At 40.9% G+C, this 115,343-nt stretch carries 106 protein-coding genes, 1 pseudogene and 2 riboswitches (1 of these 109 running past the window's edge); of the genes and pseudogenes, 85 read left to right on the plus strand and 22 right to left on the minus strand.

Annotated elements, in window-relative coordinates; all coding sequences use genetic code 11:
- Positions 1-19: 19 nt before the first annotated feature.
- Positions 20-319, minus strand: a complete 300-nt coding sequence (locus tag LQ216_RS00005) for a helix-turn-helix domain-containing protein (RefSeq protein WP_230126082.1) — start codon at positions 317-319, stop codon at positions 20-22.
- Between the two features lie 358 nt (positions 320-677).
- Here LQ216_RS00005 and LQ216_RS00010 point away from each other — a divergent pair, with 358 nt between their 5' ends.
- Both LQ216_RS00010 and tsaA read left to right on the plus strand, forming a co-directional pair.
- Positions 678-2,693, plus strand: coding sequence for an SH3 domain-containing protein (locus LQ216_RS00010; protein WP_230126083.1), 2,016 nt, complete (start codon positions 678-680; stop codon positions 2,691-2,693).
- Between the two features lie 162 nt (positions 2,694-2,855).
- Positions 2,856-3,314: a tRNA (N6-threonylcarbamoyladenosine(37)-N6)-methyltransferase TrmO gene (gene tsaA / locus LQ216_RS00015; protein ID WP_230126084.1), complete on the plus strand. Its 459-nt coding sequence runs from the start codon at positions 2,856-2,858 to the stop codon at positions 3,312-3,314.
- Positions 3,315-3,888: 574 nt separating this feature from the next.
- Here tsaA and LQ216_RS00020 read toward each other — a convergent pair.
- Positions 3,889-4,128 carry a hypothetical protein gene (locus LQ216_RS00020; RefSeq protein ID WP_230126085.1) on the minus strand — a complete coding sequence of 80 codons (240 nt, stop codon included), beginning with the start codon at positions 4,126-4,128 and terminating at the stop codon, positions 3,889-3,891.
- A 153-nt stretch (positions 4,129-4,281) separates the two neighbouring features.
- Between LQ216_RS00020 and LQ216_RS00025 the strand changes: the two genes are divergently transcribed.
- Both LQ216_RS00025 and LQ216_RS00030 read left to right on the plus strand, forming a co-directional pair.
- Positions 4,282-4,854 (plus strand): TetR/AcrR family transcriptional regulator, encoded by a 573-nt coding sequence (locus LQ216_RS00025; protein WP_230126086.1) that lies wholly within the window; start codon positions 4,282-4,284, stop codon positions 4,852-4,854.
- A gap of 82 nt (positions 4,855-4,936) precedes the next feature.
- Positions 4,937-7,324, plus strand: coding sequence for a YhgE/Pip domain-containing protein (locus tag LQ216_RS00030; RefSeq protein WP_230126087.1), 2,388 nt, complete (start codon positions 4,937-4,939; stop codon positions 7,322-7,324).
- 223 nt (positions 7,325-7,547) lie between these two features.
- Here the strand turns inward: LQ216_RS00030 and LQ216_RS00035 are convergent, their stop codons facing one another.
- A complete protein-coding gene (locus LQ216_RS00035) occupies positions 7,548-8,483 on the minus strand; it encodes a cation diffusion facilitator family transporter (protein ID WP_230126088.1) in 936 nt (311 codons plus the stop codon).
- Positions 8,484-8,695: 212 nt separating this feature from the next.
- Here LQ216_RS00035 and LQ216_RS00040 point away from each other — a divergent pair, with 212 nt between their 5' ends.
- From LQ216_RS00040 to LQ216_RS00050, 3 genes are all read left to right on the plus strand, one after another.
- Entirely contained in the window at positions 8,696-9,001 is a 306-nt protein-coding gene (locus tag LQ216_RS00040; RefSeq protein ID WP_230126089.1) for a polyhydroxyalkanoate synthesis regulator, read from the plus strand.
- Positions 9,002-9,035: 34 nt separating this feature from the next.
- Entirely contained in the window at positions 9,036-10,718 is a 1,683-nt protein-coding gene (locus tag LQ216_RS00045) for an AarF/ABC1/UbiB kinase family protein (RefSeq protein WP_230126425.1), read from the plus strand.
- A 655-nt stretch (positions 10,719-11,373) separates the two neighbouring features.
- The gene (locus LQ216_RS00050; protein WP_230126090.1) at positions 11,374-11,925 is read left to right on the plus strand and encodes a competence protein ComK; all 552 of its coding nucleotides are present in this window, start codon (positions 11,374-11,376) and stop codon (positions 11,923-11,925) included.
- Positions 11,926-12,002: 77 nt separating this feature from the next.
- On the opposite strand, the gene LQ216_RS00055 is transcribed toward LQ216_RS00050, so the two are convergent.
- Positions 12,003-13,022, minus strand: coding sequence for a MerR family transcriptional regulator (locus LQ216_RS00055; RefSeq protein ID WP_230126091.1), 1,020 nt, complete (start codon positions 13,020-13,022; stop codon positions 12,003-12,005).
- Between the two features lie 339 nt (positions 13,023-13,361).
- Here LQ216_RS00055 and LQ216_RS00060 point away from each other — a divergent pair, with 339 nt between their 5' ends.
- From LQ216_RS00060 to LQ216_RS20420, 4 genes are all read left to right on the plus strand, one after another.
- Positions 13,362-14,324, plus strand: a complete 963-nt coding sequence (locus LQ216_RS00060; protein WP_230126092.1) for a S8 family peptidase — start codon at positions 13,362-13,364, stop codon at positions 14,322-14,324.
- Positions 14,321-15,130 (plus strand): endonuclease, encoded by an 810-nt coding sequence (locus LQ216_RS00065; RefSeq protein ID WP_230126093.1) that lies wholly within the window; start codon positions 14,321-14,323, stop codon positions 15,128-15,130. Before LQ216_RS00060 ends, LQ216_RS00065 begins: the two co-directional genes overlap by 4 nt.
- A 229-nt stretch (positions 15,131-15,359) precedes the next feature.
- On the plus strand, positions 15,360-16,622 hold the full coding sequence (locus LQ216_RS00070) for an OFA family MFS transporter (RefSeq protein WP_230126094.1): 1,263 nt from the start codon (positions 15,360-15,362) through the stop codon (positions 16,620-16,622).
- A gap of 299 nt (positions 16,623-16,921) precedes the next feature.
- The gene (locus LQ216_RS20420; RefSeq protein ID WP_354958233.1) at positions 16,922-17,005 is read left to right on the plus strand and encodes a putative holin-like toxin; all 84 of its coding nucleotides are present in this window, start codon (positions 16,922-16,924) and stop codon (positions 17,003-17,005) included.
- A 189-nt stretch (positions 17,006-17,194) separates the two neighbouring features.
- Here the strand turns inward: LQ216_RS20420 and LQ216_RS00075 are convergent, their stop codons facing one another.
- Both LQ216_RS00075 and LQ216_RS00080 read right to left on the minus strand, forming a co-directional pair.
- Complete coding sequence (locus LQ216_RS00075) at positions 17,195-17,392, minus strand: YwbE family protein (RefSeq protein ID WP_230126095.1); 198 nt, start codon at positions 17,390-17,392, stop codon at positions 17,195-17,197.
- Positions 17,392-17,592: a hypothetical protein gene (locus LQ216_RS00080; protein ID WP_230126096.1), complete on the minus strand. Its 201-nt coding sequence runs from the start codon at positions 17,590-17,592 to the stop codon at positions 17,392-17,394. Before LQ216_RS00080 ends, LQ216_RS00075 begins: the two co-directional genes overlap by 1 nt.
- 329 nt (positions 17,593-17,921) lie before the next feature.
- On the opposite strand from LQ216_RS00080, the gene LQ216_RS00085 reads away from it, so the two are divergent.
- From LQ216_RS00085 to LQ216_RS00120, 8 genes are all read left to right on the plus strand, one after another.
- Positions 17,922-19,448, plus strand: coding sequence for an NCS1 family nucleobase:cation symporter-1 (locus LQ216_RS00085; RefSeq protein ID WP_230126097.1), 1,527 nt, complete (start codon positions 17,922-17,924; stop codon positions 19,446-19,448).
- Between the two features lie 60 nt (positions 19,449-19,508).
- Positions 19,509-20,762: a M20 family metallo-hydrolase gene (locus LQ216_RS00090; RefSeq protein WP_230126098.1), complete on the plus strand. Its 1,254-nt coding sequence runs from the start codon at positions 19,509-19,511 to the stop codon at positions 20,760-20,762.
- A gap of 226 nt (positions 20,763-20,988) precedes the next feature.
- Positions 20,989-21,879, plus strand: a complete 891-nt coding sequence (locus LQ216_RS00095; RefSeq protein WP_230126099.1) for a nitrilase-related carbon-nitrogen hydrolase — start codon at positions 20,989-20,991, stop codon at positions 21,877-21,879.
- A 96-nt stretch (positions 21,880-21,975) separates the two neighbouring features.
- Entirely contained in the window at positions 21,976-23,289 is a 1,314-nt protein-coding gene (locus LQ216_RS00100) for an NAD(P)-dependent oxidoreductase (protein ID WP_230126426.1), read from the plus strand.
- A 25-nt stretch (positions 23,290-23,314) separates the two neighbouring features.
- Positions 23,315-24,592 (plus strand): NAD-dependent dihydropyrimidine dehydrogenase subunit PreA, encoded by a 1,278-nt coding sequence (gene preA / locus LQ216_RS00105; protein WP_230126100.1) that lies wholly within the window; start codon positions 23,315-23,317, stop codon positions 24,590-24,592.
- A 10-nt stretch (positions 24,593-24,602) separates the two neighbouring features.
- Positions 24,603-26,021 carry a dihydropyrimidinase gene (gene hydA / locus LQ216_RS00110; protein WP_230126101.1) on the plus strand — a complete coding sequence of 473 codons (1,419 nt, stop codon included), beginning with the start codon at positions 24,603-24,605 and terminating at the stop codon, positions 26,019-26,021.
- A 36-nt stretch (positions 26,022-26,057) separates the two neighbouring features.
- On the plus strand, positions 26,058-26,273 hold the full coding sequence (locus LQ216_RS00115; protein ID WP_230126102.1) for a hypothetical protein: 216 nt from the start codon (positions 26,058-26,060) through the stop codon (positions 26,271-26,273).
- Between the two features lie 498 nt (positions 26,274-26,771).
- Positions 26,772-27,101, plus strand: coding sequence for a four-helix bundle copper-binding protein (locus LQ216_RS00120; protein WP_230126103.1), 330 nt, complete (start codon positions 26,772-26,774; stop codon positions 27,099-27,101).
- Between the two features lie 52 nt (positions 27,102-27,153).
- Here the strand turns inward: LQ216_RS00120 and LQ216_RS00125 are convergent, their stop codons facing one another.
- Entirely contained in the window at positions 27,154-27,774 is a 621-nt protein-coding gene (locus LQ216_RS00125) for a nitrite reductase (RefSeq protein ID WP_117304389.1), read from the minus strand.
- Positions 27,775-27,944: 170 nt separating this feature from the next.
- On the opposite strand from LQ216_RS00125, the gene LQ216_RS00130 reads away from it, so the two are divergent.
- The gene (locus LQ216_RS00130) at positions 27,945-29,312 is read left to right on the plus strand and encodes an ATP-binding protein (RefSeq protein ID WP_230126104.1); all 1,368 of its coding nucleotides are present in this window, start codon (positions 27,945-27,947) and stop codon (positions 29,310-29,312) included.
- Between the two features lie 2 nt (positions 29,313-29,314).
- Positions 29,315-30,001 carry a response regulator transcription factor gene (locus LQ216_RS00135; RefSeq protein ID WP_230126105.1) on the plus strand — a complete coding sequence of 229 codons (687 nt, stop codon included), beginning with the start codon at positions 29,315-29,317 and terminating at the stop codon, positions 29,999-30,001.
- A 167-nt stretch (positions 30,002-30,168) separates the two neighbouring features.
- On the opposite strand, the gene LQ216_RS00140 is transcribed toward LQ216_RS00135, so the two are convergent.
- The 3 genes from LQ216_RS00140 to LQ216_RS00150 all read right to left on the minus strand — a co-directional run bounded on the left by LQ216_RS00140 (position 30,169) and on the right by LQ216_RS00150 (position 32,121).
- Complete coding sequence (locus LQ216_RS00140; protein ID WP_117304395.1) at positions 30,169-30,369, minus strand: hypothetical protein; 201 nt, start codon at positions 30,367-30,369, stop codon at positions 30,169-30,171.
- A 15-nt stretch (positions 30,370-30,384) separates the two neighbouring features.
- The gene (locus tag LQ216_RS00145; protein ID WP_230126106.1) at positions 30,385-31,344 is read right to left on the minus strand and encodes a hypothetical protein; all 960 of its coding nucleotides are present in this window, start codon (positions 31,342-31,344) and stop codon (positions 30,385-30,387) included.
- A gap of 186 nt (positions 31,345-31,530) precedes the next feature.
- Positions 31,531-32,121 carry a YdhK family protein gene (locus LQ216_RS00150; RefSeq protein WP_230126107.1) on the minus strand — a complete coding sequence of 197 codons (591 nt, stop codon included), beginning with the start codon at positions 32,119-32,121 and terminating at the stop codon, positions 31,531-31,533.
- A 384-nt stretch (positions 32,122-32,505) separates the two neighbouring features.
- Between LQ216_RS00150 and LQ216_RS00155 the strand changes: the two genes are divergently transcribed.
- The 5 genes from LQ216_RS00155 to ggt all read left to right on the plus strand — a co-directional run bounded on the left by LQ216_RS00155 (position 32,506) and on the right by ggt (position 40,373).
- Entirely contained in the window at positions 32,506-34,248 is a 1,743-nt protein-coding gene (locus LQ216_RS00155) for a PucR family transcriptional regulator ligand-binding domain-containing protein (RefSeq protein WP_354958121.1), read from the plus strand.
- 121 nt (positions 34,249-34,369) lie between these two features.
- Complete coding sequence (locus LQ216_RS00160) at positions 34,370-35,053, plus strand: DUF421 domain-containing protein (protein WP_230126108.1); 684 nt, start codon at positions 34,370-34,372, stop codon at positions 35,051-35,053.
- Positions 35,054-35,335: 282 nt separating this feature from the next.
- Complete coding sequence (locus LQ216_RS00165) at positions 35,336-36,796, plus strand: CoA-acylating methylmalonate-semialdehyde dehydrogenase (RefSeq protein WP_230126109.1); 1,461 nt, start codon at positions 35,336-35,338, stop codon at positions 36,794-36,796.
- A 23-nt stretch (positions 36,797-36,819) separates the two neighbouring features.
- Entirely contained in the window at positions 36,820-38,148 is a 1,329-nt protein-coding gene (locus LQ216_RS00170) for an aspartate aminotransferase family protein (protein WP_230126110.1), read from the plus strand.
- A 455-nt stretch (positions 38,149-38,603) separates the two neighbouring features.
- Complete coding sequence (gene ggt / locus LQ216_RS00175; protein ID WP_230126111.1) at positions 38,604-40,373, plus strand: gamma-glutamyltransferase; 1,770 nt, start codon at positions 38,604-38,606, stop codon at positions 40,371-40,373.
- A gap of 60 nt (positions 40,374-40,433) precedes the next feature.
- Here ggt and rsgA read toward each other — a convergent pair whose 3' ends face one another.
- From rsgA to LQ216_RS00190, 3 genes are all read right to left on the minus strand, one after another.
- A complete protein-coding gene (rsgA, locus tag LQ216_RS00180) occupies positions 40,434-41,495 on the minus strand; it encodes a ribosome small subunit-dependent GTPase A (protein ID WP_230126112.1) in 1,062 nt (353 codons plus the stop codon).
- 442 nt (positions 41,496-41,937) lie between these two features.
- Positions 41,938-43,269, minus strand: a complete 1,332-nt coding sequence (locus LQ216_RS00185) for a metallophosphoesterase (protein ID WP_230126113.1) — start codon at positions 43,267-43,269, stop codon at positions 41,938-41,940.
- A 448-nt stretch (positions 43,270-43,717) separates the two neighbouring features.
- Positions 43,718-44,572 (minus strand): chemotaxis protein, encoded by an 855-nt coding sequence (locus LQ216_RS00190; RefSeq protein WP_230126114.1) that lies wholly within the window; start codon positions 44,570-44,572, stop codon positions 43,718-43,720.
- 282 nt (positions 44,573-44,854) lie between these two features.
- Between LQ216_RS00190 and LQ216_RS00195 the strand changes: the two genes are divergently transcribed.
- Entirely contained in the window at positions 44,855-45,712 is an 858-nt protein-coding gene (locus tag LQ216_RS00195) for a pirin family protein (RefSeq protein WP_230126115.1), read from the plus strand.
- 160 nt (positions 45,713-45,872) lie between these two features.
- On the opposite strand, the gene LQ216_RS00200 is transcribed toward LQ216_RS00195, so the two are convergent.
- Complete coding sequence (locus LQ216_RS00200; protein WP_230126116.1) at positions 45,873-46,187, minus strand: hypothetical protein; 315 nt, start codon at positions 46,185-46,187, stop codon at positions 45,873-45,875.
- A 218-nt stretch (positions 46,188-46,405) separates the two neighbouring features.
- Here LQ216_RS00200 and LQ216_RS00205 point away from each other — a divergent pair, with 218 nt between their 5' ends.
- The 3 genes from LQ216_RS00205 to LQ216_RS00215 all read left to right on the plus strand — a co-directional run bounded on the left by LQ216_RS00205 (position 46,406) and on the right by LQ216_RS00215 (position 50,815).
- Positions 46,406-47,815: a S8 family peptidase gene (locus tag LQ216_RS00205; RefSeq protein ID WP_230126117.1), complete on the plus strand. Its 1,410-nt coding sequence runs from the start codon at positions 46,406-46,408 to the stop codon at positions 47,813-47,815.
- A 601-nt stretch (positions 47,816-48,416) separates the two neighbouring features.
- Positions 48,417-49,379, plus strand: coding sequence for a rhodanese-related sulfurtransferase (locus tag LQ216_RS00210; RefSeq protein WP_230126118.1), 963 nt, complete (start codon positions 48,417-48,419; stop codon positions 49,377-49,379).
- A gap of 75 nt (positions 49,380-49,454) precedes the next feature.
- Positions 49,455-50,815 (plus strand): IS3 family transposase gene (locus LQ216_RS00215; protein WP_230126119.1). Its coding sequence is split into 2 segments (ribosomal slippage): positions 49,455-49,911 and positions 49,911-50,815, totalling 1,362 coding nucleotides; the frame shifts between segments, so codons are not numbered across the junction.
- A gap of 144 nt (positions 50,816-50,959) precedes the next feature.
- On the opposite strand, the gene LQ216_RS00220 is transcribed toward LQ216_RS00215, so the two are convergent.
- Positions 50,960-51,919: a TIGR03571 family LLM class oxidoreductase gene (locus tag LQ216_RS00220; protein WP_230126120.1), complete on the minus strand. Its 960-nt coding sequence runs from the start codon at positions 51,917-51,919 to the stop codon at positions 50,960-50,962.
- A 185-nt stretch (positions 51,920-52,104) separates the two neighbouring features.
- On the opposite strand from LQ216_RS00220, the gene LQ216_RS00225 reads away from it, so the two are divergent.
- The 22 genes and pseudogenes from LQ216_RS00225 (at position 52,105) to LQ216_RS00330 (ending at position 75,606) form a co-directional block, all read left to right on the plus strand.
- Complete coding sequence (locus LQ216_RS00225) at positions 52,105-52,944, plus strand: oxidoreductase (protein WP_230126121.1); 840 nt, start codon at positions 52,105-52,107, stop codon at positions 52,942-52,944.
- A gap of 8 nt (positions 52,945-52,952) precedes the next feature.
- A riboswitch (cobalamin riboswitch) is annotated at positions 52,953-53,146 on the plus strand.
- 27 nt (positions 53,147-53,173) lie between these two features.
- A pseudogene (locus tag LQ216_RS00230) lies at positions 53,174-53,691 on the plus strand (5-methyltetrahydropteroyltriglutamate--homocysteine methyltransferase); the annotation flags it as partial.
- Positions 53,692-54,346: 655 nt separating this feature from the next.
- Positions 54,347-55,375: a TRAP transporter substrate-binding protein gene (locus tag LQ216_RS00235; protein ID WP_230126122.1), complete on the plus strand. Its 1,029-nt coding sequence runs from the start codon at positions 54,347-54,349 to the stop codon at positions 55,373-55,375.
- 27 nt (positions 55,376-55,402) lie between these two features.
- Positions 55,403-55,957 (plus strand): TRAP transporter small permease, encoded by a 555-nt coding sequence (locus LQ216_RS00240; protein WP_230126123.1) that lies wholly within the window; start codon positions 55,403-55,405, stop codon positions 55,955-55,957.
- Positions 55,954-57,231, plus strand: a complete 1,278-nt coding sequence (locus LQ216_RS00245) for a TRAP transporter large permease subunit (protein WP_230126124.1) — start codon at positions 55,954-55,956, stop codon at positions 57,229-57,231. Before LQ216_RS00240 ends, LQ216_RS00245 begins: the two co-directional genes overlap by 4 nt.
- Positions 57,232-57,291: 60 nt before the next feature.
- Complete coding sequence (locus tag LQ216_RS00250; protein ID WP_230126125.1) at positions 57,292-58,344, plus strand: TRAP transporter substrate-binding protein; 1,053 nt, start codon at positions 57,292-57,294, stop codon at positions 58,342-58,344.
- A gap of 28 nt (positions 58,345-58,372) precedes the next feature.
- Complete coding sequence (locus tag LQ216_RS00255; RefSeq protein ID WP_230126428.1) at positions 58,373-59,623, plus strand: lactate racemase domain-containing protein; 1,251 nt, start codon at positions 58,373-58,375, stop codon at positions 59,621-59,623.
- A 350-nt stretch (positions 59,624-59,973) separates the two neighbouring features.
- Positions 59,974-60,999: a hypothetical protein gene (locus LQ216_RS00260; protein ID WP_230126126.1), complete on the plus strand. Its 1,026-nt coding sequence runs from the start codon at positions 59,974-59,976 to the stop codon at positions 60,997-60,999.
- Between the two features lie 12 nt (positions 61,000-61,011).
- Positions 61,012-63,219, plus strand: a complete 2,208-nt coding sequence (locus tag LQ216_RS00265) for a dihydroxy-acid dehydratase (protein WP_230126127.1) — start codon at positions 61,012-61,014, stop codon at positions 63,217-63,219.
- A 61-nt stretch (positions 63,220-63,280) separates the two neighbouring features.
- Positions 63,281-64,057 (plus strand): IclR family transcriptional regulator, encoded by a 777-nt coding sequence (locus tag LQ216_RS00270; protein ID WP_230126128.1) that lies wholly within the window; start codon positions 63,281-63,283, stop codon positions 64,055-64,057.
- 21 nt (positions 64,058-64,078) lie between these two features.
- A complete protein-coding gene (locus LQ216_RS00275; protein WP_230126129.1) occupies positions 64,079-64,981 on the plus strand; it encodes a fumarylacetoacetate hydrolase family protein in 903 nt (300 codons plus the stop codon).
- A gap of 11 nt (positions 64,982-64,992) precedes the next feature.
- Complete coding sequence (locus LQ216_RS00280) at positions 64,993-65,292, plus strand: UxaA family hydrolase (RefSeq protein ID WP_230126130.1); 300 nt, start codon at positions 64,993-64,995, stop codon at positions 65,290-65,292.
- On the plus strand, positions 65,282-66,454 hold the full coding sequence (locus LQ216_RS00285; RefSeq protein ID WP_230126131.1) for a UxaA family hydrolase: 1,173 nt from the start codon (positions 65,282-65,284) through the stop codon (positions 66,452-66,454). Before LQ216_RS00280 ends, LQ216_RS00285 begins: the two co-directional genes overlap by 11 nt.
- Before the next feature lie 25 nt (positions 66,455-66,479).
- Positions 66,480-67,949, plus strand: coding sequence for an alpha-ketoglutaric semialdehyde dehydrogenase GucD (gene gucD / locus LQ216_RS00290; protein WP_230126132.1), 1,470 nt, complete (start codon positions 66,480-66,482; stop codon positions 67,947-67,949).
- Position 67,950: 1 nt separating this feature from the next.
- Complete coding sequence (dgoD, locus tag LQ216_RS00295; protein ID WP_230126133.1) at positions 67,951-69,099, plus strand: galactonate dehydratase; 1,149 nt, start codon at positions 67,951-67,953, stop codon at positions 69,097-69,099.
- A 31-nt stretch (positions 69,100-69,130) separates the two neighbouring features.
- Positions 69,131-70,054: a dihydrodipicolinate synthase family protein gene (locus tag LQ216_RS00300; protein ID WP_230126134.1), complete on the plus strand. Its 924-nt coding sequence runs from the start codon at positions 69,131-69,133 to the stop codon at positions 70,052-70,054.
- The gene (locus tag LQ216_RS00305; RefSeq protein WP_230126135.1) at positions 70,038-70,988 is read left to right on the plus strand and encodes a U32 family peptidase; all 951 of its coding nucleotides are present in this window, start codon (positions 70,038-70,040) and stop codon (positions 70,986-70,988) included. The genes LQ216_RS00300 and LQ216_RS00305 overlap by 17 nt, the downstream gene beginning before the upstream one ends.
- Before the next feature lie 88 nt (positions 70,989-71,076).
- The gene (locus tag LQ216_RS00310; RefSeq protein WP_230126136.1) at positions 71,077-72,036 is read left to right on the plus strand and encodes a C-terminal binding protein; all 960 of its coding nucleotides are present in this window, start codon (positions 71,077-71,079) and stop codon (positions 72,034-72,036) included.
- A gap of 38 nt (positions 72,037-72,074) precedes the next feature.
- Positions 72,075-72,992, plus strand: coding sequence for a fumarylacetoacetate hydrolase family protein (locus LQ216_RS00315; protein ID WP_230126137.1), 918 nt, complete (start codon positions 72,075-72,077; stop codon positions 72,990-72,992).
- Positions 72,993-73,018: 26 nt separating this feature from the next.
- Complete coding sequence (locus LQ216_RS00320; protein ID WP_230126138.1) at positions 73,019-73,972, plus strand: sugar kinase; 954 nt, start codon at positions 73,019-73,021, stop codon at positions 73,970-73,972.
- 14 nt (positions 73,973-73,986) lie between these two features.
- Positions 73,987-74,943, plus strand: a complete 957-nt coding sequence (locus tag LQ216_RS00325) for a sugar kinase (protein WP_230126139.1) — start codon at positions 73,987-73,989, stop codon at positions 74,941-74,943.
- A gap of 18 nt (positions 74,944-74,961) precedes the next feature.
- Entirely contained in the window at positions 74,962-75,606 is a 645-nt protein-coding gene (locus LQ216_RS00330; RefSeq protein ID WP_230126140.1) for a bifunctional 4-hydroxy-2-oxoglutarate aldolase/2-dehydro-3-deoxy-phosphogluconate aldolase, read from the plus strand.
- Position 75,607: 1 nt separating this feature from the next.
- On the opposite strand, the gene larC is transcribed toward LQ216_RS00330, so the two are convergent.
- Entirely contained in the window at positions 75,608-76,066 is a 459-nt protein-coding gene (larC, locus tag LQ216_RS00335; RefSeq protein WP_230126141.1) for a nickel insertion protein, read from the minus strand.
- A gap of 55 nt (positions 76,067-76,121) precedes the next feature.
- On the opposite strand from larC, the gene larB reads away from it, so the two are divergent.
- From larB to LQ216_RS00365, 6 genes are all read left to right on the plus strand, one after another.
- Positions 76,122-76,865, plus strand: a complete 744-nt coding sequence (larB, locus tag LQ216_RS00340) for a nickel pincer cofactor biosynthesis protein LarB (RefSeq protein WP_230126142.1) — start codon at positions 76,122-76,124, stop codon at positions 76,863-76,865.
- A 39-nt stretch (positions 76,866-76,904) separates the two neighbouring features.
- Positions 76,905-77,627 carry a LarC family nickel insertion protein gene (locus tag LQ216_RS00345; RefSeq protein ID WP_230126143.1) on the plus strand — a complete coding sequence of 241 codons (723 nt, stop codon included), beginning with the start codon at positions 76,905-76,907 and terminating at the stop codon, positions 77,625-77,627.
- 17 nt (positions 77,628-77,644) lie between these two features.
- The gene (gene larE / locus LQ216_RS00350; RefSeq protein ID WP_230126144.1) at positions 77,645-78,472 is read left to right on the plus strand and encodes an ATP-dependent sacrificial sulfur transferase LarE; all 828 of its coding nucleotides are present in this window, start codon (positions 77,645-77,647) and stop codon (positions 78,470-78,472) included.
- Positions 78,473-78,487: 15 nt separating this feature from the next.
- Positions 78,488-79,123: an urease accessory protein UreH gene (locus tag LQ216_RS00355; RefSeq protein ID WP_230126145.1), complete on the plus strand. Its 636-nt coding sequence runs from the start codon at positions 78,488-78,490 to the stop codon at positions 79,121-79,123.
- Between the two features lie 114 nt (positions 79,124-79,237).
- A complete protein-coding gene (locus LQ216_RS00360) occupies positions 79,238-80,260 on the plus strand; it encodes an alcohol dehydrogenase catalytic domain-containing protein (protein WP_230126146.1) in 1,023 nt (340 codons plus the stop codon).
- 17 nt (positions 80,261-80,277) lie between these two features.
- The gene (locus tag LQ216_RS00365) at positions 80,278-81,039 is read left to right on the plus strand and encodes a glucose 1-dehydrogenase (RefSeq protein WP_230126147.1); all 762 of its coding nucleotides are present in this window, start codon (positions 80,278-80,280) and stop codon (positions 81,037-81,039) included.
- Positions 81,040-81,203: 164 nt separating this feature from the next.
- On the opposite strand, the gene LQ216_RS00370 is transcribed toward LQ216_RS00365, so the two are convergent.
- Genes LQ216_RS00370 through LQ216_RS00380 form a run of 3 tightly spaced genes read right to left on the minus strand, consistent with a single transcriptional unit; the run spans position 81,204 to position 84,651 of the window.
- A complete protein-coding gene (locus LQ216_RS00370) occupies positions 81,204-82,508 on the minus strand; it encodes a (Fe-S)-binding protein (protein ID WP_230126148.1) in 1,305 nt (434 codons plus the stop codon).
- 1 nt (position 82,509) lies between these two features.
- The gene (locus LQ216_RS00375; protein WP_230126149.1) at positions 82,510-83,919 is read right to left on the minus strand and encodes an FAD-linked oxidase C-terminal domain-containing protein; all 1,410 of its coding nucleotides are present in this window, start codon (positions 83,917-83,919) and stop codon (positions 82,510-82,512) included.
- A 24-nt stretch (positions 83,920-83,943) separates the two neighbouring features.
- On the minus strand, positions 83,944-84,651 hold the full coding sequence (locus LQ216_RS00380) for a FadR/GntR family transcriptional regulator (protein WP_230126150.1): 708 nt from the start codon (positions 84,649-84,651) through the stop codon (positions 83,944-83,946).
- A gap of 473 nt (positions 84,652-85,124) precedes the next feature.
- Here LQ216_RS00380 and LQ216_RS00385 point away from each other — a divergent pair, with 473 nt between their 5' ends.
- The 10 genes from LQ216_RS00385 to LQ216_RS00430 all read left to right on the plus strand — a co-directional run bounded on the left by LQ216_RS00385 (position 85,125) and on the right by LQ216_RS00430 (position 96,942).
- On the plus strand, positions 85,125-86,462 hold the full coding sequence (locus LQ216_RS00385) for an MFS transporter (protein ID WP_230126151.1): 1,338 nt from the start codon (positions 85,125-85,127) through the stop codon (positions 86,460-86,462).
- Positions 86,463-86,524: 62 nt separating this feature from the next.
- On the plus strand, positions 86,525-86,839 hold the full coding sequence (locus tag LQ216_RS00390; protein WP_230126152.1) for an NIPSNAP family protein: 315 nt from the start codon (positions 86,525-86,527) through the stop codon (positions 86,837-86,839).
- A gap of 53 nt (positions 86,840-86,892) precedes the next feature.
- Positions 86,893-87,921 (plus strand): TRAP transporter substrate-binding protein, encoded by a 1,029-nt coding sequence (locus LQ216_RS00395; protein ID WP_230126153.1) that lies wholly within the window; start codon positions 86,893-86,895, stop codon positions 87,919-87,921.
- Between the two features lie 99 nt (positions 87,922-88,020).
- Entirely contained in the window at positions 88,021-89,463 is a 1,443-nt protein-coding gene (locus LQ216_RS00400) for an aldehyde dehydrogenase family protein (protein WP_230126154.1), read from the plus strand.
- A 20-nt stretch (positions 89,464-89,483) separates the two neighbouring features.
- The gene (locus LQ216_RS00405) at positions 89,484-90,689 is read left to right on the plus strand and encodes a hydroxyacid-oxoacid transhydrogenase (RefSeq protein ID WP_230126155.1); all 1,206 of its coding nucleotides are present in this window, start codon (positions 89,484-89,486) and stop codon (positions 90,687-90,689) included.
- A gap of 100 nt (positions 90,690-90,789) precedes the next feature.
- Positions 90,790-91,968 carry an iron-containing alcohol dehydrogenase gene (locus tag LQ216_RS00410; protein ID WP_230126156.1) on the plus strand — a complete coding sequence of 393 codons (1,179 nt, stop codon included), beginning with the start codon at positions 90,790-90,792 and terminating at the stop codon, positions 91,966-91,968.
- 117 nt (positions 91,969-92,085) lie between these two features.
- Positions 92,086-93,021, plus strand: coding sequence for an AEC family transporter (locus LQ216_RS00415; protein WP_230126157.1), 936 nt, complete (start codon positions 92,086-92,088; stop codon positions 93,019-93,021).
- A 259-nt stretch (positions 93,022-93,280) separates the two neighbouring features.
- Positions 93,281-94,228 (plus strand): RNA methyltransferase, encoded by a 948-nt coding sequence (locus LQ216_RS00420; RefSeq protein ID WP_230126158.1) that lies wholly within the window; start codon positions 93,281-93,283, stop codon positions 94,226-94,228.
- Between the two features lie 80 nt (positions 94,229-94,308).
- A complete protein-coding gene (locus tag LQ216_RS00425) occupies positions 94,309-95,208 on the plus strand; it encodes a DMT family transporter (RefSeq protein ID WP_230126429.1) in 900 nt (299 codons plus the stop codon).
- 225 nt (positions 95,209-95,433) lie between these two features.
- Positions 95,434-96,942 carry an aminotransferase class V-fold PLP-dependent enzyme gene (locus tag LQ216_RS00430; protein ID WP_230126159.1) on the plus strand — a complete coding sequence of 503 codons (1,509 nt, stop codon included), beginning with the start codon at positions 95,434-95,436 and terminating at the stop codon, positions 96,940-96,942.
- An 88-nt stretch (positions 96,943-97,030) separates the two neighbouring features.
- Here LQ216_RS00430 and LQ216_RS00435 read toward each other — a convergent pair whose 3' ends face one another.
- The 3 genes from LQ216_RS00435 to LQ216_RS00445 form a co-directional block, all read right to left on the minus strand.
- Positions 97,031-98,443: an amino acid permease gene (locus tag LQ216_RS00435; RefSeq protein WP_230126160.1), complete on the minus strand. Its 1,413-nt coding sequence runs from the start codon at positions 98,441-98,443 to the stop codon at positions 97,031-97,033.
- A 212-nt stretch (positions 98,444-98,655) separates the two neighbouring features.
- Positions 98,656-99,279: a nitroreductase family protein gene (locus LQ216_RS00440; RefSeq protein ID WP_230126161.1), complete on the minus strand. Its 624-nt coding sequence runs from the start codon at positions 99,277-99,279 to the stop codon at positions 98,656-98,658.
- A 90-nt stretch (positions 99,280-99,369) separates the two neighbouring features.
- Positions 99,370-100,131 carry a 3-oxoacyl-ACP reductase gene (locus LQ216_RS00445; protein ID WP_230126162.1) on the minus strand — a complete coding sequence of 254 codons (762 nt, stop codon included), beginning with the start codon at positions 100,129-100,131 and terminating at the stop codon, positions 99,370-99,372.
- 71 nt (positions 100,132-100,202) lie between these two features.
- A riboswitch (TPP riboswitch) is annotated at positions 100,203-100,311 on the minus strand.
- 296 nt (positions 100,312-100,607) lie between these two features.
- On the opposite strand from LQ216_RS00445, the gene LQ216_RS00450 reads away from it, so the two are divergent.
- The 17 genes from LQ216_RS00450 to LQ216_RS00530 all read left to right on the plus strand — a co-directional run.
- Positions 100,608-101,447 (plus strand): ABC transporter ATP-binding protein, encoded by an 840-nt coding sequence (locus LQ216_RS00450; RefSeq protein WP_230126163.1) that lies wholly within the window; start codon positions 100,608-100,610, stop codon positions 101,445-101,447.
- Between the two features lie 42 nt (positions 101,448-101,489).
- Positions 101,490-102,437: an iron-hydroxamate ABC transporter substrate-binding protein gene (locus tag LQ216_RS00455; protein WP_230126164.1), complete on the plus strand. Its 948-nt coding sequence runs from the start codon at positions 101,490-101,492 to the stop codon at positions 102,435-102,437.
- Between the two features lie 19 nt (positions 102,438-102,456).
- Positions 102,457-103,500, plus strand: coding sequence for an iron ABC transporter permease (locus tag LQ216_RS00460; protein WP_230126165.1), 1,044 nt, complete (start codon positions 102,457-102,459; stop codon positions 103,498-103,500).
- Positions 103,497-104,507 (plus strand): iron ABC transporter permease, encoded by a 1,011-nt coding sequence (locus tag LQ216_RS00465; protein WP_230126166.1) that lies wholly within the window; start codon positions 103,497-103,499, stop codon positions 104,505-104,507. Before LQ216_RS00460 ends, LQ216_RS00465 begins: the two co-directional genes overlap by 4 nt.
- A gap of 17 nt (positions 104,508-104,524) precedes the next feature.
- Positions 104,525-105,538: an NAD(P)/FAD-dependent oxidoreductase gene (locus LQ216_RS00470; RefSeq protein ID WP_230126167.1), complete on the plus strand. Its 1,014-nt coding sequence runs from the start codon at positions 104,525-104,527 to the stop codon at positions 105,536-105,538.
- A gap of 48 nt (positions 105,539-105,586) precedes the next feature.
- Positions 105,587-105,844, plus strand: coding sequence for a hypothetical protein (locus tag LQ216_RS00475; RefSeq protein ID WP_230126168.1), 258 nt, complete (start codon positions 105,587-105,589; stop codon positions 105,842-105,844).
- Between the two features lie 259 nt (positions 105,845-106,103).
- Entirely contained in the window at positions 106,104-106,511 is a 408-nt protein-coding gene (locus LQ216_RS00480) for a nucleotidyltransferase domain-containing protein (RefSeq protein ID WP_230126169.1), read from the plus strand.
- Positions 106,501-106,950, plus strand: coding sequence for a DUF86 domain-containing protein (locus LQ216_RS00485; protein ID WP_230126170.1), 450 nt, complete (start codon positions 106,501-106,503; stop codon positions 106,948-106,950). Before LQ216_RS00480 ends, LQ216_RS00485 begins: the two co-directional genes overlap by 11 nt.
- 304 nt (positions 106,951-107,254) lie before the next feature.
- Entirely contained in the window at positions 107,255-108,181 is a 927-nt protein-coding gene (gene yhfZ / locus LQ216_RS00490; RefSeq protein ID WP_230126171.1) for a GntR family transcriptional regulator YhfZ, read from the plus strand.
- A gap of 72 nt (positions 108,182-108,253) precedes the next feature.
- Positions 108,254-108,619, plus strand: a complete 366-nt coding sequence (locus LQ216_RS00495; RefSeq protein WP_230126172.1) for a PRD domain-containing protein — start codon at positions 108,254-108,256, stop codon at positions 108,617-108,619.
- A 12-nt stretch (positions 108,620-108,631) separates the two neighbouring features.
- Positions 108,632-108,994 carry a DUF2620 family protein gene (locus tag LQ216_RS00500; RefSeq protein ID WP_230126173.1) on the plus strand — a complete coding sequence of 121 codons (363 nt, stop codon included), beginning with the start codon at positions 108,632-108,634 and terminating at the stop codon, positions 108,992-108,994.
- Positions 108,995-109,019: 25 nt separating this feature from the next.
- Entirely contained in the window at positions 109,020-110,318 is a 1,299-nt protein-coding gene (locus LQ216_RS00505; RefSeq protein ID WP_230126174.1) for a YhfT family protein, read from the plus strand.
- A 139-nt stretch (positions 110,319-110,457) separates the two neighbouring features.
- The gene (locus LQ216_RS00510; RefSeq protein ID WP_230126175.1) at positions 110,458-111,306 is read left to right on the plus strand and encodes a TatD family hydrolase; all 849 of its coding nucleotides are present in this window, start codon (positions 110,458-110,460) and stop codon (positions 111,304-111,306) included.
- A gap of 12 nt (positions 111,307-111,318) precedes the next feature.
- Entirely contained in the window at positions 111,319-112,428 is a 1,110-nt protein-coding gene (locus LQ216_RS00515) for an aminotransferase class V-fold PLP-dependent enzyme (protein ID WP_230126176.1), read from the plus strand.
- Positions 112,429-112,464: 36 nt separating this feature from the next.
- Positions 112,465-113,667 carry a phosphopentomutase gene (locus LQ216_RS00520; RefSeq protein WP_230126177.1) on the plus strand — a complete coding sequence of 401 codons (1,203 nt, stop codon included), beginning with the start codon at positions 112,465-112,467 and terminating at the stop codon, positions 113,665-113,667.
- Positions 113,668-113,699: 32 nt separating this feature from the next.
- Positions 113,700-114,854, plus strand: a complete 1,155-nt coding sequence (locus tag LQ216_RS00525) for a YhfX family PLP-dependent enzyme (protein WP_230126178.1) — start codon at positions 113,700-113,702, stop codon at positions 114,852-114,854.
- Positions 114,855-115,000: 146 nt separating this feature from the next.
- A protein-coding gene (locus LQ216_RS00530; RefSeq protein ID WP_230126179.1) for a Cof-type HAD-IIB family hydrolase crosses the window boundary here: on the plus strand, positions 115,001-115,343 show its 5' end (the start). 407 nt of this gene lie beyond the right edge of the window; the window shows 343 of its 750 coding nt (coding positions 1-343); it begins with the start codon at positions 115,001-115,003; its stop codon lies off the right edge, out of view.

Here is a 115,343-nt window from a genome sequence, read left to right on the forward strand (position 1 = left end):
ACATCTACTACATGAAACTTTAATTTCTTCCCCCCTTCATTAAGATTTCCTGAAACTTTTTTAAGACAGCATTCTCCAATTCCAATTTCTTAATATACCGCTCTTGATCGGTGTACTCTTTCCTTCGACCTCTATTATCTAAGTAAAATGCTTGTCCCTCTTTTTGATATTTTCTCCACCAATTCTTTACTGTCTCACGACTTGAGATGTTTAATTTGTCCGCTACCTGTTGTAATGAATAACCTTCTTCTTTTAACCGGATTGCATCAGCCTTAATATCCAAGCTATAGTTTTGAAACTTCTGTCCTTTTTTTGCCATAAAAAATCACCCCTTAAAGTTCATGTTGTCCAACAAGGTGGTTTTTCAACATCTACTTTAAGGGGTGCAGTCTAATCACGGGGTGGTTATTATTTTATGAAACTATTATAATAGTTCTATATGTCTATTGTTGTCTAAAAATGGATAAGTTACTATTATTTTAATAGGGCGGAAAAAGTAGGGGTTCAATATGGAAATACGTAGAGGGCTTTTATATTAGTATTGAGCTACCGTCCACATATTGAAAAGTATTTAACATGGGATAACCACGCTACTAATTTATTATCCACTTCCATCAAGATAATCTAGCTAAAGCGGTTAGTAGATTTTATATTTATCATCAACGAGGGGTGAAATCATGAGGAAATTAGGTAAAGCATTCATTTTATCTTCTGTAATAATAACGGGTGCGGCTACATTACCCATTGGTCAAGAAGGAGCACTGATAGCCGAGGCTGCTAGTGTTAAATTTAGCAAAACATCTTATCAAACTACTACTAATGTAAATTTACGTTCGGGGGCTGGCACGAAATATAAAACAGTCATCACTATCCCAAAAGGAAAAGTAGTCACTTCGACTGAAAAAAATGGATCGTGGTATAAAGTATCATATACATATAAGTCGAACGGAAAGAATGTAACAAAAACGGGTTGGGTAATTAGTTCATCTTTAAAAGAATATTATCAATATTCTACGATCGCTACGTCCTATTACTTTACTAAAAAGACAACGAACCTTTATTCGACACCGGATATGAAGAAGAAACAGCTTTATACGGTTGGCATTAATAATGGATTTTATTCTACTCAAAAAATAGTGAATAGCATAGGTCAAACGTGGTACCGTGTCCATTATAATGGGAAAACTGTCTATGTAAATGGCAGTGAGGTAACCAATAATGTTTTCACTTCTTTTACACAGACAAAATACCAGTCAAAAAAAGACACGTACTTATATGAATTTTACGGTAATGCTCATAAGAAACTAGTTAAAATCCCAAAAGGTGCCATCGTTTCTTCTAATAAAAGAATAGGTGATTGGTATCTCGTAACTTACGGCGGAAAAACAGGATATTTTTATATAGGGGATTTTTCAAAAGATAATATAATAACCGAGGAAAAAATTACAGACACCACATATATTACGACTTCCACTGTAAAAGTAAAAAAAGCAGCTGATGAAGCCTCTGAAAATATTTCTGAGTTACCAATCTCAGAAATTGTTATCGCAACACATAAGGTTTCAAACGGGTGGTATAAGATAAGCTTCGACGGCAAGACGGGATATGTACCAGTCAGTTCATTAAAACAAGTAAGAACGGGTGCTTTAGTTGATACCCGTGACAGTTATCAATTCATTGACTTACGTACCCAATCTCCCGTTACTGCACAACAAATCAATGATTATATTGCGAAAAATGTAACTGTACTCAAGAAGCCAAGCGTATTAACTAATAAGGGACAAGTTTTTATTGATGCAGGCAAGAGTCATGGTGTGAATGCCCTTTACCTGGCAGCACATGCTATTCATGAAAGTGGGTTTGGAACATCCCAAATATCATTAGGCAAAAATAATTTATTTGGCTTTGGTTCATATGATTTGAGTCCATATATCTCTTCTACCATTTTCCCTTCTGTTGAGACTAATATTGATTTCATTGCAAGGGAGATAAAAGCCACTTACTTGAAACCTGGCTATTGGAAGCATAAGGGAGCATATCTTGGTTTCAGAACTAATGACATGAGCAACACAAGGCAAGATCCAAATAGTGAGGGTATGAACTTCTATTACGCAACAGATCCAAATTGGGGCAAAGGAATCGCAAGACATATGGAGATGATTTTGCCCTATAATAAAGCTTATTACAGTGAAGCTGCGGTAAATACAGATTATCCTGAGTTACCAGTTAAACCAGATCTAAGTGATGTGTTCCCAGTCGGAATACAAGCTAAAGCCAATAAAGACTTGGTTTTGGATAGCCAAAAGGGATCTAATGATGCAGTATTCACATTAAAGAGTGGCACTACCTTTACCTTGCTTGAAAAAACAAACGACTATTGGATCAAAGTTAAGGTAGGAGATACAATCTACTGGTCCAATGACGTAAAATTTGATAAATATAAAGAGTATATATCTGTTCAAAATCTGGGTAGGAACCTTGCCATTGAACCTAAATTAAATGTTAGAAAAGAACCTGTAATTTCAGCAGATAACGTGATTACTCAATTAAACCTCAATGATTACGTGCAATTTATGCTAGAAAAAGACAGCACAATCACAAGGGATGCTACTAAAAAGTGGTATAAAATTAAACTGGCTGATGGAACAATCGGATGGGTTAGTGCTCAGTATGTAGTACAGGAGCTTAAATAATCTAGCTTGAAAAATCGTTTATTTCGTTAAACAGTATATAATTGATAACTAAATAGTACTATGTTATTTTTATGACTTCGGTTTTTACCGGGGTCATTTTTTTCAGTGGCATTTATATCGTTAAAGAAAAAAGTGTTATTATTTTCAGTGAGGAGGGTGAGTATGTTTACGATAAATTCTATCGGTACAGTATTCAATGAACGTAAAACAACAGAGGACGATTATTGGGGAAATGTCCTATCAGAAATCAGGTTAGACAAAGAATGGGATGAAAGTTGTCTTGATGGCATTGATTCTTTTAGTCATTTGGAGATATTGTATGTATTTCATCTTGTTCAAGATGAAAATATTCAATATGCTTCAAGACATCCTAGAAATAATAAAGATTACCCAAAGGTGGGTATTTTCGCGCAACGAGGAAAAAACCGCCCAAATAAAATAGGTGCAACCATTGTTGAGTTAATTAAAAGAGAAGATAATATTTTAACCGTTAAAGGATTAGATGCCATTGACGGTACACCAGTAATCGATATAAAACCTGTCTTGAAAGAATTTTTACCAAGAGGAGAAACAAAACAGCCTGAATGGGCTTCTGAATTAATGATTCATTATTGGAAGTAAGATATAGCCTTCTCCACTAAAAAGAGATTATAAACAAATTGAGGGTTTAAAATGGATAACTTGATTAATAACATCTATGTTTTTGTGGGGATTTCATTATCAATATACTTTTTCATTACAAAAAAAAATATGCGAAAAACGATAGCACTGCTTTTATTATCGATGGCAGTGTTTTACAGCAGTGCTTATATCTTTTACTTCACATCCTATCCATTTAACCTGATCGGGACTGGAACCGTCCTGATATGTTGATTAGTAATCCTTCAAATGGCCAAAAAATTTAAATCAAGAAGAGAGCAAATATTTTGGCAAGTTTGTGTTCTATATGTAACCGTATATCATTTGCTGCATTTTATCTTCGATCCGCTTGCAGAAGAAAATCTTTGGTATGCATCAATATTTTTATATACACAAATGTAGGCCTCATAAGTTTTGATTTCATATTATGTGTTTAAGGTTTCGAAAAATAACTAAGCGATTGTGATTAGGTCATTTGTAAAAATACTTGAATCTTCGCTTAATGGAAATGGGAGTTGTAGCATTTTATCTACAACTCTCATTTTCTTGGATTCCTCTACTCTGAAAATGCAGTGCTATTAACCATTTTCCCATTCACAAAAAGCTTATCCCCAAGACGAACGGTTTTTGCGGAAGTTTTTATTTTTACGGTCTCATAGCTGAATCCGGCTTCCTTTTTTATTTCATATAACTCTGCCAAGATGTCGAATTCATCGCTGCAGGCAATCCAGATATACACACGGTCGAATTCCGTCCGGCGCAGGATAGGTCCTGCCAAAACAACTGGTAATTTCATTTTACCACCGCCCATTTGCATTATGGGTATCTTATTCAGGCGGGCAGCGGGATGTGTAAACAAAATTTTCATGTTGTTAATGATAAATAGATATGATATATTATCTAAGTACAAAAAGTGACCGAATTTTGATTTTAGTCAGAGGTGTAAAATATGGCTGTGGACCGGAGAAGATTAATCATTGACGCCGCAACAAAATCATTCTCGATGTTTGGTTACAAGTCGACAACGATGGATCAAGTAGCGAAGCTTGCAAACGTTGGAAAAGGGACGATCTACACGTTCTTTGCGAATAAGGAACTGCTGTTTGAAGAAATCGTTTCATCACTGTTGAAGGAAATGATCGCCGAAGCAGAAGCGAAGATACAGCCGGAAAAACCTTTTTCTGAAATCGTTCATGACGTGTTATATAAGCTGCTTGAGTTCCGGAAAACGCACGTCCTGATGATCAAGCTTTTGCAGGAGGAAAAAGAGCTGGGCACACCAGCAGTCCTGGAGATGCTGAACCATATTGAGGACGAAATCCTCGACTATCTTAAAAGCAAGATTGTGATAGCGATTGAAAAAGGGCATATCATCCAAAACAACGCGGAAATCACTTCATTCCTCTTGTTGAAAACCTATATATCGCTCGTTTCTGACTGGGAAAGAAATCACGAGCCATTATCTTCTGAACAGATTGCGGAAGTGCTTAAATTTTACCTAATGAAAGGATTGTCAGTGTGATGATCCTTCTTTTTACAAATAAAAATGACTACTTGAATAAATTAGTCATATATTCATAATACAAAAAGGGAGGAATCTTGAAATGATTAGGTCATTAATAGGCGAATTTAAAGGGATATACAAAAATAAAAAGATGCTCATCGCGATCATTGGGATTCTGTTCATCCCTTTACTATACAGCGCAACCTATCTTTGGGCGTTCTGGGATCCATACGGGCATGTGGAACGAATGCCAGTAGCTGTCGTCAACCATGATAAAGCAACCGAGTATAATGGCAAGACATTAACCATTGGTGATGACTTAGTTGAGAAATTAAAAGATAAGGAGACGTTTGATTATCATTTTGTAAATGAAAAAGACGCGGACCGCGGTCTTCAAAATGGAAAGTACTATATCAAAATCGAGATACCGGAGAACTTTTCACAAAATGCAACGACTTTACAAGATGAGAAACCAAAGAAACTGAATTTGATCTACACAGCAAATGAGGGTTCAAATTATCTTTCAACGAAAATCGGCGATTCGGCCATTGAAAAGATGAAAGAAGAAGTATCTGCAACATTAACAAAAACTTATGCAGAATCAATGTTTGATAACATCAAAGACGTGGCTAAAGGACTTGATGAAGCTGCCGGCGGTGCAGGAGAGCTGAATGAAGGAATCGAATCTTCAAAGAATGGTGCAGGTGAGTTGCAAGATGGAATCCAATCCGCAACGGATGGATCTGAGAAATTAAATAAGGGCGCCGGTGATTTACACTCCGGTGCTGGTGAGATTCAGAAGAATCTGGAAACATTGGCAGAGAAGTCAGTTACCTTCTCGAGCGGGCTTAGTTCCGCATCCGCGGTCTCTAAAGAACTGAATAATGGACTACAGCAATTCAGTACAGTACTTGGACAAATGAAAGAAGGACAATCAGAGCTGCTTGAAGGCGCTAAAAAATCGCAGACAGGAGCGGCAGAATTATCAGATGGACTTGATCAATCTCTTGTCGGTATCCATGGGATGATGGACAAGCTGCCACAATCCGCAAACGGAGGTCAGGGAATAACCGACAGTGAGTTGACTGGACGTTTGGCCGAAGTAAAAAAAGGAGCTACAGCAACATCTGAGCAATCGGCTGAAGTAAGTGCCGGACTTAACGAAGCTATTAAGCAAACGGAAAAAGTAATGGCAACTACAGATGATCCCGATACAAAAGTGGAGATGGCGAAGTTGAAGGAACAAATGGTACAGCTTCAATCCGTCAGCAGCGGGGTGAATCAAGGTGTAGAAGGTCTTGCAGATCATGCAACCCAGGTTGTGAGTGAGAGTGCAAAGCAATTATCAGGCGATGCCGGACAGCTGCAAGAGGCACAAAATCAATTATTTGAAGGGTTCAAACAGCTTGCGGCTGGTCAGGAGAAACTTGCAGCAGGGGCTGAAGAGCTTGAAAAAGGACAAGGGCAGCTTGTTGCCGGATTGACAACATTCGGTGATAAGATTGATGAAGCTCAAAAGGGACTAGGTCCTTTAACAGAAGGCGGCGGCAGCTTATCTTTGGGGCTGGATCAACTGGCTCAAGGTTCAGGCCAGCTTAAGGAAGGGACTTCAAAGTTAGCAGACGGTTCCAAAGAGCTTACAAAAGGAACATCTCAGCTATCAGATGGATCTTCAAGCCTGAAAGAAGGGCTGGATAAACTGGAAGACGGCTCAAATGAACTGAGCAGTGGAATGAATCAGCTCAGCGACGGATCCAAAGAACTGAGTGACAAGCTTAAAGATGGTGCGGACGACGCCGGAGATGTGAAAGCCAATGATGATGTTTACGACATGTTTGCGACACCAGTCGATGTAAAAGAGGATCGGCTTAATGAAGTTCCTAACTATGGAACCGCATTGGCGCCATACTTCCTATCGCTTAGCTTATATGTAGGAGCACTGGTGCTGACGATCATCTTCCCATTACGCAACCCGGCCATATCTCCTAACAGCGGCTTTAGCTGGTTCGCAAGCAAGCTCGGAGTCATGCTCACGGTTGGAGTTTTCCAGGCCCTGCTTGTCGACTTTGCGTTATTGCAATGGCTCGATCTTGAGGTGAAAAGCGTGCCATATCTGATTTTGTTAAGTGTGATGACCAGCTGGACATATCTGGCCATCATTCAATTCCTAGCTACGGTATTCGACAATCCGGGCCGATTCGTGGCAATTTTAATCCTAATCATGCAATTAACAAGCAGCGGCGGAACGTTCCCAATTGAACTATCGCCAAAAATATTCCAGCAAATGAATCAATATCTGCCGATGACGTATTCGATTGCCGGATTCCGGTCGGTCATCTCAACAGGGGATTATGAATTCCTCTGGCATAATATCGGAACGATTAGTATCTTCTTTGTCGCATTTTTGCTTGCGACCCTGGCTTATTTTACATTGACATATAAGCGGATGAAGCATGTGTTTGCGCATGATGGAGAAGCTGTAAACTAAATATAGAGTTTTAGCCAAGAGGTTTTCCGGTTATTGGAAAACCTTTTGCTGTTGTTGAAGAAATTTTTCTACTGTATCGAAAGTTTCAAAGTTATGAGCGATTATTGAAAGAAATGAGCTATTACCAGGATTTATGAGCGAACAGACACAGAGGGCCTCTACAAACATCCTGTAACGCAAAATAAAAAGGCAGCTTACCATTTAAGTGTAAGCTACCTGAAGTTTAAGCCTGATGCAACAAAAACTGTTTCCCGTATTCACCGTGATCATGGATGGCGGGATTTTCAATTTGGATGGTGGAATGCTCGATTCCATATTTTTCTTTTAGTACATTGCTGATAGTCAATGTGACATAGAAGGGTTCAATATCTTTCCGGATGAACACATGTCCTGTTAAAGAATAATGTCCAGACGTCACGGTCCACAAATGCATTTCATGAACATCTTCCACACCTTCGACCATGCCGATATCATGGCGAATTGAATCAAGATCGTATTTATCCGGCACAGATTCCATTAAAATAAGATACGATTCACGAATAATCTTGGCACCGCCTGAAAAAATGATCACGCCAATGATCATGCTGATCAGCGGATCGAGGATATATAAACCTGTAAAATGGATCAAAATGGCGGAAACAATAATGCCTACAGAACTAATCAAGTCCCCGATAAAGTGCCAAAGTGCGCTTTTGATGTTCAAGTTTTCTTCTTTTTTCGTCGAACGGCTTAACACGATAGTGAGCACAATGTTAACGACAAGGCCGATGGAAGCGATGGTTAACATCAGCTGCAAGTCAACCTCCCGCGGATTGACCATCCGTTTTATCCCTTCAATGAATATTCCAGTCGCAATGACTGCAAGTGCCAGCCCATTCAGAAACGAAGCGATGATTTCAAAACGCAGGAAGCCGAATGTGTACTTCCCGTCCGGATTTCGCGTTGCCATGTAAATGGCAGTCATGCTTAAGCCCAGGGCCAGTACATCAGAAATCATATGCGCTGAATCGGACAGAAGGGCCAATGAATGGGATAACAACCCTCCTATAACCTCTACAATTGTAAAAAAGAGAGTAAGAATTAAGGTGATCCACATCGTTTTCTTTGATGATTGCTGCTCTTTTACGTGATTAAGATGATGATAATCGTAAGTTTTCACACCATTCATCCTCCTTATTTATAATTACTATTATTTAATAACTAATATAATTATATGCTTTTATTTTATGAACATCAAGTTAATTGTTTGGGGATTTTCCCTTGATATTCCGGCTTTTCAGAGGAAAGTATTTTGCAATCTCTATTTCGTTCCTTTATATTGTAAGTGAGTTCTTGGATTTTTTTGGACAAAGAAAAACAAGGAGGCTAATTATGAGAGACTTGTTAAAAAAAGGATTTGCGCTAGGGCTGGGTGCCGTTATTACAAGCAAAGAGCAGGCAGAAAAACTTGTTGATGAGTTAGTAAATAAAGGTGAAATAAGTCGCGGTGAGTCAAAGGAAATTGTCAATGAATTAATCCAAAAAGGAGAAGAAACCCAAAATCAAATAGACGAGATGATCCAAAAGCGACAGAAGGAATTGCTGGATCGTTTAAATCTTGCCACGAAAGAGGATATCCAGCGATTGGAGCAGAGGATTAGCACACTTGAAAAAGCAAATAATGACAACAATCTCTAAATAGATTTAAAGAGTTGGGACAGGAGTGTTGCATATTATTAGGAATCGTATACGACATATACAACGCTATCGGAACATCGTAACCGTTTTTACCCGTTATGGCTTTGGTTTCATGATGAAAGAATTGGGTCTCCTTGAATGGCTCTCGATACCAAAACGGGTATTCATTGAACGAAATAAGGAAATCCAAAATAAAACGACTGGTGAACGGGTGCGATTGTTTTTAGAGGAACTGGGTCCGACTTTTATTAAAATGGGGCAGTTGGCCAGCACCCGTCCGGATGTTATTCCTGGGGAAATCATTCAGGAGCTGGAGAAGCTGCAGGATCATGTACCGCCTTTTTCGACTGAGGAGGTCCATCGGATCATTGAACAGGAATTAGGAGTTGTAACCGAGGGGATTTTTGATCACTTTAGTCCGACCCCTCTCGCAGCGGCATCAATCGGTCAAGTTCATTCTGCGGTTTTGAAAACAGGGGAACGAGTTGCCGTAAAAATTCAACGGCCGGATATTAAGAGTGTGATAGAAACGGATTTAGAAATTCTGCATGATTTAGCCGGACTGGCCGAGCATCGCCTCGAGTGGGCATCCAGATATCGAATAAGGGATATTGTGGCTGAGTTTTCCCAATCTCTTCGGGAAGAGTTGGATTATGAGAACGAAGGGCGGAACTCGGAAAAGATTGCAAGCCAATTTAAGGACGATACGCATATTCGTGTCCCAAAAATATATTGGGATTATTCCAGCCAAAAAGTCCTCACAATGGAATACGTGGAGGGCATAAAATTAAATGAAATACAAACTCTGGAGGATAATGGGCATGATCGTAAAATCCTGGCTGAGAGGGTTGTAAACGCGATTTTTGAGCAGGTTTTTATGGGAGGGGTTTTTCATGGAGACCCTCATCCGGGGAATATATTGGCATTGCCGGAAGAGACAATCGTTTTTATCGATTTTGGGATGGTCGGCCGGCTCACTCCGGAACTGAAAAGTCATTTTGCTTCTTTAGTTATTGGAATGATGCGGCAAAGTTCGGACGAAATGATAAAAGCGATTACGAATATGGGGTTATTACCTGACGATATCAATATGCCTAAACTAAGGATGGATGTCGATTTGCTAAGGGAAAAGTATTACGGTGTCCCATTTAGTCAAATGAGTTTGGGGCAGGCTGTCAATGACTTATTTTCTGTCGCATTCCGTCACAGTATTCGGCTCCCTGCAGACTTAACGTTGTTGGGGAAGACGCTGCTTACGATAGAAGGTATTGTAGAAAAGCTGGATCCCGAACTAAGTATCATCTCAGTCGCGGAGCCGTTTGGACGCCGGATGTTAAAAGAACGATTCTATCCAAAGAACATCGCGGAAAAGGTAAGGGAACACCTAATGGAGTATGGAGAGACTTTAACCGGTCTACCAAAGAACATAAAAGAATTTTCATCAGCCATGAGGAAAGGGAAGATGAAATTAGAAATAGTGATTCCCGACCTTGATTTATTCTTTACCAAGTTAAAACGGATCAGCAACCAGTTATCCTTCAGCATTGTATTGCTCTCGTTCAGCATAATCATGACCGGACTGATCATTGGTTCATCACTTGGTAAGGAAACGCCTACTCTTTTATGGGACTTGCCAACAATTGAAATAGGTTTTGGAATCGCGGCATTTATGTTTCTTTGGCTTTTATATTCGATTTTTAAATCCGGGATGTTTTAAAACACTCGAGGGCAGTGTTGCTCTTGAACCTACCGAATCAAAGGAAACAATTTTATATAAACTGGTGATGTGGGCGGCCTTTTTGTAAAGGGTCGCTTTCATTTTTTTGAGAAGTTTGTACAAAGCAAGTTTGCTGGGTAGAAACAAAATTTTCCCAACATAGTTAAAGAAGAATAGTCCAAATTAATTATTTAAAAATTTGGATAAATATGTATAATAGTCTCGAAGAGGTGTCAGATAATGGAATAGAAAGCCGATTCCTGACATAATGGTTTCCATCTTCGGTTTGTTTCACGCACCAGAACACACTCCAATTCCATCGGGCCATTTGCTCATGGTACATGCTAGTGATCCACTATTTATCTTTTTTTAGTAGTACAACAAGATGAATAAAATTCTACCCCTATGAGACCCGAACAGAAAACTCCTTTGGATTTCCAATTTACCCAATGAAAGAATGCAGGCAGCTTGTGCATTGCCTGCATATTTATGGAGGTGATAGAAATGTATAAAAGCATAATAAAAACCCTTAGGTGATTGGTCCGCGAAGACATCCACCAAAGGGTCCTGGAGCGGGAGTATACCCGACTCGTAGTTTAGTATACTCCTTTAACGAAAAATATAAAACTATAATTCGTTATTAGGGGGAAACGGAATGAAAACTGTTAACAAACATATTTTAAATCATGACTCATCAATTGTTGCACCTGAATTTGATGGTTATGGTCACGAGAATTCAATAGTCATTGAAAATGATCAGCCTTTTATAGTAAGAATGCGTCCTGTAGATTTAATAAATGAAACGATCAAGTACTATGGATTTAGCCTGTCGGGAGCTATAGAAGGATCTCGATCTATTTTGGGAAATATCAATATGCCTCCAATCGTGGTCATACCTTCATCCGATACCATCTGGTTTCCTTGTAAATCCCATAAACACAAAGATTGTGTGTGGCTGGCCCATGCACAAATTGCAGACAAGGAAAGGGTGGACATTGCCAGAACAAAAGTGCTCTTCAAACAGGGACACAGCTTGATAATTGATCTAAGTGTCAATCAATTTGAAAGAAGAATGCAAAGGGCCGCAGAGCTTTATCTTGAGCAGATAAAAAGAAAAACAGGGAGGTTTCAAGAATTCAGCATGGGCTTTAATATTTTGAAGGATTCAGGAAATCGAAATTACACGGTCCATCGGGAAGAGAGTTAATATAGCGCATACGTGTAATAATTTTTGAAGATGGGTGCCTCAGGTGGGGTACTAAAACTTACCTGAGGCTCCTCTTTTTAAGCCCAAATCTTCCACCATTTCTTTTTCTTCTTTGTCGCAGCAGCTTCACGGAAGCTTGAGACCATGTCATTAAAAGCTTCTTCACGATCCTGGATTACTTCCGTTAATTCTTTAATGTTTTGGTTCATTGAATCTACAAAGAGTTCCTGATCTTTATGCAATGATTTGGTTACCGTCCTGATTTCTTTCTGTGTATCCTTTACATTCTGGGAAACTTTATTCAAGAGATTTTTATTGTCTTTTGTGGCTGTACTGGAAGCTGTAATCTGCTTTGATAGCTTTTCGAAAGTACCTTCTGAGGTTCTCGCAATCTTTTCGAAAGTATCTTCCGAAGATTTCGCAATGTTTCTTGAAAGGGTTTCGAATGTTTCGGAAGTAAGTTCCGAAGCTTTCTCGATATTTTCTGAAATGGTTTCGAATGATTCGTAAGTAAGCTCCGACGCCTGGGAAATTGCATGGTTGAGTTCCTCAATTTCAGCTTTTCTCTTTTCATTTGTCCTTTGAATGGATCTTGAAATACCTTGGACAGTTTGCAAGTTTGCCTGAGAGATTTCATTCTTTAATTCCTCAATCATCTCATTCCGGCTAGCCTGAATCACATTCTTTATTTCATTCACCATGTTCTGCTTGTATGTTTCCATTGCCGCATATAATTCTTCTAAACTTTGGGTTTGTGCCGGCGCATTTACATTCCCCGTCGTCACAATAGCGTTATCAGCAGAGCTCGGGGAGGGGGTTTCGACTGATTCGGAAGGCGCTTCAGAATCATTCTGTAAATGCTTGTTCATCAGTTTTCGGATCATATCTTTGCTAAGATTGTTAGCCCGCATTTCCTTGATTTTTTCAAGCAAGATGATTTCCTTCTCGGTATAAAATCTTGCACCTTGCTTCGAACGGGGAATCTGTAGAAGTCCCTGTAAATCTTTTTCCCACTGCCTGATTGTTCCGGTCGGGGTATTAATTTTCTTTGATACATCCTTAATTGAATAGGCTCGCTGTATTTGGCTGTTCGTCATTTTTGACAGTCCTTTCTGCATGCATTTTTTTAAAATCAATGCCGTTGATGTGTATATTCTGCAAAGGATTTGTCTTTTTCCTGCAACATGACAAAAGCTATCAAAAGAAGAAGCATTTCCTCAAAACAATATAAAAACCTGCAAAATACATTCGAAAAATTTGCATAATGGGAACACTTGTTCTATAATATGATTAAATGGAGCAGTCGGAGGACAAACAAGAGTTGTTTTTCGTCGAAAATGCTCCAAACGTATCTGTTATTGAACATTCTGAATTGTTATACTTTTTAACAGCAACAGGAGTTGACTTCGATTTTAATTCTGTAAGGAGGAATCCAAATGGAGCGAAAAATGCGATTAATTCCGTATCAGGTGGTTGAAGAAGTCCAAGAGGTATCCGAAGTCCCGCGGGGTATAGACTTGATTCAGGCTCCCAAGGTGTGGGAGAAGACGAAAGGGAAGGGAATTACGATTGCGATTTTGGATACGGGCTGCGAGATTACACATCCAGACTTGAAAGACCGGATCATCGGAGGACGGAATTTCACCGGTGACGATCAAGGAAATAAGGATATTTTTCTGGATTACAATGGTCATGGCACACATGTTGCCGGTACGATTGCAGCCGTGCAAAACAGTTCTGGAGTTGTAGGTGTTGCGCCTGAAGCCAATTTATTAATACTAAAAGTACTCGATAAAAACGGTTCAGGACAATATGACTGGATTATTGATGGCATCAATTATGCAGTTGAGCAAAAGGCTGATATCATCTCGATGAGTCTGGGTGGCCCAGAGGATGTACCCGAATTACATGAAGCGATCATAAATGCCGTTAAAAATAAAATTCTTGTTGTATGTGCCGCTGGTAATGAGGGGGACGGACGTGATACAACAGATGAACTTGGTTATCCTGGCTGCTATAACGAGGTCATTAGTGTCGGGGCCATAGATTTGGAACGCCGGTCTTCCGATTTTACTAACTCTCATAATGAAATTGATTTAGTAGCACCGGGCGAGGAGATTCTCTCAACCTACCTAAATGGAAAATATGCCAAGCTTAGTGGAACTTCCATGGCTACCCCGCATGTGTCTGGGGCATTGGCACTCATTAAAGATATAGCGAACAAAGGTTTCGACCGCAGTCTCACTGTGCCGGAACTGTACGCCCAATTAATAAAGCGTACCATTCCGCTGGGCAATTCGCCGCAGCTTGAAGGAAATGGTTTACTATACTTAACAACAGTTGATTATTTATCGGAAGTGTTTACCCAAAAATTAGTGGCTCAAGTGTTGAAAATATGATGGAGAGTCTCGAATTTTTAACAAAAGAACTAGAAAAGGCAAAGTCAGATTTTCTGGAAATTCGCGAAAACCGGCTCTATTATGATGAACAGACCGATAAGGACATCATAAGCAAGTACTACCAGAATATTTCCTTCACAGAAAGGGATCTTGCGGACAATATTCATAATTTGTTAGAGCAAACACATGCGTATAAGTTGAGTTACACACCGTACCGTTATTTGTACCCATGGGTTGACCTGCAGGAAAATGGCACATTGAAGAGCATATATTCCGGTAAGGGAATGGAGCCCATAGCTGCGATTGAGCATGATATCAAGCTCTATGAAATTCAGGCCAAGGGATTGATCAATTCCTTTTCGGGAGAAAACCTATTAAACTGTGAGCATGTCGTACCTCAGTCCTGGTTCGATAGAAAAGAGCCAATGAGAGGCGATTTGCATCATTTATTCGCCTGCGAACCGAGCTGTAACAGCAGTCGCAGTAATTTCCCATATTACGATTTTTCTGATTATGTACCAGAGCCGCGAATTTCAGGTATTAAGGATGGGTGCGGAAAGGCCGTGGAAGATAAGTTTGAACCGGAATACGGAAAAGGCATCGTGGCCAGGGCAACACTCTATTTCCTGGTTCGATATAGAGATGCAATTCGCAAGGAACTGGTAAACATTCCGCTTTTACTGGAGTGGCATCATAGATTCCCGATATCCATATACGAGAGGCATCGTAACCATGCAATCTATGAAATGCAGGGGAACCGTAATCCGTTTATTGATTTTTCGGATAAGGCAGCGGATATGATTTGAATTAGATGAGATGAAGGGTGCCATCCAATTTCGGATGGCACCCTTTACCTATTTATGGTTTATGAAATGATAGTTTGGGATATAGAGAAAATTGTGATTATCTTTTTTTCTGAAATGATTTATTACTGGTAGTACAGGACACGTTCCTGCAGGTAGAGCTGACCGTCAATCTCCAGAGGTCGAGGAAGGGGGCTTGGCGGTATTACTATTTCTAAGAGGAGTTGAAGAGATGGGAAAAACGAAGAACAGATGGCTTATTGCAGCCTCAGCGGTGGGGATTCACATTTCAATAGGATCCGTATACGCATGGAGTGTTTTTACGAAGCCGCTCGCGAATGAATTTGACTGGGACTTAACGGATATCAGTCTCACCTTTAGCCTGGCTATTTTATTTCTAGGGCTGTCTGCCGCTTTTTTAGGGCATTTTGTTGAAAAGTACGGGCCCAGAAAAGCGGGCATATTGGCTGCTGTTTTCTTCGGGATTGGAATGACCGGATCGGGATTGGCGATAAACATGGAGTCCTTGCTATTATTGTATATTTTTTATGGAGTGTTAGGCGGCATTGGTCTTGGAGTAGGTTATATCGCACCGGTATCGACACTTGTTAAATGGTTCCCGGATCGGAGAGGGCTTGCGACCGGATTAGCGATCATGGGTTTTGGTTTTGCGGCACTTATTAGTTCACCCATTATGCAAAATCTGATTGAATCCGTAGGCATTGCCAATACGTTTTTTATTCTCGGAACATCGTACTTCCTTATCATGATCGCTTCGTCGTTATACCTTGAACCGCCGACAAAAGGTTGGATGCCGTCAGGTTTTCAGGAGAAGGTCAAGAGTGGGGATGCCGTTCTACATCAAGATCTGTCTCAATTAACCGCAAATGAGGCGGTAAAAACAAAAAGATTTTACTACTTATGGGTCATGCTTTTTATAAATATTACATGTGGCATTGCCATTATTTCGGCGGCATCTCCGTTGGCGCAGGAAAGCATTGGATTAAGTCCGGTCGCCGCTGCGGCACTTGTCGGTGTTTTGGGCGCATTTAATGGTCTTGGAAGAATCGGCTGGGCATCGGTTTCCGACTTTATCGGAAGGCCGAACACATATACGACATTTTTTATTTTGCAAATCATCGCATTTCCGCTTTTGACGGTCACGGATAATCCGCTATTGTTCCAAATCATCCTGGCGATTATTTATACTTGCTACGGGGGAGGCTTTGCTTCCATTCCGGCCTATATTGGGGACTTATTCGGAACAAAACAGCTGGGGGCTATTCACGGATATATCTTAACCGCGTGGGCAGCGGCCGGACTCATCGGTCCGATGTTTGCCTCCTGGATAAGGGAAGCAACCGGAAGCTATTCACAAAGTCTTATGGTTTTCACAGGCCTATTTGTAATAGCTTTAATCGTATCCTTGTTCATCAGGCTGGATATAAAAAAGATAAGGGCAACTCAAGTTAAAGCAAAAGTAAAAGCGGGCTGAAAATCAGGTTAAGCGCCAGGCGCATCCAAGAAAATGGATCGCGACTGGCGCCTTTTTTATCATTGTTTATTGCTGAATTTTATCCTTGGAAACTTATCACTTCTAGCTTTGAAGCAATGGCTTTCTTTAACAAAGATTCTATTTACTCAGGTCGTTAGAATTGCAAAAAAGGATAACTAAAATATTTTTATTCTTTTTGGATATTTACTTGACTAAGCGGGTGCATGATATAATGAAGGAGCAATAGAATAGCTTTTCTCAAAGGTGGTCGGTACCGTCCCGAAAGGGGGTGGTGCTGTATGACAGTTTTTGAAGCGTTGACGCTTGTATGTGCATTTGCAGGCTTAGTCGTGGCTGTACTGTCATTTAACCAAAAAAAATAATCCACCTTTGAGTTAACAGGCTCGGTGGATTATTTCTGCTTGTTGCCGATCCCCTTTACAGGAACTTTCTGTTGTAAGACCGTTTGGTGTAACTAGCACCAGCGGTCTTTTTTTAATATATGCAATTTTATAATTTTATTATACCCGACATTTTAGAAAATGCAAACAAGCTATGATAGTGCTTGGCATCTATTTTGTCTTAATCTCCTGTACCCTGCCTACCTGGCCGTCCGTAAGTCTTACTTTAATGCCATGGGGGTGGAAGCTGGAGTTAGTCAAAATATCTTTAACGACTCCACTTGTTAATTTTCCGCTTCTTTGATCAGCCTTTAGGACAATATCAACGGCGATACCAGGGATAATATCCTTTCGATTTTGTCCGTTCATTATACACCTGTCCTTCTTCGTCGATTATTCACTTTTTTGGTTTGCTGGCTTTTCATTTTTTTAGTTGTTTGTGAATTTGAGCTTGATTGACCATCCGAAGACTGGCTTTTTTTACTTTCGAGCTGCTTTTGGATAGCTTCTTGCAGGCTCATTTTCTTTTTCGGTGTTTCCGCCTTGTCCGGATTGTTGGATTCAGTCATATGGTATTCCTCCAGTTCTTGTATTGTGATATGTATAGTGTAATCTATTGTACCAAACCTTACAAATAATGAATGGACGTGGCACTAAGACAAAACATAAAAAAAATCATAGTCACGATTTTACACTTTGTTCAATGATTGGGTTTGTATAATATATATAATTATATATAAGGCTAGTATTCATAGCATTTAGATAAAATCAACCAATCCGTATACATATACACTTCAATTTTTCGGAATATTCCGACTTAATTTCTACAGCAGGAAGCGGATAATTTATTAAATCATCACAGCTGAACTTACAAGATCATTTAAAAAGGGGGGTTTTAATGAAAACGCAAATTGAACAGAATGGGATTGTTACTCTGACAGAAGAAGTGGCGCAAAATTTGAGTGACAGTGAGTTGTGGAATGATGATTTGCGCCCAACCACACTTAAAGAACATTCATGGAAAGGTATAAACTTCGCTACTTTATGGATCGGGATGTGTTTATGTATCCCGGCGTATACGATGGCCAGTGGTTTGATCACATTGGGAATGAACTGGTGGCAGGCAGTCGGAACGATATTTCTTGGCAATGCGATCGTGCTTATCCCTATTTTATTAAATTCACATGCTGGAACAAAGTTCGGAATTCCGTATCCTGTCTTTGCGCGGCTTTGGTTCGGGGATAAAGGGGCGCATATACCGGCGCTCGCCCGGGCCATTGTTGCGGCTGGATGGTTCGGGATCAATACTTGGATCGGGACGGGTGCTATCGATACTTTGCTGGTGGCTACTTTCCCTGCCTGGGGCGACTTAACCGGACATACGGCGATCATTTTTGCCTTGTTTTGGGCCTTGAATGTCGGAGTGGCTTTTAAAGGTCCGCAGAGTATGAAGTTGCTGGGTTCAATCGCTGCTCCTGTAGTCGGTGTCTCGGCCATCATTCTCCTTTTTTGGGCATTTACGAATGCTGGGGGTTGGGGACCTATTTTGGAGCAACCATCGAAATTCAGCACAACCGGCGAGTTTCTAAAGGTGTTTTTTCCGGCCTTAACAGGGGTTATCGCTTTCTGGGCTACGCTTGCGTTGAATATCCCTGATTTTTGCCGATATGCTAAAAGCCAGAAATCGCAAATGGTTGCCCAAAGCTTTTCACTGCCGATCACAATGAGCATCTTTGCTTTTATTGGGATTGCCGTTACATCAGCGACGATCGTCATCTTCGGCCAGGCGATTTGGGATCCGGTCCAGCTGATAGCCAATTTCCCTCCATTTGTTATCTTGTTGGGAACGATTGTCATAGTCCTCTCTTCTTTAACGATCAACGTGGGCGCCAACATTGTAGCGCCAGCCCGCGCCGTAGAGAATTTAAACCCGAAACGAATCACGTTTGCGCTTGGCGCTCTTATTACCGGGATCGCAGCGATCTTGATGCAGCCTTGGTACATCATGTCCAACTTCGGTAACTATATTTTTGGCTGGCTCGGGGCTTATGCAGCTTTGCTCGGCCCGATTGATGGCATCGCGATCGCAGATTACTGGCTTGTCCGCAAAAGGCAAATGGCCCTTAAAGAGCTATATGAACCTAACGGAAGATACAATTACAGCAGTGGGGTTAATAAAAACGGAGTCTATGCTCTTTTGATAGGCGTAGCCATTCCCGTCCTCGGCCTATTCATACCAAGCCTCAGATTCCTCTGGGATAATGCCTGGACTTTCGGCTTGTTTATTTCGATTATTGTCTATACCTATTTAATGAAAGGTGATAAAAGTATTTTAAAACCGGGAGAGTACGAGAAAATTACTATAATAGACAACCAGACGCAGGATGCACACACCAATCCGATCGACGCAGCACTCACAAAATAATAGGTCTGAGCAGTATTTTCTTAGGCCTTTTTTAGATAAAATTCGGAAAGTGGTGAAATCATGATTAAAACAACTTCGATTAATCCAAAAAGATTACAGGAACGCATCCATCAATTAGCTTTAATCGGCAAAATCGGTGATACAGGCATATGCCGTTTAGCTTTATCAAAGGAAGATCGAGAAGCAGTTGAAGTGGTACAGGGATGGATGGAGGAAGCGGGAATGGCAACCCGAATCGATAATTTTGGAAACTTAATCGGAAGATTGGAAGGAGAAAATCCAGAAAAGCCCATTTTAATGCTCGGTTCACATATTGATTCACAGCCCTACGGGGGACGCTTTGACGGGACAATTGGGGTTTTAGGGGCCATTGAAGTCGTCCAGTCGATTACCGAAAAAAAGATTATTCCTGATAGTCCGATGGAAGTGGTAGCCTTTTGTGATGAAGAAGGCTGCCGGTTCAATAAAGGAATTTTTGGGGTGCGTGGAATTTGGGGAGACCTTGAACCCGGGGAATTGGAAAGAACGGATAAAGACGGGATTACGAGGAAACAAGCGCTGCTAGATTTTGGCTGCGATATTACGAAATTTGAAGAATCACAATATAAGAGAGGAAGCATTGCCGCATTTTTGGAAATGCATATCGAGCAGGGGCCGGTGCTGGATACATTAAACGAACCGATTGGAATTGTAACAGGCATTTCAGGCCCTCTCTGGCTTACCGTTGAAATGACTGGTTTTGCAGGACATGCGGGAAGCGTTCCGATGGCGATGCGCCAGGATGCCTTATTAGGGTCGGCAAAAGTAATTGTTGCCTTAAATGAAATTGCCACGCAAGAACCAGGGAGCCCTACGGTAGCAACGGTAGGAAATATTGAGGTATTTCCAAACTCGCGCAACATCATTCCGGAAAAGGTTACATTTACAGTTGATTTAAGGGATATCGAACTCGAACGGCGAAATCAATATGAAAGGGAAATACGAATAGCGATTGATACGATCGCAAAAGCACATGGTCTTACGTATACGATTTCAGAAGACACCAATACAGAGCCTCGGTATTGCGCGAACTGGATAAAAGATATTATTCGGGAAGCGAGCGAAAAAATGGGCTACAAACCGACTGAATTAATGAGCGGTCCGTTTCATGATTCATTGGTGATGTCGAATTACTGTGATTATGGAATGATTTTTGTCCGCTGTAAAGACGGCATTAGCCATAACCCGCTTGAATATTCCACGGATGATGACATAGCGATAGCCACGGAGCTGTTATATCAAACAGCACTGGGCATCCTGAACCAGAAAAATTAAATGGATATAACAGCCAGAGAGTGAGCTCTGTTCCTGCATGAGCTCACTTTTTTTGCGTGCTTTTATAGGACAGGCTATTCATAAACAATATTTTTACACAATGTATGATATGGGCCGTTCAATACTTACAGATTGTGTAATGCTTCTGTATGGCAAGTCATAATAAAATAAATGAAACAAACCTATCTTTTATAAAGGTTATTTGGTTTAGGGGAGAGGTTATACCATGTCAGACAAAGTAAAGATTGGCCTTATTCAAGCTGCAAATGATGTACACGGTGATGAACCGGTAGAGTTACACAAGCAGAAAGCGATTGAAAAGCACATAAAGTTAGTCAGGGAAGCCAAAGAAAAATCAGCGCAAATTATTTGTCTTCAGGAAATTTTCTATGGCCCTTATTTTTGTGCCGAACAAACTCCCAAATGGTATGAAGCTGCCGAAGAAATACCAAATGGCCCAACTGTAAAATTATTTCAGGAATTGGCGCATAAATTACAAGTCGTTATTATCCTGCCAATCTATGAACGGGAAGGAATTGCGACTTATTACAATACGGCCGCTGTCATTGACGCAGATGGATCCTATCTAGGTAAGTACCGGAAAAATCATATTCCCCATGTTCAGGCCGGCGAAAAGGGATACGGTTTTTGGGAGAAGTATTACTTTAAACCTGGTAATCTTGGGTATCAAGTTTTTGAAACGGCCTATGCGAATATAGGAGTCTATATTTGCTATGATCGCCATTTTCCTGAAGGAGCACGGTTGCTCGGGTTAAAGGGTGCTGAAATCGTGTTTAATCCATCCGCCACAGTGGCAGGCACCTCCGAGTATTTGTGGAAGCTGGAACAGCCGGCACACGCCGTTGCCAATGGCTATTATATTGCTGCGATTAATCGGGTCGGTGTCGAAGCGCCATGGAACATGGGTGAATTTTACGGGCAATCTTATCTGGCTGATCCGCGGGGCAATTTTGTCGCCATGGCTAGCCGTGATAAGGACGAGGTGATTATCGGGGAAATGGATAAGAAACTGATTCGCGAAGTAAGGGATGTCTGGCAGTTTTATCGTGACCGCAGACCTGAAACCTATCAAGAAATGACTGCTCTACTTCCTTAAGGTTTAGAATGAACAATTTGAACTGGAAAGGAGAAATGTTGATTGAGAAAAATAGAAAGAATTTCGCTGCAAAACCTAGAAGGGAATTTTGAAGAAATGGAGCCAGGCTTATCGGATCGTCAGGCAATCGAAGAAGCAAACCGCTGTTTGTACTGTTATGATGCTCCCTGTATTAAAGCCTGTCCTACTGAAATCGATATCCCCACTTTTATAAAAAAAATTGCTTCAGGTAATTTAAAGGGTTCCGCGAAAACGATTATGACAGCCAATCCGGTTGGAGCAAGCTGTGCAAGAGTTTGTCCGACAGAAGAGTTATGTGAGGGAGCCTGTGTGTTAAACCATTCTACAGCACCGATTATGATCGGTAATCTTCAGCGTTACGCCACAGACTGGGCGATTCAAAACCAGCAAGTTCTGTTCAAGGCAGGGAATAAGAACGGCAAATCCGTCGCCGTTGTTGGAGGCGGTCCTGCCGGCTTGTCAGCTGCCCGGGAACTGGCTCTGCTTGGTTATACGGTCACCGTCTTTGAAGCGGAAGAAAAGGCAGGCGGGTTAAATACGTATGGAATTGTTTCTTTCCGCCTGCCGCAAACCATCTCCTTTTGGGAAGTAGAACAGGTTAAAAGCCTTGACGTAGAGATACGGACAAACACAAGAATCGGCAAGGATATTCAGGCACAGGAACTGCTCGAAAAATATGACGCAGTGGTTTTGGCGGTAGGGATGTCGGAAGTCCCGCAGCTTGGCATCGAAGGAGAAGACCTGCCAGGTGTTTTTGATGCAATTCAGTTTGTAAAAGCAACTAAAACAGGTGAACTTTCAAAAGAATTCATTGGAAAGCGAGTCGCTGTCATCGGCGCAGGCAACACAGCGATCGATGCCGCGACCTGTTCGGTTCGTCTCGGAGCGGAGATTGTGAAAATCCTATACCGGAGAACGATTGAGGAAATGACAGCCTATGAATTTGAATATGAATTTGCCAAACAGGACAATGTAGAGTTTCATTGGTTGACTGCGCCGAACCGGATCATCGCTGATGAAGGGGGAATGGTTACGGGAATCGAGTGCAAGCGAATGGTATTAAGCGAGCCTGGTGAAGATGGTCGCCGCAGGCCTCTGCCGGTGGAAGGTTCAGAATTCATCATTGCTGTGGATGCGGTTATTAGGGCAATTGGACAATCCAGATATGTCCAGTTAATCGAAGAGTTCGGCATCGAGCATGATGATGGGGTCGTTAAAATTGCACCGAAATCATTCCAAACATCGAAAGAACAGGTTTATGCCTGTGGAGATGCTATTTTTGGCAAGGGTCAGGGAGAAGCGATGGTCGTTTCTGCTGCCCAGCAGGGGAAGATGGTAGCACTTGAGGTTCATAGAAAGCTAGGCAGTGAGATTAGCGCAACCGCTTAATAAATAGATATTGGGAGGTAGGACGATGGCTGATTTGCATATTAATCTTGCGGGAATTAAGTCTCCAAACCCATTTTGGCTGGCCTCTGCTCCCCCGACAAATTCTGGATATCAAGTGCAAAGAGCATTTGAAGCAGGATGGGGAGGAGCCGTCTGGAAGACATTGGGCGATCCAATATTGAATGTCTCTTCCCGGTTCGGGGCTATCCATTTTAATGGCCAGAGAGTAGCTGGCTTCAACAATATTGAATTGATTACCGACCGGCCCCTTGAGGTGAATTTGAAAGAAATTTATGAAACGAAAAAGAGATTTCCGGACCGCGCGATCATTGCCTCATTAATGGTTGAGCCGAAGCAGGAAAAGTGGCATGAAATTGTAAAGCGTGTGGAGGATGTAGGAGTAGACGGCCTTGAGCTCAATTTCGGATGCCCACACGGAATGGCGGAAAGAGGAATGGGCTCTGCTTCCGGACAGGTACCGGAATTGGTGGAGAAACAAACATTTTGGACGAAGGAAGCAGCCCGCACCCCTGTCATAGTAAAATTAACGCCAAACATTACAGACATCACCGTTACTGCAGAAGCTGCGGTCCAGGGCGGTGCGGATGCGGTAAGCATGATCAACACGATAAACAGCCTTGCTGGTGTCGATATCCATACGTGGAATACGATTCCGCATGTTGCCGGGAAAGGAGCACATGGCGGCTATTGCGGGCCTGCTGTGAAGCCAATTGCTTTAAATATGGTCGCTGAGTGTGCGAGAAATCCGTTAGTGAATGTGCCGATTTCAGGCATAGGCGGTATCTCGAACTGGCAGGATGCCGTTGAATATTTACTGATGGGCGCAACAGGTGTCCAGATTTGCACGGCCGCTATGCACCATGGCTTTCGCATCGTAGAAGATATGATTGAAGGCTTATCTATCTATTTAGACGAAAAAGGCCTCTCTTCAGTCATGGATCTCGTTGGGAAGTCCGTTGCGAGATACTCCGACTGGGGTGAACTTGATTTAAACTATAAAACCGTTGCCAGGATAAATAACGATGTCTGCATTAACTGCAACAAATGCCATATCGCTTGTGAGGATACGGCGCATCAATGCATCGATATGCTCCAAGATGCTAACGGTCCTTTTTTACGAGTTCGTGAAGAGGACTGTGTTGGCTGCAATTTATGTTCGATTGTCTGTCCTGTCGAAGGCGCCATCGATATGGTCGAATTGAAAAATGAACTGCCGCCATTGACCTGGAACGAGCGCCAGTCAGTCATTGGGTCACTTGGTGAAAGGGATCTGGTCAAATAGGAGGAATTTGATGAAGAAACTAATCAAAAACGGAACAATTGTGACCGCTGCTGATACTTATGCAGCAGACATATTAATAGAAAATGAGAAAATTACTGCGATTGGAAAAAACCTGAACGCAGCCGGTGCCGAGATAATCGACGCAGCCGGTGCTTATGTATTTCCGGGCGGAATTGACCCGCATACCCATCTTGAAATGCCATTTGGCGGAACCGTGACGAAGGATGACTTCGAAACAGGTACGATAGCAGCTGCTTATGGCGGAACCACGACAGTGATTGATTTCTGCTTAACCGATAAAGGCAAGCCATTAAAGAATGCGATTCAAACATGGCATAATAAATCAAAGGATAAGGCCGTAATCGACTACGGCTTTCATCTGATGATTTCCGAAATTAACGAGCGGGTTTTAGAAGAGATTCCTAGTGTGATAGAAGAGGAAGGCATTACATCTTTTAAAGTATTCATGGCTTATAAACATGTGTTTCAGGCAGACGATGAAACCCTGTTCCGGACGTTGATTACCGCCAAAGAACATGGTGCACTCGTCATGGTCCATGCTGAAAACGGGGATGTCATTGATTACTTAACGAAAAAAGCATTGGAAGAAGGAAACACGAAACCGATCTATCACGCATTGACACGACCTCCTGAAATTGAAGGTGAAGCGACGGGAAGGGCTGCCCAATTGGCGGGTCTCGCTAATTCTCAACTTTATGTTGTCCATGTATCCTGCCAGGACGCGGTTGAAAGAATCATAGAAGCGAGAAATAAAGGGTTTGATATTTGGGGTGAAACCTGTCCGCAATATCTGGTGCTTGACCAATCCTATTTGGAAAAGCCGAACTTCGAAGGTGCGAAATACGTCTGGTCGCCTCCTCTCCGAGAAAAACGGCACCAAGAAGTGCTTTGGAACGCGTTGAAAAACGGCCAACTGCAAACAATCGGCTCGGACCAATGTTCTTTTGACTTTAAAGGACAAAAGGATCTTGGAAAGGATGACTTCACTAAAATTCCAAACGGCGGACCTATTATCGAAGACCGCATGAGTATTTTATTTTCGGAAGGCGTCAAAAAGGGCCGCATTTCGCTAAATCAATTCGTCGACATCACCTCAACCAGATCGGCGAAGTTGTTCGGTTTATTCCCGCAAAAAGGGACAATAGCGATAGGCTCGGATGCGGACATTGTCATCTTCGATCCAGCAATAGAAAGAACGATTTCGGCAGAGACGCACCATATGGCCGTCGATTACAATGCCTTTGAAGGAATGAAGGTCACCGGTGAGCCTGTTTCCGTTTTATCGAAAGGTAAATTTGTTATCCGCGAAAAGCAGTTTGTCGGTGAACCAGGCAGCGGACAATTCCTGAAGCGCTCTAAATATGGCAGTGCGGCAACGCTTGGAAAAAAAGAAGAATTGTCCGTATAACTGCATTATAAGAGAATATTCGGATGGGGGATGTCCATGTCAGAGTATCAGGAGTACCGGGCGGAAAGGGAAAAAATCGATTTTTTAATCAATCAAGGCTATCAAATCGAGCATGTCACCGAAAACCTTAGCGGCGCCTTTGTTGATTTCAGATCATTAAAGGCAAATGATTTCAAGCAGCTGCATATCAAAACAGCGGATGCGCGAAAATACTTTTCCACCAAGCTCTTAAAATCAAAGACGGGCAGTTAGATAGGTGTTTCCGGTCAACTTAGTCGTGAATTAACTTTTTCTTAAATGCAGAGTCTCACGTTGGAAAATTGTTACATAACACATTTTAAGCGTGGCCTGTTTTTTTGCGGAAAAGATTTTTACGAACAACTCAATGTGACTAAATTTTATTGGTGAAGATTGTAAACTGTTCTTTATATAATCCAAATCAATATGTTATAAAATCCCAAAGAGAAAGGCCAACTGAGGGCCTTTCGATGCTCAGAAGTGAAAGAAAAGAACTCAACTTGCGATCATAAAAAACGGAACCGATCAATCGAATTCTGGCACTATCAAAATAAAGTTCTTTTTTTTAGGTTTGATGACAATTCCATAGAGTCTGTATGAGGAGCGATGCTAATCGGGCAATGCTCTTTTTTTTACATAAATGTGCAGATTCTTAGGAGTTTTAAATATCCTGTTATTTTAAATTTTGAGTGGGTAGAATGAAATTGAACCTAATTTCAGAGGAGGATGTATATGACTCAGCAACAATATGAGGAATGTATTAAAGCATGCTTAGAATGTATGGATGCTTGTAACACTTGTTTTGAAGCTTGCTTGGGAGAAGCTCATGTACAAGCGATGGTCGAGTGCATTCGGTTGGATAGAGAATGCGCGGATATGTGTAGCTTTGCAGCTAAAGCTATGCAAACGAATAGTCCATTTGCCAAACAAATCTGTGCTCTATGTGCAGACATCTGTGAAGCATGCGGGAACGAATGCAAGAAGCACGACCACGATCACTGCCAAAAATGTGCAGAGTCATGTTTTAGATGTGCGGAAATGTGCCGTAAAATGGCAGCCTAATTTCATGAGAAAACACGCTAAAAATTAACAACAGCGTGTTTTCTTTTTGCTGTTATGCAAATAAGATTTCTTTATCGACCCTCTTTAAAAACTTAAAAAATGGTTCCCGCTTTTTGCCTATTTGGGAATATACGTCGATCATATTTTCAACTGCTGCATATAATTCTTCAGGAGTCAGGTTTTCCAATAATAACGTTCCTACTTCTGCATCTTTTCCTTTCGCTTTCCCGCCTGCATATAAGTTATAATGCTCCCTTATTTTCATTACCCCGATATCACTTAACATCGGCTCACCGCAGCCAACGGGACATCCCGTATATGCAACCTTGAGAGTGAATGGAACAGGTATGCCCGCAATTCTGCGATTTAACTCTTTAGCAACTGGCATCCCTTCCTCTTCTTCCCCTTTACAAAAATTACAGGTCCTTAGGCTTTTTACGTAGTTTCCAACAGGATAACACTGAAGCCCTACCCGGGTGAATTCATCGATGATTTCGAATTGTTGTGCTTCAGGGATTTCAATATATATTTGCTGAAAAGTGGTTAATTCCAGTTCCTCATCTTCGTTCATATATTTAGCGATTGTCAGTAATTGTTTCGAGTTTAGCCTTGAGCCGAAACCTATCCCGCCATTGATTGCTATCTTCATTTTTTTAATATCTTCGTTCGTCATTCAATTTCTCTCCCTTGCATCCATATGTGACTTCAGATTATGGTTATCTAAGATAAAATATATCTTAAAAATATAATAATTTACTAGTTATCTGCTGTTTTAAGAGAAACTGCATACTTTCTCCACAAATATTCGTTACACTTATATCGTAAACAAGAAGGTGACCAATTTTGAAAATATCCTTGAAATTAGGTTTGTGGATTTTTATTTGCATTTTATTGATCGAGTCCATTTCCATGGTTTTTTTACACAGCAATGTGGTCCATTCCCGTATTGACCAGGAATTAGAATTTCTAAAGACAAGAGGGAATAGTCACCGTGACGTCCTAGAAATCTCTTTTGATCCTGCCACCCTTCATCATATTGGTTTAATGGAATCTCACACCGATACGGATGTGGTGATTACAAATTCAACTGGAAAAGTCCTCTTAACATCTGAAGCGGTCAATAGCGGGATGAAAAAGATACTAAACAAACCAATCTCTCAGGTACCAAGGAAAGGTCGTATCATTCAATCCGACTGGAAGAAGGAAAGGTATATAGCAACCGTTACACCGTTTAAAACAAATGGAAGGAATACGGGCTATGTCTATATGTTTAAGAACACAGAAAACGTGGAAGAATTTGTTTCGCAATTAAACAGGCATTTTTTGTTGGCATCCATTCTCATTATGTTCTTTATGTTCATCACAATATTCCTTTTATCAAAAGCTCTGACAAGACCGCTCATTCTCATGAAGGAAGCAACCACTAAATTAAGCAACGGGGATTTTTCAGTATCTGTTCCTGTTCGGTCGAATGATGAATTAGGGGAACTTGCCCAATCAATTCAGACATTAGCTAATGAATTAAATTATGTGAAACAGCAACGAAATGAATTTCTTGCCAGTATTTCTCATGAACTTCGTACTCCTTTAACCTATATAAAAGGCTATGCCAATATTGCTAAAAGAACAGATTTGGGAGTTCAAGGACGGACACAATACTTGGACATCATACATGAAGAGTCCGAACGACTAAATAGGTTACTTGAGGAATTGTTCGATCTTGCAAGAATGGATCAAAACACTTTTACCATTACTAAGAAAAGGGTTCACCTTTACCCATTCCTACATTCTGTTTATGAAAAAGTATTACCTGCATTTAAAAATAAGGGGATACAATTGATGCTAGATTGTGACAATGACTTATTCATTGATTTGGACCCTGCCCGTTTTGAACAAGTTCTTCTAAATATACTGGACAACGCGCTAAAATATTCGAAGGAAGGTACGGTTACCACTATCCAAGCTTTTACAAAGGATGGAAACGTTCAAATTGCCATAACTGATCAGGGAATGGGCATTCCATATGATGACATACCGTATGTATTTGACCGCTTATACCGTGTGGAAAAATCACGTTCTAGAGAAACTGGGGGGTATGGTTTGGGACTTGCCATCGCAAAGCAGTTAGTGGCAGTTCACGGAGGCACCATTTCCGTTGAAAGCAGTGTTGGACGGGGGACACGTTTTAGGATTACGTTTAAGGAGAACTAAAAATGAAGACAGTGCTGTTAGTTGATGACGAAAAAAGAATGCTAGATTTGTTACAGTTATATATATCACCCCACGGCTACAAGTGTATTAAAAAGAATTCAGGTTTTGATGCCCTTACGTTCTTGAGAAAGGAACAGGTTGACTTAGTCATCCTAGATGTGATGATGCCTAAAATGGATGGTTGGGAAACATGTGAAAAAATCCGCCAATTCTCTAACGTTCCTATTATCATGTTAACCGCTCGGAACGCAGATGAAGAAATGGTGAAGGGTTTAAAAAAAGGGGCAGACGATTATGTGACTAAGCCCTTTAACGAAGAAGTGTTACTTGCAAGGATGGAAGCAGTAATGCGTCGAACCAAAACCAACCCGGAAGACTGTTTGTCATATAACGGTTTAACCTTGGATGAATCTGCTTTTGAAGCCTATTATCAAGTTGAGCCGATTTCCTTAACACCAAAGGAGTTCTCCATCTTGGGGCTATTTTTAAAATCCCCTAACAAAGTGTTCTCTAGAGATTATTTGCTTTCAACCCTATGGAGTTTTAAAACAGAAACGGAGGATCGAACAATCGATTCCCATATGAGAAACATCAGGGAAAAACTTCGACACGTTGGGTTTCCGGTGGAGCATCATTTGAAAACCGTTTGGGGACTTGGCTATAAATGGACTATTGAAGAGGAACAATGAAGTTGGGTTGTTACTTACAAAAATATGCCACTTGGAAAAATTTAAAGTAAATTACAGTGATTGCACATTAAAGAGCATCGAATATCGATGCTCTTTAATCATTTATACACTACCAGCTTAAGAAACCTCTTATAAGGAGTAACCTACTCCTATTTAGATGGCATTTGTCAGCCACCTTCAATACAAGTAACACTTGAACTACCCACATTAGTATTTAATTCCATTAGCAGGGTAGGAAGAATATCCTGTTGTACCAGTACCTCTAATGTCTTTTCAGAAATCGGAACATTGTATGTATTTAGAATTTCAATTGTGTTCTCCCAAACTTCGACGATAGCTTTTGAAGACATATTTGGTTGAATAACCATTCACTGAACCTCCTATCATATAATCATTTTACCATTCAGTATGGTAGTAAAAAGAAAAAGCCTAATTTTCTTTTTACTTTTTTTCATCTCGAACTTTTTAAATGCCAGCACTGCACCAAAGAAAAATACGGAGGCTATTAGTGCTGCTATCGGCAGCATCGGCACCACATTGGCAGGGAAGACAAACGGGAGTAATGGGAATGCGTACACAGCTGGGATACGGATTCCTGCAACCCGTAGCAGAATAAGCATCAAAATCATATCCAACAGCAAGACCAGTATCCAAGAATCAATAGCAAAATACAACAACGTTCCAACAGTAGCGGATACTGTCAATACAAGCACTTGTTTCATTGCCATCTTTTTATTATACATCGGTTTTTGAAGCGATTCATAAACCACTACAACAATTGGCGGGATTACTGACAGTTGCGGATAATCAAAGACCCAACATAGACCAATCCAAATGAAGTGTAAGGCTAAGAACACCAGCATGTACTTGTATTGGATCGCCACTTTTTTCTCCAGCCCTTTATTTAACTTAAACAAGAGGACTCCAAGCATTAAGATAAGGGTAAAAATAAAAACGGAAATAATAAAAGACCAATGATTGGCGTTGATCACTAAAGGCAATAAGCCTGTTGCGAGAGAAGCGGCTAAATTTGATTGAATGATACGCAAAAAGAGCATCATCAATACCAATGTGAGGACAACCTTCCCTATATAATGGATGGGCAATTGATTAACAAAAAAACCGATTGCGGCCGTGATAGTGGGAGCAATAAAAACCTTGGATGGCTGTCTGATCCATCCTGCTTCTCGGTACACCCACATGGCAATCGCCATTGCCGCGATTTCCGGCAAAATAATTTCGTGATCTTCCAGCACCATCGACATCCCAACCATCGTAAATATCAACAAAAAGGCTATTATATATGAGATAAACGTTACATTTTTTGATACAGGTGAATCCATATTATCATTCCTTTGTTATAATAATTGACATTATGATTTCATAAAAAGATTTAACTAGTTCCTCTATTGAGACGATGATATTCCAGAATTTTTAGTTTGCCCATGTTCATATCACCGAATTCACTACTTTCTTGAGATAATCTAAAGAAGGACATCTGAAATGATGCCCTTCCTTTCTTACCGTTTTTAATTACCAGAATGCTCTCCGCCATTACCTTCCTGTGCTGAAAGTTCGCTTCCTGTGACCCATTTGTGGTTTTTCAATTTTTCTCCACCTGTTGTTGGCGTGTAATCAATCATATAAACAGTCGTTTGTTCAGCTGAATCAATAGTAGCTTTTGCACCATTCATACCTTCCATATGGTCTGCCTCAAGGGTGACTTCATCTCCTGCTTCATAAGGTTTATCACCAGCATCTTTCAATTCCTCGTGAATAACCCATTTATGATTAGTCACTTTTTCTCCTCCAGTTGTTGGCGTGTAAGTTACAGCATAGGCTGTCGTATCATAAGCACCAACAATTTCAGCCTCAGCACCATTCATACCTTCCATATGATCAGTTTCTAAAATTGCCGTACTTCCAACTGTATAGGTTGGATTCGTTGCTTCCTTCAACCCTTTAGGAGCTTCTACTGAACTGGAATGATTCATCTCTGAATGGTTGTTGCCAGGATCGTTATTTTCTTGTTTGGTTTCATTACCTCCATCTGAACAAGCAGCTAATCCTAATGCCGTTATTAAAGACATAAGAAAAAGTGTAACCTTTTTACCTTTCATTAATATCTCCTCCTATAATGTGAATAATTAAATCCTACTACAATAATTTGCAGAAATTATGCATTTATACATTGTAATCTCCAACAGCAAGCCTCTTAATGAAAATGGCTGTCGATTCGGCTTACAGTTAACTCGTTGTAGCCTCAAAGCATTGAAGGCAACTGATACAGAGCTGAGTGCCATTGCTGCACGAGCTAAATATGGTGCAAGTAGTCCCATTGTGGCAATCGATATGCTTAAGACGTTCAGGAGCCTGTTCCCAATTAGTTTTTCATGGAACAACGGGGAATCTGTAAAAAAGAAACCTAATTAGTAAATTCACTAACCAGGTTTAGTTCACGACTGAGTTGCCCCAGAACAATAGGCGAAGCAGAAAGAGACAAGATGCAGAAAATCTTGTCTTTTTTTGATGTAAGAAACTCTTCCAAAGATGTAGAGCTTCTCCAGTCTATCCCTTATAATGAAACTGTTACATATAACCGTCAGACGAAGCGGGGTGGCTGGATGAAATCCTTTATGACAATTGAAGAAATCCTAAGGCGAAAATATTTCGATAAAAGCGAACTCGCAGCAGGAGCGGAGGGGGCGGGTCGTCTCGTAAAATGGGTACATGTCGTTGAATCTACACAAATTACTCATTTGTTAAATGGAAACGAATTGATCCTTACCACTGGATTAGGCTGGAGGGATGACGAAGCCCTTGTACTCCCCTTTTTAACACAATTGATTGAAGCAGGCGCAGTCGGCCTTTGTATCGAAATAGGAACCCATATCTCAAACCTTCCACAAGAAGCACTCCAGATCGCAAATGATCATAAATTTCCCATCATTCTTTTCCATGAAGAAGTGCCATTTGTTGAAATAACCCACGATTTACATTCCATGATCATTAATAAACAATACCTGCTTATTTCCAACATCGAAAACTATTCACAGCAACTCAATAAGAAACTTCTCGACGTCGATGATTACGAACAAATCCTAAAATTCATGCAAAGCTATTTAGATTTACAGGTACTGGCGATTTTTAATGATAACAGGCTAAAGACCGTCCCTAATGTCAGGGAACAGGCTTTAGAAGAGCTTGTTGAAAAGGCCATGAATGCAAACACGTCCATGAATCCTTCCATTCTTAAACAACCGATTACAATCCTTGGGGAAAAATATGCCGAACTGGTGATATATTCAGGACAACGCGAATTAAATGAGTTTGATTTAATCATTTTAGATCGCACGGCCATCGCTCTTGCCCAGCATTTTTTGCGGGAGTTATATGTGGAAGAGAAAAAAGAAGCGGAAGAGAGCAAATGGATCAGGAGCTGGCTTGATGGCCAGTATAGCGACGAAGTGATCCGCAATCAGCTTTCGTATACTCATCCCCGGTTGAAATTGAATGGAGGTACTGTGTGCATATGCACGCTGCAGCCACTTTCCGGAAAGAGCGCTGCGGTAGATCGAACCTATTTTAAACTATTGTTTAGGACAGTATTTGAACAGGCTGGCTTTCAATTGTTCTCAACAGAAATGAGCCATTATCTCATTTTTATTTTGGGAGATAAACGATCCCCGGAAAATTGGAAAGAACGAATGAGTGATGCCTTCCTTCGAATTAACAATTCTGAAAGAAACGGGAAGAAGCGAGTGTGGGGGATAACGATTGGCGTTGGACAATACTTTATAAAGTTGGGAGATATGTATAAAAGCTATAAAACAGCAAAAGAGGCGCTAATCTTGCAAAATTCGTTATCAGAAGAGAATAAGAGCTACTTCTATCAAGATCTCCATATGCACAGGATATTATCTCTGATTAAGGAACATAGTAACCTCGAAGAAACCGTCAATGAGTATCTGGAACCTGTCATCGAATATGATAAAAAGTATAATGGTGAATTAATGATCACGCTAAAAACCTACTTAACCTGTAATGGATCAAAGCAGGAAACTTCCAAAAAGCTATTTATCGTCAGGCAAACTCTTTATCATCGATTGGAGAAGCTGGAAAAGCTGCTGGGAAAAGACTTTATGAAGTCTGAAAGGCGTCTCGCCATAGAGTTTATGATGTTTGCCTATGATTATTTAAAGAGCGCGAAAAAGAATTATCCATTACAATATGAAATCGAGCAATGATTGTTGAAGAAGTGTTCCACCTGGAAAGCTTCTTTTTTTATGGCTTTTTTTGAATGTATGGATAGGCTTCCATCCGGCCATAATGTGAACAAATCGTATTTTTATAGAGAGGAAAAATACTGTGGATGAGATCAGCATCGGGTTACTATCGATTAAGGTAATTATAGGATTTGTTACATTATTTTTTATTATTAACCTCACAGGCAGGACCTCGATTTATCAATTAACTCCGTTTCATTTTGTTTTCGTGTTGCTGCTGGGTGATTTTCTAGGAGATACCATTTATGAAGATCGAATCAGTGTTTTTTATTTTTTATATGCAGTCGGTTTGTGGACTCTTCTCATGCTTGGTGTAGAATTTTTGACTTTAAAAACAAAATCGACACGTTCTGGTTTGGAAGGGAATCCTTCGATTATCATTCGGGATGGAATTATTGACCGAACCATGCTGAAAAAGAGCAAGTTGGATATCAATCAGGTATCCAGTTTGCTGAGGCAAAATAGTGTTTTTTCAGTGCGTGAGGTGAAATATGGCATTCTGGAACCAAATGGTCAAATAAGCACATTGCTTCAATCCAAGTATCAGAAACCGGACAAGCAGGATCTGCATATTCCAGAAACCCAGGTGGATCTTCCCACCGCTCTTATCATTGACGGCGAAGTTTTATGGGACAATCTAAAAGAGTGCGGTTTTGACCAAAAATGGTTGGATCATCAATTAACGACTAACGGATATGACAATGAAAAGAGTGTTTTTTTCGCTGATTGGGCAGCCAGTGGGGGGATTCACATAAGTCCTAAATAGGAATGATAAAAAAAATCTCCTGTCAACCACATGAGCAAAGCAGATTCCCCTTTTTCACCGGCATCCTTTTGGTGCGAGCCCAATCATGTTATATATTCTCATTACTTAACCCGCAAAACTTACCCCATACATTCTGTATTCTCTAGATAGATGGCTGACTTACAATTTGTCGGAAAATCAGAACGTTTTCTATACATTATGTCTAATGAACCCTCCACCTAATCCTTATATAATGAGGACAATATCAGGCAGAATATTCTGACCCTATGGAGGTTTTGTTTAATGGCTATTACTGAACCAGCTATAAAAATAGTAAAAAATTTTGTGGGCGGGATCTGGGTTGATTCCTCCAGTGAGAAATATGAAGCTGTCCCGAATCCGGCCACAGGTGAACTACTGGCACGAGTTCCGCTTTCGACCCGTGAGGATTTAGAGCATGCCGTAGCTGTTGCAAAGGAAGCGTTTCAAACATGGAAGAAAGTAGCTGTTCCGCAGAGGGCGCGAATATTGTTCCGCTATCATCAGCTTTTGACAGAACACTGGGAAGAGCTTGCGAAGCTGGTTACCCGGGAGAATGGCAAAAGCTATGAAGAAGCTTATGGTGAAGTGCTGCGCGGGATAGAGTGTGTAGAATTTGCCTCTGGTATTCCGACATTGATGCAAGGATATCAGCTTCCTGATATTGCAAGTGGGATCGAATCGGGAATGTATCGCTATCCGATCGGGGTAATCGCCGGGATTACACCGTTTAATTTTCCAATGATGGTGCCGTGTTGGATGTTTCCGTTAGCGATTGCCTGCGGAAATACGTTTGTTTTAAAACCATCCGAACGGACACCATTACTCGCAAACCGGTTGGCAGAGCTGCTGAAGGATGCCGGTTTGCCTGATGGGGTTCTAAATATAGTCCACGGTGCACATGATGTAGTGAATGGATTATTAACCCACGATGATGTGAAGGCTATCTCCTTTGTCGGTTCCCAGCCGGTTGCCGAATATATTTATAAAACGGCTGCTGCTAATGGTAAGCGTGTTCAGGCGCTGGCCGGGGCGAAAAACCATTCGATCGTTTTGCCTGACGCGGATTTGGAAAATGCCGTTCGCAATATTACGATGGCGGCCTTTGGTTCTGCGGGGGAACGTTGTATGGCCGCTTCTGTTGTTGTTGCTGTGGGCGAGATTGCGGATCAACTCGTCAGCAAGCTCAAACAAACAGCTGATAAAATCATTATCGGTAATGGCTTGGACAAAGATGTATTCCTTGGACCGGTCATTCGCGAATCCCATAAAGAACGGACACTGAAATATATCGAATCCGGAGAAGAACAGGGAGCGAGATTGGTCAGGGATGGACGAAACGACAAGGTCGATGATAAAGGATATTTTCTCGGTCCTACCATTTTTGACGGAGTGAAAACGAGCATGAAGATTTGGAGCGACGAAATTTTTGCCCCCGTTTTATCAATCGTGCGGGCGGAGAGCCTTGACGAAGCGATTGAACTTACCAATCAGTCGGAATTTGCGAATGGAGCCTGCCTCTATACAGACAGCGCGAAAGCCATCCGTCAATTTCGTGATGAAATCGATGCAGGGATGCTTGGCGTCAATTTAGGTGTTCCGGCACCAATGGCATTCTTCCCGTTTTCAGGATACAAGAAATCGTTCTATGGTGACCTTCACGCCAATGGCAAAGACGGCGTCGAGTTTTATACACGGAAAAAAATGCTTACTGCCCGGTATTAAATTTCAGATTTGGAGTTGATGTCATGCACAACCTGGAAAATACGCTCTCGCTGCAAGAAGCGGATGAAAAGTATCTCTGGCATTCCATGAAAGGTTCTGCACCCGGACAAACAAATATGGTGATTACCAAGGGGGACGGCGCCTGGGTTACTGACAGTGACGGGAACCGTTACCTGGATGGAATGTCCGGGTTATGGTGCGTCAACGTCGGATATGGGAGGCAGGAGCTTGCTGAGGCTGCATTTAAGCAACTACAGGAGCTCGCCTATGTACCATTGACCCAAAGCCATATTCCGGCGATAAAGCTAGCTGAAAAATTAAATGAGTGGCTGGGCGATGAATATGTCATCTTTTTTTCGAATAGCGGTTCGGAGGCGAATGAAGCCGCATTTAAAATAGCCCGACAATACCATCAACAAACAGGTGAAGTTAATCGTTATAAGTTCATCTCAAGATATCGTTCTTATCACGGAAATACTATGGGGGCACTGGCTGCAACCGGCCAGGCGCAGCGAAAATTCAAGTACGAGCCGCTTGGCCAGGGATTTCTGCACGTGGCTCCGCCTGATACGTACCGCAATCCATCATTATCATCTGCGGAGGAAATCGACCGGGTGATGACCTGGGAATTGAGTGAGACGATTGCAGGTGTCATTATGGAACCGATCATCACCGGCGGCGGCATCTTAGTGCCCCCGGAAGGATACATGGCAAGGGTGAAAGAGATTTGTGAAAAGCACGGCGCTCTGTTAATCAGTGATGAAGTCATCTGTGGCTTCGGCAGGACCGGAAAGCCGTTTGGATTCATGAATTATGATGTGAAGCCCGATATTATTACGATGGCTAAGGGAATTACCAGCGCCTATCTGCCATTATCGGCTACAGCTGTCAAAAGAGAAATCTATCAAGCCTATGCTGGGGATGATGCGTATGACCGTTTCCGCCATGTTAATACATTCGGGGGAAACCCGGCTGCCTGCGCTCTAGCTTTAAAGAATCTGGAAATCTATGAAAAAGAGAATCTCTTTGAACGCTCAAGGGAGCTTGGGGAAAAGCTGCTGGCCGAATTGCAAGAATTAAAGGATCATTCCATGGTAGGAGATGTCCGTGGTAAAGGGCTATTAGTAGGAATTGAATTAGTAAAAGATAAGGTTTCAAAAGAACCCCTGCAAATCGAAAAGGTAAATTCGATTATCAATTCCTGTAAAGAAAAAGGGCTGATCATCGGGAAGAACGGGGACACTGTGGCCGGCTATAATAATGTTTTGACGCTCGCACCGCCGTTAAGCCTTACCGATGATGACCTGGCGTTTATAGTGAAAACGGTCAAGGAAAGTTTTTCAAGAATATAAAACGGAGGAAGATGGGGAATGGTTTCCCCATCTTTTTTTAGGCTTTGTTATAAAATTCTGTTGATTTTTGGCTCGTTTTTGCTCTGGCTCCGTGAATCGAGACAGAAAGTGAACGTTCTGCAAACGATTAACGGAGCCAGAACAGCCTTTCAGCTTTGCTGAAAAACGGGTTTCATCCAAACTTCCAAAAATCATTTATCACGATATTCTGCATCATAGACTTTATTAAAATGGTTCCGCACTTTTCGTTCTTTCTGTTTGGAGGCAGAAAGCGAATAGAAATTGCAGAATGTTTAATAGGAACATGAAAAGATTAAAAAGGTAGATACTGAAACTAAATAACCTACACTATAGTATAATCGAATTATTTTTTTGAATATTCAGTGTTATTGCTAGATTAATCTCTTCAAATTAATTAACTTTAAGAAGAAAGAAACAGATATAGGAGGGAAAACATGAAGAAAAATTTCAGGATTTTCGTAATGTTCCTATTTAGCGCCTTATTAATTTTGAGCAATGTGCCGATCCACGGACAAGCTAAGAAACCAACGTTTGATTATGGCAAGTACAGCCAGGTCGATATGGGAAGAGATGGCATGGTTGCTACAGCCCATCCGATCGCTTCAGAAATTGGTGCTGAAGTGCTGAAAAAGGGAGGAAATGCAGTAGATGCCTCGGTGGCGATTCAATTCGCACTGAATGTAGTTGAGCCGATGATGTCAGGAATCGGCGGCGGCGGATTCATGATGGTGTATGATGCGAAGACAAAGAAAACAAGCATCATCAACAGCCGCGAACGGGCACCCCAAGGAGCAACACCGGACATGTTTCTCGATGAAAACGGCAAGCCGATTCCATTTAATGTACGTTCATCAGGCGGGACTGCGGTTGGGGTACCAGGAACGTTGAAAGGTCTGGAAAAAGCACTTGATAAGTGGGGAACACAGCCAATGAAAAAGCTGATTGATCCGGCTATTAGTCTTGCCGACAAGGGATTCCCGATTGACTCAGTCCTCGCGAAAGCGATTGCTGATAATCAAACAGAACTGTCACGGACAGCGGCCAGGAACATTTTTTTAAAAAATGGGGAACCGCTGAAGGAAGGAGAAATCCTTGAACAGGATGATCTTGCTAGATCCTTTAAAAAAATTCGTTCAGGCGGGACAGATGCTTTTTATGAAGGCGAGATCGGTGAGGCAATCGCCAGGACAGTCCAGAGCTATGGCGGTTCCATGACGAAAAAAGACCTCCGTAAATATAATGTGTCAATCGACGAACCCATCTGGGGCGAGTATAAGGGCTATAAAATTGCCAGCATGCCGCCGCCAAGTTCAGGCGGAGTGTTTCTATTGCAAATGCTTAAATTATTAGACGATTATCATGTATCTCAGTATGACGTTAAGTCGGCAGAAAAATATCATTTACTTGCGGAAACGATGCACCTTGCTTACGCGGACAGGGCGGCTTATGCCGGAGATCCAGAATTCGTTAAAGTTCCATTGAATGGCTTGCTGCATCCCTCTTATATAAAGGAGCGCCAGCAGCTTATCAATATGGAAAAAGCGAATCAAAACCCCCAAGCGGGAGATCCGTGGAAATATGAGAAATCTAAGCCGAATTACAAGGTGACAAAGCAAAATGATGCCAAGAAGAACGGCGAAACAACACATTTCACAGTAGCTGATAAATGGGGCAATGTCGTATCATACACGACAACCATCGAGCAGGTATTCGGTACAGGAATTGTCGTGCCTGGATATGGGATTGTATTGAATAATGAACTGACCGACTTTGATGCGGTTCCGGGCGGGGTGAACGAAGTACAGCCGAATAAACGTCCGTTAAGCAGCATGACGCCGACGATTGTATTTGAAGGAAACAAACCGGTATTGACTGTAGGTTCACCAGGCGGCCCGACCATCATTGCCTCGGTGCTGCAAACAATACTTCATCGCGTCGAATATGATATGGAGCTCAAGGCAGCAGTAGAAGAGCCACGAATATACAGCAACAATATCAACTCCTATCAGTTCGAACAGGGAATACCGGCCACCGTGCTCAGCAGACTGAACAGCATGGGTCATAAATTTGGCACAACCCCAGGAACAATCGGTAATGTCCAGAGCATCGAGATCAATAAAAACGGCACTTACAAAGGAGTTGCCGATTCAAGCAGAAACGGCGCATCGATCGGAGTAGAGGTAAAAAAGAAGAAAAAAAGATGACAAAACAGGCAGCGCCCGCGATAATGGGCGCTGCCTGTTTTTAATGATGGTGCCGTATCCTTACTTCCTGTTGACTCTTGTACGGTCTCCGGCGATCTTTTTCCAGCGGGCTTTTTCCGCAAGGGCCGCGCGCTGGTCTTCTTTCCGGGCGAGAAAGGCGAGTTCCCGCTGAAGTTTCACGTAATTGCTATAGCGCTCGTTATCCAATGTGCCATCGTTCAGGGCAAGTTGTACGGCACAGCCCGGTTCAGTCGTGTGCTGGCAGTCCCTGAATCTGCATTGTGCCGCCAGCACTTCAATGTCGGAAAAGCTGTGGCTCAGGCTTTCGTCTGCATCCCAGAGTTGAAGCTCGCGCATCCCCGGCGTATCAATGACGATTCCGCCGTTCTTTAACAGAATAAGTTCCCTGTGCGTCGTTGCGTGGCGACCTTTGTCATCGTCTTCCCTAATCGTTTTGACTGCCTGTTTATCTTCCCCGTACAAGGCATTGGTCAGGGTTGATTTGCCGACTCCTGAAGAACCAAGGAGGGCGACGGTTTTGCCCTCGGTTAAATAAGGAGCCAGCTGGTCTAAGCCGTTATTTTTTTCAGCGCTGATCGCATGGATGGGTACACCGATTGCAATTCTTTCCACGTCACTAATTCTTTCAGCTATATTCTCGCAAAGATCGGCCTTGCTTAAGACGATGACCGGATTCGCGCCACTTTCCCACGCCATGAGCAAGTAACGTTCAATCCGGCGCAGGTTAAAGTCTGCATTAAGGGCATTGACGAGAAATACCGTGTCCACATTGGCGGCAACTATTTGTTCTTCTGTCGTGTTGCCTGCTTGTTTCCGCGAAAATTTACTCTTCCGCGGCAGAATCGAATGGATTGTGGCCTTTTGTTCCTCCGGCCTTGCGGTAATCACAACCCAATCGCCTACCGCTGGGAAGTCCTGGCGTTCGGATGCTTGATATCGGAGTTTTCCTGTGACCTCCGCTAGCAATTCCCCTTCTTCAGTAAAAAGACGGTACATTCTTTTATGCTCAAGCGCTACCCGTCCTACTGAATAATTCCCCTCAGCAACTGAAGCGAAATGTTCTTCAAAAAATTTATCATAGCCTAATTGTTTTAAATTCAATGTTAATTCCTCCAATGATTGAATGTTTTTTAAATGCAAAAAAGACCGGCGCACCGGTCTCTCAAGTTGAAATCTGCCAAAAGACAGATTCCTCCTATAAATAGAAAACCATGAGCCATGATCACAGCCCATGGTAAAAGTACACATTCAATCATTGAAAAGCAAACGTCAAATGTCTTTTTTTCCGGAGGGCTGTGGTATGAAATTGACACTTCTTCTAGCGTTAAAAGTATTTACATTCATAAAACATTCCTCCTTAGACGATTAATTAATATAACTATATTAAAGTAAGCACGAATTGTAAACAGGTTAATCAAAAATTCAGACGGTTTTCGTTAAATCGATTGTTGAAGGAAGATTTGCTGGGATACAGTAAAGTTTCTTTTAATTATGCTTAAAATGCCTATTGTTGATTAAACTCTACAATTCCCAAAAGTTAACCTCACTTAGCCTTTGTTTTACCCTCAATTGTTAAACTTTTTTTACTTTGGTTTCCAAAAGCATCGAGTGCCATGACCTCGAAAACATAGGTGGTATCAGCTTTTAAGCCTTCAACCGGCAGTGTCAATTGATTTGGGATAGGATCGTTATAGTATTCAGAGAAGGCTTTAAATTCTTTCGCTATTTTGCCGGTTTCTTTTTCTTTGGCTGTTACTTTGTAAGAATGCAATAGTAAATTATCCGTGGCTTGAGTAAACTTAATGGCAGTACTCGTTGATGTTGTTTTGTTCTCTACTATCGAGATATCAGCTTTTTTGGGGAAAGAAGGTTTAATTTGGTCTCTTGTATCCGTAAATTTAAACGTATTTGTTTTGAACGGATATTTGATCTCCCAAGGTTTGCCTGTCCAATCGTTATTGTGGAAATCACGGCGCTTAATCACAACTTTGTTTTTATACGCTTCCACGACTAGCCCTTGACTAATGCTTTCATGGCCAGGCGGCAATTCGCCTTGAAGGTAGCCAGCCTCAGTCCACATGTAACTTACAGAAGAAGTTCCAACCGATGTGAAATCTTTTTGATGAATCGTTCTTGGATCATCTAATGGATAATGTGTATGCCCTGAAAAATTAATGCTCTGAGGATAATTTTTCAGAGTATTATATAGAAGGTCACGATTCGTTACGGTGCCCCATTCACTGCCAAAAACAGTATCTTTCATTGGCTGGTGCAGAAACACGAAGATTGGCTTCTTAGGATCATCGTTTTCAGCTTGCTTCAATTGCTTATCCAGCCAAGCAATTTGTTCTTTGGAATAATATCCTTCCGTTACACCGTTTTCAGGAGCAAGGATAATAAAATGATAGCCTTTGATTTTCTTGTGGTAATGAATAGATTCCATTTCTGTTTCGGTAAGGAATCGTTTTTGGGCATTTTCTTCAGATAGGCCATTCCAATAGTCGTGATTACCGATAGTAAAAAGGGAAGAGGCTTTAGGCTGTTTTTTTGCATTGTACAATGAAAAGAAACGATCATATTCTTCCTGAAACCCATTATTTGTTAAGTCACCCACTACGACAAATGCATCTTGGTTTGGGGCCTGTTCGTTCAACTGGTTTAAAGCAGCCTCAAATTTTTGTAAGTCCATCGTTCCGCTTTTTTCAATATGTACATCACTAATAACAGGAAACACAAGTTCGGGTTTCTTTCCATCGGCGGTTTTGTCGGGATTAGAATCTGCTTTTGCACTCCAAGGCAAGGCCGAAACGATCAAGCAAAAAATGATAATTGCCAGACTAATTTCTTTCTTTTTATCTAAGAAAAAGCCTCTCATAATGTAACCTCCTATATAGTAAATTCTCTATTATCGTAACGGAACATGTTTAATTAGCTATGAATTTTTTGTAAACTTTATATTTCTAGAATGTCTCAATCAGATAGGTAATATCCAGATTTAAAAGTTTCTACATAGGGGCAGACAAACGAGTGGAACTGGAGCTAAGATAAGATTCCATTTTATGGATGATGTCTGTCATCATTCCAGTAGAAGGGCGAATTCAGGGTTTCTTCAATATATTCAGTATCATAGATTCCAAGGATGATATTAAAGAAGTATATGATTTAATTGGTTCGTTTCTTAAAACCGTAACACAAGAGAATGTTAACGCGTAATACGCCCAGTTTATTGTGTAAGCGGACCGATACTTTGAAAAAGGTAAGGAGGCTTTGCTCGGTGTCAATTTAAGCTTTTTTTTACAGTTAGATTGACATTTACATGTAGTTTATAGACGATTTATCTGTCTCCACGTACATACCAGCCCATCTACAATTGGTTCAATCACATCTTTATCCGTAAGATAACGAAAGTGGGATAGTGGATTCCAGCTTGTGAATACATTACCAATATTGACTTCTCTATCTTCATTGACAGTTTTATGATAACTCTCACTGGCTGTTCTTAAGGGATAGCCTAAAATATCATCTTTGTCATAAAAGTTGATCCATTCCCCTGTTAAACCAGGGTGAAAATCTTCAAGTTTAGATGATGGAATATTTATCGGCCGGTCAAAGTCGTGGTAACGTAAACTCCAAAGAGGAAGGGATGACCCAAGAGTATAAAATAGGGTTAACGTATCCCCTTTTTCCAAAGGTGAGGCCTCATTCACTACCGAAGTTACCTCTTGCTCTTTAAACTGCAAATCGTAGAAATAATTGCTTGCAATAACAGAACCGAGACTGTGGGAGATGACGCATAAAGGTGCTTCGTTGCCGGCTGTTTCGGCGAGGATGTTGAGGTGGGCGCCTATTTGATCATGGACTCGCTGATAATTATGCTTCGCCGTCTCTACCGGTTGATAGGCAATCGCATCACCTAAATAATGAATGATAAAACGTCGTAGCGTTTGAAAATCCAAACCGCTTTTCACAACGATATCTTCTAGCAATTGTTCTTCCCGGTCGGCAAATACCTTTGCCCAATGAACGGGCTGAATGATCAGATAGGAGGATGGATTTTGAACTAGATGGTGTAATCTTTTATCGAATTCTTGATTGATCATTGAAATCATATCCACTGCAAATTCCTGCGTAGTATTGCCAATCCCGTGAATAATCGCCACAGCTAGTTTTTTATACATCTTTCCACTCCTTTATAAAATAATCTCACTTTAGGTTCAGGTTACATGTAAGCAGATACATTCCATTCAATATAATAGTAAAATTTATGAATGAAATAGGGAAGTGCAAATCTAATTATTTAAAAAGATTAATAGCTCTCCATACAATCACCAACAGCATTATTCTAATTGAAAACTGCTATACTAAACAAAGGATCATTTTCAAAAGATCGATTATACAAAAGATTGTCATAATAGAATTATGTAAATCCGACTGAAGAAAAAAGAGAGGCCCAAATTTTTATGAAAAATTATAAACAAATAGAGCAAGTTTTCGGCGGTTCAGATCCATTCCAGGTTGGGGATTTTACTGTGAGAAATTACCTTCCAAAGTATGAAAATCTCCAAAGGATGAGCCCTTTCTTTTTCATGGATCACGGTCCTTCAATGACATTTCCTCCGATTTCCGGCAAAGGCCGAACCGACGGATTACACCCGCATCGAGGAATCGAAACGGTTTCGATCGTATTTGAAGGCAGCATCACCCACTTTGATACAAAAGGAAATGGCGGCACGATTCACCAGAATGAGGTTCAGTGGATGACAGCCGGTTCCGGGATTCAACATATGGAGTTTCCGGAGCTTCCTGAAGGAGGAGCGGTTGATTTCGTTCAACTATGGGTCAATCTCCCTAAAGCACACAAACTGACTGAACCAAAATACCAATCGCTTAACGTGGATAAAATTCCAAATGTTCCGCTAGAAGAAACGGGAGGAACCGTGCGAGTCATCGCAGGTGAATACAATGGCATAAAAGGCCCTGCATCCACTTTTGCGCCAATGAATATATTTGATGTCCGGCTTAATCGCAGTGGAAAAGCAAATTTGTCGTTCCCGAGCGACTACAATACAGGCATTTTCATAGTCAAGGGCTCTGCAGCAATCAATGAGGAAGTAGATGTGTCTTCGCAGCAATTTGTCCTTTTTAAAAACGAGGGCGAAAAAATTTTACTTGAAGCTACGAGTGAAAATACAATCGTATTGGTTCTCAGTGGCGAACCGCTTAACGAGCCGATTGCACATCGCGGACCGTTTGTGATGAACACGGAGGAAGAAATCGTCCAGGCCTTCAGGGATTATCAGAACGGGATGTTTGACTAAGAAGGGAGAACATTTCTGGTTAGGCAACCATTATTAAGTAAGAGGTAAACGCTATTCTTTCATGGCAACTGAAAGAATAGCGTTTTTTTGTTTTCTCATGTAATTATGTCCGACAGCAGTAGAAGGTAACTGGCTACATATCTCTTAACGCGTATGGTGCTTAAAACATCTCATTAATTTCCCATGATTCAACGGTTAAATACGCGGTATGCGGATTCATGCCTTTGCCGATTAAATAAGCCATAGCCGCCACTTCCTGCAAAACATGCATATTTGAAGTGTCCTTCGCCTCCTCCAGGCCGTATTTAACAAAAGGAGAAATCTTCTTTATCACTTCTGATTTCAAATGAGGATAAAAAGGTTGTTTGACCATCGGCTTTGCCCACATCTCAGCTTCGGGATATTGCGGGAAATCACCGGCAAATTGCGGATGGTTGTAAGACATTCCATATGGGTACTGTCGGTAAGGGTTCATTTGTAACTTTCTTTCTTAAAATTCATCTCAATCGGTTTTATCATATGCACCGCAAAAGCCGGCCTACTTACAACAAATTTGGAGATGAATGAATTCCATAATGAAAACAAATTTAGAACCTGATTAATCCCATGAGATTAAACACCACTATTTGCCATCGTTAAATACCGATGACAAAAACAAACTAATAAAATCAAATTGATTCCAGGGGTGCCTTCATGGGAAAAATACCTAGGTTCTTACTATTTACTATTTCCTTTGCGATCTTTATAACGGTTGGATCGGTCTTTTTGTCTCATAACGAAAGAAATACTCGAAATCCGGAAATTAATACTGCCAATAACCGATTTAATGTCCCTGTTTCAAGAATCCAGAATGTTAATAACGGCCGGCAGCTCCTGCAGATCAACAGCATTGCTGACGGAGAAAATATCAAGAAGCATTTAAGGACTGATCCTGCCGTGTTTCTTATTAACCAGAATGAAAATAGGGAGAGCCATTATAATAAAAAAGAAGTATCGGTAAAATTCAAACAAAATCCAGACAAACAGATCATGAACAAGATGATGGCGGACATCGACGGCACACTAATGAAAAATCTCGATTCCAGATTCGTCTTCCGCTCCAATAATTTGACAACGCCAAAACTGATTCAATATTTTAACAGCCAAAATGAAGTTGATTATGCAGAACCAAATTATCTTTATCTGCAAAATCAAATCAATTTGCCGAATGATTTGTTGTACCGTGAGCAATACCAATGGAACTTGCCTGTCATCCAAACAGAATCAGGCTGGGATGTTTCAAGAGGTGATGAAGATATTGTGATCGCAGTCATAGATACGGGTGTCGATTTAAATCATCCGGATTTAAGAAGGCGGGTAACGGAGGGATACAATGTGCTGGCAGATAATAACATTCCTCAAGATGATAATGGCCATGGCACCCACGTATCCGGTATTATTGCCTCTGAAACAAATAACCGTGAAGGAGTCGCCGGGCTTACATGGTTTAATAAGATTATGCCGATTAAAGCAATGAGCGCAGCAGGGTATGGCACTACTTTTGATATAGCAAAGGGGATTATCTGGGCGGTTGATCACGGGGCAGATGTCATCAATTTGAGCTTAGGGAATTATCATCCATCTTCCTTGATGAAAGAAGCTGTCGAATATGCCTATGCTAACAACGTGGTCCTAGTGTCCGCAGCAGGGAACGAAAATACGAGCGATGCGAGCTATCCTGCTATTTATCCGGAAGTTCTTAGTGTCTCTGCCGTAAGCTACACGGGGGAACGCGCTTCTTTTTCGAATTATGGAGACTATATCGATGTTGCAGCTCCTGGCGTCCAAATTCCAAGTACGTATGTAAATCGGCAATATGCGGCGATGTCGGGAACATCCATGGCTTCGCCTCATGTAGCAGGACTGGCAGGCCTCGTGCTTTCTGAAAACCCTGATTTAACAAATAGAGAGGTCATGGACATTATTAAAGATACCGCGTATGACATCGGCGCACGCGGCAATGACGAAGACTTTGGCAGCGGGTTGATCGATGTCAGTAATGCGTTGGAAGCTGCCCGGAATCATGATGAGGGAAGAAACTTCATTGATGATTTATTTGAATAATTGATTTGTAAAAGAACAGGGACCAAAAACAAAAACAACTCGTGAGGTTCCTCAGTTTACAACAATCACCAGTGGATTTAGATGTTGCTAAGATCATACTCGAAAATGCGTTTCGTTTGAATGGACGACGTTTTCGTTTAATTGACCGGTAGTTTCATTTAAATCATCATGTTTTTCGTTTAAATCAGATGAATGATCGTTTAAATGATTAAAGCCCCTCTGTAGACATATGATAAAATGTAAATTCTGCAGAAAAAAGGACCTTCGCTTACCTATATTTTTTACATGCAGATGCTAAGTTACAGCTTAGCATCTTTTTTATACGCAGATTTAGACATGAAAAGACGAAGATCTTCATTATTTCTCCCTTTAAGGTTTCGGTACTTCCTTCTGAAAACCCTGATTTTTTCGCAATATGGTTTTGAAATCCTCGGAAGGTATTATCTACATGGTGTTACTCATATTTGAACGGCACGTCCAATTGAAATATATCAAAGGAAATGTTATTCTAAAATCTTGATTATGATTATTTTAAAAATAAAAAAGTTTAATATCTGATTTAAAGCTGATGATTCACTTACAATATATGAGGTGGATGAACATGGAGAATAAATATCGAGTTTTGCTTTATTATCAATATGTCACGATCGAAGACCCTGAAAGGTTTACAAAGGACCATTTACGGTTTTGTAAAGAAGTGGGATTAAAAGGACGGATTCTGGTTTCAAGTGAAGGGATCAATGGAACGGTTTCGGGGACATTGGAGCAAACTGAGGAATATATGGAGCATATGCAGCGGGATATCCGCTTTAAAGATATGGTGTATAAAATGGATTATGCCGACCAGCATACGTTTAAGAACATGCATGTCCGTCACCGCAGAGAGCTGGTCACCTTAGGTTTGGACGAAGACGTGAACCCTCTGGAGCTAACAGGGACATATCTCGAACCAAAGGAATTCTTTGCACAAATGCAAGAGGAGGATACGGTTGTAATCGACGCTCGGAACGATTATGAATACGAACTGGGGCATTTCCGCAATGCAATCAATCCTGATATAAAAGCGTTTCGTGAATTGCCTGCTTGGATCCGAGAGAATAAAGAAAAATTAGAAGGCAAAAAAATCCTGACTTATTGCACCGGCGGAGTCCGCTGCGAAAAGTTTTCTGGATGGCTGTTGAAAGAGGGATTCGAAGATGTTGCCCAATTACATGGGGGAATCGTTACGTACGGCAATGATCCAGAAGTAAAAGGGCAGCTATGGGACGGCCAGTGTTATGTGTTTGATGACAGAATCGGTGTGCCGATTAATAAGGTGGAAACTGTAGTTGTCGGACGGGACTACTTTACTAACGAACCTTGCGAACGATACGTAAATTGCGCAAATCCCGAATGCGATAAACGCATATTCTGCACGGAGGAAAATGAAAATCGTTATATGCGGAGCTGCAGCCATGAATGTCGGGTTCACCCGGAGAATTTATATGTGAAAGAACACGGATTAAACAAAAGTGAAATTCAATCAAGATTAAATGAGATAGATAGTACAAAGGTTTCTTTATAAACCTATAAAAACAGCCAGTGAATGAACTGCACCCCAATTGTTAGACACAACTAACAATTGGAGGTGCAGTTTTTTGTGACGAAATTTTCCAAGGAACAAAAATTGGATGCTGTGACACGATACCAACTGGGAAACGAAAGTGTGGGAGAAATCGCAAAACAGGTAAAGGCAAACCCTGAAGTGGTTCGTATGTGGATCAAACAATTTGAATATCGCGGAATAAAAGCTTTTGAAAAAAGCTATACAGCCTATTCAATGCGTTATAAACTAGACGTACTCAATTATATGAACGAGAATGGGACGTCTCCAAATGAAACTGCCGTGATCTTTAATATTTCATCACCCAGTCAGATTAGAAAATGGCAAATTCAACTACGTACACATGGAATGGACGCCCTAGACTCGAAAAAGAAGGGGCGTCCATCGATGAAAAAAGAAAACCATAAAAGAACGAAAAATGAAGCGGCGGCTGATGGGCAGGTTGAAGCTCTCCAAGCAGAAGTAGAGCGCCTGCGTATGGAGAATGCCTACTTAAAAAAGTTGAATGCCTTAGTTCAAAACAAGGAAAAATCACCAAACAAGACAAAGCGCAAGTAGTCTATGAATTAAGGCATGAGTTTCCGGTGAGAGCACTTCTCAAGCTCGCAGACATTCCGCGTAGCACCTATTATTATTGGGTGAAAAACCTCGGTCGTCCGGATCCAGATGCAGAGCTAAAAATATGGATTCAAACCATTTATGACGAACATAAAGGTCGTTATGGCTACCGTCGTATTCGTGATGAACTTACAAATCTCGGACATCAAGTAAATCACAAAAAGGTGCAGCGTATCATGAAAGAACTAGGCTTAAAAAGCCTTGTCCGAATGAAAAAATATCGTTCTTACAAAGGAACGGTTGGTAAGATTGCGCCGAATATTTTAGAACGCAATTTTCAAGCTGAGAAACCAAATGAGAAATGGGTTACAGATATTACGGAGTTCAAATTATTTGGAGAGAAGCTATATGTATCCCCAATGTTGGATTTATTTAATGGCGAAATCATCACATATACAATCGGTTCAAGACCGACCTATTCACTTGTTTCAACTATGTTAGACCAAGCCTTTGAACGTATAACAGATGAGGATACACTCCTTATCCATTCTGATCAAGGCTGGCACTACCAAATGACACAATACAGTCATGCCCTAAGTAAACATGGCATTACGCAAAGTATGTCTCGTAAAGGGAACTGTTACGATAACGCTGTTATGGAAAATTTCTTTGGAATTATGAAATCGGAATTTCTTTATTTAGAAGAATTTGAAAGTGTGGAACACTTTAAGCTAGAACTAGCAAAATATATAGATTACTATAATCACAAACGAATCAAGGCAAAGTTAAAAGGCATGAGCCCGGTACAATACCGGACTCATGCCCAACAAGCTGCCTAACGAAATAACCTGTCTAACTTTATGGGGTCACTTCATGAAGTGGCTGTTTTTATTTTTGGGAACTATATTTCAATCATGCTTGTTATTGATTGCGTGTCAAGCATACAACCGTTTGTATGCTTTGCAAAACAGGGGTTCATCTCCTTATTTTTCATCAGTAAGTGAATGCGTAGGGAAATGCGGCAAAATCTCTTCACCAAGTTCAAGGATGACGTCTTCCGGCGGACGCTTAGAGAAATACAAGACAAATGAAAGGTGATTGACGCCGATTGCTTGGAATTGGTGAAGCAGCTCCAATAAATATTTTCGTCCGACATGAAAACCTAATGGAATGGTGACGGGAGGTGCATCGGGATTTTCAGATAAGTCGATAAATAACGACTGAGTAAACGGTTTGAATACACCCGGAGATTTTTCTTCGACCATTGCGCGGTAATCTCTGATTAACATCGTTTGTTGCTGGAGGCTTCTGGGATATTGGAACCAACCATCGCCATGCTCGGCAATCCATTCCATCGACTGGCGGCTGAAGCCCGTTGCCATTAGTGGAACCGGTGAATTAGGTTGGGGGATCAATCTTGTGACTGTTCCATCTATAACACCATGATCGGAATGAATGGTCGGACTTTCTTCCTTCAGCAATCGGTCAATGGTCTCGAAATTCTCTTTAAAAAGGTGTCCACTATCTTCTTTATCAATTCCCAGAGCTGTAAAATCCTTTGCCCGATCACCAGATCCGACACCAAGGATGAGGCGATCCGGAAACAAGCGGTGTATCGAAAGGGCTTCCTTAGCGACGCGAACCGGATGGCGTAAGGGAAGGACGACGCTAGAAGTTCCTAATGCTATTTGCTTAGTGTGAGCCGCAAGATACGTTAAATAGATCCAGACATCATACATTTGGCCATTATCATCAATAGTAAGATCCTGCATCGTAACATCCCGTAGCCAGAGTGCTGCAAAACCAAAATCTTCAATCGTACGGGCGAGCTGCAATTGATTTTCCATTCTTGGCATTTTGGACATTCTTTCAGTCGGGATCGAAAAGCCGAGTGTCATTTTATCTTGTTGATACAGTCTTTGAAATGCTCGGTGTTCTAGCATGCCGGACAAACCCTCCTTCGTCATGAGCCTTATTTATTTTTATCATCTTCAATATTATTGAAAAATAATAATATACCGATGTTATGTTTTAACAGCGATAAAGTCAAAAGATTGATTTCATTAGATACCACAAATGAATGGTGCTTGTGAGCCTTCTTTGTTATAAAAGAAGGAGGGGGGATAATATGGGAATTCAAATTGCAATTGTCACCGGTTCATCAAGCGGTTTTGGGTTTTTGACATCGCTTGAATTAGCTAGACGGGGATTTCAGGTGATCGCTACGATGCGGAATCTTCAAAAAGGAGAGATATTAACGAAGAAAGCAAAGGAATTGGGAATAGAGCGTAACATCGAAATTCATGAGCTTGACGTAACATCAGAAGCGTCCATTCAAAGTTTGAAGAGATTATTAGAATCGCTCGGGCGGTTGGATGTACTTGTTAATAACGCCGGCTATGCCGGTGCTGGTTTTGTCGAGGAAATTCCGGTCGCTGAATATAGACAACAATTCGAAACCAATCTGTTTGGCTTGATAGCCGTTACACAGGCAGTTTTACCGCTGATGCGTGAGCAAGGAAATGGAAACATCATCAATATAAGCAGCATCAGCGGCAGAATCGGTTTTCCAGGGATGTCCCCTTATGTTGCTTCCAAATACGCCCTCGAGGGATGGAGCGAATGTCTTCGGCTTGAAATGAAACCACTTGGAATCAATGTAGCCCTAGTCGAACCAGGTTCTTATCAGACCAACATTTGGTCAACAGGAAAACAAGTAACTGAGAGATCCCTGCAGGTAGATTCGCCCTACTTTGAATGGATGGGAAAATTAGAAGACCACCTGCTGAAAAGCGAGCCTCAATACGGAAATCCACAGGAAGTTGCCAATAAGGTAGCTGATCTCTCACAGCTAAATGATATGACGCTCAGGCACCCAGTCGGGAAAGGAGTGAAACTAAGCATCAGGCTAAAAAACTCACTACCATGGAGATCATGGGAGAAGGCTGTATTAAAAAGGTTGAATTAATTAAGTGATAAGAAACAATCAAAATGGGTGTTGGATGAGTGTGAGATACATATACAGCTTAAAAGGGAAGCCGTGAAAGTCCGGGTCGGTTCCCGCCACTTAAATCGGAGTAGCATTCAGGAGGTCACTGTTTTATGAAACAGGAAGACGAAGGATGCGATGTTGATGAGTCAGGAGACCTGCCTGTTTATACAAGACATGAAGCCTACGGGAATATAGGGTGTGTGCTTTCCGGGGACATATTGAAGAGGAAGTTTATCCGAATCAAGATGAACTTTTTGATGATATCAGCGTTGCTTATCAAAAAACGATCCAGGCATTCTATGATGCAGGCTGCCGCTACTTGCAATTAGACGATACTTCCTGGTCAGTATTCTTCTCGGAAACAGGCAGGGAACAGATCACTTAAAAAGGGCAGGATCCTGACAAACTGGCAAAGCTATTTGTGAGAGGAATCAATGAATCTATTATAAACAAGCCGGAAGATATGATCATTACGATGCACATAAGCAGGGGGAACTTTAAATCTACTTACGTGGCCTCCGGAGGCTATGAAAGTGTGTCCGAAATCATCTTTGGCGGGCTCGATGACGAGCGTTCAGGCGGTTTTGAACCATTGCGGCATGTGAACAGAAGCATCTGCAGCTTGTATAAGGCTTAATCACTTCCAAGTTCGGTGATTTGGAAAAACCGGAGAATGTGAAAGCTAGATTCGAAAAAGCCAGCCAATACGTGAGCATGGACCAGCGGGCTGTTTGGAAGTAAACATCTATTTTTTTATTTATTAAATTTTTATTTATTTCTCATTTTTCCTCAACAACAAATCTGTAAAAAAATAGTTTTCTACTATAAAAAAACACCCCCATAATCGGATTCTATTTTCGATTATAGGGGTGTTTTTTTTTCAATAATAACCTTTACTGTTAGGCCAAAACTTGGCTTATATCTTGATTGAACTATTTTACAGCAAACTCTCTAACATAGTTCTCTATCCTCAATTCTAACAATAATCAACAAGATAAAAGAGAACTTTAAATACGAATTGGGATATCAAAATTCTATTTATTTTGAAGAGGGAAAAATTGATCAATTAGTTTTTATAGGTGAAATTGATGTAAAGGTAGAAATTCACTTAAGAGATTAAAAAAGTATTGTAAAAAAACTAATTTTAATAAAATATTTTGAATAGAATTTATTTTCAGAATTATCATTGACAATTGATTAATATTAAATATAATAATGCTTAGGTTCTTCATTATCAAATCGAGTTTTATAATATAAAACAAGTTTGGTAGTTTCAAGGACTAAAACTACTATAAAACTATCTAAGAGCAAATTTTTTTGCAATCATATGTAATCGCTTTCAAATTTAAGAAGTAATGAAAACAAGGGGGTAATTAATTTGAGGAAAAGAAAGTTCTTGGGGGTTGTATCCAGTATAGCTATCGCAAGTTCATTATTTTTAGCGGGTTGCGGCGGTGGAAGTTCAGAAGAAAGTTCAGGTGGTAAGGCGAAGGCTAAAACCATAAAGGTTGCTCACTATTTTGCTGAGGATCATCCCCAAAATCTAGCATTGAAAGAAAAGTTTAAAAAGATGGTGGAAGAAGAGAGTAATGGGGAGTTAAAAGTAGAAATTTTTGCGAATAGTACTTTAGGTGCTGAAAAAGAGTTTTATGACGGGGTAAGGAACGGCACAATTGAAATGGGGATTCCAGGTTTAATTATGCAATCGGATATACCAAAGATGGGTGTTCCAGAATGGCCGTTTCTTTTCAGAGATTTTGAACACGTAAAGTCTGTACTCAATGGTCCTATCGGCGAAGAACTGACGGAAGATATGGAACCTATGCACGGCGTAAAACCGCTTGCTTGGAGTGCTAATGGCTTCAGGATGATCTCAAGTAATAAAACTATTGAAAATATGAAAGATTTAGAAGGTTTACGACTTAGATTGCCTAATATCCCCAACTATATAAAGCTAGGAGAAGCACTTGGAACAAATGTTTCACCAATGCCGATATCAGAAGTATTTACTGCTCTTGAACAAAAAGTTGTTGACGGTCAGGATAACCCGATTGCCACTCTAAGACAATCAGGATGGTATGAAGTCCAAAGCGATGTACTAGAATCAAAACATATGTTTAGTCCAAATCTTTATATCATAAACAAAAAGTTTTGGGATGGCTTGACAAAGGAACAACAAAAAATCATAGAAACTGCCTCCAAAGAAGCGGCAGCTTATGAATTTGAACTACTGGAAAAAAGCTATGAAGAAGATAAGAAATTTTTACAAGAAAATGGAGTAAAGTTCACTGAACCTAGCGAAAAATTCATGAAAGATATGCAGAAAACATCTGAACCTTTATACCAACAAATTTTCAAAGAGAATGACTGGGCTGAAGAGCTGTATAAAAAAATTAACGAAGAATGACGACTGATTATAAAAGGAGGAAATGTAGTGGCAAAAATATCAGCATTCTTAGAAAATCTATTAAATATTATACTTGCTTCCGCACTAGCTATTATGGTCATTCTCGTTTTTGGAAACGTAGTTCTCCGCTACTTCTTTAATTCTGGTATTACATGGTCTGAGGAAATGTCTCGTTACTTATTTGTTTGGCTCACTTTTTTAGGTGCAATAGGAGCTTATCAAAATAAGGAACATCTAGGTGTTGATATGGTGGTAAAACGCCTATCAAAAAGAATGAAAAAAATTGTACTAGTTATTAGCGACTTATTAATATTATTTGTACTCCTACTAATCCTGGATGGCAGCTGGAAGATGACGATGCTCAACTTACATAGTGTTACACCTGCTGTTGGCATGCCACTATCCTTTGTTTATGGTACTGGAATACTAGTAAGCGTTTCGATGGGGATCATCACAATCAATAATATATACCGAATCATTTTTAACAAAATTTCGGATGACGAGTTGATTATGATTAATGATTCAGAAGAAATGATAACCATGCATGATGGAAACCTAGGGAAGGGGGAAAAACAAGCATGATAGGAGTATTTGTTGGCTCATTACTTGGAGCAATGGCTTTTGGGATGCCGATTGCCTTTGCATTGCTGATTAGCAGCGTTGCTTTAATGTACTTCTTGGGGATTTTCGACAGCCAAATTATCGCACAGAACTTGATTACCGGTGCTGATAATTTTCCTCTCATGGCAATCCCTTTTTTCATGCTGGCAGGAGAGTTAATGAATGCAGGTGGACTGTCCAGGCGTATTGTTGAAATGGCTATGACAATGGTCGGGCATATACGAGGAGGACTTGGATATGTTGCGATTATTGCGAGTGTATTATTTGCAAGTTTGTCAGGTTCTGCAGTTGCAGACACGGCAGCCTTAGGAGCGATATTGATTCCTATGATGGTGAAAAGCGGTTATGAAGTTAATCGTTCCAGCGGATTAATTGCAGCGGGTGGAATTATTGCGCCTATCATTCCGCCAAGTATTGGATTTATTATTTTCGGTGTAGCAAGTGGCGTCTCCATTACTAAGCTTTTTATGGCCGGTATTGTTCCTGGTCTTTTGCTGGCAGTTGGATTAACGGTTACTTGGGCAATTGTGGCAAGGAAGGATAAAGTAAAAGTCCAACCTAGAAAATCATTTAAAGAAATCTTTATATCGATTCGACAAGGCATATGGGCACTTTTTCTTCCTGCCATTATTATCGGAGGATTGAAATTTGGACTTTTCACACCAACCGAGGCTGCTGTAGTAGCTGCCGTTTATGCATTGTTTGTTGGTTTGGTTATATACCGTGAATTGAAAGTTAAAGATTTATTTAGAGTGTTTGTACATGCTGGGAAAATGACAAGTGTGGTTATGTTCCTTGTTGCAGCTGCTCTGGTCTCGTCATGGCTTATTACGGTAGCTAATTTGCCAAATGAAGTGATTGGTTTATTGGAACCATTTATGGAACATCCTTTGCTGCTCCTTATAGCGATCAACTTGTTAGTCATCTTAATAGGGACGGCAATGGATATGACACCGACAATTCTTATTCTTACACCTGTTTTAATGCCGATTGTAGAACATGCAGGCATCGACCCCGTTTACTTTGGAGTTCTGTTTATTCTTAACAATGCAATAGGGTTGCTTACACCGCCTGTTGGAACCGTATTAAATGTAATGTGTGGGATAAGCAAAATTAGTATGGAAGACATAATGAAAGGAATATGGCCGTTTCTCCTGGTTGAAGTGATTGTATTGATTTTATTAATCGTCTTTCCTTCTCTAGTAATGGTACCTCTTGAGTGGTTTACCGCATGATCTTAGAAGTTCAGCAGGAAGAAAATTCATAAACTAAAATAATTTGCAGGAGGAAGAAAAATGAAAAAATGGATGAAACGTATGGCGATAGGAATCATGTTGCCAGGAGTCTTGGTACTAAGCGCGTGTGGAAATGATGGCGATAGCACCACAACTGCCAATTCAGCTGGTGACGGGATAAAGGAAAGGACTATTAAAACAGGCATTGGAAACAGTGAAGCTCATCCGCAAGGCCAGGGGATGAATAAATTCAAAGAACTTGTCGAAGAGAAAAGCGGCGGGAAAATGAAAGTACAAAACTTTTTCGATGCTACTCTTGGAGATGATTTAAAAATGACAGAAGCACTCCAAGCGGGACTTCAGGAAGTTACGACACCTTCCACTTCACCTCTCGTGGGGATGGTTCCGGAATATGGCATGTTAGATTTTCCTTTTATATTTAACACCGAGGAAGAAGCGGATGCCATTCTTGATGGAAAAGTAGGCAAGCAACTCCTTGACAGATTGCCGGAACAGGGGCTAGTAGGACTTGGATACTGGGAGAACGGATTCCGCCAATTAACCAACAGTAAGCATCCAGTCAAAACAGCGGAAGATTTTAAAGGGTTAAAGGTTCGTACTATGCAAAATGAAGTTCATTTAGATGCATTCGAAAAATTAGGAGCAAACCCAACACCAATGGCTTTTTCTGAAGTATTTACGGCGCTAGAGAGTGGAACGGTAGATGGACAAGAAAATCCGCTGCCAACAATCGTAACTCAAAAATATAATGAGGTTCAATCTCATTTAAGCCTTACAAAACACGTATATACGCCATTCGTTTTCCTAGTCAGCAAAAAGTTCTGGGATAGCCTGTCTGAAGAAGAGCAGAAAGTTATGCGGGAAGCAGCTGAAGAAGCAGGAAAGTACCAACGTGATTTAAACCGTAGCGAAAATGAAAAAGCCATTAAAGAACTTGAAAAAGCAGGCATGAAAATAAACGAAGTATCGGATGAAGAACGGAAAAAAATGAATGAAATTATTCAGCCCGTAAATGATAAATTTGCTGAAAAAATTGGCGTAAACCTTGTTGATGAAATGATGACTGAACTGGATAAAGTACGTGAAAAGTAATATAAACCTTTGGTGAGGAGTAATAATGATGGATATCATCTCACAACTACTGCAAGGAGTTAGTTTGCCGGAAATGATAAAGATTAGGCAAAAGTTCAATGCGCCCGAACTGGCTGATACAGCTAGAGAGGTTCACACCGCAATAAAAGAGGGTGACGTGCTCTCCAGGGTTTCTCCTGGAGACCGCGTTGCCATTGCAGTGGGGAGCAGAGGGGTGGCGGATATCGCGATTATAACCCGCGAGACAGTCAACGCGATTAAGAGTGTCGGAGGAGAGCCCTTTATTGTTCCTGCAATGGGAAGTCACGGAGGTGCCACTGCTGAAGGTCAAATTGACGTTCTTTTGCAGCTTGGTGTGACAGAAGAGACAGTTGGGGCTCCAATCTGCTCATCAATGGAAGTAGTCAAATTAGGTGAGTTGCCTAATGGGTTGCCAGTGTACATTGATAAGTTTGCTTACGAGTCAGATAAAATTGTCGTAATCAATAGAATAAAACCTCACACAGCTTTTAGAGGTCCCGTGGAAAGCGGACTGATGAAAATGATTACGATCGGCTTGGGGAAACAAAAGGGTGCAGAAGCCGCTCATGCATTCAGCTTTAAGTATATGGCTGAACATGTTTTGGAAATGACGAAGATCACCATGAAGAAAACGCCAATTATTTTTGGGGTGGCAACTTTGGAAAATGCATATGACCGCCCGGCGAAAATTGTTGCAGTCCCGGCAGAGAAAATCGAAGAGATGGAGCCGGAATTGTTGAGAGAAGCCAAATCTTATATGCCGAAAATCTATTTTGACTCCATTGATGTCCTGATTGTTGATGAGTTGGGAAAAGATATTTCCGGTGATGGGATGGATCCTAATATTACAGGGAGGTACGCCACTCCATATGCCAGTGGAGGACCGGAAATTACCCGAATAGTCGTTCTTGGATTGACTGAAAAAACGCATGGGAATGCTAATGGAATCGGGATGGCGGACATGACCACAAAAGCTGTAATGGATGAAATTTCCTGGGAGAAAGGATATGCAAATGCGCTCACCAGCACTGTTACTGCCGTAGTTAAGCTTCCCATGGTGTTGGATACAGATGAATTGGCTGTAAAAGCAGCGATTAAAACCTGCAATGCCTTTGACCTGGAAAAAGCGAAAATAGTAAGAATAAAAAACACTTTAGAGATTGGAGAGATTTGGATTTCTGAAAGCTTACTGGCTCAGGCGAAGAAGATAGCAGATATTGAGATCTTATCTAATCCGTCTGAACTGATCCTGAATTAGATTTAAGTCTCTTTTTAAAAAGGAAATGGCTAATGTCAGTTATATATACTGGATTTGTAGCTAGTTATCTAATGTCACTATTTTATCCATGCAACTGGCTCATATATTTTTCAGGCTTGCTGGGTATGGTCTCAGTTGCATTATCTTTCTCTAAAGCTTCTAACCTTTTTAAAAGAACCAGCTCCTTATTTATGATAGTTGGCTTTGGATTAATGATGTACTATGATTTATCCCTTGTTGACATCCCTGTTTACTTTAACAGAATGGCAATCATGATCTCCCTATTTGTATTACTGCCTTTTTTGAATAGTATTATTACCGTCGGAAAATACGATAGGAATGTTAACAAATTGTTAAAGTTAAATACTACTGATTTAAGCCAATTGTATTACAGGGGATCATTGGTCAGTTATATTATTGGAATGTTTCTAAATATCGGGGTCGTCCCATTTGTGTATCAAGTAATCGAGAAAAACTTGAAAGATCAGGCAGCTTATATGAAGAAGCGGTATATTGCCAGTCTGATCTTAAGAGGATATGCACTCTGTCTCGTATGGAGTCCCATGGAAATATTAGTGGGATTAACCATCGATATTACTGGGACCTCATATTTACATCTGCTCCCATATTTACTGGCTTTTTCAATAATACTGCTTATGGTTGATTGGTTACTAGCAAAGAAGTACAAAAAGTACGAAATAGATATTTCCGGACAGACAAACACATATGAATTCGGAATCCTGAAGAACATCATTATTTTGCTGCTATATTTGATGTTTTTCATAATAGTAGTTTCTTTATTTAGGTACTTTTTTGATTTTGATTTCTTAACCTCGGTGACGCTTATGATTGTGCCTTACGCTGTTTTTTGGGCCCTTACAATTAAAAAGCTTAGATTTTATTTAAAGTACAGTGTAATGGTTTGGAAAAGAAAAACAGCGACATTACAAAACTACGTCGTCTTGTTTCTTGGTGTAGGATTCTTTATCAGTATTTTAGAAGAAACAGAATTATTAAAATATCTTCAAGAACCGGTTATTGAACTAGGAAAAACGCCTATAGTCCTTTTTTTAGTCATTCAGATCATGTTTCTGTTTCTGGCGAATATAGGTTTTCATCCATTAATCACCATGGCTATAATCGGTGAAGCTATACAGCCTATTATTGGTGTCGTCAATCCGTTATCTTTAGGCATTGTACTAATTACTTCAGGCCTGTCGACAGTAATGGCCGGTCCTTATAATATTACCGTTTCGATAACAAGTATTTTGTTGGATGAAAATCCGTACAAAATTTCTTTATATAATTTAAAGTTCGCATTATTATTCAGCAGCACAGGAACCTTCATTGCACTATTGATCATGTGGATATTTTAACGAAGGGGGATTATGATGAATCGATTATATCCGAATATTGATAGCGATATAAATCCTTATAGAGACAATGTCCAAGGCAAGGCAAATGAACCAATAACAGTGGCTGCCTTGTTGGACAGAGCTAAGCTTACCTTGGGATCGACATATGAAGGTGGAAAGCCGGACTGGACTTTGGAGAGTATTTACCTACGTCTTGAAAATAATGCTCCACGCATCGCAATCATTGGAGGGTCGGCTGACCATCCGGCCCATATTATGGATTTACAAACATGCGCCCGTGCGGCCATTCGAATTTGGCAAAATGGAGGAGTGCCGTTTTATTTCTCTACACCTGTTATGTGTGATGGGACAGCTCAAAGCAATCAGGGAATGAGTTATTCACTTCAAAGCCGGAATGCGGTGGCTCAAATGATTGTTAATCAGCTGGAAGCACATAGTTATCACGGCTCTTTTGTGATTCAGGGATGCGATAAACAACCCCTTGGCGTGGTGAGCGGTCTTGCCCACCTGGACCGTTTACGCCGAAACAGGGGAGAAGCGCCATTCTTTGCTACATTTGCTCCGGCCCATGTTATGGAAGGCGGGTCAATTCCCGAAGATGTTGTAATGGAACTTGAAGGGTTAGCAAGAAAAGCTGAAAAAGAGGGAGCCGCAGACATTGCAATGGACCTGCGAGATACGATGGCATATATCTTACAATGCTCTTCCAATACCGCATTTCAAGGAGTATTCGAAAGAGCGTTTGAAAGAGGACTGCTTACTAAGGCAGAACATAAATATTTTGAAATGCGTTTAGCGGTTGCGACATGTGATGGGCAAGGTGGCGTATGCGCATTTAATGGAACTGGAAACAGTTCCAGGCATTTGGTTGCAGGCTTAGGTCTTGTTCATCCGGCCTTGGAGCTGCTCACTGATCCACCATCCCAGCGTCAGGTCAATGCAGCATTAGACAGCCTTGCTGACATGATTAATAAGGAAGAGTATGGGGTTTCTAATATAGTCGCTACTAATATTAGAAATGGAATTCGAATACATAGTGCCTCTGGAGGCTCTACTAATTTAATGATACACATTGTAGCAGGCATGTTGTATGCCGGATATAAATTCAGTTTATGGGAATTGGATAAAATCCACCATTCCCATCCGATACCGGATCTGTTTGATTATAGTTTAACTGAAGGCAGAGATATTTATGAGCTGGCCATGCAGTGTTGCAGCGGTAATAGCCGCGGAATGGAAACCCTATTTCACGAACTGTTGGCAAACGAAGTGCCAATGGATGTGGACGCTCAGACCGTGGCAGCACAAACATGGAAAGAAAGACTTGAAATTACAAAAAGTTTACAGGCATCAAATGTAAAAGAAAATCAAGTCATTTTGCCTACTCCCCGCCGCCCGTTCAGTGGCGTTGATGTGTTAAAGGGAAACTTTTTCGAAAGTGCAGTTGTTAAAATAAGCGGTATGTCGACGGCACAGCTTAGTCAATTCGATAATAAGCTAGCTTTCGTTCTTTACTATGAAAATGAAGACGATGCGAATAGAAATTTGCTTGATCCTGATTTGCTGACACATATACGTAATCATAAGCTTTTCAAACACAATATTTTGCTGGAAGCTTTAAAGTATAACAGTGCTTCTGCATGGAATAACCTAAAGGACAAAGAATATGATCAATTGTTCGACATCATGACTGAAGAAGGCATATTGAAAATCGCTGTTATCATCGCGGGACAAGGACCGGTCGCTTTTGGAATGCCGGAGATGTTTACGCCTATGCAACATATCAATGCCAGCCGCACAATGAAGAAGCTGGCTACCATTATCAGTGATGGAAGGTATTCAGGTGTTACTTATGGAGCAGCGATCGGTCACATGACTCCGGAAGCTTATGAAGGTGGGGGGATTGGATATTTGCAGACAGGAGATGTATTATACCTCGGTCTAAGTGATCACCGGATTGAATTCGTTAGCGCACTACAATTAGCACAAGGAAAAGTGATTTATGAATTTAATGAGGAATTAAGAAAGGAACGAATAGATTTAAAAGAAGAAAGAAAGCAAAAAATGAATGCGCGTCAGAAATTGGTCGCCGCGAGCAATAGAATGTATGGACATACCGATGCAGCTAACGGCGTTGTCCCACTAGCTGTTTATGAGGACGCTGAACTTGATTATAAGTCTGATGTTATTCAAGGAGTCAAAAGTATCGTAAGTCATTAAAGAGAATAATGGGATAAAAACATTTATAATAGGAAGAAACTGAAACAAAGGAGAATGAAAAATGCCCATTATTCAATCCGTTGAACGTGCATTAAAGATTTTAGATTTGTTTGACGAACGTTCGAGAGAATTAACCATTACAGAAATCAGCAAAAGAATGGATTTGCATAAAAGTACGGTACATTCACTATTAAAAACGCTTCAATCCCACAGATACATTCTTCAAAACGAGGAGAATGGAAAATATATGCTAGGTCTAAAGCTTTTTGAGAGAGGCAACTTCGTTGTCAGCAATCTTGATCTTCGCACGGTAGCAAGGAAGCATCTTGAAATGCTGTCAGACACAACAAATCTTACTGTCCATCTCGTTATACTGGATGGCCAATATGGGGTCTATATCGATAAAGTGGAGGGCAGCGGCGTTACGGTCGTGTATTCCAGAATCGGAAGAAGAGTTCCCATTCATACTAGTGCTGTAGGGAAATCGCTAGTTGTGGATAAAAGCAATGATGAGATTAAGAAACTTATGACTGGTTATCAATTTACAAAGCTTACCGAAAAATCAATTAGTTCACAAGAAGAATTTATGCTTGAAGTAGAAAATGTACGAAGAAGAGGCTATTCTTTGGACAACGAAGAGAATGAACCAGGTATTGTATGCGTAGCAGTACCCGTCAAAGATTACTCTGGTAAAGTTATTGCTGCCGTTAGCATGTCTACACCAGTTGCAAAGGCGACTAGTGAAAAACTCGAGGAATTTGTAAATCTATTAAAGGTATGCACGTTTAATATTTCAGAAGAATTAGGTTTTAACTACCAAAAAGCCAAACTTCTTTAAGAAGTAATCCGGGAGGTAACAATGAGAATTATTAGGTATATAAATGAACAGAATCAAAAGCAGCTGGCAGCCTTATCAATAAGCGATGAAATATACGATTTGCCATTCGAGGATTTCCTTTCTTTTATAAGCCATGTGAAACAGCAGAATCAATCACCAGTAGAGTTTATTAACCGTTTGATCAACGAAAAGAACCATGCCAAGAAGAAGTTGGAAGATGTAATGGTGGCGATCCCGATTGATGCTCCCGAAGTATGGGCGGCAGGTGTCACATATGAAAAAAGCAAAGAAGCCCGTAATTATGAAGCAACACAAGGAAAGTTGGACAGTCAGACTTTCTATGACAAAGTCTATGATGCAGAGCGTCCGGAAATTTTCTTCAAATCTACAGCCGCAAGAACCGTTGGACCGAATGACCCTGTATATTTACGTTCTGATTCTAACTGGCAAATTCCTGAGCCCGAATTAGGTTTGGTTATTGACAAAGAAGGTGAGGTTATCGGTTACACCATTGGTAACGATATGAGTTGCAGAGATATTGAGGGCGAAAATCCTTTATACTTACCGCAAGCAAAAATGTGGAAAAATTCTTGTTCAATTGGGCCAGCAATTTTATTAAAAGAAGCGGTAGCTGATCCTTATGAACTAAAAATCATTTGCCGTATTTATCGAAATGAGCAGATTGTGTTTGAAGGGGAAGCACAGGTAAGCCAGTTAAAGCGTAAACTTGATCAACTAGTAGACTACCTCATTCTAGATAATCAAGTTTTTGACGGCACAGTATTACTTACTGGAACATGTATTGTACCACCTAACGAATTTACGTTAAATGACAATGACAGAGTGGAAATTGAAATTCCGCGAATTGGAGTGTTGAACAATCCTGTCAAACTGCCAAATCCTATTTTGACTAAGGCAAATTAAGGGGTGGGAAAATGGATGAGTATAAGATTCTTTATTTAAGTGAGAAAGATAATGTAGCCGTAGCATTGTCCGAGATTCCCGCCAATGTGTCCGTAATGATACAAAATAATGGCAAAGAAATGTTAGTGCAGGTTTTGGAACCGATTAGGTTTGGGCATAAATTCGCTGTCAGGCCTATCAAGAAAAGCGAAGACATCAAAAAATATGGTGAAGTAATCGGTTCAGCTGTAATGGATATAAAAGCTGGAGCCCACGTCCATGTCCATAATCTAGAAGGTAAAAGAGGAAGAGGTGATAAAATTGTTAACTGAAAATTTGCAATTTTATGGTTATCGTCGTCCAGATGGAAGGGTCGGTGTCCGTAATCATGTGCTCATTTTGCCAACCATTACTTGTGCCACACAGACAGCACAAAGAGTAACGGAACTAGTAAGCGGCACCGTTACGTTCATTCACCAGCATGGGTGCGCCCAAGTAGGTATTGATTATGACCAAACCTTCAGAACGTATGAAGGCATGGGGAAAAACCCTAACGTTTATGGCGTGATTGTACTAGGTTTGGGCTGTGAAACTCACCAGGCTAATGGTGTAGCGAAAGAAATTGCAAAAACTAAAAAGCCTGTTGAGGTTGTTTCAATACAGGATCATGGCGGAACGCTTCAAGCCATTGCCGAAACAGCTAGAATTGCTACGAAAATGGTACAGGATGCTTCTATGGTGCAAAGAGAGCTATGCGATTTTAATGAACTTATTGTAGGTACAGAGTGCGGAGGATCTGATGCTTGTTCAGGGTTATCGGCTAATCCGGCAGTAGGAAAAGCTAGTGACTTACTTGTTGAGCAAGGTGGAACAGCTATTCTGGCTGAAACAACCGAACTAATTGGAGCTGAGCACTTGCTTGCGGGAAGAGCAGCTAATGATCAAATTGCCAATAAAGCATATCAAATTATTGGTGCAATGGAAAATCGCTCGATTCAAATGGGTGTTGACATTCGTACCGGTAATCCGAGTCCGGGAAATTTGGAAGGCGGGATAAGTTCACTTGAGGAGAAATCACTCGGCGCTGCAACTAAATCAGGAACGAGTCGCTTGGAAGAGATTGTGGACTATGCCGCGGTTCCCTCGAAAAAAGGGCTCGTCTGGATGGATACCCCAGGTCATGATATTGAGCAGCTGACGGGCATGGTAGCCGGCGGAGCGCAAATCGTGCTCTTCACTACAGGCAGAGGCACGCCAACCGGTTCCCCTATTGCTCCAGTCATTAAGATATCAACGAATACTCCCATGTTTGAACGCATGAACGAAAATATGGATATGGATGCGGGGACTATTGTCTTTGGAAAAGAATCGGTAGACCAGGTCGGTAATAGAATTATGCAGGAAATTCAGCATGTAGCTAATGGCAAGCTTACGAAAGCAGAGATTTTAAAGCAACATGACTTTGGAATCTGGAGAATAGGACCTACCTTTTAAATAATGAAACGAAGGAGAGATAGGAATGCAAACGATATTTAAAGAAAAAACCTATAAAAATTTTATTAATAATGAATGGGTCGACTCACCTTCACAAGAAACGATTAAAAGTATAAACCCCGCCAATAAAGAAGAGGCAGTGGGATACGTACAAAGCTCCACAAAGCAAGATTTGGATAGAGCGGTGGAAGCAGCCCATCAAGCCAAGAAGTCATGGAGGAAAATCGGGCAGGCGGCCAGAGGTCAGTTTTTGTACAAAGTAGCGAATATTCTAGAAGAAAATCTTGAAGATATCGCAGAGACAATGACAAGGGAAATGGGAAAAACTTTACCGGAGGCGAAAGGCGAAACGGCACGGGGTGTCGCTATTCTCCGCTACTATGCAGCTGAAGGCATGAGGAAAGATGGAGATGTGATTCCTTCTTCTGATAAAGATGCACTTATGTTTACAAAACGGACGCCTCTTGGTGTAGTCGGGGTGATAACTCCTTGGAACTTCCCTGTGGCCATTCCGATTTGGAAACTGGCACCTGCTCTAGTTTATGGAAATACGATTGTTCTTAAACCGGCGACTGAAGGCGCTGTGACAGCGGCGAAAGTAGTGGAGTGTTTTGGGAAAGCCGGACTTCCAGAAGGTGTATTTAACTTCATTACCGGGTCAGGTTCAGTGATCGGCCAGGCGTTAGTTGATCATCCGTTGCTGAATGCAATAACCTTTACTGGTTCTGATAATGTTGGCAAAAATGTCGCAAAATCAGCAGCTGCACGTGGAATTAAATTCCAACTTGAAATGGGCGGTAAAAACCCTGTTATAGTCGCTAATGACGCTAATCTTGACTTAACAGTGGAAGCTGTAATTAATGGAGGACTTCGTTCGTCAGGACAAAAATGCACAGCATCCAGTAGAGTGATTGTCCACGAAGCTATTTACGATGAATTTAAAACCAAATTGATTAATGAAGTGTCTAAAATTACTGTTGGCAATGGATTGAGTGCGGGAACATGGATGGGTCCATGCGCAAGTGAGAGTCAATTTAATACGGTCAAGGAATATATCGAAAAAGGAAAAGAGGAAGGTGCTACCTTAGTTTATGGAGGCGAAGTGCTAACCGGTGAGGAATATGCAAACGGTTACTATATTAAACCAGCAATCTTTGAAGAAGTGAAGTCTGAAATGATTATCGCCCAAGAAGAAATTTTTGGACCTGTAATCGCATTAATTAAAGCTACTTCACTACAAGAAGCCATTGAGATTGCAAATGATACTAAATTTGGCTTAAGTGCTTCAATCTTTACAACTAATATAAGTAACCTATTAGAGTTTGTTGAAGAAATCGAAGCAGGACTTGTTAGAATTAACGCGGAAAGTGCCGGAGTTGAATTGCAAGCTCCGTTCGGCGGGATGAAAGGCTCCAGTTCGGGGTCCCGAGAACAAGGGGAAGCGGCTAAGGAGTTCTTTACAGCCATCAAAACGGTATTCATCAAAGGTTCATAAGATGAAAATCACCAAAATTACGCAATACAAAGTTCCTCCCCGCTGGCTTTTCCTCAAAGTAGAAACGGACGAAGGAATAACGGGCTGGGGAGAGCCGGTTGTCGAAGGCCGTGCGGATACTGTAAAAGCCTGTGTGGAGGAGTTATCAGAGTACTTAATTGGCAGAAATCCCAATGATATAGAAGATATTTGGCAAACTCTATATCGGGGTGGTTTTTATCGAGGCGGTCCTATTTTAATGAGCGCCATTTCGGGAATTGAACAGGCTCTTTGGGATATTAAAGGACGTTATTATCAGGTCCCTGTTTATGAGATGCTTGGGGGTAAAGCACGTCAGAAAATCAAGGTGTATTCCTGGGTTGGCGGCGATAGGCCACAGGATGTCGTAATGGCAGCCAGGGGAAAGCAGAATCAAGGTTTCTTGGCCGTTAAAATGAATGCCAGCGAAGAAATGAACTACATCGACGATCATTCAAAGGTAGAGAAGGTGATTGAAAGAGTGGCATCTATACGGGAAGCACTGGGCAAAGATTTTGGCATTGGCGTCGATTTTCATGGCAGGATTCATAAAACGATGGCGAAAATCATTGTGAAAGAGCTAGAACCTTATCGTCCGATGTTCATTGAAGAACCGGTTTTGCCCGAGAATAACGAAGCGTTGAAAGAGATTGCCAGGCATACGACTTGTCCGATTGCGACGGGAGAAAGAATGTACACTCGCTGGGGTTTCAAACAGTTGCTGGCTGACGGATATGTCGATATTATTCAGCCGGATCTGTCCCATACAGGCGGAATTCTGGAAGGGAAAAAAATAGCAGCCATGGCGGAAGCTTATGATGTTGCTATTGCTCCACATTGCCCATTAGGCCCGATGACTTTGGCTTCTTCCATTCATCTGGATGCAAGCACGCCTAATTTTATTATTCAGGAACAAAGCCTCGGTATTCATTACAATGAGGGAATGGATATTTTAGATTACATGGTTAATCCAGAAATTTTCAATTATGAAAAAGGATATGTCAATATTCCGCATTTACCGGGGCTTGGTGTCGAGATTGATGAAGTAAAAGTGAAAAAAGCGGCAATGATCGGGCATAATTGGAAAAATCCTATTTGGAGACATGAGGATGGAAGTATAGCTGAATGGTAAGGACATCAATTATTTTAGAAGGGAGAAAAAAATGAAGTTTCATGGCATTATCCCACCTGTAGTTACACTTTTTGATGAAGCCGGTAACCTGGATTTGGATCTGAACAGAAAGTACATGGACCGGTTGATCGAACATGGCATCCATGGCGTGCTGTTGATGGGCAGTTCAGGGGAATTCACTTCACTCACGATAGAGGAACGAAAATTATATATTAGGGAAATGATTAAGCATATCAACAAACGTATCCCCGTTTTAGTAGGAGTAGGGCACACTGCCTTAAAAGAAGTGTTGGAATTATGTTCTTATGCAGAAGAACAGGGAGCAGATGGGGTGCTGGCAGTTAATCCATACTACTGGAAACTTTCAGATGAGCAATTATACCGTTTTTATTCAATAATCGCTGAACACACAGATTTGCCTGTTCTTCTGTATAATATTCCATCTTTCACAGGGCAATCTCTATCAGTAGAATTGACAAAAGATCTTGCACTAAATTACCGGAATATTTGTGGAATTAAAGAAACTGTAAGCGAATTCAGCCATATAAGAGAGATTATTACAGAACTAAAAAAAGTACGTGAAGATTTTATGGTATTTTCTGCTTTTGATGAACACCTACTGCCGGCTCAAATGATCGGAGCTGCAGGAAGCATTAATGGAAGTGCCGTTTTTGCTCCGGAGATTTCTGTTAGCTTGTATGAGGCCTACCAGGAGAACAATTTAGGAAAGTCAGAGCAGTATCACAAGCAGCTTTCTCAATTGATGGATTTATATACATACTGTCCTTCTTTCTTTACGACTATGAAAGAAGCGGTCCATCAAAGATGGTTTACTGTTAGGTCTGGTCACCGGGCACCTTTTGATGTGTTTCCGAAAGATTTAAGTGAAAAAGTAGAATCACTTCTGAAAAATATTAACCTGAAAGAAGGTGTAAATAGTGAAAGATTCTCGTGATCTATTAGAAAAGCTCGGCTATCCCTCAACAGATTTGCAAGAACTGCCTACTTCTACAAAGACGTTTCCAGATGGAGCTCAATATCGAATTGAATTGCCGAGTGTGGAAGGACCGGTCGCGTTAAAGGAAACTTTACGTGCAATTGACCGCCATGGCATTACGGTACACCGGATATCACAAGGTAGCGGCATCATGCTGCAAACGGATGATGAAATCTTGGAAATGTGCCAAATGACCGCTGAAAGAGGCATGGAGCTCAGTTTATTTGTCGGTCCTAGAGGGACATGGGATATTAGTGCACAGCCTTTAACAAGCGCAGGCAAGTCAATTGCTTTGCGCCATGAAGGGGTCGACCAATTGGTCTATGCAATGGAAGACCTCAAAAGAGGTGCAAATTTAGGACTGCGCGGAGCTTTAGTTGCCGACGAAGGACTGCTCATGTTGACCAAAGAAATGAAAAAGCATGGACAGCTACCGGAAGATTTTGTGATTAAAGTATCCGTTCAAATGGGATCTGCCAACCCGGTATCCGTGAAGTTAATGGAAGATCTAGGAGCTGGTACTTACAATGTCCCGACTGCCCTTACCCTCGCAAAACTGGCATCCATTCGCCAGGCAATAGATATGCCGATCGATTTATATATTGAAGTTCCTGACAACTTCGGTGGTTTCTTGCGCTACTACGAAATTCCAGAAATAATCCGTGTCCTGGCTCCTGTCTATATAAAATTTGGTTTGCGCAACCATCCCGATGTGTATCCTTCAGGAAAACAGTGGGAAAGCACGAATATTTCTTTAGCACAAGAACGTGTCAGAAGGGCAGCGCTTGGCGTTCAGATGATTGAACGATATTATCCAGAGGCCAAAACTTCCAAACTTGGAGCGGCAGGCTTGGGCATACCCAAAGTTGTCTCATCACCCATTTCGAAATAATTGAATGTGCCCCTGAACTGATCATGAGATGGCTCTGTTTGGCTCAGGGATTCTTAAGGATCAAACAAATCGAAAAGGAGAAAAAATAATGGAATTTAAAGTACTGCTAACAGACTATGAATTTGAAAATTTAACTTATGAAGAGGAAGTATTTGAAGAAGCAGGAATTAAGATTCATTTTGTAAAGGCACAATGTAAAACGGAAGAAGAAGTGATTGATCACGCTAAAGATGCTGATGCCCTATTAAATCAATATGCTCCTGTGAGCAGACGGGTGATTGAATCTCTTAATAAATGCAAAGTCATTTCACGATATGGGGTAGGAGTCAATACAATTGATTTAGAAGCGGCTACCGAAAAAGGTATTATCGTGGCCAATGTACCGGACTATGGCATGGAGGAAGTGTCCAACCATGCGCTTGCGCTTCTTTTATCTTGGGCTCGAAAAGTTACTTTGTTAAATAATCAAGTGAAAAGAGGAAATTGGGATTTTAAAGCTTGTGTGCCCATCCACCGTTTTAATGAGCAAACGGTTGGTGTATTAGGTTTCGGACGAATTCCACGAAGCCTGGTTGAAAAGGTAAAGCCTTTAGGCTTTAAATTAGCAGCTTATGATCCGTTTGTTTCAGCAGAGGATATGGAAAAAGCCGGAGTCCAAAAAATGGAGCTGGACGAAGTAATTCAAGCTGCAGATTTTCTTTCCATTCATGTACCACTCATCAAGGATACCTATCATTTAATTAATGAAGAACGATTAAACCGAATGAAACCGAATGCCGTGATTATCAATACAGCGCGCGGACCAATTATTGATGAAGCAGCGCTAGCTAATGCACTTGCTGATGGAGTGATTGCAGGGGCGGCTCTTGATGTTTTGGAAGATGAACCGGTTAGAATTGATAGTCCATTATTAAATATGGAAAATGTAATTATTACACCCCATAGCGCATGGTATTCGGAGGAAGCCATGGTGGAATTGAGGAAAAAAGCCGCATTGAATATTGTACAGGTACTAAGTGGCAGTGCCACTCCGTATGCCTTGACATAATAAATAGAAAAAAACTTGGGAAAGAAGTGAAACGTTAAATGAAGTTAGTTACCTTTCGTGACGATTCAGGGGTAAACCTTGGAATCATCAAAAATGACCAAATATTTAGCTTATCAGCATTAGATGAATGGGATCGTTCACTTAATCAAGATGATGCAAATTCTGAAAATCCCATACCTTTGAATACCAAGTCATTTATTGAAGAGGGTGAAAACGCTTTAGCTCATGCTGAACGGCTCTTAGCGTCATATGAAGAAATGGGAATTGAGGAAAAACGGAAAGCAGTCCTGTATCTGAATGAAACGGAGCTCCTGGCACCGATATCACAGCCTGAAAAAATTATTTGTGTTGGCTTGAATTATTTGGATCATTGCAAGGAAACAGGAATGGAACCACCAAAATCGCCCGTGGTTTTTTCCAAATATGCAAATGCAATTATAGGGCATCAGCAATCGATTGAACTACCTGTCAATTCCGATCAAGTAGACTTCGAAGCAGAGTTGGCAGTGGTAATCGGAAAAGAAGCAAAACGAGTGTCCGTAGAAGAGGCAAGTGATTATATTTTTGGATACACGATTATGAATGATGTCAGCGCCCGCGATATTCAATTTGCAGACGGGCAGTGGGTACGCGGAAAAACGGCTGATACGTTTGCGCCCCTAGGGCCTTGCATTGTCACGCAAGATGAAATAGAAGACCCCCACAAACTAAACATCTCGTTAACATTAAACGGAGAAGTGATGCAGCAGTCGAATACGAGTAATTTAATATTTACAGTTCCTTATATTATTTCATTCCTGTCTCAGGCGATGACATTAAAGCCGGGCGATATCATTGCTACAGGCACGCCCCCTGGAGTCGGCATGGGCAGGGAACCAAAAATCTGGCTTAAAAAAGGTGATGAACTGTCTATTACCATTGAGAAGCTTGGAACGCTATCTAATAGCGTAAAGTAAGTGCGATAACAAAGGAGGCCTCTAACATGCATGATATCGTCACGATAGGAGATGCGATGATTACATTTAATCCAGTGAATAAAGGACCCATGCGGTTTGTTCATCAGTTTGAACGCAGGGTTGGCGGGGCGGAACTGAACGTAGCAATCGGTTGTGCCCGTCTGGGATTAAATGTAGGATGGATCAGTTGTCTCGGCAATGACGAATTTGGCAAGCATATTTTGCATTTTATTAAAGGAGAAGGGATAGATACAAGCCAAATTCAATTTGCAGAAAATATCCCAACATCTCTCAATTTCAAAGAAATCATGGAAGATGGCAGTGGCCGGACATTTTATTATCGGAAACCTTCCCCTACCTCTTTATTAACAGCGGAAACTTTACCTTATGATTATCTAGGAGCTGCTAAGGTATTCCATATTTCGGGGGTGTTTGCTGCTTTAGATTCGAAAAATGTGGACCTTTTATTACACGCAACACTGGAAGCCAAGAAGCAAGGTGCCCTTATATCATTTGACCCTAATATCAGGCTGAAGCTTTGGGCCTCTAAAGATGAAATGAAAATGCAGTTGCTGAAGTTTTTGCCGCTGACAGATATTTTGTTAATTGGCGAAGAGGAAGCTGATTTATTATTGCACGAAAAGAATCCGGATAGAATATTCCAACTGCTCAGCAATGAGAACATTTCATGGATTGTCATTAAGCAGGCTGAACGTGGATGTGTCTGTTATTGGAACGGTAAGAAATACATTGGGAATCCTGAAAATCCGGGGACCGTCGTAGACACAGTGGGAGCAGGCGACGGCTTTGCTTCTGGGTTTCTTTACGGAATTATTAACAAGCTTTCTATCGATGAGACACTTCGGGTGGCGAACAGTATAGGAGCGATGGTGGTTAGCGTTTCAGGCGACAATGAAGGCTTGCCACTCTTGGAGGATGTCCAAGCGCGTCTAGGGATTGCTGAACGTATCGAAAGGTAAACGGAGGTAACCACATGGATGTTGTCACAATTGGGGAAACAATGGTAGTTTTTTCTCCTGATGAGCAAGGGCCTTTAAGGCATGCCCGGTCTTTTTCGATGAAATTTGCCGGAGCCGAATCGAATGTAGCCATAGGGCTTTCCAGGCTTGGACATCAAGTTCGATGGATTAGTCAGGTAGGAAACGATGAGTTCGGAGATGCCATGACCGCTTTCATTAGAGGGGAAGGCGTTGATGTCCACTATGTGACAAAGGACTCGGCTGCTGCTACTGGTGTATTCTTTAAAGAATTCAGACGAATGAATGACACAAGAGTGTACTATTATCGGGCGAATTCAGCGGCAAGCAGAATGCACACAGAAAACATTCCTGCTGATGCAGTGAAAGAAGCAAAATATTTACATATAACTGGTATTACCCCGGCGTTAAGTACTTCATGTCGACTAGTAATTGAAAAAGCGATTGAGTTTGCAAAAGAAGGCGGGACGAAAATCGTGTTCGACCCTAACATTCGAATGAAGATATGGCAGGATGAAAAGGCGGCCCGGCATTATCTGAAAAAATATGCGGCTTTATCTGATATTGTTCTGCCGGGAATCGCAGAAGCTCGGTTTTTGTTTGGTGAACAGACACCTGAGCAGCTTGCAGATTGTTTTCATGAGCTAGGAATCGGGACGGTTGTTCTAAAATTAGGGAAAGAAGGGGCGCTATGCTCCAGGATTAATCAGGAAAAGACGGAAGTTCAAGGATTTCCGGTAGAACATGTCATTGACCCGATCGGAGCTGGTGATGGCTTTGCCTCTGGATTGATATCCGGTTTGTTGGATGGATTAAGTCTAGAAGAGTCAGCAAATCGTGGAAATGCAATCGGAGCTATGGTGACTATGGTCTACGGGGATATAGAAGGCCTTCCATTAAAAGACGATTTGCTTACATTTTTGGAACAGAGTACAGACGATGTAACAAGATAAAAAAGAAAGGTGGATTCCATGGGTAAACTAGAAGAATTAAAGAACGGTAAATTAGTAGCGGTGATTCGCGGCGCTTCTTCTGAGCAGATTATTCCAATCACTCGGGCGCTAATAGATGGAGGCATCAATGCATTAGAGATTACAGTGGAGACACCGAAAGTATGCTATTTAATTGAGAAGGTGAAAGCAGAATTTGGGGAAGAGATTATAGCGGGTGCAGGTACTGTTTTAGATGCAGAAACAGCCCGAGCAGCAATTATGTCGGGCGCGGAGTTTATCTTTTCCCCAACAGTTCAAGAAGAAACGATAAAGATGACTAAGAGATATGGTGTCATCAGTATACCAGGTGCCTTTACACCGACAGAAATCTTAACGGCATACGAGAGTGGGGCAGATATTATTAAGGTATTTCCAGCAGATTCCCTTGGTCCGAATTACTTTAAGCATCTTAAAGGACCGCTGCGGCAAATTCCGTTGATGCCTACAGGAGGAGTGGGATTCGAGAACCTATTAAATTATTTACAGGCTGGAGCTGTAGCAGTCGGCCTGGGTGGATCACTTGTAAATCCCTCAAAATTGACATCCACTCAGAATTATCAGGAATTAACCGACAGAGCAAAGCAATTTGTAGAAATTGTTAACGGATTTAATAGCGATAAATAGATTAACCATTTAAATGCGTCCATACCGCCTGATACACTTTTTGTAAAGGAACGCCATATTTATCTGCAATTTCCTTACATTGGCTATATTCTGGTGACTGTTGTACCACTTTATTATTCAAAAGTCCTTCTTTAACGGACACAGCTCCCCATGGAGTTTGAATCTCTTTAAACTGTCTGCCAAGTCGCTTGACTGATAGAGGATAGTAACGGACCCCGAGTGTGGTCGTTTCTTGAAAAATAATATTCATAATGGATTCGCTCCGGCTTTCGGAGCATAATACTTGCAGCATAGTACCTGGCCGGTTTTTTTTCATATAAATTGGTACATAAAAAACATCGTTTGCCCCGGCATCAAATAGCAAATCCATGACATGGCCAAGCCATTCACCTGGGATATCGTCTAAATTCACTTCGATTTTGATCATTTCATGATCGGTATGTTCAAATTGATGCTGCATGGCTATCTCCTTCCTGCTACCATCTCTTAAACTATTAGATGAAAGGTAGATTCAAATGGAATCATACACTACACATATTTTATCACAATTAAAAGAAGGCATTCTATCTATTGAAGAAGCAGAGGAAAAATTAAAAGGTTTTACAGACTACGGATTTGCAAAGGTAGATGATGCCAGAGAATTCAGGCAGGGTTTCCCTGAAGTTATCTTTGGAGCTAATAAGACCGAAGCGCAAATAGTAGAGATTTTTAACCATTTAGTCAATCAGAAACAGACTGTACTTGCTACAAGGGTTACCACTGTTGCGGCAGAGGCAGTATGCTCTTTGATTCCAGCAACGAAGTATGATGAGGCTGGCAGAACATTGCTTTACAAGCCGGATACATATTCGATAAGAGATGGTAAGAAAAAAATAGGAGTGATTTGTGCCGGAACTTCCGATATCCCGGTTGCAAGAGAAGCAGAGGTAACGATCGAGGCAATGGGACATCTCTTTCAAGGTTTTTATGATATTGGCGTAGCCGGAATTCACCGGCTTTTTGCCCAGATGGAGGAAATCAACAAATGCCAAATCTTAGTTGTCATTGCTGGGATGGAAGGGGCACTTCCAAGTGTTGTTGGAGGACTAGTGTCTGTTCCTGTCATTGCAGTTCCGACAAGTGTCGGTTATGGTGCCAATCTTAATGGAGTGGCTGCCTTATTAAGCATGCTTAATACTTGTGCTTCCGGTGTAACAGTAGTCAATATCGATAATGGTTTTGGGGCTGGTTATGCCGCATCGTTAATGCTTCGTGTTTAAACAGATTGTTTTAAAAAAGCCGTAGGGAGAGACTGACTATTGAAAACTTTATTTATCGACTGCGGAATCTCTGGAATTGCCGGAGATATGGCACTTGCTGCATTTACTGAAATTGGGGCGGACATAGAGGTTATTTCCGATAAGCTCAAGCCGATTATTAAAGAAGATTTTTCATTGTCTCTTGATAGAGTGGTGAAAAAAGGAATTTCCAGCACAAAGCTGGTTATTGAAACAGAAGAAGAGAAGCACTCCCATAGACATTATTCTACTATTAAGAAAGCCATCGATGAATCGTTTCTATCTGAGTCCGAAAAGGCTACAGCTCTATCTATTTTTGAAGTAATCGCTATTGCAGAAGCTAAAATTCATAACAGTACGCTCGAGAAAGTACACTTTCATGAAGTCGGCGGTGTCGATTCAATGATTGATATTATCGGTACAGCGATTGCTTTTCACCAATTAGGAATAGAAAGAGTAATCAGTTCACAGGTAGCCGTTGGCAATGGTTATCTGAAAATGGCTCATGGTTTATACCCAATACCTGCACCTGCTACGCTTGAAATTCTAAAAAATATCCCTTTGCTCCAGACAGAAATCCAAGGAGAACTTACAACTCCCACGGGAGCAGCGATTATACGGACATTAACTGACGAATTCGCTGTGCTGCCGTCGATGCAAGTGTCGGAAATTGGTTATGGAGCCGGGACAAAAGACTTTAAAGGTCATCCTAATGTAGTGCGTTTTGTTTTAGGAGAATTATAGAAAAGGAGGATCTCTTTATGAACATTGAACAGAGCCTGCATAAGGAATACAAATTAAAAGAAATACTTTTAGAAATGGAAAGTGTCATTATTGCTTTTTCTGGAGGAGTAGACAGCACTTATCTGCTCAAAGTAGCACTTGAAACGCTAGGAAAAGAGAATGTATTAGCAGTAACGGCTGATTCCGAATCATTCCCGGCTTCCGAATTAGAGGAAACGATTCGTTTGGCCAAACAGCTTCAAGCACCTCATCAAATTATTCAAATGTCTGAATTGGCCATCCCAGGTTACAAAGAAAATGATTTGAACAGATGTTATTTTTGCAAAAAAGGATTATTTGAAAAGCTGTACCCTGTATTGATAGAAAAAGGGTTTAATAATTTAATATTCGGCCTGATTAAAGATGATTTGGGCGAACATCGTCCAGGCGTCAAAGCTGCAATAGAAAACAATGTAAGAGGACCGCTTGCGGAAGCAGATATCACCAAAGAAGATATCCGCATTCGTTCAAAAGAGCTCGAGATTGACACTTGGGATAAGCCTTCCCTCGCCTGCCTATCTTCCAGAATTGCCTATGGCGAAAAAATTACTGTTGAAAAACTGAAACGGATAGACCAAGCGGAACAGTATCTGAAAGGATTAGGAATTAAGCAGGTGCGAGTTCGCATGCATGATGAAATAGCCAGGGTAGAAGTGGAGCAGGCCGATATGCAACTGCTGTTGAACCATCATGAGGAAGCCACAAGGCACTTAAAAAGCTTACATTTTAAGTTTGTTACCATGGATTTAGCTGGTTATAAAAGCGGTAGCATGAATAGCATGCTCGAAAAAATCGGAAATAAATAGGGAGGATGGCCAAACATGATTGAGATCCTGGCAGTTGGGGGGTTATTAGGAATTAAGCATGCTTTGGAGCCGGATCATATCATTGCAGTTTCCACAATCGTAGGTAAGAATAAAGGGTTTTGGCGTTCGAGTTTTTTAGGATTGTTTTGGGGTTTAGGGCATACATTAGCACTTCTTTTCATTTTTCTTATTCTGTCACTTACAAAATCTAGTATTCCGGAAGCATGGTCGATGTCCTTTGAAATGGGGGTAGGTGTTATGTTGATCTACCTAGGCGTTGCTTCTTTTTTGAATCCGCAATTTTCCAAAAGAAAAATAAGCCAACAAACAGAGAGCTCGAATAGGGGGTTATTTTTTAAGTCCTTAGTGATCGGTCAGATTCATGGGCTAGCGGGAAGTGCAGCGATGACTATACTGGCTTTATCGATGGTAGATTCAGCTGCAGAAGCGTTTAATTATATCGGAGTGTTCGGTATAGGCACAATCTTAGGAATGTTGCTATTCACGTTACTGCTTAGTATCCCTTTCCAGTTAAGTACCCATAAGTATAAGTTAAACAGAACGTTAATAGGAATGACTTCGGCAGTCAGTGTAATCTATGGACTTTATTATATTTATAAAATTGGATTCGTTGATGGGCTATTCGTCTAACCATAAATAAAAACCACTGAATAAATGTTTGGTGGTTTTGGTTTATAGTCGTCTGAATTTTACTTGTAAGATACATAAAAAAGTAATCACATAGTATTCGGGAGGGTAATGAAAATGCCGGTTATGAAAGCTGGATTGTTTGTTTCTGAAAAGAGTGTAATGGTCGCTGATTTAGAAAAACCAATATTACAGGTTGGGGAGGCACTAATTAAAGTATCCGCTGCGGGAATTTGCGGCACTGACATGATGATCTATTTTGGAAAGCATCCAAGGGCAAAAGCACCATTGGCAATGGGTCATGAATTTAGCGGAGTGATTGAACAAATCAATGGCAGTTCTTCTTTCACGATTGGAGATAGAGTAGTAGTAGAACCAACACTCAGCTGCGGCAAGTGTGAAGCTTGTGCCACAGGACAATTTCACGTATGTAAAACATTAAAGCTTATTGGTATTGATATGCATGGTGGATTTGCAGAATACACGGCCGTTCCGTTAAACCGGCTTCATCGAATTCCTGATCAATTATCAGATCAACATGCAGCTTTAACAGAGCCAGTGGCAGTTGCTGTCCATACAGTTCGCCGCTCTAACTTAAAAATAGGCGACAATGTTGTCATACTAGGGGGTGGCCCTATCGGGTTGCTGGTAGGGATAATGGCTAAAAAAGCAGGAGCCGCTCAAATTATAGTTTCTGATATTAGCCCGTATCGTTTAAATAAAGCTAAGGAGCTTGGCCTTACCGTGCTGGATGCCAAAAAAGTGAATATTGCTGACGAAGTCTATTCCCTGACGAACGGTGTAGGTGCTGATATCACCTTTGAAGTTGCCGGAACGGCTGTTACGGCTATACAGATGGTTGAGGTGACTAAGATCCAGGGTCAAATTGTTGTAGTCAGTGTATATAAACAACCGCCAACCATCGATTTAGCAGCGATGCATTTTAGAGAAACTTCCTTAACAACGACAAGATGTTACAGCAGAAATGACTTCGAAAAGGCGATTCAACTTATGGGTAGTGGAATGATTGATGTCTCTTTCATTATTTCGCATCAGCTGCCTCTTGAGAAAATTAAAGAAGGATTTGAATTAATGGAAAATCCAGATTTATCTTTGAAAATTATTTTACAGCCTAATTAGGAGAGGGGGTTGAGTACATGGGAATTAATTTGTTTAGTTTGGATGGAAAAGTTGCGGCTATCACAGGTGCAACTAGGGGAATAGGGCGGTCTATGGCAATCGCCTTAGCTGAAGCAGGTGCAGATATAGCGCTGCTTCAGCGTTTACCGGAACAAAACGATGTGAAAAAAGAAATTGAGAGGCTTGGGCGATCATGTATAATCCTTCCTTGCGATTTAGGAAATGCTGAACAAGTGAAAGAGGTTATACCTAACGTCATTTCTCATTTTGGGAAAATTGATATTTTAGTTAACAATGCAGGCATCCAGCATCGATCACCTTCCGTTGATTTTAAAGAATCGGATTGGGATGAAGTCATAAATGTAAATTTGAAAACGGTTTGGCTTTTATGCCAGCAGGCTGGCCGTTTTATGATCTCTGAAGGCAAAGGGAAAATCATTAACATGGCATCATTGCTTTCCTACCAGGGCGGCCTCACCGTTCCAGCTTATGCTGCAGCAAAGGGGGGAGTGGCACAGCTAACAAAAGCTCTGTCTAATGAATGGGCACAGCATAATATCAATGTAAACGCAATTGTGCCTGGATATATCGCAACAGACATGAATACTGCACTTATAAATGATCAAACAAGAAATAGACAAATACTCGAACGAATTCCCGCAGGAAGATGGGGGAACTCAGAAGATTTTAAAGGAGCAGTCATGTTCCTGGCTTCTGACGCATCTAATTACGTTCATGGACATTTATTAGCGGTTGATGGGGGCTGGTTAGGTCGTTGATTTTCTCTGGAATTCCGGAATCTGAATAATGCCGTACCGTTTTAATAAGAGGGCAACCAATGATTGATTAGGCATTTTTCTTTTCAGAAAATCTACTAATAGAATAAGGCAGGTTCTCCTGAGCGGAGAATGCTGCCTATATCAATGTTTCGATATTTAATCAATTACGCAATTCCTGCCGCTTCAGCTAAATATTCGATTAAATGAAGGGCGCGAACTGATTCAGATAACTTTTCGCGTTCAATGCCAAGTTTCATCTGTAGCAAACATCCAGGATTAGTTGTAATAATGACAGATGCTTTTGTCGCTTTTGTTTCTTTCATCTTTTCATCGAGGATATCCATGGATGCATCAAAATTAATCATATTATAAATTCCTGCTGACCCGCAGCACATATTTGCTTGTGCCATCTCTATAAAATGAATACCTGTCACGCTTTTAAGAAGGTCTAATGGTTCATTATTCACTTTTTGAACATTGGTCATATGGCATGAAGGTTGATACGTAACTCGTTCTTTATGATGAGACTGCAAATTAGGCAGACCACCACAAGAGACAAGTACCTGGCTGATATCTTTCGACTTCGCGGAGAAGTTAGCTGCTCTAGCTGCCCAATCATTATCATCCGCAAGCAGTTGGCTATATTCATAGAGCATAGCGCCACATCCGCCTGCATTATTAACAACAAAGTCTATGTCTTCCTGCTCAAAGGCAGCGATGTTTTGTTTAGCAAGACGCTTAGCTTCATCCAATTCTCCGGAATGTGAATGCAGGGCGCCGCAACATGTCTGTTTAGGTACTACAAAAACGTCACATCCCGCTTCAGCAAGCAGTTGTACAGACAAAGTATTGATCTGTTGAAACATCGCATCCATAATGCATCCGGTAAAAAAGGCAACTGTATACTTTTTTTCTCCTTTAGCTTTTATTCTGACAGGGGCTTGTTTGCGTTTTGCCGGTGAAACTGGCTTTGGTATGATTGCTTCAAATGTCCCTAAATGATTAGGTAGTTTCTTCAAGGCACCGGACGCGCGCCCGGCTTTTTGAAGTCCGCTTTTTTCATAGAGCCAAAACGCATTGCCCGCCAATTTCATGAATGTTTTACTGGGGAATACATTCTTGAACACTGTTTTACGAAGAAAACGAACAGGAACGGGAAATTTCTTGCGTCTGATTAGCGCTGCTTTAGCTGCTTCAAGAATAGAACCGTATTCCACTCCGGTTGGACAGGCAGTTTCGCAAGCACGGCATCCAAGGCATAAATTGATTGGATCTTCTAGTACTGATAAATCGGTGATTTTTCCTTCGCCAACCATTTTCACAAGGTTAATCCGGCCACGTGGAGAGTGGGTTTCTTTTCCCATTGTAATATATGTTGGACACACAGGGAGACAGTATCCGCATTGGACGCAGCTGCTTGTCTTTTCATATCGAAATTCTTTCTTTAATTGGTCAAGGGATTGCTCCATGTTAAGTCAACTCCAATTTTTGACTCGGTTCAGGAAAGATTTTACCTGGATTCATAATGTTATTCGGATCCCAAACTTCTTTAATGCGCTTCATCATATCCAAGCCGATTGCTCCCAGTTCCATTTCCATAAATGGCGCCTTCATGATTCCGATGCCATGTTCACCGGAGAGTGTGCCTCCAAGTTCAATAGCTGCCGTAAAGATTTCAGCAACCGCCTGTTCAACTCGGATCATTTCTTCCTTGTCATTTTTGTCACAAATGATATTCGGATGGAGGTTGCCATCACCTGCATGGCCAAATACAACAAGGTGAACATTATATTTGTCACGGATTTCTTGTAATCTGAGGCACATTTGCGGAATTTTGCTTCTTGGGACAGTAGCATCTTCCGAAATTTTGGTTGGTTTGATACGTGCTATTGCAGGAGAAACCAGTTTGCGGGCTTTCCAAATTTCCTCTCTCTCAGCAGCGTTCCGGGGAATGCGAATTTCACTAGCCCCGACAGCATCGCATAGTTCAGCTGCTTGCTTTACTTCATCCTTCAAGGCTAAATGGTGACCATCCAGTTCAATAAGTATGATTGCTTCGGCATCTACGGGCAGTCCTAATGGTTCGTAATTTTCAACGGCTATGATAGAGGACTGATCCATTAGTTCCATTTTGGCTGGTATAATGCCTGAAGACAATATCTTTGAAATCGCACTGCCTGCGTCAATTAAACTATTAAAAACCGCCATAATCGTTTCAGAAGCGGGCGGTTTAGGAATTAGTCGCAAAACTGCTTTTGTAATAATGCCCAGTGTACCTTCTGATCCGACAACAAGTTTTGTTAAATCGTAACCCGTTACATTTTTAACTGTACTACCACCGGTTTTTATAATTTCACCCTCAGGTGTAATCAACTCCAAACCAATGACATAATCCTTTGTCACTCCGTATTTTAATCCTCGCGGTCCTCCCGAATTTTCCGCCATATTACCGCCAATCGTAGAGACATGTGAACTGCTTGGATCCGGGGGATACATTAGGCCTTTACGTTCAGCTGCTTTATGGATGTTAGCCGTTAATACACCTGGAGAAACAACCGCAATTAAATCTTCTTCATGAATTTCAAGCAAACCATCCATAACAGACAAATCGAATACCATGCCACCTTTTACAGGAAGGGGACCACCGCTTAATGAAGTAGACTGCCCACGAGGGTAGACCGGAATCTGTTCCCGGTTGGCAAGTTTCACAAGTGCCGATAATTCGTCAACGCTTTTTGTCTGTATAACCACATCCGGTAAAAAAGTGCCGAATGACGCATCAAATGAATAGCTGAAACGATCATTTTCATCTGATAACACTCTTCCGATTTTTACGATTTGTTTGATTTCTTCAATATGATGCGCTTTTATCACCTTCATTGGACTCACTCCCTTTTTTGTACCCTATATGGTGTAGCCTTTTAAGAAAAGGCTTAACTTCTTTTCAGCATTCTTTAAATGAATAAGACATTGGATTTTAGCCAGTTCCGGTTCTTCTGCTTCAATTGCCAACAAGATATTATAATGCTCCTTGAATACAGCTTCCCGTTTCTGTTTTAACTCTATATTTGGACGAAGGGTGATATTCAAGGTTCTTTCATATAGTGATGATAAGCTTTCTAGTGTTTGAATCAGAATAGGATTCTGTGTTGCTATAATAATAGAACGGTGAAAATCCAAATCCGCTTCCATGGCACTCGAGCCTTTTTCAATAGATTCACTTTCCATTCGCTTCATAATGTGCCTCATTTGTTCAAGTTGTTCAGATGTACGTCTAGAAGCTGCTAGATATGCCGCCTCTGGCTCCAAAATCTTTCTCATTTCAAATAAATACTTAATACTTTCCACATCGTCCGTTTCAATCCTGGTACGCTGTAATAATTTTGAACTCGTATCTTCTTCTACGTAGCTTCCTCCGCCTTGGCGAGAAGAGATGATACCGGAAGCTCTTAGCATGCTTAACGCCTCGCGAACAGGTACCCTGCTTACACCGTAGTACGCCGTTAATTCCATTTCTGTCGGCAGCTTCGACCCTGGAGGGTATTTTCCCGTTTCAATTTGATGCAGTAATTCGCGAGATATGAATTGAGAAGCTTTTTCTTTTTTAGTCATGTATATCTTTCCTTTCACTATATTTCTAGGTTAATGAATTGATTTGAAAGAAGAACTTTTCCATAATTATAAATTTGTCTAACAAAAACAAAATTTATATAACAAATTTACTACAAATAAACAAAATTTTCAAAAAAATTAATTTACAACACGTTGATTTACCTTTATAATAAACAAAAACAGCCCAATTAACAATATTTTCTTTCAAATTTGTATTACAAATTTGTAATACAAAAAAATATACTTCCTCTAAGAATAAATTAAATGATGGATTCAAATAGGACTTAAACAAAGTGTCATAGGAATTTAGATTCTTAAAAATGAAAACCCTTTCATTTTTAAAATAAACATTCCTAAGTAATCATTTTATTAGGTTCTGGTATTAAATAAATTAGCTATTTGTTTAACATGATCGTTAGTTTACTTTTCACTGTTCTATTTGCTTTCATTATTAAAACTTAGGGGGAAATGAAATGAGCAATGCTTATGCATCATTGGAGAAAAAAACGATAAAAAAAGTTACCAGGAGAATTGTACCTTTTATCATCTTGTTATATATTATTGCATTTTTAGACAGAGCGAATTTAGGTTACGCCGCACTGGATATGAACGATGCGCTTGGATTAACCAGCCAAATGTTCGGGCTTGCTTCCGGAATTTTCTTCATTGGTTATTTTCTTTTTGAAGTACCGAGTAATGTGCTTTTAGAACGATTCGGGGCAAGAAAATGGATTGCGCGAATTCTTGTAACCTGGGGAATAGTCGTGATCTTGACTGGATTTGTTGAAAGCGCTGTACATCTTTACTTTCTACGATTTCTATTAGGAGCATTAGAAGCAGGATTTTTCCCAGGCATCATATTGTATCTTACGTATTGGTTTAGGGTTAAAGAGCGGGCAAAAACAATCGCAATGTTTATGACAGCAATCGCCATTTCCTTTATTATCGGAGCACCATTTTCTACTTGGGTTATGGACAATATCAGTTGGATGGGAATGGACGGTTGGCGTTGGATGTTCATCTTGGAAGGGTTACCCGCTGTTATTTTAGGTGTTATAACGTTTTTCTATTTAACAGACCGCCCGCAACAAGCCAAGTGGCTTACAAGCGAAGAAAAAGATTGGTTAACCCGGGAATTGGAAAGAGAAAAAGAAGCCAAGGCAGAGAAGGATGGTAAACAATACGGAATTAAGCAAACACTGAGCAATCCGAGAGTATGGTTTCTGGCTCTCATATACTTTACTTTTAATATCGGTATATATGGAATCGCGTTCTGGCTGCCGCAAATAATCCAGTCATTTTCAGATGTATTATCGAACACTCAAGTTGGATTAATGACGATGATTCCTTATATAGCCGGTGCGATTGCAATGAACATCTGGTCTCGACGTTCTGACCGATTAGGTGAAAGGCGGCTTCATGCCGCGATTCCATTAGTGGTTGGATGTTTAGGAATGTTTGCTTCGGGAATGACTTCAAATCCTGTTGCATCAATTGCAATGATGGCGATAGCAGTGGCAGGCATGTACAGTTTCTACGGTCCATTTTGGTCTTTAGCGACCCAATTCCTAAGTACTTCAGCAGCAGCTGTAGGAATTGCGGTTATTAACTCGATTGGGAATCTGAGCGGTTTTGTCGGACCGTATGGAATCGGCATGATTCAAGAGGCTACCGGAAATGTAAATATTGCATTGTACTTCTTGAGTATTTCTCTTTTGGTGCCTAGCATCCTGCTATTTACAATGCGGAAGGATCTGATAACGCGTCCGCCTCTGTCAACAGACAGGCCTAGTGATATCAGTGTGAAATAGGGGTACACGCATTTCTGGGAAGAGAAGCTCGGGTAATAATTAATAAGGGAGGCCCAATAAGTATGATATACGAGATGAGGACCTATTCTATCAAAGTTGGAAAAACCCAGGAATACTTGAAGCTGTTCGAAGAAATTGGGCTACCGCTTATTACAAAATATGCCAAACTGGTCGGCTATTGGTATACCGAAATTGGAGAGCTAAACCAGGTCATACACGTATGGGAATATGAAAGTTTAGATACGCGGGCTGAAAGACGAAGAGCCTTATATAATGACCAAGATTGGCTGGAAAACTTCATTTCAATTGCGCTTCCGTTACTTGAAAAACAGGAATCTAAGATTTTACATGCAACTAATTTCTCACCTATTAGGTGAAGTGAAAGCTCTATCAAGCTTGTAATTCTATTATGTTTAAGGGGGCGTTTTTTGTGAAGAAATCTATATTTTTAGTACTATTCGCTTTTATATTCCTTACAGGATGCAGCGCAAGCAATAAAGATGCAAGTTCGTCTGGCAGTGGAGGAAAAAATGGAAAAACGATTACTATTAAAATAGCCAATTTTTATGCGGAAGACCATCCAGTCAATAAAGCAATAAAAGAAAAGTTCAAGCCGATGGTTGAGGAAAATTCAAATGGCTCGGTAAAAGTAGATCTATTTCCAAACAGCACCATTGGGGGCGAAGAGTTTATGTATGATGGGACCCGAAATGGAACGATTGAAATGGCAGTTCTCAGTCAAATCATGGAACCGGATGTACCAAAAGTCGGCCTGTTCTCTTTACCTTTCTTGTTTAAAGATTATGATCATGCCAAAGGTGTACTCGACAGCCCGATTGGAGGAGACATCAAAACTGAATTTGAAACTAAAACAGGTTTAAAGCATCTTGGATACGGAATTAATGGTTTCCGTGTAGTATCAAGCAACAGACCTGTGAAAAAAATGGAAGATTTCAAGGGACTAAAATTAAGAATGCCTAATGTGCCTCAAATGATTGCTACAGGTCAAGCTCTGGGAACGACTGTTTCTCCGATGCCTATACCAGAGATTTTTCCAGCCCTTGAACAGAAAGTAATAGATGGACAGGACAATCCTTATTCAACATTGCGTTCTAATGCTTGGTACGAAGTACAAACTCATGTTTTAGAAACGCGCCATCTATTTTTACCAAACAATTATGTTGCTAATGAAAAATTCTGGAATAGTTTAACCCCTGAACAGCAAAAAGTTGTGGAAGAGGCTGTACAAGAAACAGTAAAACGGGAGTGGGAGCTAACTGAACAGGGTGAAGAAGAAGATAAAAAATTCCTTAAAGAAAACGGGTTAAAGATCACAGTGCCGGATGAAGGATTTAACTCAGAAATGATTCAGGCAACCGAGGGAGTTTATAAAGAGTTTTATAAGAAATACTCTTGGGCAGAAGAAATTGTTGAACAGATTAAGTCACAGTCGAAATAACATACGCTTCTCTTGTGTATTTAAATAATATTATTTTATTAGAACCGAATGAAGATCCATCCATATTAATTGTTTGCTCACAATGAGGAGGAACTGGCAATGAGTACCATGACAGATAAAAAAAGAATAGAGTACGGACATTTTATTAATGGACAATGGATCACTGACCAACATACAATCCCAGTTTTAAACAAATATAACAGCGAAGAAATTGCCCAGATTGGAAGAGCTTCGAGAGAGGTAGTAACAGAGGCGGTAACGAATGCGTTGGAAACTTTTCAGACAAAAAGTCTGGATCCTAATCAACGCTATGAAATCTTAATGCATGCCGCTGAAATTGTAAAAAAAAGAAAAGAACAGTTAGCTATGATACTTGTACAAGAAGTAGGCAAAGTGTTAAAGGATGCAAGGGGAGAAATCGACAGAGGAATACAAACTTTAATTGCTTCCGCTGAAGAAGCTAAACGGATTGCAGGTACAGGTATTCCTTTAGGTCAACCTGGTAATGAAAATAAAATGGCTTTTACCATTCGGGTTCCCCTCGGAGTTATTGGTGCAATTACACCATTCAATTTCCCGTTCAATCTTACTCTTCATAAGGTAGCACCAGCGATAGCGGCAGGAAACACAATCGTGCTGAAGCCGGCTGAAGCAACACCGTTGATTGCTTGCAAGATCGCGGAAATCTTTTTGGAGGCCGGATTGCCAGCGGGGTTTCTAAATGTGATTAACGGAATAGGCCAAGAAACGGGTCAATATTTATTGGAAGATGAACGGGTAGCGATGTATACGTTTACGGGAAGCCCAAGCGTTGGGCGCCATATAAAGAGTCAAACAGGAATACGCAAGGTGACTTTGGAGCTTGGGAATAACTCGCCCAATATCATTCACAAGGATGTGCCGGATTTAGATAAGGCGGTCGAATTATGTGTGACTCGCGGATATACAAATGCCGGGCAAGCGTGCATTTCAGTACAACGTATTTACGTCCACCACGAAATCTATGATTCATTTGTAGAGAAGGCAATAAAGGTTGCAGGGTCGTTGAAGGTTGGCAATCCTGAAGATGCAGCCACAGACATCGGACCGATGATCTCTGAAAAGGAAGCGAAAAGAGCAGAAGGATGGATTCAGGAAGCTGTTAAACAAGGAGCCAAAGTAGTGACAGGAGGGAAAAGACATGGGGCTATTCTGGAACCGACCATTTTAGTAAACGTAACGGCGGTGATGAAAGTAGTCTGTCAGGAGGTTTTTGCTCCAGTCATTAGCATCATTCCTTTTGATGCTATAGAAAAAGCTTTCGAGCAAGCGAATGATTCGGCTTTTGGTTTGCAAGTCGGACTATTTACGTCCGATCTCAATTTGGCGATGCGTGCCACAAAGGAGCTTCATTTTGGCGGTGTGATCATTAATGATGTTTCTACTTATCGTGCGGATGTAATGCCGTATGGAGGCGTGAAGGATAGTGGATTTGGAAAAGAGGGCCCGCACTATGCTATTCAAGAAATGACCGATGAGAAACTTGTTGTCATCAATCTTTAAATTGCGGAGGTGAGGTACAAATGAGAACAACATGGGATTTTTTTTCTACGGAAAGAATCGTATTTGGAAACGGGGCAATTCAACAGCTCGATTCCGTTCTTGCAAGGTTAAACGCGAAAAACATATTACTCATTACCGATCCTGGAATCAAGCAGGCAGGCATTGTTGACAGAGTTTTGAATTTGTTGAAACAATCCGGCTACCAAACGATTCTTTACGATAAGGTGGTACCCGAACCACCGGTAGATTCTGCGATGGAATGCTATGAATTTGCGAAATCCCAAATGGATACGGATGCAGTCATCGGGCTTGGCGGGGGAAGCAGCATCGATATGGCAAAAATTGTCGCCTTATTGGTAGCTCATGGAGGACATCCTCTTGATTATTATGGCGGGGAAAATCAAGTGCCCGGGCCTATTGCACCCTTGGTTGCCATTCCCACAACAGCGGGAACTGGATCTGAAGTTACATCGGTCGCCGTATTGACAGATGTTAAAAACAATCTAAAAGTGGGAATCTCGGATAATTACCTTCGACCAACTGTTGCTCTTCTTGATCCAGAATTAACATTAGGCCTTCCTGCATACGTGACAGCCTGTTCTGGAATTGATGCCTTATCCCATGCGATAGAGGCTTATACTGCAAAACCTTCCACATACATCCAGACAGAGGGCAATCTTTTATTCCAAGGCTCCATCCCTATAAGCGATACACTTGCATTCAGGGCAATTGAATTGATTGCTAAAAACCTAGTGGTTGCAGTTCAACAAGGAAGTAATCTTGAGGCGCGATCGAATATGATGATGGGCAGCCTGCTTGCCGGGATGGCTTTTTCAAATGCCGGTACAGCTGCTGCTCATGCGCTAGCATATCCAATTGGAGGCCTTATTAAATCACCACATGGGGAAGTGACAGGTCTTTTACTTCCGTATGTAATGGAGTTCAACGCAGCTGTAGAAACGGATAAAATGGTGAAAATTTCTGAGGCATTTGATGTGAAGTCGGAAGGGTTATCAAAGAAAGATACAGCATTAGCTGCTTCAACAGCGGTGTTGAAATTGCTTGAGGAAATTGGCTTGCCTACTCGTCTTTCAGAGATTGGAATTAAAGAAGAGAATATTCCGGAGATTGCTGACAAGACCATGAAGATTGATCGATTGGTTAGAAACAATCCAAGAGTACCTAACCAACAAGGACTTGAAGAATTACTGCGGAAGGCTTTTTAACAAAAGTGAGATGTATTGATTTCCTAGTATGAGATTGATAGATAAATAATGAAGTTGGATTCTGAAATCGAGAATGTTCGTTAGGAAGGATGTTAATAAAATGTCTTTATTGCATTATAAGTATTTTATGCCTACACATGTAGAATGCGGGAATGGAGTATCTGAAAGAACGGGAGAAATGGTAAAAGATCTAGGCGCAACAAGAGTGCTTATCGTAACAGATAAAGGAATACGAGAAAGCAAGCTTTTAGAAGGAATAGAACAATCTCTATTAAGGGTGCACCTGGAATACGAAATTTATGATGAGGTAGAACCGAACCCTTCGGATGATACGATTGAAAAAGGCCTAGAATACCTAAGGCAACATCAAAGTGATGCAGTACTGGCAGTTGGCGGCGGCAGCAGTATTGACACAGCTAAGGGCATAGCTATCATGGCTACTAATCCCGGACATATCTTTGATTATGAAGGGGTAGGAAAGATTAAAACTACTCCCCTTAAAATCATAGCGATCCCAACTACTGCTGGGACTGGGAGTGAAGTTACGGCTTCAACAGTCATTACCAATAAAGAAACATTATTTAAATTAGCGGTGATTAGTCCTTATCTATATCCTAGCCTGGCAATACTCGATCCAGCTCTTATTCTGAATTTACCTCAGGGACTTACAGCAGCAACAGGAATGGATGCATTAACACACGCTATTGAATCTTATACATCAAAGACGGCCAATCCCGTTAGCCAAGCCTTAGCTATCCATGCCATTAAAATGATTGGCGAAAATTTGACGAAAACCTATTTTGTGGGAACGGATATCGAAAGCCGGGAAAAAATGCTAGTAGCTTCCATGATTGCAGGAATTGCATTTGCTCAATCCCGGTTGGGAAATGTCCACGCTATATCTCATACCTTTGGAGGAGTCCTCAATATTCCTCATGGAATTGCGAACGCGACTTTGCTGCCATTTGTTATGAAATTCAATCTGCCGGCCTGCGTTGAAGAGTTCAAGGATATAGCGATCGCTTTAGGTAAGGATGTTACCGGATTATCTGTAAAGCAAGCTGCAGAGGAAGCAATAAATGCTGTCATCGAAATGAATCAAACGATGAAAATCCCTCTCAATATAAAAGACTTGGGAGTTTCGGAAGAGTTCTTTCCTAAACTAGTCGAGGATTCTATGAGAAGTGGAAATGTTCTCGTAAATCCCAGGCTGACAAAGGCAGCTGATATTCAACTGATAATTGAAAAAGCGTATCAAGGGAGTTTAGAAGAGTTCTAGTTCTAAAATGATAAGCAGCAATCATTTCAAAAAAGCAAAAATGTAAGATAACATCTATTTCTAGCTTAGAGACCTATTAGCACAGATATTGCTTTTGAAGCATGGGGGAACGATGTATTGGAGATTAAAATTGTTTTGTCATCTATTAGTATTATGGCAATCATTATTTTGATTGGTATAATAATAGCTCGAAATTACATAATAACCGATCAGGCAAAACAATTGTTAGTCATCATTATCATCAACGTTGCTGTGCCTTCTATTATATTAAATGGAATTTTCAATACTAATATTAGTGAAGTATTACTTTCAAAAATGCTGATTATATTTCTGCTTTCCATTTGCTTCAATATTTTGGGGGTCGGATTGGGATGGTTAAGTGCAATAGTTTTTGGATATCGCACGATAAAAGCAAGATATATTTCCATCCTGGCAGGAATAGGTAATACCGGTTTTATTGGCATTCCGGTTTGTGCCGCACTTTTTGGCCCAACAGGTGGTTTATTAGCGGCCATATATGATGCCGGACTTGATGTTATTGTATTTACAGTTGTTCTGATGCTTCTGCAAAAAAATGAGCAGTTTTCATTAGGAAATTTAAAAGCATTCATCAATATACCGTTTATTGCAGTTATTGTTGGGATATTAATAGCGATATTTGGATATGAGCCGCCAATTGTGTTGAGAAAACTAACTGCCACATTATCGAGTTTAGCAGCCCCATTGGCGATGCTCTATATAGGTTTTTTAATAAATTCATTTTTGAAAGAAAAAAGGAAAATACCAATTGGTTTTGTAAGTATTTCATTATTAATAAAACTAGTAATTTTTCCATTAATAATCATAGCTATTTTAAAAACTATACCTGTCATCATTGACGTTAAACTAATTACTGTAATTCAGGTATCGATGCCAACGTTTACGCTGGCAACTGTCTTGTTTGCACGATATGCCCAAGATGAAGAAAAAGCGGTAGTTACCACAGTTTTGTCAACTATTTTTTCAATAATAACAGTTCCGATTATTGTTTACACAGCCGGTTTATTTTTATAAAATAGTAGTTTGGTAATAATGGAACGTTAGACTCGGTTTCACTATCGAGTCTTTTATCATTAGCAACTTTAAAAAAACTTGTAAATAGCCCTCTAACTATCAAATCCCATGTAACGAAAAGAAACCCTCGCTTAAACAATTCTAACAATCTATCACTTTCATTATGAAATAATACAAATCCAGTGAATTGCATTTTCAAACCTTTAAGGATATGGTTTGTTATAAAGGATAATTTGATGAAGGTAAAGGATGAAATGAATTGAATAATCACAGCCGTACACCGGAGTTCATATACACATATGCATGCAGTCCAGAGGAACTCTCTTTATGCCGCATGGAAATGCGTTCATTTTTTGGAATCGAGTCACCGTTCAATATTATCAAAAGCTCCACCAGAATTGATCCCAGCAGGAGTCCGTTCATTAAGGAGCGGATTGAAGTGATGCATGAAGGGGATAGCGTGCAGGAGATTGTCGAGCAAGTCAAGCATATCCAATTGGATGAATCAACATTCAAAGTCATTTTCGTGAAAATAAACGATTTGCAAGAAAAAGTAGAATACTGGGAGCAACGTGCAATCGAGCGGGAAATTGGCTGGCCCATCCAGGGCGAAGCCGATATGCACGAGCCTGACCATATATTCGGCATAGTTCCTCTTGGCGGGAAATGGTATTTCGGGAAATATCTCAAAAGCGAAGCAATCTGGCTTCATCATCTTAAAAAACCCCGCGAATATTCCACTGCACTCAGCACACGTGTAGCCAGGGCTGTGGCGAATATCGCTGTCCCGAAACCGGAAGGAGTCAAAGCGATTGACCCTTGCTGCGGGATTGGCACGGTATTGGTAGAGGCGCTTTCGATGGGAATTGACATCGTCGGACGCGATATAAACCCTCTTGTCACAGACGGATCCAGGGAGAATATTGCCTACTTCGGGCATGTAGGCGAGGTAACAACGGGACCCATATCAGAGGTTTCTGAAAAATATGACGTGGCAATTATCGATATGCCCTATAATTTATATACCCATGCCTCACCGGAAGACCAGCTCTCCATTCTTCAACACGCTCGAAGGTTTGCTGGCAAAGTGGTCGTTATCACGATAGAAACGATGGACGAAATGATCAAAGAAGCGGGGTTTGAAATTGCAGATCGCTGCGTCGCCAATAAAGGCTCATTTTCCAGGCAAATTATTGTATGTGAGTAGCAAAGCTAGATTAATATGGAATAAACGCTCAGCATTAAGACATTATAGACATCCAGAAAGAAGTTGATGGTTTGGCAAAAATGTATATACTTTTAGTGGTCATCATGGTGGCATGGGGATTCAACGTGTCTGCAACAAAGATCCTTGTGGACCAGTTCATGCCTGTTTCCATCACGGCACTTAGAATTCTTACAGCGGGCATTTCCGTTTTTGTAATTCTTTATTTTTTAAAGCAGCTCCGGTTGCCCTCGAAAAAAGAAATTCCAGCCATTATCCTTGGGGCTTTATTGAATGTTACAGCCCATCATTATTATTTATCGGTAGGCCTTAAAGACACGACGGCTGTGCATGGTGGGATCATTATCGGGACGGGACCCTTGCTTACGGCCATCTTATCCATCATACTGCTCGGCAGCCGCTTCACCCTCTTTAAAGGATTAGGGTTCATACTTGGCTTTGCCGGGATCATCGTCACCGTTATGTCGGGAAATACCGAAGCTAACGGAATTAACCCCGGTGATATTGATGTCTTCTTATCTATAATTTCACAAGCTCTTAGCTTTATTTTGATTAAGAAAGTATCGAAGACAATGGACCCGCGCTTGATGACGGGGTATATGCTTGTAATCGGGTCTATGTTCCTCTTTATCCTTAGTCCAATCGTTGAACCGGGTGGATTCTCAGGAATAACCGATGGCTCCGTTTATGATTATGTAATCTTTTTTGCTTCGGCGATCATCGCTACGGCTGTAGGCCATATGGGTTATAATTATGCGATTGGAAAAATCGGTGCTGCCGAATCAGCTGTTTTCATGAATTTATCTCCATTCTTTGCTGTGATTGGCGCCGCCCTGTTTCTTAACGAAAGAATTTATTCAACGCATTTAATCGGCTTATTATTGATTATTATAGGTGTTCTCATCGGCTCAGGAGCTTATAATCATTTAAGAAGGTCAAAGAGTTCCAGTCTTTCCACCTAAATATTGAAGGGAAAATTCAGTCTATAAATGGGCTGGATTTTTTATTTTGGGAGGCCGTATTGTTACTTACTTTCGCTTAAATCAATTGGATTATCGCTTAAATGGCCGCCAGTTCACGCAAATCACCAAATTACCCGCTTAAATCAAAACAAGGAAATAGAAGACACATAAGGTTTCCCTTTCATATAGTAAACTATTGAATGCATTATCCGAGGGTGAGATGGGATGATAACAGTAAGGATCGGTGATAATCGAGGGGAATTTTTTGGAGAACTTGAGACTTATTTCGAACGATTCCGAAAACATATTATTGGAAACGGTTATCAAATAACCACCCCGTTTGGAAAGAGAAATATTGTTTACGCCGATTGGACGGCGAGCGGGAGACTTTATCGGCCAATTGAGTTCCACATTAGCGAAATCTTCGGGCCTTATATGGCTAATACACATACTGAATCTAATTCCACGAGTTCTATCATGACTCTCGCCTATAAAGAGGCTCAGAGCATTATTAAGAAACATGTCAATGCGGATGATCATGATGTAATTATTTCAAGCGGTTCCGGTACGACTGATGTGATAAATAAACTGCAGAGAATCCTTGGCTTAAAGATCCCGGGGAAATTTGGCGATCAAATCCATATACCTTTTGAGGAAAGGCCAATCATATTCGTAACGCATATGGAGCATCATTCGAACCATACTTCTTGGCTTGAGACGATTGGGGACGTTGAAATTGTGCAGTCTGCTGCCGATGGCAATGTGGATATGGAACATTTGGAGAAATTGTTAAAACGCTTTAGCAGTAGGAAGATGAAAATTGGGTCATTTACAGCCTGTTCTAATGTGACAGGTGTCCAAACACCATACCATCGATTGGCCGCACTCATGCATGAACATAACGGCATTTGTTTTATCGATTTTGCAGCTTCAGCACCTTATATTGATATTGACATGCATCCTGCTAATCATAAGGAAAAACTGGATGGCCTCTTTTTCTCTCCGCATAAGTTTCTCGGCGGACCCGGAAGCAGCGGTGTATTAATATTCGATTCAAGGCTTTATAAAAGTAAAGTGCCCGATCACCCTGGAGGAGGAACAGTTACTTGGACCAATCCATGGGAAAAACATCAATATTTTTCAGACATCGAATTGCGGGAAGATGGCGGAACACCGGGAATCCTTCAAACGATTAAGGCAGCACTTTGCATAAAACTGAAGGAACAAATGAAAACCGAAAAAATGTTGAATCGAGAAAAAGAACTGATGGAACTGTTGCTCCCAGGTCTAATGAATATTCGAGGACTACATGTGTTGGAAGGAAATAAAACAGAACGCCTTGGGATCATTTCTTTTTTCGTCGAAAACATCCACTATAACTTACTCGTCAAGCTTTTAAATGACCGATTCGGATATCAGGTAAGGGGCGGGTGTTCCTGTGCTGGAACATATGGGCATTATTTATTGAATATTAGTAAGCAGTCATCCAAGTCGATTACAGACAAGATTGATAAAGGGGATATGTCTGCAAAACCTGGCTGGGTCCGGATTTCGATCCATCCAACGATGACCAATGAAGAAGTTTACGGGTTTGTGAGGTCAGTCAAACTCATCATCGAGAATATGAAAGATTGGGAAAAAGATTACCGATACGATCCAAGAACCAATGATTATTTCTACATCCATAAGGAACGGGATGTAACAGGGGAAATGTTTCGGTTGCGGATTCCTTAGTTTTTGTATTCAGGTTTCTTCAAAAACCCCTCTAAGATCAGAAAGAATGGACTTAGAGGGGTTTAAATGCAATTAGACAGTAAGCAAATTACTTAGATGATTCGAATTGTTTTTGTTTAGGCTTTACCCACCTGAAAAACAATATTCCACTCGCCAGCAATGCCATCCCCAGCGTAAATGTTTTCAAATCCGCTGTCCCCGCGTAAATCACCCAGATCGAATAGACCGTTGAAAAAACAGCAATGACTCCATCAAAAATGCTGCTTCTCCGATTCGTATATGTCTCACCTGTAAGGACCAGTTTTAGCTGGAAGACCGATGAGATCAAATAAGGGACAAGGTAGGCAAGCGTTGCAATCACAATCGTAAAATTAAAGGCCGCAGAGATTGTGCTTGAAATGGTAGAAAAAATAAATAGCTGGCCAAGGATGTTGGTAACTACCATGGAAAAGACAGGGATGCCTTTTTCATTTACTTTCGCGAAGGCTGGCAAGAATAATCCTTGCTTCGCCGCCTGATAGGGAACTTCCGCACTCAACATAACCCAGCCGATCGTGGAACCGAACAAACTGATTAAGCCAACGGCCGCAAGCATCTTCCCGCCAATCGGACCCAGCACCGTTGAAATCGCATCAATGAGCGGCTTGTCAGACGCCGCAAGAACTTCTTGGCTCAGCATCCCCATGACGAGCGTGCTGATTCCTATATAGATGGCCAGTGCGATCAGTAATCCCAGCATGGTCGCGCGTTTCACGTCGACTTGCTTTTTGGCCCGGGAGGCAAACACTACGGCGGATTCGACACCGATAAACGCCCACAGCGTCGTCACGGCTGCACTATTGATTTGCCCTAGCAAACCGATAGCTTGTCCAGCGTCATCGAATCGTGGGGCAACAAATGGAAGCATGTTCGCTTTTTGAAAGGCAAACAATCCGACCAGGATAAATAAGAAAAACCCGATTACCTTCGCCGCCGTCGCCAAGAAATTCAGCTTACCGGCCGTGTCATGGCCTTTCAAGATAATAAAATGTGTTCCCCATAGCAGGATTGTACAGACGACAAATGTCAATGCATTTCCGACTTTTAACGTAAAACTGCCGATTGCAAACAGTTCAGCCTGGTTTAATAAAACAGGGAAGAAGGTCGACAAGTAACCGGCAAAAGTCGTAATGAGCGCGACATTACCTGTCAAATTCCCAAGCCAATACCCCCATGAAGTCATAAACCCTGTTAAAGTGGAAGCGTTGCTGCCAGGCTTAAATAACTCCTTCGCGTAAATTTGCGGTCCGCCTGTAAGCTTTGGCTTTCTTAAAGCCAGGTTCCCAAATACGAGTGCGATCATCAGCACCCCAAAGCCGGTAACAAGCCATGCTGAAATCACGCCGGCAGGGCTGGCAACTTCACTTAAAGAAGCAGGCAGCATAAAAATGCCGGTCCCGACCATATTCCCGACTACCAAGGCCGTCAAAATCCACAGGCCAAGTTTTTTGTTGTTATTCATGATGTGATTTCCTCTCTAGGTGTCTTTTTCTTTGATTTATCAAACAATTAAGTAACCATTTATCACGATTAAGTGAATACATATACACTCACTTGTAATAATATACGGTCATTTGAAAGACAAGTCAATGGAGAATTTTTACTTAAAAGAGGGGAAAAACGGCATGAAAAAGGAGCGGGAATCAATCCGCTCCTTCTGTATCGTTTCAAGACTTAGTGGAATGTGACAATTTTATTCGTGTCAAATCGATGATGAGGATACCCCTCACTATCAGGTTTGCCAAAAGGAAGGATCCCAGCGAATTTCACATGTTCAGGTAAGCCTAATATCTCTCTGACTTTATTTTGGTCGAAGCCAAGCATCGGATTGCTGGCATAGCCATGTCCCTGAATGGCTACCATCAGGATGCCGAATGCAATATTTGTTTGCGTTAATCCCCATTGGCCGCGTTCTTCTACGCTCATTCCATTGAATAATGCGGATAAATTAGCTATTTCATCTTGTTTCTGTTCGGGAGAGAGTCCCGGGTGAACAGTGTCTGCAAGATTTTCGAGTACTTCTTCCATATCACTGGTCACAACGACTACGGCCGGTGCTGAAGTTACCTGCTTTTGGCCGTAAGCTGCCTCTTCTAATTTTTCTGTCAGAATTTCATCGGTTACCACATGGAAACGCCACGGCTGGAGATTCCAGGCGCTAGGAGATAGGCGTACAAGTTCAAAAATGCTATGAAGATCTTGTTCATCGATCGGCTGCTGGTCATATTTTCGGATACTGTGCCGTGATTCAATGGCTTCTTTTACGGATAGAGTTTGTTCGGTTGTTTTGCGCGTCATGTTGACCATCCTTTTTACTCGTATTTACCGGATTTATTTTACCCATAAAATACAAATAAACCAAAGTTTCTGCCTAGAATCAACTTTAACTCAATCCATTACCAGACCGCCGTCAACGACAAGGTTTTGTCCTGTAACCGCTCTGGCCCAGGGCGAAGCAAAGAAACAGCTTGCATCCGCAACATCTGCAGGCTCAGTTACTTTCCTAAGAGGGGTGGAGGATTCAATGTGAGCAAACACTTCCTCGGAGGTAGCGGAGCTTGCATCCGTTTGCTTTAACAGACCGCCGGAGACCATATTGACAGTGATTCCGTATTGGCCCAACTCATTGGCCATATTCCTCGTAAAGCCTAATAAAGCAGCCTTACTCGTTGTGTAATCATGATAAGCTACGACTGGATTTTGAAATAAATTGGTGCCGATATTGATCACCCGTCCAAATCTGTTGTCTTTCATATCTGGAAGTCCAGCTTGAATGGTGTTTAACGAACCTTTCACTGCACTTTCCAGCTGGGCTTGGAAGTCTTCCCACAACACGTTAGAGGCATCCTTTTTATTGACCGGGTCGAAACGGAAGTTAACAAGCGCGTTATTCACAATGGTAGTTACAGCTTTGCCAAAATGTTTCTTAGCTTGATCAAACATCGCCTGCACCTGTTGCTGGTCTCGGACATCTGCTCTAATCGCAATCGCATTGTCTCCTAGTTGTTCCTTTAGAGCATATGCTTTTTCTTCACTGGAATAATAATTTATCACGATCTTTGACCCTTCCCTCGCAAAAGCTTGAGCTATTGCGCTTCCAAGTCCGCGACTTCCGCCAGTAACAAGCACTACCTGATCGTTCATTTTCATAAGTTTCATCCTCCTAAAATGTAAAAAAGCCAGATCCTATAGAAGGACCCTGGCTTAGTAGCATGGCAAATGTTTCGCGCCGACTACTTTCCTACGCTGGCATAATCCAGATCAGGTCCAAAGGGTTAAAAAATTACTTTTTCTCTCAGCCTCACGAATAAGGCACCCCTAGTAGTTAAAAATACATATTCTATTATTCTTTCATCATAGCTTTTTGGAATAAATAAGTAAAGTTGAAGATTACGATGATTCAAAATAAAAATTGTTTCTCCAATGAGAACATGGGTGATATTTTTAACAAAATACTATTGACATGACAGGATTGTTCACATAAACTTTTAAGTGAAAGTGATAATCATTATCAGTTAAAGAAGCGGTTGAAAGTTGATGTAGGGTGCAGGCAAAGATAAATTGTTATTAGTGATACTGAATGGTAAAGCATGATGAAGTTCTGCTTTGATAAAGGAGGTACATACATGTCGCGGCTTTTTACTGAGAATTTAAGAATCTCGTACGGGGATTATGATATCGTAAAAAATTTAAACATGGATATTCCTGATGGAAAAATAACGACGATTATCGGACCAAATGGATGTGGTAAATCTACAGTTTTGAAGACGCTATCACGTATATTAACGGCAAAATCCGGTACTGTGTACTTGGATGGAAAACAAATCACGAAAGAATCAACAAAAAGAATTGCACAAAAAATGGCGATTCTGCCCCAATCTCCAGATGCACCAGAGGGACTTACAGTTGCCGAATTAGTTTCTTACGGAAGGTATCCATATCAAAAAGGAATCGGAACCTTGAAGGACAGAGACCGGGAAGTGATAGAATGGGCACTTCGGGTTACTGGCATTTCCGCTTTCAAGCACAGAGCGGTCGATTCCCTTTCCGGTGGACAAAGGCAAAGAGTCTGGATTGCTATGGCGCTGGCACAGGAAACGGATATCATTCTTCTGGATGAGCCGACTACATATCTCGATTTATCACATCAGCTGGAGGTTCTCGAGCTTCTGAAATACCTGAACGATATGGAAAAACGGACGATTGTAATGGTGATCCACGATCTAAACCATGCGGCCCGATTTGCTGATCATATGGTGGCTATGAAGTATGGTGACATTATTAAAGAAGGAAATGCAGAGGAAGTCATGACTTCAGAGGTACTTAGAAATGTTTTTAACATCGATGCCGAGATTGGCATTGACCCCAGGACAGGTAAGCCGATCTGCCTTACCTATGATTTACTAAAGCGGGAACAGAAGACGGCCGGATTGGAAGCGAAAAAAGAGGAAGTTTATTTTTTTTAAGACTAATTGAGAATAATTCTTATTATCAAATGAAAAATGGAGATGAGAAAAGTGAAAAAACATTTATTTCTAAGCATCATTGCGGTTCTTATAATAGGCTTATTGGCAGCATGCGGCAGCGAGAAAGATCCAAAAGCAGATACGGCGGCAAAAACGGATTCTTCTCCGAAAACACGAATCTACCATTCAGAAAATGGCGATGTCAAAGTGCCTGACAAGCCAAAAAGAATTGCGATGCTTGCAGCGACATATGCCGGGAATCTACTGGCGCTTGGAAATACACCAATAGCGGTCAATGAGTATCCAAAGAACAATAAATTCTATGAAGGCAAACTGGATAAGGCTGAAGTCATAACGGCTGACTCCTTAGAAAAACTGCTCGCTCTGGAACCTGACTTAATCATTACATATTCAGATGATAAAAACCTAAAAAAGTACGCTGAAATTGCCCCAACCGTCTCGCTGACCTATGACAAATACAGCTACCTGGAACAGCATGTTGAAATAGGAAAGATCATCGGTAAAGAAAAGGAAGCAAAAGCATGGGTAGCGGAATGGAAAGAGAAAGCAAAGGCAGAAAAAGAAAAGGTCCAAAAAGCAATTGGCAAGGACGCCACCGCCATGGTGTTTGAACCATTTGGAAAAGACCTATACGTATATGGAAAGAACTGGGGAAGAGGTACCGAGGTCATTTATCAGGACCTGGGGCTAAAAGCGCCCGAAAAAGTGGAAAAGGAAGTGTTTGGCCCCGGTTATAAGGCAATCTCAGCAGAAGTGATCCCTGAGTACGCTGGCGATTATATCTTTGTCGGTGATGGAGGGGCTAAAGCGGAAAATTCTTTCATGAAAACAGATGTATGGAAAGGGATTCCTGCCGTACAAAAGAATAATGTCATCACGTTTGATTCGGAATCCTTCTATTTCAATGATCCTATCTCACTGGAAAAAGAAATGGAGTTTATCGTTAATGCGCTGACTAAAGGCAAATAGTAAATGAGGACCGTATTCCATGAAGATTACAAAAACCAACTCTCTTCAGAAAAATGATATTTATTCGAGGCCGGCCATCGGCACCGCGATATTGGCCATTGGAATCATCCTGCTAATCGGCAGTATCGTTCTATCCATCTCAGTAGGAGCCGCCAATATTGATTTTGTTACCGTTTGGAGATCTATATTTACCTATGACTCCGCAAGGGAAGCAGATCAAATCATTGTCAGTATCAGGCTGCCGAGAGAGCTTGGGGCAGCGATTGTCGGCGCAGCATTTGCAGTAAGCGGTGCGATTATGCAGGGGATGACAAGGAATCCGCTGGCAGAACCAGGCTTGCTTGGGTTAAATGCGGGAGCGAGCCTTGCTTTGGCCGTTGTTTTTGCTTTCTATAGCGGCGCTTCTTTTATTTCGCTCATGTTCATTTCTTTTATTGGTGCCGGCATTGGTGCTGTTATGGTATTTGGCCTCGGTTCGTTAAGCAGAGCAGGGATGTCGCCGCTGCGTATCACCTTGGCGGGTGCGGCGGTCTCAAGCTTATTATTAGCTTTAGGGGAAGGGATCGCTCTCTATTTTAACCTTTCACAGGATCTCGCGTTTTGGACAGCGGGCGGGGTTTCAGGAACAAGCTGGCTTCAGTTAAAGATCGTTTTTCCGGTAGTGGCGGTTGGAATCCTGGCAGCGATTATGCTTTCGAAAGGGTTGACGATTCTCAGCTTCGGAGAGGAAGTGGCGAAAGGGCTGGGACAACGGACTTTATTGACGAAAGCGGTATTAATGATCGTGGTATTGATTCTTGCCGGAGCGGCCGTTTCCCTGGTCGGGCCTATCGCTTTCGTAGGGTTAATGGTGCCTCACATTGTCCGCTTCTTGGTTGGCACGGATTATCGCTGGATTATCCCGTGTTCAGCAATCTTTGGTAGCATTTTAATGGTTCTCGCGGATACTGTCGCAAGAACGGTTAACGCCCCTTTTGAGACTCCTTTGGGTGCAATCGTTTCCTTGGTCGGCTTTCCGTTCTTCCTTTATCTTGCTCGAAAGCGGGGGAGAAAACCAGCATGATACATTCAGGACAGCTTAAGAAAATCCGGATCACTTTTATAGCAGCTTTCGTGTTGCTGCTGGCCGTTTTTGTGATAAGTGTGGCAACCGGTTATATTTCATTAACTCCTGCCCAACTGGTACGAACGATTATCGGGCAGGGGACCAATAAGGAAAATTTAATCTTATTCGGCTTCCGCCTGCCGAGGATCCTGATTACGATGCTTGCGGGGATGGGGCTTGCTGTTTCCGGAGCCCTTCTACAGAGCATCACCAGGAATCCCCTCTCAGATCCCGGCATTTTAGGAATTAATGCGGGAGCAGGCTTGATGGTCGTGTTTTACGTCATGTTTTTTTCAGCAGAATCCACCGTGTATTTATACTTATTGCCACTCTTTGCTTTAGTAGGAGGATTGTTAGCTGCCGCGTTCATTTACCTTATGTCATATGAAAAAGGCGAAGGAATTGACCCGACAAGACTCGTTTTAATTGGGGTTGGATTGGCAGCAGCTCTTTATGGCGCCATCTTAACCTTATCGGCGAGGCTGGAACGAGAACAGTATGATTTCTTTGCCAACTGGATGGCCGGCAGGATCTGGGGAGACGATTGGATATTTGTGCTTGCTTTGCTGCCATGGATTCTAATACTCCTGCCCATTGTATATATCAAATCGAATGTACTAAATACCTTACAAATGCATGAGCATGTCAGTGTGGGATTGGGCGTTCATGTAGAAAGGGAGCGGTTGGTGCTTATGTCTATCGCCGTTGCCCTGGCATCTGTCTCGGTATCCGTGAGCGGCGGCATAACGTTTGTCGGGCTTATGGCGCCGCATATCGCAAGAGGCCTGGTGGGGCCTCGTCATCAAAGCTTTCTACCTGTGGCCGCATTGATTGGCGCGAACTTACTTCTGGGAGCAGATACAATTGGAAGAGTGGTGTTAGACCCGAGCGGCATTCCTGCCGGTGTAGTCGTCACGATTATCGGTGCCCCCTATTTCATGTATTTAATGGCTAAGAATAAATAGATAAGGAGAGATATTCCATGGATCATGAGGGCCTGTACGATGTGACAGTCATAGGCGGAGGACCGATCGGACTTTTCACGACGTTTTATAGCGGAATGAGGAATCTAAAGACAAAGCTGATCGAAGCAGGTCCATGCCTGGGCGGAAAAATTACGATGTTTTATCCGGAAAAAATCCTGCGCGATATTGGTGGGATTCCGGGAATTGCAGGCAGCGCTTTAGTTAAACAGCTCATCCAGCAAGCCATTACCTTCCAACCGACAGTCGTATTCGGCCAAAGGATTTCCGGCCTCAAACTTCTTGAAGACGGAACCTTTCTGCTTACCTCTGTTACAGGTGAAATCCATCATACCAGGACCATCATTCTTACCATTGGCGCTGGAATCTTCAAACCAATCAAGCTCGAAGTCAGCGGCGCTGAACAATATGAAGCTGGTAACCTTCATTATTCGGTAGATAAAATAAGCTCGTTTCAAAATAAGGATGTACTTATTTCTGGAGGAGGCAATTCTGCGGTCGATTGGGCCCATGAATTGCTTCCGGTGGCAAGAAGCGTTACCGTAGTTCATCGCCGGGATGATTTTATAGGCCATGAACGTAATGTTTCAGAGATGAAGGCGCATGCTGATATACTGACTCCATTTGCCATCAAAGAATTGATCGGCAAAGACAGCCAAATTGAAGCCGTGCTTCTTGAGCATGTCGAAACAGGTGAAACAAAGAGGATAAAAGCTGATGAAGTGGTTGTCAATCATGGCATCAGGGGCGATTACGGGGGCATCGCAAACTGGGGACTCACGATGAATGAGGAGCGTGTTGCCGTGAACGGAGCGATGGAAACGAATATCCCGGGGATTTTTGCTGCCGGAGATGCTGTAACATACCCAAACAAATTAAAACTGATTACCGGCGGCCTTGCCGAGGGACCGATTGCTTTGAACAGTGCCAAGAAATACATGGATCCCGCTGCCGAATCGATGGCGATGTACTCTACCCATCATGAGAGGTTGTTAGAGACACAAAATGATTAATATTGAACATTGAATTGATGAACTGTTTACTGAAAGTGAAATCCTTGGATGGAAGCCAAGGATTTTTTGATAATTGATCTATTTGATTGTGAAGTGAGGTATAATTTGGTAATAAGAATTTTTCCCGTTATAGAAGGGGGACGGATATGTCCGTTATTTGTGCCTGTTTTCGGGGAATGGAATGGATTTGATGGTGTAGCAAGTTTAATGTTTTTTTATTTCATTTTACTGCTAGGCGGCATCATTACCTTAATTGCAAGTTTATTTATGCCCAAGGAGTCAATGAACAATAATGAACAACTTTAAGTTAACTCCTTAAATCTGAAGGACTTTCAATTATGGAAATCTATATTAGAACAAATTCCTACATGAAAATTATGGGGCTAAGGAATTGTCCTTCCCAGCCTGCCTATGCTAGAGGAATGGTTAGGACTGACTCCCTTTCAAATGGGCAGCCTTAGGTTAAAACTCTTTTTTCTTTGCGTGATGTACTAGTTTTTGCCAAAGTTGAACATGGGAATGGACGTTTGGTATAATACACTAATAACTTTTGGGAGCGTGTCTTATGAAAGAGGATATGTTTCAACAAATTCAAGATTTCCTAGTAAACAAACTAAATCCCGCTTTTATTATTGTATTTGGTTCATATGCAAAAAACTCTACACATAAAGACAGTGACATTGATGTGGCATTCTATAGTGAAGAACGTTCACTTACTACATACGAAATTTTTCAACTTGCACAAGAACTAGCAGATATATTGAAAGTTGAGGTTGATTTGATAGATCTTCGTACGGCATCTACGGTATTTCAGGCCCAAATTTACACAACTGGTACCATTATTTATTCAGCAAACGACTTGCTCCTAAAAAATCTGCAAATGACTGCACTTAGCATGTACGCTAAATTAAATGAAGAACGGGAGACTATCCTAAAAAAAATAACTGAAAGCGGGTCTATCTATGAAAAATGATGTGATTTTAAATAAAATCAGCATTATTGAACGTAGCATTAGCCGGATTCAAGAGGTTTATGCAAACGATCCTGGAAATCTAAGAGACTTTACTAAACAGGATTCAATCATTCTCAATATTCAACGTGCTTGTGAAGCATCTATCGATTTGGCGATGCACATAGTAGTTGATCAGAGACTTGGATTGCCTCAAACCAGCAGAGATGCATTTGATATGCTGCACAATCATTTAATCATTGATGAAAATACAGCGAAGCGCTTAAAATCAATGGTTGGCTTTAGAAACATAGCCGTGCATAATTACCAAGTTGTTAATATAGACATTTTACAACAAATTGTTGAAAAGCATCTTGGAGATTCACTGACTATACAAAACAGATTCTTAAATTCTGATGAATTGTTTGATCGAACGGCTGCCAGGTGGCAGCCGTTTTTTTAAGTAAGGTGAAATTTAATGATACAATTGGTCGCTTTCATCGTAATTGGGTTGCCTTTTATAATTAGTTAGTGACTGCCCGTTTTAACATTAACAGAAGCAGTAACTTTCACGATCGTTCAAAGAGTCAACTGTTATGCACGGCAGGACAGGTTGATATTGATTTATATTTTATTAAATTCTCAAGTTGGTTAAATAATGTCGAATCTTATAAAAAAATTAAAAAAATATTGCAAAAATATATGAAAGCGAATACAATAATAATATACTAAATTTAGTATATTGATTCTATTATAGGAAGTTGATTATGTGGGATAAATTTTATTCTAAAAATGGACTAGCGGCTAAAAATATTGCCAAGGAGTTGATAGAATTAGAGGTTGGCAAAAAAATTCCTCGGGTTTCGGATTTTTGTGAATCGCTTTCTTTCGGGCGCGGAACCGTTCAAAGTGCTCTTAATTTATTAGAAGAAATGAAAGCGATTAAGCTGGAAGCCCGAGGTCATCTAGGAACTTTTTTACTAAAAAAAGATGATGAGTTGTTGCTGGAAATTGCCGGGATTGCTCCTTTGGTTGGTTCCATGCCGCTTCCTTACTCTCGTAAATATGAGGGATTAGCAACAGGATTGGTTGAGGCTTTCGAATCAAATGGCAAAAGAGTCAATTTAACCTTCATACGCGGTGGCATCAATCGTATTGAAGCCATTCGTATGAAAAGATGCGATTTCGCAGTTGTTTCTAAAATGACTGCAGAAGAGCAATTACTGCAATTTCCCAATCTAACAATCTTGGAAGAGTTTGGACACAATAGTTATGTTTCTGCTCATAAGGTGTTTTTGGCTGATTCGAATGAAACTGAAATTAGACAGGGAATGAAAATCGGTTTAGACATGGAATCTCTGGATCAAAGCAGATTAACATTAGCAGAGGTCGAAGGCATAGATGTTGAGCTGGTTCATGTGAACTATATGCAATTGTTTGATATGTTGCATGCCAAACAGATAGATGCAACGATATGGAATGTAGATGAAAAAAAAATGATCGAAACCTTCAAAGCTGTTGAATTTGTCTCACCTAAAGCACAGCAACTGTCATTGAACACCTCTGAAGCTGTCATCATAATTGATGGGAATAGGGAAGATGAAGTGAAAGAAAAGTGGAATTATGTATCGAAAAAAACGATACTTAATATTCAAACTTCAGTTGAAAATGGAGAAAAGATTCCTCGTTATTAATAAATAGCGAGGAAATCATTAATTATTTTTAATATCAATATACTGAATACAGTAGATTGGAGTATAAAGAAAGTGAAAAAAAATGAATTGAATCAAAAATTAGATATTTTAAAAGAAAACAAGATTATTACCGATTCAGCCTACGCTATTACAAACGACACATTTGATTTATTGTCGGAGAAGTACAAAAAGGAAGATTTGTCTGATTCTGATATGTTTTGGACGCATATGTGTATGGCATTAACAAGGATTGAGCAGGGTGAATCAATTGAAGGACCAATGGAAGTCATTGTGATGGAAATCAGGCAAACTCCTTATAGGAATGAAATAGAGGAAATTATCACATTTGTAAAAAGGCGATTTCACCATGAATTTCCTAAAGAAGAGCAGGATTTCTTCTATCTTCATCTACATCAAGTGCTTGATAAAAATAAATAGGAGGTTTTAATCATGAAAAAAATCGTTGTCGGTGGACAGTTAAACAAGCAGGCAATCGAAAAGCTTATTAAAGAGTTAGGAGGTAATAATGTTGAAGTAAGTGTAAAGAGTGATTTAGAAGCCGTTATGGCTCTAAAAAATAATCAAGCTGACTATTATGTTGGAGCTTGTGAAACAGGTTCTGGCGGGGCGCTTGCGATGGCATTAGCACTCTTGGGACGCGATAAATGTGTACCACTTGCTTCTCCAAGTAAAGTGATGAGTTCAGAAGAAATCGTGGCAGAAGTTAATTCTGGGAAAATCGCTTTTGGTTTTACTTCACCTTCGTCTGCTAATGTATTAAAAGTTTTAGTTCCAGCATTACTTAATAAATAAAAAAAGAAAAATAGGGGGAGTTTTTGTGGACTTTTCTATTATTGAACTAATTGTCATAGCCGCTCTTGGTGCTATGGGTTCCATTCTTGTTAATCGTGGTGTAGCTGTATTTAATGACGGATTACGTCCAATTATGCCAGAGTTTTTAGAAGGACGAATCACTAGAAGTGAATTGGCCGCCACAAGCTTTGCGCTAAGCTTTGGATTAATAGTCGGGTTTGGTATTCCGCTGTCCATAGGTGCAACAATTATTATTGCACATAGTATTCTTCTCGCATGTGACATTATTGGAATATGGACTCCTGACAACAAGAAGGGCATAATTATTTCCGGAGTCTTGGGTGCTGTCTATAGTATAGGTGTCTGTCTTGGATTACAAATTGTCGTTGATCTATTTAATCAACTTCCTGTTAACTTCCTTGACTCTTTAAGTCTGGTAGGTGCACCAATTATTATTGCGTTTACAGTATTCCCGGCTGTCGCTGTTGGGTATCAGCATGGTTTCAAGAAGGCTGTTGCCACTGCTGGGATTACATTAATCTCTTATTTGCTGTTCGCCCGCTTTGGCACTTTTACAGTTTCTAGTTACAAAATTGCTCTAAATCCAGAAGGAATGTCCTTATTATTTGGGATGTTTATGATGGTTTACTTTGCAGCAAGAGTAAAAGGCGGTCAAGAAACAATGAACGCAGATCTTGTAAATATATTTGCAGAACGTGTGAATAGAATAAAAAGAAATCGTTGGTTGCTTGCTATTATGGGTGGTTTGGTCTCGTTAGTTTCAGCAATGATGATTCTTGCGGTTGATGCGATGCCTCAAGCGTTAATTAATGACGGAAAATACACGGAAGCTGCAATAACAACTTTGGCAAGAGCTATTGGATTTATACCTTTAGTATTTTCTACAGCAATTGTAACAGGTGTATATGGATTGGCGGGCACAACTTTGGTGTTTGCCGCAGGGATTTTTTTGAGGGATATACCGATTCTTGCTTTCTTCGTCGGGGCAGCTATTATGTATGCGGAAGTAATGTTATTGTCGGTTGTTACAAAAGGCATGGATAAATTGCCTGGTGTTCGCGAAATGGGAGAACACATCCGTACATCTTTAGCAGATGTACTCGGTATGGCGATCTTAATCGGCAGTGCGATGGCTGCGGAAAAAATCACACCAGGAATAGGTTTTTTCTGGGTAATGGGATTCTATCTAATTAATCGTATTGCGAAAAAACCACTGGTAGAACTTGCAGTTGGTCCGGTAGCGGTAATTGCGTTAGGTATTTTAGTGAATATTCTTCATTTACTTGGTCTATGGTCAAAATAATGTAAAAAAATGAATACCTCTTCCATAATGAATGGGGGAGGTATTCATTAGTTGAAATCGATTTATGAATCTATCAATTAACAAGTCTAAAATTTTACGAAAGAATGTGATTCTAGTGTTAGTGAATGGAATTACCTACATGCACGAACATACCACGATTGATTTATCAGAGGTTAAAAATACGGAGGATTGTCAGCTTGATGTTTTTAATGAAACGGTAAGAGAATACAAAAAATTATATAACAAAGGCGTTCGAAATATTGTTGATGTGACTGTTTTTGGAATGGGTAGGAATATCCCGTTTGTCCAAAAAGTAGCAGAAGAAAGCGGGATTAATATTATACATTCGACCGGCTTTTATCAAGAAGAATTCTATCCAATACAGGTATTTCGTGAAACACGTGAACAACTAGCAGAAAGAATGGTTAAAGAAATCAAGGAAGGAATTAAAGGCACTGAAGTAAAAGCAGAAATCATTGGTGAAATCGGAACAAGTTACAAGCAATGGACAGAGACAGAGAAAAAAGTCTTTGAAGCGGTTGTCATTGCCCACAAAGAAACGAATAAACCGATAACTACTCATACCTCAATCGGTACGTTAGGGCATGAACAGGTTGAATTCTTTAAAAGTCAAAATGTCGACTTAAGCCGGGTTGTTATAGGTCATGTTGATTTAACTGGTGATGCTGATTATATATTAAAAATGTTAAGAGATGGCGTGTATGTTGAATTTGATACAGTAGGAAAAGAGAATTATATGCCTGACCAAACCCGTGCAGAAATCTTGAAAAAAATCCAGGATGCAGGATATATCGATCATGTATTCCTTTCAATGGATATAACAAGAAAATCGCATTTAGAGTATAAAGGCGGACTTGGTTACAACTATTTATTAGACTCCTTTATTCCTCTACTTTATAGGCATGGTCTGACAGATGAATCCATTGAAAAAATGTTAGTGATCAATCCTTCCGTGTTTATGAATTAATGAGGTGAAAAAATGCAAACCTTCCCTTTAAAAAGTCTTTCTATGAAAGAAGCTAAACAAAGACAGTTTCAATTAATTGACGTAATTACGCATTATTTTCGCGGTGATGAAATACTTTCGCTAGGGGACATTGGTGTTGTGAGAGGATTAAATAAACCTCAATATACAAAAAAAGTAGAAGAAGTCCTTGCAGAATTCTTTGGTGTTGAAAGAGCCATGCTTGTACGCGGCGCAGGAACGGGAGCATTGCGATATGGTTTTATAAGTTTTTTGAAACCGGGGGACCAAATTCTTGTCCATGATGCACCCATTTATCCAACAAGCAAAACAACCCTTGATAGCATGGGAATAGAAGCGATATTTGTTGACTTTCACCAAGAAGAAAAGATAAAAAAAGCGATTCAACTTCATCCCCATTTAAAAGGTGCACTGGTTCAACATACACGTCAAAAAATGGATGATCATTACGATATAGGCAAAGTAATTCACTCCATTCGTTCAATAAATCCATCTATTTACATCATTACAGATGATAATTATGCAGCAATGAAAGTAGAACAAGTGGGTGTGCAGGTTGGCGCCGATTTGACAACCTTCTCGTTATTTAAACTGTTAGGCCCTGAAGGAATTGGCCTCATTATAGGTAAGGAAGATCTGATACAAAAAATCGAAAAATTGAACTACTCCGGTGGTAGCCAGGTACAAGGTTATGAAGCAATGGAAGCATTGCGTGGTCTTGTCTATGCTCCAGTGATGTTAGCCATTCAAGCTGAAGTAAACGAAGAGTTAGTAACCATGCTTAATCGAGGGACAGTAGCGGGCGTAAAGCGTGCTTTCCTGGCAAATGCCCAATCAAAGGTATTATTGGTAGAACTAACAGAGCCAATCGCTGAAGAGGTTCTTAATTATGCAAATGAATTCGGGGCAGCTCCGCATCCGGTAGGTGCTGAATCCAAATATGAATTTGTTCCTATGTTCTATCGCGTTTCAAATACTTTTCTTACTTCTGATCCTGCCTTAGCTAAAAAGATGATTCGAATCAATCCACTAAGAAGTGGTCCAGATACGATTATTAGGATATTAACCTTATCCATACAAAAGGCTCTCGCTAATAGTCAATGACTATTTAGGCTAGAAATAATAGGGAGGATAATGACAATGAAGAAGCGAGTAATAGTATTAATCTTGGACAGTTTAGGTGTTGGTTTTATGGATGATACAGTAAATTATCATCCTCAGGATGTTGGTGCCAACACCTTTTATCATATTCTAGATGCCGTACCGTCACTTCGGATTCCTACTTTTGAAAAGTTAGGGATTAACAAAATCTTGAATCATCCAAGATTGGAAGAGATAGAAAATATGGCCAGCTATGGTGTGTTAAATCTTATGCATCATGGGGCTGATAGTTTTGAAGGTCATAATGAAATAATGGGGTCAAAACCTAAAAAAGCCTATCTTGCTCCTTTTATCGATAATATGGATGAAGTAAGAAATGCCCTTGAACTAGAAGGTTATAAAGTGGAGATTCCTAATCCGGATTTACCTTATTTATTGGTAGATGGTCTGGTTATTGTCGCGGATAATATTGAAACGGATTATGGACAAATTTATAATGTAAGTGCGCCACTGGACAATATATCCTTTGAGGAAGTATTAAGAATAGGAGAATGTGTGCGCAGAAATGTGAAGGTAAACAGGGTAATTGCGCTTGGCGGTGAGAACGTAACACCTGAACACTTACAAAGTTCGGTTGAGCGGCGTGAAGATGGATTGGTCGGGGTTAATTCGCCAAAGTCGAACGTATATAAAAAGGGCTATCAAGTCCGGCACCTGGGGTATGGCATTTTACCTGATCATCAATTGCCAACATTGGCTATTAAAGATGGATTAGAGGTTTCTCTCATAGGTAAAATGCAGGATGTGATTCATTGTCAAGGGGCAAGTAAGTTCCCAGGTGTTGATACAGATCAGGTGATGAAAGATATATCAAATCAAATGGATGTTGTTCAAAATGGATTAATTGCTGCAACTGTACAAGAAACAGATTTAGCTGGACACGCTCAAGATCCAGAGCGCTATGCTAACCGAATTTCGTTAGTAGATCAGTATTTAACAACAATCTTAAATAAGATGACAGACCAGGACTTATTAATGATAAGTGCGGATCATGGAAACGATCCTACAATCGGTCATAGTCAACATACAAGAGAAAAAACCTTTATTTTAGTATATAACAAACTGTCTACGCCAATTAATCTTGGAGAAAGAGAGACACTATCTGATATAGCTGCCACAGCGGCTGATTATTTAAGGCTGGATTCTACTGAAAATGGAACCAGTGTTTACCAGAATCGATAAAGAAACAAAGGAAAATGATTGGAGAGATTTCAATGTTCTTAGAAGTGACTCAACAGCGCAATCCAAGATTGATAGATGTTTCCTTAGAATTACATCAACAAGGAGCGATTTCTCCGAATACGTATGTACTTGATTTGGATACTGTAAAGTCAAATGCTTCTCTTATAGCAGGAGAAGCCAAAAAACTGGATATTGAATTATTATATATGACCAAACAATTTGGTCGAAATCCGTTAGTGGCGCAGGCTATTGTAGAGGCGGGTATCGCAAAAGCAGTAGCTGTGGATCCATGGGAAGCGCTCACTCTCAGCAAAAACGGACTTAAAATTGGGCATGTGGGACATCTTGTGCAAATACCCAAAAGAATGATCCCGGAAATCTTAAGTATCCAGCCCGATTATATTACCGTTTTTAGTTATGAAAATGCTAAGAATGTGAGTGAAGCAGCAAAACAAATGGGAAGAATACAAAAAATTTTCTTGCGAATTGCGGAAGATGGTGACTTCATATATAACGGTCAAGAAGGTGGTTTTACTCTTGATCAGCTTCAGGAAGAAGTGAAAAAACTTGAAGAGTTGGATGGAATAGTTATAGCAGGGTTAACTAGTTTTCCTTGCATATTAATTCAGAACGATACTCCTACTATTACTCCAAATGCCAAGTCGATGCAAAGAGCAAAAGAATTCCTTGAGCAAAGAGGCCATCAGAATTTGCAGATGAATATGCCAAGTGCAACCTCAGTGGCAACGATGGAATTATTAAAAGAAAACGGAGCAACACAGGCAGAGCCAGGACACGCACTAACTGGTACGACTCCCTTACACGCAACTCAACAGTTAGCAGAAAGACCAGCTATGACATACGTTTCAGAAGTCTCACATCTGTATCAAGATCGAGCTTATGTTTTTGGAGGCGGTTTTTATCCACGTTCCCATATGGAAAAGGCTCTTGTTGGTACAAAAATAAATAATTTGAAAAAAGTGCCTATCATTAAAAATGACCCTACCAATATCGATTACTACGGAACATTAAATACAGTTGATGTCAAAATCGGTGACACAGCCATATTTGCCTTTCGGACTCAAATATTTGTCACCCATGCCCAAATAGCAATCGTAAAAAACCTGTCAACTACTCCAGAACTTCTAGGAATTTACGATGCAACTGGTAATTTAGTAAATAAATAGGACAAGATAAATCATTTTATTAAATGGACGGATTAATCAAAAACATGCAAGACATGTTATCGGATAGCGGAATTTTTTCTCCCTTTTTTCTACTCGTCCGTATTTCAAATAGTATAAGTGTAGGCCAAAATTAGGATGTGAATATTATGTATCGAATTGTTTTTCTTGATATCGATGGAACGATTTTAAACTCTAATGAACAACTTGAAGAAAGACTTGTTGAAGCGATCATTCAGGTACAACAAAGAGGTGTACTAGTTGCCTTGGCTTCTGGAAGATCTCTGGTTGCCTCAGAAATATATGGAGAAAAATTTGGTTGTTCTATATACGTTACCTACAATGGCAGCTTAGTCTTTTCGAATAATGAGGTAATTTATGATGTCAAAATCCCATCAGAGTTAGCTTTTCAGTTATGCAGCAAAACGAAAGAATACAATGGGACTTATTTTCACTTTTTAAACAAAACTTCTCGTTCGAATCATCCCCGGC

Origin of the sequence: Bacillus sp. CECT 9360 (assembly GCF_918741275.1) — a bacterium.
Classification (GTDB): Bacteria; Bacillota; Bacilli; order Bacillales; family DSM-1321; genus Peribacillus.

Excerpts from the sequence above, each read along its gene's own strand:
- yhfZ (WP_230126171.1), top strand. The coding sequence starts at position 107,255 with ATGTGGGATAAATTTTATTCTAAAAATGGACTAGCGGCTAAAAATATT.
- LQ216_RS00485 (WP_230126170.1), top strand. The coding sequence starts at position 106,501 with ATGAAAAATGATGTGATTTTAAATAAAATCAGCATTATTGAACGTAGC.
- LQ216_RS00210 (WP_230126118.1), top strand. The coding sequence starts at position 48,417 with ATGGAGAATAAATATCGAGTTTTGCTTTATTATCAATATGTCACGATC.
- LQ216_RS00150 (WP_230126107.1), bottom strand. The coding sequence starts at position 32,121 with ATGAAAGGTAAAAAGGTTACACTTTTTCTTATGTCTTTAATAACGGCA.
- LQ216_RS00480 (WP_230126169.1), top strand. The coding sequence starts at position 106,104 with ATGAAAGAGGATATGTTTCAACAAATTCAAGATTTCCTAGTAAACAAA.
- LQ216_RS00155 (WP_354958121.1), top strand. The coding sequence starts at position 32,506 with ATGCAGAAAATCTTGTCTTTTTTTGATGTAAGAAACTCTTCCAAAGAT.
- LQ216_RS00040 (WP_230126089.1), top strand. The coding sequence starts at position 8,696 with ATGAGAGACTTGTTAAAAAAAGGATTTGCGCTAGGGCTGGGTGCCGTT.
- LQ216_RS00190 (WP_230126114.1), bottom strand. The coding sequence starts at position 44,572 with ATGTATAAAAAACTAGCTGTGGCGATTATTCACGGGATTGGCAATACT.
- LQ216_RS00165 (WP_230126109.1), top strand. The coding sequence starts at position 35,336 with ATGGCTATTACTGAACCAGCTATAAAAATAGTAAAAAATTTTGTGGGC.
- LQ216_RS00365 (WP_230126147.1), top strand. The coding sequence starts at position 80,278 with ATGGGAATTAATTTGTTTAGTTTGGATGGAAAAGTTGCGGCTATCACA.
- LQ216_RS00500 (WP_230126173.1), top strand. The coding sequence starts at position 108,632 with ATGAAAAAAATCGTTGTCGGTGGACAGTTAAACAAGCAGGCAATCGAA.
- LQ216_RS00145 (WP_230126106.1), bottom strand. The coding sequence starts at position 31,344 with ATGGATTCACCTGTATCAAAAAATGTAACGTTTATCTCATATATAATA.
- LQ216_RS00120 (WP_230126103.1), top strand. The coding sequence starts at position 26,772 with ATGACTCAGCAACAATATGAGGAATGTATTAAAGCATGCTTAGAATGT.
- LQ216_RS20420 (WP_354958233.1), top strand. The coding sequence starts at position 16,922 with ATGACAGTTTTTGAAGCGTTGACGCTTGTATGTGCATTTGCAGGCTTA.
- LQ216_RS00410 (WP_230126156.1), top strand. The coding sequence starts at position 90,790 with ATGTCTTTATTGCATTATAAGTATTTTATGCCTACACATGTAGAATGC.
- preA (WP_230126100.1), top strand. The coding sequence starts at position 23,315 with ATGGCTGATTTGCATATTAATCTTGCGGGAATTAAGTCTCCAAACCCA.
- LQ216_RS00100 (WP_230126426.1), top strand. The coding sequence starts at position 21,976 with ATGGAGCCAGGCTTATCGGATCGTCAGGCAATCGAAGAAGCAAACCGC.
- LQ216_RS00320 (WP_230126138.1), top strand. The coding sequence starts at position 73,019 with ATGCATGATATCGTCACGATAGGAGATGCGATGATTACATTTAATCCA.
- LQ216_RS00460 (WP_230126165.1), top strand. The coding sequence starts at position 102,457 with ATGAAGATTACAAAAACCAACTCTCTTCAGAAAAATGATATTTATTCG.
- LQ216_RS00400 (WP_230126154.1), top strand. The coding sequence starts at position 88,021 with ATGAGTACCATGACAGATAAAAAAAGAATAGAGTACGGACATTTTATT.
- LQ216_RS00115 (WP_230126102.1), top strand. The coding sequence starts at position 26,058 with ATGTCAGAGTATCAGGAGTACCGGGCGGAAAGGGAAAAAATCGATTTT.
- larE (WP_230126144.1), top strand. The coding sequence starts at position 77,645 with ATGAACATTGAACAGAGCCTGCATAAGGAATACAAATTAAAAGAAATA.
- LQ216_RS00385 (WP_230126151.1), top strand. The coding sequence starts at position 85,125 with ATGAGCAATGCTTATGCATCATTGGAGAAAAAAACGATAAAAAAAGTT.
- LQ216_RS00310 (WP_230126136.1), top strand. The coding sequence starts at position 71,077 with ATGGAATTTAAAGTACTGCTAACAGACTATGAATTTGAAAATTTAACT.
- LQ216_RS00195 (WP_230126115.1), top strand. The coding sequence starts at position 44,855 with ATGAAAAATTATAAACAAATAGAGCAAGTTTTCGGCGGTTCAGATCCA.
- LQ216_RS00170 (WP_230126110.1), top strand. The coding sequence starts at position 36,820 with ATGCACAACCTGGAAAATACGCTCTCGCTGCAAGAAGCGGATGAAAAG.
- LQ216_RS00050 (WP_230126090.1), top strand. The coding sequence starts at position 11,374 with ATGAAAACTGTTAACAAACATATTTTAAATCATGACTCATCAATTGTT.
- LQ216_RS00010 (WP_230126083.1), top strand. The coding sequence starts at position 678 with ATGAGGAAATTAGGTAAAGCATTCATTTTATCTTCTGTAATAATAACG.
- LQ216_RS00005 (WP_230126082.1), bottom strand. The coding sequence starts at position 319 with ATGGCAAAAAAAGGACAGAAGTTTCAAAACTATAGCTTGGATATTAAG.
- LQ216_RS00425 (WP_230126429.1), top strand. The coding sequence starts at position 94,309 with ATGTATATACTTTTAGTGGTCATCATGGTGGCATGGGGATTCAACGTG.
- LQ216_RS00090 (WP_230126098.1), top strand. The coding sequence starts at position 19,509 with ATGATTAAAACAACTTCGATTAATCCAAAAAGATTACAGGAACGCATC.
- larC (WP_230126141.1), bottom strand. The coding sequence starts at position 76,066 with ATGCAGCATCAATTTGAACATACCGATCATGAAATGATCAAAATCGAA.
- ggt (WP_230126111.1), top strand. The coding sequence starts at position 38,604 with ATGAAGAAAAATTTCAGGATTTTCGTAATGTTCCTATTTAGCGCCTTA.
- LQ216_RS00060 (WP_230126092.1), top strand. The coding sequence starts at position 13,362 with ATGGAGCGAAAAATGCGATTAATTCCGTATCAGGTGGTTGAAGAAGTC.
- LQ216_RS00185 (WP_230126113.1), bottom strand. The coding sequence starts at position 43,269 with ATGAGAGGCTTTTTCTTAGATAAAAAGAAAGAAATTAGTCTGGCAATT.
- LQ216_RS00510 (WP_230126175.1), top strand. The coding sequence starts at position 110,458 with ATGCACGAACATACCACGATTGATTTATCAGAGGTTAAAAATACGGAG.
- LQ216_RS00330 (WP_230126140.1), top strand. The coding sequence starts at position 74,962 with ATGGGTAAACTAGAAGAATTAAAGAACGGTAAATTAGTAGCGGTGATT.
- LQ216_RS00375 (WP_230126149.1), bottom strand. The coding sequence starts at position 83,919 with ATGAAGGTGATAAAAGCGCATCATATTGAAGAAATCAAACAAATCGTA.
- LQ216_RS00255 (WP_230126428.1), top strand. The coding sequence starts at position 58,373 with ATGGATATCATCTCACAACTACTGCAAGGAGTTAGTTTGCCGGAAATG.
- LQ216_RS00520 (WP_230126177.1), top strand. The coding sequence starts at position 112,465 with ATGAAGAAGCGAGTAATAGTATTAATCTTGGACAGTTTAGGTGTTGGT.
- LQ216_RS00025 (WP_230126086.1), top strand. The coding sequence starts at position 4,282 with ATGGCTGTGGACCGGAGAAGATTAATCATTGACGCCGCAACAAAATCA.
- LQ216_RS00070 (WP_230126094.1), top strand. The coding sequence starts at position 15,360 with ATGGGAAAAACGAAGAACAGATGGCTTATTGCAGCCTCAGCGGTGGGG.
- LQ216_RS00270 (WP_230126128.1), top strand. The coding sequence starts at position 63,281 with ATGCCCATTATTCAATCCGTTGAACGTGCATTAAAGATTTTAGATTTG.
- LQ216_RS00140 (WP_117304395.1), bottom strand. The coding sequence starts at position 30,369 with ATGGTTATTCAACCAAATATGTCTTCAAAAGCTATCGTCGAAGTTTGG.
- LQ216_RS00225 (WP_230126121.1), top strand. The coding sequence starts at position 52,105 with ATGGGAATTCAAATTGCAATTGTCACCGGTTCATCAAGCGGTTTTGGG.
- LQ216_RS00135 (WP_230126105.1), top strand. The coding sequence starts at position 29,315 with ATGAAGACAGTGCTGTTAGTTGATGACGAAAAAAGAATGCTAGATTTG.
- LQ216_RS00075 (WP_230126095.1), bottom strand. The coding sequence starts at position 17,392 with ATGAACGGACAAAATCGAAAGGATATTATCCCTGGTATCGCCGTTGAT.
- LQ216_RS00380 (WP_230126150.1), bottom strand. The coding sequence starts at position 84,651 with ATGACTAAAAAAGAAAAAGCTTCTCAATTCATATCTCGCGAATTACTG.
- hydA (WP_230126101.1), top strand. The coding sequence starts at position 24,603 with ATGAAGAAACTAATCAAAAACGGAACAATTGTGACCGCTGCTGATACT.
- LQ216_RS00355 (WP_230126145.1), top strand. The coding sequence starts at position 78,488 with ATGATTGAGATCCTGGCAGTTGGGGGGTTATTAGGAATTAAGCATGCT.
- LQ216_RS00315 (WP_230126137.1), top strand. The coding sequence starts at position 72,075 with ATGAAGTTAGTTACCTTTCGTGACGATTCAGGGGTAAACCTTGGAATC.
- LQ216_RS00200 (WP_230126116.1), bottom strand. The coding sequence starts at position 46,187 with ATGAACCCTTACCGACAGTACCCATATGGAATGTCTTACAACCATCCG.
- LQ216_RS00095 (WP_230126099.1), top strand. The coding sequence starts at position 20,989 with ATGTCAGACAAAGTAAAGATTGGCCTTATTCAAGCTGCAAATGATGTA.
- LQ216_RS00300 (WP_230126134.1), top strand. The coding sequence starts at position 69,131 with ATGAAGTTTCATGGCATTATCCCACCTGTAGTTACACTTTTTGATGAA.
- LQ216_RS00525 (WP_230126178.1), top strand. The coding sequence starts at position 113,700 with ATGTTCTTAGAAGTGACTCAACAGCGCAATCCAAGATTGATAGATGTT.
- LQ216_RS00465 (WP_230126166.1), top strand. The coding sequence starts at position 103,497 with ATGATACATTCAGGACAGCTTAAGAAAATCCGGATCACTTTTATAGCA.
- LQ216_RS00470 (WP_230126167.1), top strand. The coding sequence starts at position 104,525 with ATGGATCATGAGGGCCTGTACGATGTGACAGTCATAGGCGGAGGACCG.
- LQ216_RS00085 (WP_230126097.1), top strand. The coding sequence starts at position 17,922 with ATGAAAACGCAAATTGAACAGAATGGGATTGTTACTCTGACAGAAGAA.
- LQ216_RS00250 (WP_230126125.1), top strand. The coding sequence starts at position 57,292 with ATGAAAAAATGGATGAAACGTATGGCGATAGGAATCATGTTGCCAGGA.
- LQ216_RS00390 (WP_230126152.1), top strand. The coding sequence starts at position 86,525 with ATGATATACGAGATGAGGACCTATTCTATCAAAGTTGGAAAAACCCAG.
- LQ216_RS00065 (WP_230126093.1), top strand. The coding sequence starts at position 14,321 with ATGATGGAGAGTCTCGAATTTTTAACAAAAGAACTAGAAAAGGCAAAG.
- LQ216_RS00360 (WP_230126146.1), top strand. The coding sequence starts at position 79,238 with ATGCCGGTTATGAAAGCTGGATTGTTTGTTTCTGAAAAGAGTGTAATG.
- LQ216_RS00280 (WP_230126130.1), top strand. The coding sequence starts at position 64,993 with ATGGATGAGTATAAGATTCTTTATTTAAGTGAGAAAGATAATGTAGCC.
- LQ216_RS00275 (WP_230126129.1), top strand. The coding sequence starts at position 64,079 with ATGAGAATTATTAGGTATATAAATGAACAGAATCAAAAGCAGCTGGCA.
- LQ216_RS00435 (WP_230126160.1), bottom strand. The coding sequence starts at position 98,443 with ATGAATAACAACAAAAAACTTGGCCTGTGGATTTTGACGGCCTTGGTA.
- LQ216_RS00205 (WP_230126117.1), top strand. The coding sequence starts at position 46,406 with ATGGGAAAAATACCTAGGTTCTTACTATTTACTATTTCCTTTGCGATC.
- tsaA (WP_230126084.1), top strand. The coding sequence starts at position 2,856 with ATGTTTACGATAAATTCTATCGGTACAGTATTCAATGAACGTAAAACA.
- LQ216_RS00055 (WP_230126091.1), bottom strand. The coding sequence starts at position 13,022 with ATGACGAACAGCCAAATACAGCGAGCCTATTCAATTAAGGATGTATCA.
- LQ216_RS00440 (WP_230126161.1), bottom strand. The coding sequence starts at position 99,279 with ATGACGCGCAAAACAACCGAACAAACTCTATCCGTAAAAGAAGCCATT.
- LQ216_RS00325 (WP_230126139.1), top strand. The coding sequence starts at position 73,987 with ATGGATGTTGTCACAATTGGGGAAACAATGGTAGTTTTTTCTCCTGAT.
- larB (WP_230126142.1), top strand. The coding sequence starts at position 76,122 with ATGGAATCATACACTACACATATTTTATCACAATTAAAAGAAGGCATT.
- LQ216_RS00405 (WP_230126155.1), top strand. The coding sequence starts at position 89,484 with ATGAGAACAACATGGGATTTTTTTTCTACGGAAAGAATCGTATTTGGA.
- gucD (WP_230126132.1), top strand. The coding sequence starts at position 66,480 with ATGCAAACGATATTTAAAGAAAAAACCTATAAAAATTTTATTAATAAT.
- LQ216_RS00265 (WP_230126127.1), top strand. The coding sequence starts at position 61,012 with ATGATGAATCGATTATATCCGAATATTGATAGCGATATAAATCCTTAT.
- LQ216_RS00220 (WP_230126120.1), bottom strand. The coding sequence starts at position 51,919 with ATGCTAGAACACCGAGCATTTCAAAGACTGTATCAACAAGATAAAATG.
- LQ216_RS00430 (WP_230126159.1), top strand. The coding sequence starts at position 95,434 with ATGATAACAGTAAGGATCGGTGATAATCGAGGGGAATTTTTTGGAGAA.
- dgoD (WP_230126133.1), top strand. The coding sequence starts at position 67,951 with ATGAAAATCACCAAAATTACGCAATACAAAGTTCCTCCCCGCTGGCTT.
- LQ216_RS00450 (WP_230126163.1), top strand. The coding sequence starts at position 100,608 with ATGTCGCGGCTTTTTACTGAGAATTTAAGAATCTCGTACGGGGATTAT.
- LQ216_RS00370 (WP_230126148.1), bottom strand. The coding sequence starts at position 82,508 with ATGGAGCAATCCCTTGACCAATTAAAGAAAGAATTTCGATATGAAAAG.
- LQ216_RS00445 (WP_230126162.1), bottom strand. The coding sequence starts at position 100,131 with ATGAAAATGAACGATCAGGTAGTGCTTGTTACTGGCGGAAGTCGCGGA.
- LQ216_RS00515 (WP_230126176.1), top strand. The coding sequence starts at position 111,319 with ATGCAAACCTTCCCTTTAAAAAGTCTTTCTATGAAAGAAGCTAAACAA.
- LQ216_RS00475 (WP_230126168.1), top strand. The coding sequence starts at position 105,587 with ATGGAAGCCAAGGATTTTTTGATAATTGATCTATTTGATTGTGAAGTG.
- LQ216_RS00125 (WP_117304389.1), bottom strand. The coding sequence starts at position 27,774 with ATGACGAACGAAGATATTAAAAAAATGAAGATAGCAATCAATGGCGGG.
- LQ216_RS00245 (WP_230126124.1), top strand. The coding sequence starts at position 55,954 with ATGATAGGAGTATTTGTTGGCTCATTACTTGGAGCAATGGCTTTTGGG.
- LQ216_RS00080 (WP_230126096.1), bottom strand. The coding sequence starts at position 17,592 with ATGACTGAATCCAACAATCCGGACAAGGCGGAAACACCGAAAAAGAAA.
- LQ216_RS00030 (WP_230126087.1), top strand. The coding sequence starts at position 4,937 with ATGATTAGGTCATTAATAGGCGAATTTAAAGGGATATACAAAAATAAA.
- LQ216_RS00455 (WP_230126164.1), top strand. The coding sequence starts at position 101,490 with ATGAGAAAAGTGAAAAAACATTTATTTCTAAGCATCATTGCGGTTCTT.
- LQ216_RS00020 (WP_230126085.1), bottom strand. The coding sequence starts at position 4,128 with ATGAAATTACCAGTTGTTTTGGCAGGACCTATCCTGCGCCGGACGGAA.